Origin of the sequence: Acinetobacter sp. XS-4 (assembly GCF_023920705.1) — a bacterium.
Classification (GTDB): domain Bacteria; phylum Pseudomonadota; class Gammaproteobacteria; order Pseudomonadales; family Moraxellaceae; genus Acinetobacter.
This window is the reverse complement of the sequence record NZ_CP094657.1, coordinates 2,709,798-2,824,610: the sequence shown is the minus strand read 5'-3', so window position 1 is coordinate 2,824,610 and position 114,813 is coordinate 2,709,798. Positions and strand designations below refer to the sequence as shown.

Annotated in this window: 120 protein-coding genes, 2 tRNA genes and 3 pseudogenes (2 of these 125 running past the window's edge); 69 read left to right on the top strand and 56 right to left on the bottom strand. The window is 37.6% G+C overall.

Going from position 1 to position 114,813, the window contains the following annotated elements; translation table 11 throughout:
* The 4 genes in view from MMY79_RS13245 to MMY79_RS13230 are tightly spaced (at most 45 nt apart) and all read right to left on the bottom strand, a layout consistent with a single transcriptional unit that may run on beyond the window.
* Positions 1–822: the 5' portion of an aromatic/alkene/methane monooxygenase hydroxylase/oxygenase subunit alpha gene (locus MMY79_RS13245; RefSeq protein ID WP_252609264.1), read on the bottom strand. The gene continues 705 nt to the left of window position 1, outside the view; 822 of the gene's 1,527 nt are visible here — the first part of the coding sequence; the start codon lies at positions 820–822; its stop codon lies beyond the left edge, outside the window.
* A gap of 45 nt (positions 823–867) precedes the next feature.
* A complete protein-coding gene (locus tag MMY79_RS13240; RefSeq protein WP_000049448.1) occupies positions 868–1,134 on the bottom strand; it encodes an MmoB/DmpM family protein in 267 nt (88 codons plus the stop codon).
* An 11-nt stretch (positions 1,135–1,145) separates the two neighbouring features.
* The gene (locus MMY79_RS13235; protein ID WP_252609262.1) at positions 1,146–2,147 is read right to left on the bottom strand and encodes an aromatic/alkene monooxygenase hydroxylase subunit beta; all 1,002 of its coding nucleotides are present in this window, start codon (positions 2,145–2,147) and stop codon (positions 1,146–1,148) included.
* A 20-nt stretch (positions 2,148–2,167) separates the two neighbouring features.
* A complete protein-coding gene (locus tag MMY79_RS13230; protein ID WP_252609260.1) occupies positions 2,168–2,455 on the bottom strand; it encodes a phenol hydroxylase subunit in 288 nt (95 codons plus the stop codon).
* Between the two features lie 369 nt (positions 2,456–2,824).
* Between MMY79_RS13230 and mobR the strand changes: the two genes are divergently transcribed.
* A complete protein-coding gene (gene mobR, locus MMY79_RS13220; protein WP_252609256.1) occupies positions 2,825–4,495 on the top strand; it encodes a phenol degradation transcriptional regulator MobR in 1,671 nt (556 codons plus the stop codon).
* A 61-nt stretch (positions 4,496–4,556) separates the two neighbouring features.
* Here the strand turns inward: mobR and MMY79_RS13215 are convergent, their stop codons facing one another.
* Positions 4,557–4,757, bottom strand: coding sequence for a heavy-metal-associated domain-containing protein (locus tag MMY79_RS13215; RefSeq protein ID WP_077162564.1), 201 nt, complete (start codon positions 4,755–4,757; stop codon positions 4,557–4,559).
* A 166-nt stretch (positions 4,758–4,923) separates the two neighbouring features.
* Between MMY79_RS13215 and MMY79_RS13210 the strand changes: the two genes are divergently transcribed.
* The 3 genes from MMY79_RS13210 (at position 4,924) to MMY79_RS13200 (ending at position 8,307) form a co-directional block, all read left to right on the top strand.
* A complete protein-coding gene (locus MMY79_RS13210; RefSeq protein ID WP_252609254.1) occupies positions 4,924–7,395 on the top strand; it encodes a heavy metal translocating P-type ATPase in 2,472 nt (823 codons plus the stop codon).
* Between the two features lie 75 nt (positions 7,396–7,470).
* Positions 7,471–7,872, top strand: coding sequence for a Cu(I)-responsive transcriptional regulator (gene cueR, locus MMY79_RS13205; RefSeq protein ID WP_252609252.1), 402 nt, complete (start codon positions 7,471–7,473; stop codon positions 7,870–7,872).
* A 27-nt stretch (positions 7,873–7,899) separates the two neighbouring features.
* The gene (locus MMY79_RS13200) at positions 7,900–8,307 is read left to right on the top strand and encodes a GFA family protein (RefSeq protein WP_252609250.1); all 408 of its coding nucleotides are present in this window, start codon (positions 7,900–7,902) and stop codon (positions 8,305–8,307) included.
* 634 nt (positions 8,308–8,941) lie between these two features.
* Here MMY79_RS13200 and MMY79_RS13195 read toward each other — a convergent pair.
* Together MMY79_RS13195 and MMY79_RS13190 are read right to left on the bottom strand one after the other, a co-directional pair.
* On the bottom strand, positions 8,942–9,298 hold the full coding sequence (locus tag MMY79_RS13195) for a four-helix bundle copper-binding protein (protein WP_252609248.1): 357 nt from the start codon (positions 9,296–9,298) through the stop codon (positions 8,942–8,944).
* A gap of 472 nt (positions 9,299–9,770) precedes the next feature.
* Positions 9,771–10,100, bottom strand: a complete 330-nt coding sequence (locus MMY79_RS13190) for a hypothetical protein (protein ID WP_252609246.1) — start codon at positions 10,098–10,100, stop codon at positions 9,771–9,773.
* 443 nt (positions 10,101–10,543) lie between these two features.
* Between MMY79_RS13190 and MMY79_RS13185 the strand changes: the two genes are divergently transcribed.
* Both MMY79_RS13185 and MMY79_RS13180 read left to right on the top strand, forming a co-directional pair.
* Positions 10,544–11,137, top strand: coding sequence for a LysE family transporter (locus tag MMY79_RS13185; RefSeq protein WP_252609244.1), 594 nt, complete (start codon positions 10,544–10,546; stop codon positions 11,135–11,137).
* 47 nt (positions 11,138–11,184) lie between these two features.
* Complete coding sequence (locus MMY79_RS13180; RefSeq protein WP_252609242.1) at positions 11,185–11,403, top strand: hypothetical protein; 219 nt, start codon at positions 11,185–11,187, stop codon at positions 11,401–11,403.
* Between the two features lie 198 nt (positions 11,404–11,601).
* On the opposite strand, the gene xseB is transcribed toward MMY79_RS13180, so the two are convergent.
* Together xseB and xseA are read right to left on the bottom strand one after the other, a co-directional pair.
* Positions 11,602–11,796 (bottom strand): exodeoxyribonuclease VII small subunit, encoded by a 195-nt coding sequence (xseB, locus tag MMY79_RS13175; RefSeq protein WP_004793582.1) that lies wholly within the window; start codon positions 11,794–11,796, stop codon positions 11,602–11,604.
* Positions 11,789–13,051, bottom strand: coding sequence for an exodeoxyribonuclease VII large subunit (xseA, locus tag MMY79_RS13170; RefSeq protein ID WP_252609240.1), 1,263 nt, complete (start codon positions 13,049–13,051; stop codon positions 11,789–11,791). Before xseA ends, xseB begins: the two co-directional genes overlap by 8 nt.
* A gap of 256 nt (positions 13,052–13,307) precedes the next feature.
* Here xseA and MMY79_RS13165 point away from each other — a divergent pair.
* Positions 13,308–13,384: transfer RNA gene (locus MMY79_RS13165), tRNA-Met, on the top strand.
* 173 nt (positions 13,385–13,557) lie between these two features.
* On the top strand, positions 13,558–13,791 hold the full coding sequence (locus MMY79_RS13160) for a hypothetical protein (protein WP_016138731.1): 234 nt from the start codon (positions 13,558–13,560) through the stop codon (positions 13,789–13,791).
* A gap of 151 nt (positions 13,792–13,942) precedes the next feature.
* On the opposite strand, the gene MMY79_RS13155 is transcribed toward MMY79_RS13160, so the two are convergent.
* Positions 13,943–14,614: a LexA family transcriptional regulator gene (locus tag MMY79_RS13155; RefSeq protein ID WP_252609231.1), complete on the bottom strand. Its 672-nt coding sequence runs from the start codon at positions 14,612–14,614 to the stop codon at positions 13,943–13,945.
* Between the two features lie 674 nt (positions 14,615–15,288).
* Here MMY79_RS13155 and MMY79_RS13150 point away from each other — a divergent pair.
* The 3 genes from MMY79_RS13150 to MMY79_RS13140 all read left to right on the top strand — a co-directional run bounded on the left by MMY79_RS13150 (position 15,289) and on the right by MMY79_RS13140 (position 16,720).
* A complete protein-coding gene (locus MMY79_RS13150; RefSeq protein ID WP_016138729.1) occupies positions 15,289–15,543 on the top strand; it encodes a hypothetical protein in 255 nt (84 codons plus the stop codon).
* Positions 15,544–15,753: 210 nt separating this feature from the next.
* Positions 15,754–16,143, top strand: a complete 390-nt coding sequence (locus MMY79_RS13145; protein ID WP_252609229.1) for a hypothetical protein — start codon at positions 15,754–15,756, stop codon at positions 16,141–16,143.
* 31 nt (positions 16,144–16,174) lie between these two features.
* Positions 16,175–16,720 (top strand): glycosyl hydrolase 108 family protein, encoded by a 546-nt coding sequence (locus MMY79_RS13140; protein ID WP_252609227.1) that lies wholly within the window; start codon positions 16,175–16,177, stop codon positions 16,718–16,720.
* Between the two features lie 96 nt (positions 16,721–16,816).
* On the opposite strand, the gene MMY79_RS13135 is transcribed toward MMY79_RS13140, so the two are convergent.
* Positions 16,817–17,434, bottom strand: coding sequence for a LysE family translocator (locus MMY79_RS13135; protein ID WP_252609225.1), 618 nt, complete (start codon positions 17,432–17,434; stop codon positions 16,817–16,819).
* Positions 17,435–17,693: 259 nt separating this feature from the next.
* Between MMY79_RS13135 and MMY79_RS13130 the strand changes: the two genes are divergently transcribed.
* From MMY79_RS13130 to MMY79_RS13115, 4 genes are all read left to right on the top strand, one after another.
* A complete protein-coding gene (locus tag MMY79_RS13130) occupies positions 17,694–18,626 on the top strand; it encodes a lauroyl acyltransferase (protein WP_252609223.1) in 933 nt (310 codons plus the stop codon).
* Between the two features lie 354 nt (positions 18,627–18,980).
* Positions 18,981–19,196, top strand: a complete 216-nt coding sequence (locus tag MMY79_RS13125; RefSeq protein WP_252609221.1) for a cold-shock protein — start codon at positions 18,981–18,983, stop codon at positions 19,194–19,196.
* Between the two features lie 218 nt (positions 19,197–19,414).
* Positions 19,415–19,639 (top strand): hypothetical protein, encoded by a 225-nt coding sequence (locus MMY79_RS13120; RefSeq protein ID WP_252609219.1) that lies wholly within the window; start codon positions 19,415–19,417, stop codon positions 19,637–19,639.
* Between the two features lie 400 nt (positions 19,640–20,039).
* Complete coding sequence (locus MMY79_RS13115; protein WP_252609217.1) at positions 20,040–20,849, top strand: pyrroline-5-carboxylate reductase dimerization domain-containing protein; 810 nt, start codon at positions 20,040–20,042, stop codon at positions 20,847–20,849.
* A 15-nt stretch (positions 20,850–20,864) separates the two neighbouring features.
* Here the strand turns inward: MMY79_RS13115 and MMY79_RS13110 are convergent, their stop codons facing one another.
* Together MMY79_RS13110 and MMY79_RS13105 are read right to left on the bottom strand one after the other, a co-directional pair.
* Positions 20,865–20,981 (bottom strand): hypothetical protein, encoded by a 117-nt coding sequence (locus MMY79_RS13110; RefSeq protein WP_016138721.1) that lies wholly within the window; start codon positions 20,979–20,981, stop codon positions 20,865–20,867.
* Between the two features lie 178 nt (positions 20,982–21,159).
* Positions 21,160–21,645: an Lrp/AsnC family transcriptional regulator gene (locus tag MMY79_RS13105; RefSeq protein WP_031945309.1), complete on the bottom strand. Its 486-nt coding sequence runs from the start codon at positions 21,643–21,645 to the stop codon at positions 21,160–21,162.
* A 366-nt stretch (positions 21,646–22,011) separates the two neighbouring features.
* Between MMY79_RS13105 and MMY79_RS13100 the strand changes: the two genes are divergently transcribed.
* The 3 genes from MMY79_RS13100 to MMY79_RS13090 all read left to right on the top strand — a co-directional run bounded on the left by MMY79_RS13100 (position 22,012) and on the right by MMY79_RS13090 (position 24,275).
* Complete coding sequence (locus MMY79_RS13100) at positions 22,012–22,779, top strand: class I SAM-dependent methyltransferase (RefSeq protein ID WP_252609215.1); 768 nt, start codon at positions 22,012–22,014, stop codon at positions 22,777–22,779.
* A 283-nt stretch (positions 22,780–23,062) separates the two neighbouring features.
* Complete coding sequence (locus MMY79_RS13095) at positions 23,063–23,401, top strand: hypothetical protein (protein ID WP_252609213.1); 339 nt, start codon at positions 23,063–23,065, stop codon at positions 23,399–23,401.
* 244 nt (positions 23,402–23,645) lie between these two features.
* Positions 23,646–24,275 (top strand): class I SAM-dependent methyltransferase, encoded by a 630-nt coding sequence (locus MMY79_RS13090; RefSeq protein WP_252609210.1) that lies wholly within the window; start codon positions 23,646–23,648, stop codon positions 24,273–24,275.
* A gap of 273 nt (positions 24,276–24,548) precedes the next feature.
* Here MMY79_RS13090 and MMY79_RS13085 read toward each other — a convergent pair.
* A protein-coding gene (locus MMY79_RS13085) for an IS3 family transposase (RefSeq protein ID WP_252609208.1) occupies positions 24,549–25,933 on the bottom strand; the annotation gives its coding sequence in 2 pieces (ribosomal slippage) (positions 24,549–25,465 and positions 25,465–25,933; 1,386 coding nt in all).
* Between the two features lie 446 nt (positions 25,934–26,379).
* On the opposite strand from MMY79_RS13085, the gene MMY79_RS13080 reads away from it, so the two are divergent.
* Positions 26,380–26,934 carry a TetR/AcrR family transcriptional regulator gene (locus tag MMY79_RS13080; RefSeq protein ID WP_252609207.1) on the top strand — a complete coding sequence of 185 codons (555 nt, stop codon included), beginning with the start codon at positions 26,380–26,382 and terminating at the stop codon, positions 26,932–26,934.
* A gap of 66 nt (positions 26,935–27,000) precedes the next feature.
* On the opposite strand, the gene MMY79_RS13075 is transcribed toward MMY79_RS13080, so the two are convergent.
* Positions 27,001–27,948, bottom strand: coding sequence for a metal-dependent hydrolase (locus MMY79_RS13075; protein WP_252609205.1), 948 nt, complete (start codon positions 27,946–27,948; stop codon positions 27,001–27,003).
* 282 nt (positions 27,949–28,230) lie between these two features.
* Positions 28,231–28,464 (bottom strand): DUF2171 domain-containing protein, encoded by a 234-nt coding sequence (locus MMY79_RS13065; RefSeq protein ID WP_004793546.1) that lies wholly within the window; start codon positions 28,462–28,464, stop codon positions 28,231–28,233.
* Between the two features lie 176 nt (positions 28,465–28,640).
* Between MMY79_RS13065 and MMY79_RS13060 the strand changes: the two are divergent.
* Positions 28,641–28,744 (top strand): annotated as a pseudogene (locus MMY79_RS13060) (acyl-CoA dehydrogenase); the annotation flags it as partial.
* 21 nt (positions 28,745–28,765) lie between these two features.
* Positions 28,766–28,849 (top strand): annotated as a pseudogene (locus MMY79_RS13055) (glycosyltransferase family 2 protein); the annotation flags it as partial.
* Between the two features lie 4 nt (positions 28,850–28,853).
* Here MMY79_RS13055 and MMY79_RS13050 read toward each other — a convergent pair.
* Positions 28,854–29,216, bottom strand: a complete 363-nt coding sequence (locus MMY79_RS13050; RefSeq protein ID WP_252609201.1) for a DUF3592 domain-containing protein — start codon at positions 29,214–29,216, stop codon at positions 28,854–28,856.
* A 257-nt stretch (positions 29,217–29,473) separates the two neighbouring features.
* On the opposite strand from MMY79_RS13050, the gene MMY79_RS13045 reads away from it, so the two are divergent.
* From MMY79_RS13045 to MMY79_RS13035, 3 genes are all read left to right on the top strand, one after another.
* Positions 29,474–30,739: a mechanosensitive ion channel domain-containing protein gene (locus tag MMY79_RS13045; protein WP_252609199.1), complete on the top strand. Its 1,266-nt coding sequence runs from the start codon at positions 29,474–29,476 to the stop codon at positions 30,737–30,739.
* 306 nt (positions 30,740–31,045) lie between these two features.
* Positions 31,046–32,287 carry an NADH:flavin oxidoreductase/NADH oxidase family protein gene (locus MMY79_RS13040; RefSeq protein WP_252609198.1) on the top strand — a complete coding sequence of 414 codons (1,242 nt, stop codon included), beginning with the start codon at positions 31,046–31,048 and terminating at the stop codon, positions 32,285–32,287.
* Positions 32,288–32,325: 38 nt separating this feature from the next.
* Positions 32,326–32,805 carry a DUF6632 domain-containing protein gene (locus MMY79_RS13035; RefSeq protein WP_252609197.1) on the top strand — a complete coding sequence of 160 codons (480 nt, stop codon included), beginning with the start codon at positions 32,326–32,328 and terminating at the stop codon, positions 32,803–32,805.
* A 51-nt stretch (positions 32,806–32,856) separates the two neighbouring features.
* On the opposite strand, the gene MMY79_RS13030 is transcribed toward MMY79_RS13035, so the two are convergent.
* Positions 32,857–33,261 (bottom strand): hypothetical protein, encoded by a 405-nt coding sequence (locus MMY79_RS13030; RefSeq protein WP_252609196.1) that lies wholly within the window; start codon positions 33,259–33,261, stop codon positions 32,857–32,859.
* 313 nt (positions 33,262–33,574) lie between these two features.
* Between MMY79_RS13030 and MMY79_RS13025 the strand changes: the two genes are divergently transcribed.
* Positions 33,575–34,339 carry a hypothetical protein gene (locus tag MMY79_RS13025; protein WP_252609195.1) on the top strand — a complete coding sequence of 255 codons (765 nt, stop codon included), beginning with the start codon at positions 33,575–33,577 and terminating at the stop codon, positions 34,337–34,339.
* A gap of 75 nt (positions 34,340–34,414) precedes the next feature.
* Here the strand turns inward: MMY79_RS13025 and MMY79_RS13020 are convergent, their stop codons facing one another.
* Positions 34,415–35,632, bottom strand: coding sequence for an MFS transporter (locus MMY79_RS13020; protein WP_252609194.1), 1,218 nt, complete (start codon positions 35,630–35,632; stop codon positions 34,415–34,417).
* Positions 35,633–35,743: 111 nt separating this feature from the next.
* On the opposite strand from MMY79_RS13020, the gene MMY79_RS13015 reads away from it, so the two are divergent.
* Positions 35,744–36,190, top strand: a complete 447-nt coding sequence (locus MMY79_RS13015) for a helix-turn-helix domain-containing protein (protein ID WP_252609193.1) — start codon at positions 35,744–35,746, stop codon at positions 36,188–36,190.
* 85 nt (positions 36,191–36,275) lie between these two features.
* Positions 36,276–36,605 (top strand): envelope fusion protein, encoded by a 330-nt coding sequence (locus MMY79_RS13010; protein ID WP_252609191.1) that lies wholly within the window; start codon positions 36,276–36,278, stop codon positions 36,603–36,605.
* 194 nt (positions 36,606–36,799) lie between these two features.
* Here MMY79_RS13010 and MMY79_RS13005 read toward each other — a convergent pair whose 3' ends face one another.
* From MMY79_RS13005 to cysS, 4 genes are all read right to left on the bottom strand, one after another.
* Entirely contained in the window at positions 36,800–38,530 is a 1,731-nt protein-coding gene (locus MMY79_RS13005; RefSeq protein ID WP_252609188.1) for a hypothetical protein, read from the bottom strand.
* Between the two features lie 54 nt (positions 38,531–38,584).
* Positions 38,585–39,661, bottom strand: a complete 1,077-nt coding sequence (locus MMY79_RS13000; protein WP_252609187.1) for a dsDNA nuclease domain-containing protein — start codon at positions 39,659–39,661, stop codon at positions 38,585–38,587.
* A gap of 544 nt (positions 39,662–40,205) precedes the next feature.
* Positions 40,206–40,281 (bottom strand) — tRNA-Gly (locus MMY79_RS12995).
* A 63-nt stretch (positions 40,282–40,344) separates the two neighbouring features.
* On the bottom strand, positions 40,345–41,766 hold the full coding sequence (cysS, locus tag MMY79_RS12990) for a cysteine--tRNA ligase (RefSeq protein ID WP_252609185.1): 1,422 nt from the start codon (positions 41,764–41,766) through the stop codon (positions 40,345–40,347).
* Positions 41,767–41,979: 213 nt separating this feature from the next.
* Between cysS and MMY79_RS12985 the strand changes: the two genes are divergently transcribed.
* The 11 genes from MMY79_RS12985 (at position 41,980) to MMY79_RS12935 (ending at position 52,727) form a co-directional block, all read left to right on the top strand.
* Entirely contained in the window at positions 41,980–42,957 is a 978-nt protein-coding gene (locus MMY79_RS12985; protein ID WP_252609183.1) for a KpsF/GutQ family sugar-phosphate isomerase, read from the top strand.
* Between the two features lie 3 nt (positions 42,958–42,960).
* Positions 42,961–43,500 (top strand): HAD-IIIA family hydrolase, encoded by a 540-nt coding sequence (locus tag MMY79_RS12980; RefSeq protein WP_002122322.1) that lies wholly within the window; start codon positions 42,961–42,963, stop codon positions 43,498–43,500.
* A gap of 37 nt (positions 43,501–43,537) precedes the next feature.
* A complete protein-coding gene (gene lptC, locus MMY79_RS12975; RefSeq protein ID WP_252609181.1) occupies positions 43,538–44,086 on the top strand; it encodes an LPS export ABC transporter periplasmic protein LptC in 549 nt (182 codons plus the stop codon).
* The gene (lptA, locus tag MMY79_RS12970; RefSeq protein ID WP_252609179.1) at positions 44,070–44,618 is read left to right on the top strand and encodes a lipopolysaccharide transport periplasmic protein LptA; all 549 of its coding nucleotides are present in this window, start codon (positions 44,070–44,072) and stop codon (positions 44,616–44,618) included. Before lptC ends, lptA begins: the two co-directional genes overlap by 17 nt.
* Complete coding sequence (gene lptB / locus MMY79_RS12965) at positions 44,618–45,364, top strand: LPS export ABC transporter ATP-binding protein (RefSeq protein ID WP_003650837.1); 747 nt, start codon at positions 44,618–44,620, stop codon at positions 45,362–45,364. Before lptA ends, lptB begins: the two co-directional genes overlap by 1 nt.
* A 273-nt stretch (positions 45,365–45,637) precedes the next feature.
* Positions 45,638–47,104, top strand: coding sequence for a TolC family outer membrane protein (locus MMY79_RS12960; RefSeq protein WP_252609170.1), 1,467 nt, complete (start codon positions 45,638–45,640; stop codon positions 47,102–47,104).
* Positions 47,101–49,239, top strand: coding sequence for a type I secretion system permease/ATPase (locus tag MMY79_RS12955; RefSeq protein ID WP_252609168.1), 2,139 nt, complete (start codon positions 47,101–47,103; stop codon positions 49,237–49,239). Before MMY79_RS12960 ends, MMY79_RS12955 begins: the two co-directional genes overlap by 4 nt.
* Complete coding sequence (locus tag MMY79_RS12950; RefSeq protein ID WP_252609166.1) at positions 49,236–50,432, top strand: HlyD family efflux transporter periplasmic adaptor subunit; 1,197 nt, start codon at positions 49,236–49,238, stop codon at positions 50,430–50,432. The genes MMY79_RS12955 and MMY79_RS12950 overlap by 4 nt, the downstream gene beginning before the upstream one ends.
* Before the next feature lie 93 nt (positions 50,433–50,525).
* Positions 50,526–51,125 carry a YigZ family protein gene (locus tag MMY79_RS12945; RefSeq protein ID WP_252609164.1) on the top strand — a complete coding sequence of 200 codons (600 nt, stop codon included), beginning with the start codon at positions 50,526–50,528 and terminating at the stop codon, positions 51,123–51,125.
* Positions 51,118–51,729: an acyltransferase gene (locus tag MMY79_RS12940; RefSeq protein ID WP_252609162.1), complete on the top strand. Its 612-nt coding sequence runs from the start codon at positions 51,118–51,120 to the stop codon at positions 51,727–51,729. Before MMY79_RS12945 ends, MMY79_RS12940 begins: the two co-directional genes overlap by 8 nt.
* Positions 51,730–51,884: 155 nt before the next feature.
* A complete protein-coding gene (locus MMY79_RS12935; protein ID WP_252609161.1) occupies positions 51,885–52,727 on the top strand; it encodes a universal stress protein in 843 nt (280 codons plus the stop codon).
* A 116-nt stretch (positions 52,728–52,843) separates the two neighbouring features.
* Here MMY79_RS12935 and MMY79_RS12930 read toward each other — a convergent pair whose 3' ends face one another.
* From MMY79_RS12930 to MMY79_RS12905, 6 genes are all read right to left on the bottom strand, one after another.
* Positions 52,844–53,512, bottom strand: coding sequence for an O-methyltransferase (locus MMY79_RS12930; RefSeq protein ID WP_252609158.1), 669 nt, complete (start codon positions 53,510–53,512; stop codon positions 52,844–52,846).
* A gap of 138 nt (positions 53,513–53,650) precedes the next feature.
* A complete protein-coding gene (locus tag MMY79_RS12925) occupies positions 53,651–54,373 on the bottom strand; it encodes a D-Ala-D-Ala carboxypeptidase family metallohydrolase (protein ID WP_252609156.1) in 723 nt (240 codons plus the stop codon).
* A 131-nt stretch (positions 54,374–54,504) separates the two neighbouring features.
* Positions 54,505–54,828 (bottom strand): ferredoxin FdxA, encoded by a 324-nt coding sequence (gene fdxA / locus MMY79_RS12920; RefSeq protein WP_003650851.1) that lies wholly within the window; start codon positions 54,826–54,828, stop codon positions 54,505–54,507.
* Between the two features lie 345 nt (positions 54,829–55,173).
* Entirely contained in the window at positions 55,174–55,704 is a 531-nt protein-coding gene (locus tag MMY79_RS12915; RefSeq protein WP_252609154.1) for a GNAT family N-acetyltransferase, read from the bottom strand.
* Positions 55,705–55,765: 61 nt separating this feature from the next.
* Positions 55,766–58,405 (bottom strand): DNA mismatch repair protein MutS, encoded by a 2,640-nt coding sequence (gene mutS, locus MMY79_RS12910; RefSeq protein ID WP_252609152.1) that lies wholly within the window; start codon positions 58,403–58,405, stop codon positions 55,766–55,768.
* A gap of 272 nt (positions 58,406–58,677) precedes the next feature.
* Complete coding sequence (locus tag MMY79_RS12905; RefSeq protein WP_252609143.1) at positions 58,678–59,589, bottom strand: LysR family transcriptional regulator; 912 nt, start codon at positions 59,587–59,589, stop codon at positions 58,678–58,680.
* Between the two features lie 103 nt (positions 59,590–59,692).
* Here MMY79_RS12905 and MMY79_RS12900 point away from each other — a divergent pair, with 103 nt between their 5' ends.
* Positions 59,693–60,889, top strand: coding sequence for an MFS transporter (locus MMY79_RS12900; protein ID WP_252609141.1), 1,197 nt, complete (start codon positions 59,693–59,695; stop codon positions 60,887–60,889).
* Between the two features lie 90 nt (positions 60,890–60,979).
* Here MMY79_RS12900 and paaZ read toward each other — a convergent pair whose 3' ends face one another.
* Positions 60,980–63,082, bottom strand: coding sequence for a phenylacetic acid degradation bifunctional protein PaaZ (gene paaZ, locus MMY79_RS12895; protein WP_252609139.1), 2,103 nt, complete (start codon positions 63,080–63,082; stop codon positions 60,980–60,982).
* 265 nt (positions 63,083–63,347) lie between these two features.
* On the opposite strand from paaZ, the gene paaA reads away from it, so the two are divergent.
* The 13 genes from paaA (at position 63,348) to MMY79_RS12830 (ending at position 74,716) form a co-directional block, all read left to right on the top strand.
* Positions 63,348–64,286, top strand: coding sequence for a 1,2-phenylacetyl-CoA epoxidase subunit PaaA (gene paaA / locus MMY79_RS12890; RefSeq protein WP_016138686.1), 939 nt, complete (start codon positions 63,348–63,350; stop codon positions 64,284–64,286).
* Between the two features lie 32 nt (positions 64,287–64,318).
* Positions 64,319–64,609 (top strand): 1,2-phenylacetyl-CoA epoxidase subunit PaaB, encoded by a 291-nt coding sequence (gene paaB / locus MMY79_RS12885; RefSeq protein WP_016138685.1) that lies wholly within the window; start codon positions 64,319–64,321, stop codon positions 64,607–64,609.
* A gap of 12 nt (positions 64,610–64,621) precedes the next feature.
* Positions 64,622–65,377 (top strand): 1,2-phenylacetyl-CoA epoxidase subunit PaaC, encoded by a 756-nt coding sequence (paaC, locus tag MMY79_RS12880; RefSeq protein ID WP_252609136.1) that lies wholly within the window; start codon positions 64,622–64,624, stop codon positions 65,375–65,377.
* A 16-nt stretch (positions 65,378–65,393) separates the two neighbouring features.
* A complete protein-coding gene (paaD, locus tag MMY79_RS12875; protein WP_078224502.1) occupies positions 65,394–65,894 on the top strand; it encodes a 1,2-phenylacetyl-CoA epoxidase subunit PaaD in 501 nt (166 codons plus the stop codon).
* Between the two features lie 23 nt (positions 65,895–65,917).
* Entirely contained in the window at positions 65,918–66,979 is a 1,062-nt protein-coding gene (gene paaE, locus MMY79_RS12870; RefSeq protein WP_252609128.1) for a 1,2-phenylacetyl-CoA epoxidase subunit PaaE, read from the top strand.
* Between the two features lie 8 nt (positions 66,980–66,987).
* Complete coding sequence (locus MMY79_RS12865) at positions 66,988–67,761, top strand: enoyl-CoA hydratase-related protein (protein WP_252609123.1); 774 nt, start codon at positions 66,988–66,990, stop codon at positions 67,759–67,761.
* Positions 67,761–68,552: a 2-(1,2-epoxy-1,2-dihydrophenyl)acetyl-CoA isomerase PaaG gene (gene paaG / locus MMY79_RS12860; RefSeq protein ID WP_252609121.1), complete on the top strand. Its 792-nt coding sequence runs from the start codon at positions 67,761–67,763 to the stop codon at positions 68,550–68,552. Before MMY79_RS12865 ends, paaG begins: the two co-directional genes overlap by 1 nt.
* A 2-nt stretch (positions 68,553–68,554) precedes the next feature.
* Positions 68,555–70,093, top strand: a complete 1,539-nt coding sequence (locus MMY79_RS12855) for a 3-hydroxyacyl-CoA dehydrogenase (protein WP_252609119.1) — start codon at positions 68,555–68,557, stop codon at positions 70,091–70,093.
* A 12-nt stretch (positions 70,094–70,105) separates the two neighbouring features.
* Complete coding sequence (gene pcaF / locus MMY79_RS12850) at positions 70,106–71,314, top strand: 3-oxoadipyl-CoA thiolase (RefSeq protein ID WP_252609116.1); 1,209 nt, start codon at positions 70,106–70,108, stop codon at positions 71,312–71,314.
* A 40-nt stretch (positions 71,315–71,354) separates the two neighbouring features.
* On the top strand, positions 71,355–72,644 hold the full coding sequence (paaK, locus tag MMY79_RS12845; protein ID WP_252609113.1) for a phenylacetate--CoA ligase PaaK: 1,290 nt from the start codon (positions 71,355–71,357) through the stop codon (positions 72,642–72,644).
* 53 nt (positions 72,645–72,697) lie between these two features.
* On the top strand, positions 72,698–73,663 hold the full coding sequence (gene paaX / locus MMY79_RS12840; RefSeq protein WP_252609108.1) for a phenylacetic acid degradation operon negative regulatory protein PaaX: 966 nt from the start codon (positions 72,698–72,700) through the stop codon (positions 73,661–73,663).
* The gene (locus MMY79_RS12835; RefSeq protein WP_005111259.1) at positions 73,650–74,255 is read left to right on the top strand and encodes a DapH/DapD/GlmU-related protein; all 606 of its coding nucleotides are present in this window, start codon (positions 73,650–73,652) and stop codon (positions 74,253–74,255) included. The genes paaX and MMY79_RS12835 overlap by 14 nt, the downstream gene beginning before the upstream one ends.
* 77 nt (positions 74,256–74,332) lie before the next feature.
* Complete coding sequence (locus MMY79_RS12830) at positions 74,333–74,716, top strand: PaaI family thioesterase (RefSeq protein ID WP_086263335.1); 384 nt, start codon at positions 74,333–74,335, stop codon at positions 74,714–74,716.
* A gap of 327 nt (positions 74,717–75,043) precedes the next feature.
* On the opposite strand, the gene MMY79_RS12825 is transcribed toward MMY79_RS12830, so the two are convergent.
* Positions 75,044–75,277 (bottom strand): hypothetical protein, encoded by a 234-nt coding sequence (locus MMY79_RS12825; protein WP_252609101.1) that lies wholly within the window; start codon positions 75,275–75,277, stop codon positions 75,044–75,046.
* Positions 75,278–75,560: 283 nt separating this feature from the next.
* On the opposite strand from MMY79_RS12825, the gene MMY79_RS12820 reads away from it, so the two are divergent.
* Both MMY79_RS12820 and MMY79_RS12815 read left to right on the top strand, forming a co-directional pair.
* Positions 75,561–75,785: a hypothetical protein gene (locus MMY79_RS12820; protein WP_252609099.1), complete on the top strand. Its 225-nt coding sequence runs from the start codon at positions 75,561–75,563 to the stop codon at positions 75,783–75,785.
* A 188-nt stretch (positions 75,786–75,973) separates the two neighbouring features.
* Positions 75,974–76,213, top strand: a complete 240-nt coding sequence (locus MMY79_RS12815; RefSeq protein ID WP_252609098.1) for a hypothetical protein — start codon at positions 75,974–75,976, stop codon at positions 76,211–76,213.
* A gap of 85 nt (positions 76,214–76,298) precedes the next feature.
* On the opposite strand, the gene MMY79_RS12810 is transcribed toward MMY79_RS12815, so the two are convergent.
* Positions 76,299–76,451 (bottom strand): hypothetical protein, encoded by a 153-nt coding sequence (locus MMY79_RS12810; RefSeq protein ID WP_252609096.1) that lies wholly within the window; start codon positions 76,449–76,451, stop codon positions 76,299–76,301.
* A gap of 375 nt (positions 76,452–76,826) precedes the next feature.
* Between MMY79_RS12810 and MMY79_RS12805 the strand changes: the two genes are divergently transcribed.
* The 5 genes from MMY79_RS12805 to MMY79_RS12785 all read left to right on the top strand — a co-directional run bounded on the left by MMY79_RS12805 (position 76,827) and on the right by MMY79_RS12785 (position 79,905).
* On the top strand, positions 76,827–77,147 hold the full coding sequence (locus tag MMY79_RS12805; RefSeq protein WP_252609094.1) for a hypothetical protein: 321 nt from the start codon (positions 76,827–76,829) through the stop codon (positions 77,145–77,147).
* Positions 77,148–77,648: 501 nt separating this feature from the next.
* A complete protein-coding gene (locus MMY79_RS12800; protein WP_013198381.1) occupies positions 77,649–77,798 on the top strand; it encodes a hypothetical protein in 150 nt (49 codons plus the stop codon).
* 96 nt (positions 77,799–77,894) lie between these two features.
* Positions 77,895–78,365 carry a hypothetical protein gene (locus MMY79_RS12795; RefSeq protein WP_252609092.1) on the top strand — a complete coding sequence of 157 codons (471 nt, stop codon included), beginning with the start codon at positions 77,895–77,897 and terminating at the stop codon, positions 78,363–78,365.
* A gap of 147 nt (positions 78,366–78,512) precedes the next feature.
* Positions 78,513–78,701: a hypothetical protein gene (locus MMY79_RS12790; protein ID WP_252613527.1), complete on the top strand. Its 189-nt coding sequence runs from the start codon at positions 78,513–78,515 to the stop codon at positions 78,699–78,701.
* A gap of 631 nt (positions 78,702–79,332) precedes the next feature.
* Complete coding sequence (locus MMY79_RS12785; protein WP_252609090.1) at positions 79,333–79,905, top strand: TetR/AcrR family transcriptional regulator; 573 nt, start codon at positions 79,333–79,335, stop codon at positions 79,903–79,905.
* 7 nt (positions 79,906–79,912) lie between these two features.
* Here MMY79_RS12785 and MMY79_RS12780 read toward each other — a convergent pair whose 3' ends face one another.
* The gene (locus tag MMY79_RS12780) at positions 79,913–80,386 is read right to left on the bottom strand and encodes a hypothetical protein (RefSeq protein ID WP_354669041.1); all 474 of its coding nucleotides are present in this window, start codon (positions 80,384–80,386) and stop codon (positions 79,913–79,915) included.
* A gap of 118 nt (positions 80,387–80,504) precedes the next feature.
* Positions 80,505–81,590 (bottom strand): hypothetical protein, encoded by a 1,086-nt coding sequence (locus MMY79_RS12775; protein WP_252609086.1) that lies wholly within the window; start codon positions 81,588–81,590, stop codon positions 80,505–80,507.
* A gap of 238 nt (positions 81,591–81,828) precedes the next feature.
* Here MMY79_RS12775 and MMY79_RS12770 point away from each other — a divergent pair, with 238 nt between their 5' ends.
* Complete coding sequence (locus MMY79_RS12770; protein ID WP_252609079.1) at positions 81,829–82,464, top strand: TetR/AcrR family transcriptional regulator; 636 nt, start codon at positions 81,829–81,831, stop codon at positions 82,462–82,464.
* Positions 82,465–82,691: 227 nt separating this feature from the next.
* Here MMY79_RS12770 and MMY79_RS12765 read toward each other — a convergent pair whose 3' ends face one another.
* Positions 82,692–83,159 carry an Lrp/AsnC family transcriptional regulator gene (locus MMY79_RS12765; protein ID WP_252609078.1) on the bottom strand — a complete coding sequence of 156 codons (468 nt, stop codon included), beginning with the start codon at positions 83,157–83,159 and terminating at the stop codon, positions 82,692–82,694.
* Positions 83,160–83,277: 118 nt separating this feature from the next.
* Here MMY79_RS12765 and MMY79_RS12760 point away from each other — a divergent pair, with 118 nt between their 5' ends.
* The 3 genes and pseudogenes from MMY79_RS12760 to MMY79_RS12750 all read left to right on the top strand — a co-directional run.
* The gene (locus MMY79_RS12760) at positions 83,278–84,138 is read left to right on the top strand and encodes an EamA family transporter (RefSeq protein ID WP_252609074.1); all 861 of its coding nucleotides are present in this window, start codon (positions 83,278–83,280) and stop codon (positions 84,136–84,138) included.
* Between the two features lie 187 nt (positions 84,139–84,325).
* Positions 84,326–84,952, top strand: coding sequence for a hypothetical protein (locus MMY79_RS12755; RefSeq protein WP_252609072.1), 627 nt, complete (start codon positions 84,326–84,328; stop codon positions 84,950–84,952).
* Between the two features lie 156 nt (positions 84,953–85,108).
* Positions 85,109–85,213 (top strand): annotated as a pseudogene (locus MMY79_RS12750) (TetR family transcriptional regulator); the annotation flags it as partial.
* Positions 85,214–85,285: 72 nt separating this feature from the next.
* Here MMY79_RS12750 and MMY79_RS12745 read toward each other — a convergent pair.
* The 8 genes from MMY79_RS12745 to MMY79_RS12710 all read right to left on the bottom strand — a co-directional run bounded on the left by MMY79_RS12745 (position 85,286) and on the right by MMY79_RS12710 (position 92,778).
* Positions 85,286–86,317: a DUF6670 family protein gene (locus MMY79_RS12745; protein WP_252609070.1), complete on the bottom strand. Its 1,032-nt coding sequence runs from the start codon at positions 86,315–86,317 to the stop codon at positions 85,286–85,288.
* A gap of 59 nt (positions 86,318–86,376) precedes the next feature.
* A complete protein-coding gene (locus MMY79_RS12740; RefSeq protein ID WP_252609068.1) occupies positions 86,377–87,270 on the bottom strand; it encodes an alpha/beta fold hydrolase in 894 nt (297 codons plus the stop codon).
* A 316-nt stretch (positions 87,271–87,586) separates the two neighbouring features.
* Positions 87,587–88,306, bottom strand: coding sequence for an amino acid racemase (locus MMY79_RS12735; RefSeq protein WP_252609066.1), 720 nt, complete (start codon positions 88,304–88,306; stop codon positions 87,587–87,589).
* A 1-nt stretch (position 88,307) separates the two neighbouring features.
* Positions 88,308–89,330 carry a D-cysteine desulfhydrase gene (locus tag MMY79_RS12730; protein WP_049836290.1) on the bottom strand — a complete coding sequence of 341 codons (1,023 nt, stop codon included), beginning with the start codon at positions 89,328–89,330 and terminating at the stop codon, positions 88,308–88,310.
* Between the two features lie 17 nt (positions 89,331–89,347).
* Complete coding sequence (locus tag MMY79_RS12725; RefSeq protein WP_252609063.1) at positions 89,348–90,139, bottom strand: ABC transporter ATP-binding protein; 792 nt, start codon at positions 90,137–90,139, stop codon at positions 89,348–89,350.
* Positions 90,139–90,918: an ABC transporter permease gene (locus MMY79_RS12720; protein WP_252609061.1), complete on the bottom strand. Its 780-nt coding sequence runs from the start codon at positions 90,916–90,918 to the stop codon at positions 90,139–90,141. Before MMY79_RS12720 ends, MMY79_RS12725 begins: the two co-directional genes overlap by 1 nt.
* Before the next feature lie 9 nt (positions 90,919–90,927).
* Positions 90,928–92,007, bottom strand: a complete 1,080-nt coding sequence (locus MMY79_RS12715) for an ABC transporter substrate-binding protein (protein ID WP_252609058.1) — start codon at positions 92,005–92,007, stop codon at positions 90,928–90,930.
* A gap of 333 nt (positions 92,008–92,340) precedes the next feature.
* Complete coding sequence (locus MMY79_RS12710) at positions 92,341–92,778, bottom strand: DUF2147 domain-containing protein (protein WP_252609056.1); 438 nt, start codon at positions 92,776–92,778, stop codon at positions 92,341–92,343.
* A gap of 515 nt (positions 92,779–93,293) precedes the next feature.
* On the opposite strand from MMY79_RS12710, the gene MMY79_RS12705 reads away from it, so the two are divergent.
* The gene (locus MMY79_RS12705) at positions 93,294–93,764 is read left to right on the top strand and encodes a spore coat U domain-containing protein (protein WP_252609054.1); all 471 of its coding nucleotides are present in this window, start codon (positions 93,294–93,296) and stop codon (positions 93,762–93,764) included.
* Positions 93,765–93,899: 135 nt separating this feature from the next.
* On the opposite strand, the gene MMY79_RS12700 is transcribed toward MMY79_RS12705, so the two are convergent.
* From MMY79_RS12700 to MMY79_RS12665, 8 genes are all read right to left on the bottom strand, one after another.
* Positions 93,900–94,577 (bottom strand): hypothetical protein, encoded by a 678-nt coding sequence (locus MMY79_RS12700; RefSeq protein ID WP_252609052.1) that lies wholly within the window; start codon positions 94,575–94,577, stop codon positions 93,900–93,902.
* Between the two features lie 47 nt (positions 94,578–94,624).
* On the bottom strand, positions 94,625–96,796 hold the full coding sequence (locus MMY79_RS12695; RefSeq protein ID WP_252609050.1) for a TonB-dependent siderophore receptor: 2,172 nt from the start codon (positions 96,794–96,796) through the stop codon (positions 94,625–94,627).
* 158 nt (positions 96,797–96,954) lie between these two features.
* Positions 96,955–97,536: a GNAT family protein gene (locus MMY79_RS12690; protein ID WP_252609048.1), complete on the bottom strand. Its 582-nt coding sequence runs from the start codon at positions 97,534–97,536 to the stop codon at positions 96,955–96,957.
* 48 nt (positions 97,537–97,584) lie between these two features.
* On the bottom strand, positions 97,585–98,403 hold the full coding sequence (locus MMY79_RS12685) for an isocitrate lyase/phosphoenolpyruvate mutase family protein (protein ID WP_252609046.1): 819 nt from the start codon (positions 98,401–98,403) through the stop codon (positions 97,585–97,587).
* Positions 98,404–98,468: 65 nt separating this feature from the next.
* The gene (locus MMY79_RS12680) at positions 98,469–99,167 is read right to left on the bottom strand and encodes a DUF1826 domain-containing protein (RefSeq protein WP_252609044.1); all 699 of its coding nucleotides are present in this window, start codon (positions 99,165–99,167) and stop codon (positions 98,469–98,471) included.
* Between the two features lie 153 nt (positions 99,168–99,320).
* Positions 99,321–101,852 (bottom strand): TonB-dependent receptor, encoded by a 2,532-nt coding sequence (locus MMY79_RS12675; RefSeq protein WP_252609041.1) that lies wholly within the window; start codon positions 101,850–101,852, stop codon positions 99,321–99,323.
* A gap of 68 nt (positions 101,853–101,920) precedes the next feature.
* Positions 101,921–102,877 carry a FecR family protein gene (locus tag MMY79_RS12670; RefSeq protein ID WP_252609039.1) on the bottom strand — a complete coding sequence of 319 codons (957 nt, stop codon included), beginning with the start codon at positions 102,875–102,877 and terminating at the stop codon, positions 101,921–101,923.
* Positions 102,878–102,909: 32 nt separating this feature from the next.
* Positions 102,910–103,416, bottom strand: coding sequence for a sigma-70 family RNA polymerase sigma factor (locus MMY79_RS12665; RefSeq protein ID WP_252609037.1), 507 nt, complete (start codon positions 103,414–103,416; stop codon positions 102,910–102,912).
* A gap of 365 nt (positions 103,417–103,781) precedes the next feature.
* On the opposite strand from MMY79_RS12665, the gene MMY79_RS12660 reads away from it, so the two are divergent.
* Both MMY79_RS12660 and MMY79_RS12655 read left to right on the top strand, forming a co-directional pair.
* Positions 103,782–105,161 (top strand): EAL domain-containing protein, encoded by a 1,380-nt coding sequence (locus MMY79_RS12660; RefSeq protein WP_252609035.1) that lies wholly within the window; start codon positions 103,782–103,784, stop codon positions 105,159–105,161.
* 146 nt (positions 105,162–105,307) lie between these two features.
* Positions 105,308–107,254: a phosphatase PAP2 family protein gene (locus MMY79_RS12655; protein WP_252609033.1), complete on the top strand. Its 1,947-nt coding sequence runs from the start codon at positions 105,308–105,310 to the stop codon at positions 107,252–107,254.
* Positions 107,255–107,376: 122 nt separating this feature from the next.
* Here MMY79_RS12655 and MMY79_RS12650 read toward each other — a convergent pair whose 3' ends face one another.
* Genes MMY79_RS12650 through MMY79_RS12640 form a run of 3 tightly spaced genes read right to left on the bottom strand, consistent with a single transcriptional unit; the run spans position 107,377 to position 110,234 of the window.
* On the bottom strand, positions 107,377–108,291 hold the full coding sequence (locus tag MMY79_RS12650; RefSeq protein ID WP_252609030.1) for an alpha/beta hydrolase: 915 nt from the start codon (positions 108,289–108,291) through the stop codon (positions 107,377–107,379).
* Entirely contained in the window at positions 108,275–109,174 is a 900-nt protein-coding gene (locus MMY79_RS12645; RefSeq protein WP_252609028.1) for an alpha/beta hydrolase, read from the bottom strand. The genes MMY79_RS12650 and MMY79_RS12645 overlap by 17 nt, the downstream gene beginning before the upstream one ends.
* Positions 109,175–109,181: 7 nt before the next feature.
* A complete protein-coding gene (locus MMY79_RS12640) occupies positions 109,182–110,234 on the bottom strand; it encodes a sugar phosphate isomerase/epimerase family protein (RefSeq protein WP_252609026.1) in 1,053 nt (350 codons plus the stop codon).
* 180 nt (positions 110,235–110,414) lie between these two features.
* On the opposite strand from MMY79_RS12640, the gene MMY79_RS12635 reads away from it, so the two are divergent.
* The gene (locus MMY79_RS12635) at positions 110,415–111,014 is read left to right on the top strand and encodes a TetR/AcrR family transcriptional regulator (protein WP_252609024.1); all 600 of its coding nucleotides are present in this window, start codon (positions 110,415–110,417) and stop codon (positions 111,012–111,014) included.
* Between the two features lie 120 nt (positions 111,015–111,134).
* On the opposite strand, the gene MMY79_RS12630 is transcribed toward MMY79_RS12635, so the two are convergent.
* Entirely contained in the window at positions 111,135–112,022 is an 888-nt protein-coding gene (locus tag MMY79_RS12630; RefSeq protein ID WP_252609022.1) for a LysR family transcriptional regulator, read from the bottom strand.
* Positions 112,023–112,139: 117 nt separating this feature from the next.
* On the opposite strand from MMY79_RS12630, the gene MMY79_RS12625 reads away from it, so the two are divergent.
* Positions 112,140–113,330: a serine hydrolase domain-containing protein gene (locus MMY79_RS12625; RefSeq protein ID WP_252609020.1), complete on the top strand. Its 1,191-nt coding sequence runs from the start codon at positions 112,140–112,142 to the stop codon at positions 113,328–113,330.
* Entirely contained in the window at positions 113,327–114,490 is a 1,164-nt protein-coding gene (locus MMY79_RS12620; RefSeq protein WP_252609018.1) for an MFS transporter, read from the top strand. Before MMY79_RS12625 ends, MMY79_RS12620 begins: the two co-directional genes overlap by 4 nt.
* Positions 114,491–114,557: 67 nt before the next feature.
* Here MMY79_RS12620 and MMY79_RS12615 read toward each other — a convergent pair whose 3' ends face one another.
* A protein-coding gene (locus MMY79_RS12615) for an NUDIX hydrolase (RefSeq protein ID WP_252609016.1) crosses the window boundary here: on the bottom strand, positions 114,558–114,813 show its end. It continues 365 nt past the right edge of the window; only the last 256 of its 621 coding nucleotides appear in the window; the start codon falls outside the window, past its right edge — the gene reads right to left on this strand; its stop codon occupies positions 114,558–114,560.

Sequence of the window (114,813 nt, the reverse complement as noted above, 5' to 3'; positions counted from 1 at the left end):
TGTCCCACGCCAGAACCATTTATCAATCCATTCCTGCACAATCGGCACGTTGTCTTCATGTTGTTCGAGCAAGAATTTTACGATTTCAAGACCAAGCGTCATGTGGCGTGCTTCATCTGACTGCGCACTAAAACCAAAGGTTACGGTTGCCATATCACCGTTATAAGCTGCACCCGACATAAACGGCACAAACAGCAAGTTGGTAAGTACATATTCAAAAGCAAAACTAATCGATAATAAAAACTCGAAAGGTCCAGCAGAACGGGCATCTTCAAAAAATGATTTAGGCACAGACAAATACCAAACGCGGTCATGCATGTGCGCCCAGTCCTGAAAACCATCAAAGAACTTGTTGTAATGGCTCATGGCATGAATTTGAGTCTGTACATGACGCAGCTCATCAATCGACTGCATCTGAGAAGCAATACGTGCTCCAATACCACTAAACTGGCGGCCTACATGGGCATAGCCTTGATAAGCCTGATATTCAAGTGGGGTCACCGCTGTTAAAAAGAGTTTGATCGCATTTAAGTAGCGTTCATTGCTGACATTCATCTGACCATTGTTTTGAGCAAAAGCATCAAAAATGGCATAAAGTTTTTTCTCTTTTTCTGCCTGATATTTCCAGTAAGTATCCATGGTTAAACGGAAGGGATCTTCCCATTTAGACCAGTCCGTAATTTTGATACCTTCAAACTCTTCATAAGGGAAGGCATCTTTACGGTCTGCATAGGAAAAGTCCCAGTCCAGATCACGGGTTAATGCGCGGTAACGATCTTTAGCATTTAATTTTTTGCTGGTTTCTTTCGTTTGAGTTGTCATGATTGATCATCCTTAAATCTTTGTTAAACAACGTCTATGTTGTGATTAATTCCAATGAAGACGGAAAGTATCATCATCTTCTTCGACGTTGCCGCCCAGCGTAATCATGTTGAGTTGTAATGATTGGATGTCCCAATCTTGGCCTAGTTTCTCAGAGACGGTTTCAGCTTTAATCACCAAATCAGTTTCACTTTCAATTCGAATCATGGCTGGTAAATACTGAATTGAAGCTTCAGGGTTATCTTCTTCAATCGCTTCGATGATGTAGCGTGAAGTATCGTTGTCTTGTAACGCGAGATAGACTTTAGACATGTTGCTTCTCCTTAAGCATTTGCAAGTTCTGGTTGTAGGCCGAGTTTTTTTGCACGTTCAATAACGGCTTGTTCTGCTTGATCAACTGCATCTGCTGTTAAGGCTGCTGTTGCCCACGGTGTAAAAGCTGCTTTTACTTGAGCTAAAGATTGGGTGAACCATTCATTTAATAGCTGTTTGTTGTGATCGGACTCTGCTGCGGCAGTTTTAATGACGGTGTCTGACCACTTACGTAAATCACCTAAAGTATCTTTCATAAATTCAGTCAGCATGGCTAAGTCACGAGCATTTTGAGTGACTAACCACTGATCAAACTGTTGATAGACAAGCTCTGTCACAAAGCCGTCAATCACAAGATTTTGTAATAAGAAAAGTTTGAAGTAGTCTTGCTCGGTGAGGCTTTCTTCACACAGACGGCGTAAGCCTTGCCATACTGGATGTTGCATCCAAGCCTGTTTTGCCTGTTGTAATGAGTCGCCGCTATTACCATCTAAAGCTAGACCAATACGTGAGATGTACTGCGCTATACCTAAATGATCCATTGCGGCATAAATACAAGCTTGGGTAAGCACGGTGCCATATCCATAGGCACTGCCAGACATCATGTGTAAGTTTGCAGTTTGTTCAACGTGGCGAAATGGTAATAGGCATTCAATGACCTTAGCTTTGACTTCATCAGACAAATGTTCTGCAAGCTGACGTTTTTCAAAAAAAGCAAAATTACTTTCTGCAGTGTCTTGTAAACGTGCACGGTGCTGAACATAAGTTCCATAATAGAATTGACGTGGATCTTTAAATGCATACCAATCTTGCATTTGCAGGGCAGTATGGGTTTTATCATTTAAGGTCTTTTCAGGTTTCCACAAAGGACGATAGTGAAAGTTAGTTTCTGCTTGTACATCGAAACTCACTTCTTGATATCGAGTTGCTGGCTTACTACCAAATCGTCTTTCGATATAGGCATAGTTCTGGCGGATAGGTTCGACATTTGACGTTTTGATTTCTAAAGTCATGGCTTTATCTCCTTATATTTTTACATCTGATCATCGTGATCATTGTTATTACGTTGCGTGCCGACTAAGGTTGCTTCAGTGCCATAGCGCCATTTTTCTTCCTGAGCATCATTAAAAGCTTGCTGCTCTTGGGTCATTTCAACCACTTGATTGGTCTTACAAAAATCATTAAATGCATGTTTAGGCAAAACCAGTTCCACAAATAGACTTGGGTCATGAATGGCAAAATCGAATTCGATAAACTCTGCGTTTAAGTCGCCAGTGACCCGAATATATTTAGTTAATACTTCGACTTGAGGTTGCGTCATGCTGTACTCCATCAAGACATGGTCTTGAAATTGATGAATGCTCCTTGCTCTCGATATAAGCTTTACAAAAGCTATGCCAACTTTATTTTTGTTATTAAAAACAATTAATTAAGTTTTTTATGAAAAGTGAGTTGTTTTTAAAATTCACCATTTCATGAAATTTTCTGAATGGTGAAATAGAGATATTCATGATTTGATGAAGAGGGTCGTAAAAATTTCTTTTTAGAATGTTTAAGGCTTTAAAAGGAGAGATCTAGAAATACTTTTTTAGTATGAAGTTATGTCTTTAAGGTACTAGGATATTTATTTGGTTCTTCGATAAGATGAGATAACACCCAAATGTGTTTAATGGATTAAAATAGATCACTCATGGCTCGAGTAAAATACGATACAACAGGACGATACGCAGATCATCCGCAAGAAATTCACGATTTGCTATCTAAACTGCACTTTGATACTGCCCACGGCCAAATCTGGTTTGATGAATATCGGATGCTGCTTTTACACACCAGCATTATGGGATATTTGCGTAAAGACTTAGCACACATGATTGGGCTTGAGCGGACTAAGCGTTTCTTTATTCGTTTAGGGTATCAAGCTGGTTTGAAGGATGCAGAAGTTACAACAAAGATGCGCCCCGATTTAAATGAACACGATGCTTTTATGGCGGGTCCACAAATGCATGCCATTCGTGGAATGGTTCAAGTACAGGCCAACCAGCTCAATTTAAGTCATGACAAAAAACAGTTTTATGCCGATTTAAATTGGCTCAACTCTTTTGAAGCCGATGAGCATTTAGAGCACTTTGGCCCGAGTGATGAACCTGCGTGCTGGATGCTACTTGGCTACGCGTGTGGATATAGCAGTTTTGCCACGGGTATGACCATTATTTATCAAGAAATAGAATGCAAAGCTTGTGGCGATGAACATTGTCGTATTATCGGTAAGCCTTTAGAAGAATGGGAAAATGCTGATGAGCTGATTCAGTTCATGTCCCCCGAACCCATGGAAAAAGAACTGATCGCGTTGCAGGCTGAACTTTTTGAACTAAAAAAATCAATTTATAGCGACAGTGAAGCCGATTACCAGTTATTTAGTTCTGTGGGTAAGTCAGCATCTTATAAACAGGTCTGTGCATTATTAACAAAAGCAGCAGGTTCGAAAGTTTCTATTTTGCTACAAGGCGAAACAGGCGTTGGTAAAGAAGCTTTTGCACGGGGGGTTCATGAAAATAGTCAAAGAAAAGACCAACCTTTTATTGCGGTAAATTGTGCAGCGATTCCATCAGAGTTAATTGAGTCCGAGTTATTTGGGGTAGAAAAAGGTGCTTATACAGGAGCGCATCAATCTCGCTTGGGCAAGTTTGAACGAGCCAATGGCGGTACTATTTTTTTAGACGAGGTGATTGAGCTTTCACCTCGTGCACAAGCAGCACTATTACGCATTTTGCAAGAAGGTGAATTTGAGCGAGTAGGAGACTCACAAACTCGTATTTTAGATGTCCGTGTAATTACAGCAACCAATGAAGACCTTGAACAGGCTGTGAAAACAGGGCGCTTTCGGGCAGATTTGTATTATCGCTTAAATATTTTTCCAGTTCAGATTCCGCCTTTGCGGGAGCGCCGTGAAGACATTCCTTTACTGGTTGAACACTTTCTTCATCGTTTTGAAAAAATGTACGGCAAAACCATTCAGGGTGTAAGTGAAAAGACCAAAGTTTTTATGCAGCAATATGAATGGCCGGGCAATATTCGCGAGTTGGAAAACTTATTAGAAAGGGCGGTTTTATTAACGGACGATCAGCAGTTGATTAAATTGAATGCCATTTTCCCACAGATTAAGCATGACCCTGAGCAGGCTGTAACTGCGCAAACTGACTTTGAGCAATTATTGCAGGAAGATTTTAATTTAGAAGAACACGAGAAGCAGTTAATTTTAACGGCTTTAAAAAAGGCAAATCATAATGTATCTGAAGCGGCACGTTTATTGGGGCTAACTCGGGCAGCACTGGATTATCGAATTAAAAAATTTCAGCTTTGAATCAATATTAACAATCTTAAAAATAAAGGTCTAACTTCACTTTAAAGTTAGACCTTATTCATTATTGCACTTGAGCAGGGAAGCCATCTTCTTCAAGCGCTTCAGTAATTTTATCGACGCTTTCACTGCTTTCAACAGTCACGATTTTGGTCGCTAAATCTACATCTACTTTTGCATTTGGGTCGATATCTTGAATCGTCGCAGTCACGCCACGAGCGCAGCCACCACAAGTCATATTTTCAATAAGTAGTTTCATGTTCATACTCCATCAAGAATGAGATGTTTGTTTGGATAGCACTGAGTCTAAACCTTGTCATGATTGTAAGGTCAAGACCAATTTTTTAAAAAAATATGCTTGACCTTCCCATGATGGGAATCTGTATGCTCAATACAGAATATTAAATTTTGCAGATTTGCAGAGGTGTTTGATGGACTCAAAAAACACAAAATTGCCAACATATAGTGAAACACTTCCAATCGAAGGCATGACTTGCGCCTCGTGTGTAGGTCGTGTCGAAAAAGCACTTAAGAAAGTTGAAAATGTAGAGATTGCCAACGTTAATTTGGCAACAGAAAAAGCCGTTGTTTATTCAAATCAACCGATCCAGCGCGAAGCACTGGTTAAAGCAGTTGAACGAGCAGGGTATGATGTTCCAAAAGCTGCACCAGTAGAGTTGTCTATTGAGGGCATGACCTGTGCATCTTGTGTTGCACGTGTTGAAAAAGCCCTTAAAAAAGTTGACGGTGTTCAAGAGGCTACCGTCAACTTAGCAACAGAACAGGCTTGGGTGCAAGCAGATACATCAGTTAGTGTTGAAGACTTAATCCGCGCTGTTAAAAAAGCAGGCTATGACGCGAAAGCATCTGAAAAAAATCAAGATGAGCAGCTCGATAAAAAAGCCTCAGAGTTAGATCAGCTTAAAAAAGATTTGATCATTTCGGTAGTATTGGCTTTACCTGTGTTTATTTTGGAAATGGGTTCACATCTCATTCCAGCTTTTCACATGTGGGTCATGCACACGATTGGTCAATACAATAGCTGGCTTTTACAGTTTGTTTTAACCACATTAGTACTCGTTTTCCCAGGTCGCCGTTTTTATCAAAAAGGTATTCCTGCCTTATGGCGTTTAGCACCAGATATGAACTCGCTGGTTGCTGTTGGAACCTTGGCTGCCTACAGTTTTTCAGTCGTGGCAACCTTTATGCCACACGTATTACCCCAAGGCACGGTCAATGTTTACTTTGAAGCGGCTGCCGTTATTGTCAGTTTAATTTTGCTTGGGCGATATTTTGAAGCCAAAGCCAAAGGACGAACCTCGCAAGCCATTCAACATTTAGTGGGAATGCAACCTAAAACTGCTCGTATTCAGCGTGACGGTCAAGTAGTGGAAGTTGCAGTTGCCGAAGTGGTGAGTGGAACTATTGTAGAAATTCGTCCGGGTGAACGTGTACCAGTCGATGGTGAAGTAGTCGAAGGACACAGCTACATTGATGAATCTATGATTACGGGTGAACCTGTCCCAGTTGAAAAAATAGTAGGGCATCAGGTGGTCGGTGGTACGGTCAATCAAAACGGAACACTGAACATTCGGGCGACCGCAGTGGGTAGCTCGTCTGTACTTTCACAAATTATTCGCATGGTTGAACAAGCCCAAGGTTCTAAACTTCCGATTCAGGGTTTGGTCGATAAAGTCACCATGTGGTTTGTACCTGTAGTGATGTTAATTGCTGCAATTACTTTCTTGGTTTGGTTTATTTTTGGGCCAGAGCCTGCGCTGACTTTTGGTTTAGTGAATGCTGTTGCGGTACTAATTATTGCTTGTCCTTGTGCGATGGGGCTTGCAACGCCAACTTCTATTATGGTCGGTACTGGACGCGGTGCTGAGTTAGGTGTCTTATTCCGTAAAGGTGAAGCTTTGCAGCTTTTACAAGAAGCGAAGGTCGTTGCAGTTGATAAAACGGGCACACTGACCGAGGGTAAACCGACACTGACAGACTTCAATGTGCAATCAGGTTTTGAGCGTGAGCAAGTGCTGACTGTAGTTGCCTCGGTTGAAGCCAAGTCTGAACACCCAATTGCACTCGCTATTGTTCAAGCAGCACAGACGGAAGGTCTAACTTTATTACCCGTAACAGCATTTAACTCGATTACAGGATCAGGTATTGAGGCTGAAGTATCAGGTCAAAAAGTACAAATTGGCGCAGACCGTTATATGCATCAGCTTGGTTTAGACACCAACTCATTCCAAGCGATTGCTGCTCAATTAGGTGAAGAAGGCAAAACACCGCTGTATGTCGCCATCGATCAAAAGCTTGCTGCAATTATTGCCGTGGCAGATCCAATTAAAGAAACAACCTATGCTGCGATTGAGGCCTTGCATCAATTAGGTCTCAAGGTTGCCATGATTACAGGAGACAACCGTCATACGGCGAAAGCGATTGCTAGAAAGCTGAATATTGATGAAGTTGTGGCAGAGGTTTTACCTGAAGGCAAAGTGGACACAGTTCGCCAACTGCAAAAACAATATGGTCGTTTGGCCTTTGTAGGTGATGGCATTAACGATGCTCCAGCATTGGCGCAAGCAGATGTTGGCTTAGCCATTGGTACAGGAACAGATGTTGCCATTGAAGCAGCCGATGTTGTGTTGATGCCAGGTAGTTTAAAAGGTGTACCGAATGCAATTGCGTTAAGTAAAGCGACCATGCGAAACATACGTCAAAACCTGTTCTGGGCATTTGTATATAACGTTGCACTTATTCCAATTGCAGCAGGTGCGCTATATCCAGCATTCGGTGTATTACTTTCACCTATGTTTGCAGCAGGAGCGATGGCACTTTCTTCGGTCTTTGTTTTAGGCAATGCATTACGCTTAAAACGTTTTCATGCGCCAGTACAGTAAGGGTGCTGAAAATCAACTTTTGGTTTAAGATCACGAAAACAGATCTTAAACCAAATTTAATATTTGAGGTGTGAGATGAATATCGGTCAGGCATCCAAACATTCGGGCATTTCGGCGAAAATGATTCGCTACTATGAAGAAATCGGTTTACTTGAAGCAGCTCAGCGTTCTGCTTCAGGCTATCGTATGTATTCAGAAACGGACCTGAAGACGTTAAACTTTTTAAAACATGCCAGAGAGTTAGGTTTTTCATCTGAACAGATGAAAGAGCTGATTTCGCTTTGGAAAAATACAGATCGGCAGAGTGCAGAGGTGAAAACCTTAACCGTAAAACATATTGCCGAACTCAACCAAAAAATCACCCATCTACAAGAAATGGTCAATATTTTGCAGGCTTCGGCTGATGATTGTTGCGGTAACCAACAGGCTTCTTGTGCGATTTTAGATCACATTGAAAAAGGTGTGGGTGTAAGCTAAGTTTCATTAAAATAAAAAGGAAAAATCATGGCTTATACAGCTTCTTGTCTTTGCAATGGTATTCAACTGCGCATTAATACCGAATTAGAACCCATCATGGTTTGTCATTGCACGCAATGCCAAAAAGCCCAAGGTGCTGCTTTCGCTGCCATTACTCAAGTACAAAAAAGTGACTTAAATATTGTACAGGGTGAAAATCTTTTACAGGCGTATTTTGCATCTCCTAATAAAAAGAGAGTGTTTTGTAAAACCTGTGGTTCACCCATCTGGAGTGAACGTTTAGATAAGCCTGAAGTGGTGCGTTTAAGGGTAGGGCTCATTAATGAAGAAACATCTACTCAAGTTAGCTCACATGCTTTTGTCACTTCAAAAGTGAAGTGGTATCCAATTTGCGATGAGGCCCATCAATATCCAAATGGGGTAGAAAATCCTTAAATATTAAGGTTTGATCGTATTTTATTCATTTGTAAAAAAACGTGAACAAGACTAGCCATGAATAAATAATGTGCTATAACTGTATTCAAGGTAATCGTAATATCTCCTCGATCCACAGGGAAACTTGGGACAGGGCAAAAGATACGATAAGACCTTACATATAGCTAGCAAAGAGCATGTAAGAGATGGATAGACACAAATCTTAGATTGCTCACCGTTGCAGAAAAGCCCGTGAAACGGGCTTTTTTAATGCCTGTAAAAAAGCTATTTATTGGATGACCAGATCATAAATAAAGTTTTTTATGGCACCATTTTTTACCATTTGTTCTTAAGTAAATAAAACGATGTAGAAATAATAAATTTTTTTAAACATACAGACTATTCTGTATTGCAATTTAATTTATTTATAGGTACATTTACTTAACGGTTTAAAGTTCAAGTTTAATAATGGACTCATGGTCGTTGTGGGAGATCTAAGAGCCTGCATTCTTCCCCAAGATGCGGGTTTTTTTTATGCCTATAAAAAAGTGACTCTTAACTCGACTTAAATAAAAAATATCTAATTTTCTGTTATTTATTAAGTTTTAATAAGCCTACGATCTAAAGATTACGTAGGCTGTACATGTTTAAAAATTTAGGCGCGATAGGCCAAACAAGCTTGAGCACAAGCTAAACATGCTTTAGCACAGATTTGACAGTGCTCATGGTCATGTTTACTGCATTCTGCTGCACAAAGTTGACAGGCATTGGCGCACAATTGCATTGCCGATTCGGCCAGTTCAGAATTTCTTAACTCTAGAGAGGTACACAGTTGGCAGGTTTCTACACATGTCATGCAATGCTTAATACACTCTCGCATCATATGAACATGTTCCTCTTGCAAACATGCAGCTGCACAAGTTTTACAAGCGATCATACATTCAATACAGGCTTGAACTGAGGTAGAGGTGTCACAAAATAAAGCTGAGTTTGTTTCTTGTTGAATTTCCATAAGAGTTCTCCTGTCGAAGACTATTATTAAAAAATGGAATATCGTTATATTTTCTATTTTAGAAGATCATTTTTAAGGTATGGCTGTTTGTGATGAAAGGGCTACAAATCGCTAATACATAATTAACCTCGTAGTAGAATGTTACATCGAGTTTTTAACTTTAGAACTCTTGGTTTTTGACAATAAGGGGGCAATTAGATTTAAGGATTGTGTTAAATTTAATTTCATATAATACTTTTGGCTAATTTCTTATTGTGTGAATATTAGGCAAATTAGGGATGTGAACTTTGAAGGACACGAAATGGAAAACGTTAATCAATACGCTCACGGAGCTGAGCATGAAGTCCACATTCATTGCAAACGATCATTAAGCACATTAATACTGAGTATGTTCGTATTAATTACAACTGGTCGTTAAAAGAAAAAGCACCCGAGGGTGCTTTTTCTATATATGTACTATAAATAGATATGTTTAAGAGTCTATAAAGCCATGACGTTTTTTATAGGCTTTGCGGTCATAAGAAGGGATGTTTGATCGCTGGAGATCAATCGCAAGTTGTTTCTTGCGTTGGAACTGAACTTCGTTAACAAGAGCAGCATAAATTTTGGGTCGATCAGTTTTAAACTTTTCTACATCCAATGGAATCTTATCTTCATTCTTGACAATGTATAGAACAGAACCATTGCCATTCGTTTCATAAACAGTCCAACCAAGCCGTACAGCGTAGAGGCCAGTCGTCTGATTTTTCCCTAAATAAGATTTAAAACCATCGGGATGAGGGCGAACATAAGCATTCATCATGCATCCTCCATCATTTGACTTATTTGATGAAAGCGACAATCAATGAATTGATGGGGAGTGAGACATCATATTCAGTAAAATTACGATTTCTAATTGCTTATATATTGTTCAATTTTAAAATTTCAAGTAAGTGTTAAATTCAGTGTTTTTTAAGTCAAAATAAGAATGAATTATTAGGTATAACAACCTATTTTTGAATGAAAAATGTTTAACTTTGATGGGGGATCCTTAAATTTTATTTCTCATTATTTGATATTTTTGTGATTCATTTTGCATATTTTAAATTATTAAAATCGTAAGTGAATTTAAGGTCAGTTTGAGTTAATTATTTGTTTTAGAAATAAATATTTTGGTTTTAATATTTCTTGTTACAACCATTTTGTCGACAATAGATGCACCTTTTTGACATATTTCGCCTAACATTAATAAAGAGTTTATAGCCTATGGTGTCATTTATGTTTATTGGACTTGTAGTCACCATTTTGTTGACTCCAGGCCCAACAAATACATTGTTAGCCTCGGCTGGAATACAAGCAGGGGTGAAGCAGTCTCTTAAACTTATTCCTGCTGAAGTGATGGGTTATCTCATTGCAATTACATCATGGGGTATTTTGCTGGAGTCAGTTTCACATCTTATTCCATGGCTTCCTGCTTTATTAAAGTTAATAAGTGCCACTTTTATTCTCTATCTTGCATTTAAACTTTGGATAACCTCAACAAAGGATATTAAATTAGATAACCCACTTATTACGCCTAAGGCTTTATTTGTCGCAACACTTTTAAACCCTAAAGCTTTACTCTTTGCTTCTGCTATTTTTCCACATGCAGCATGGGAAGTGCTTCACGTATATTTTATTCATATTGCTGTTTTTTTATCATTAATTACACCCATTGCTTTTTTATGGATTGCTTTTGGAACCGTATTAATTTCAAACAAAGTAACTTGGTTAAACCAACGTAATTTACAACGTACGGCTGCATTTATTTTAACTTTTTTTGCTATGCCAATCGGTTATTCAGCGATTAGCTCATTTTAAACTTAACCCATTATTTATATTAAAAATTTAATTTTTAGGAGATTTTTATGAAAAGATTAAAAGTAATTATTAAGGACCAGTTTAACCAAGAAACGATTGCTTTGGCAAAAGTTCGACCTATGAATGACCACGTCCTTGAACTTCACAAAAGCGTTGAACATATCGAAATTAATGACGATATTATTTTGCCGAACATGGATTTGCTTTATGAAAACCCTAAAGACGGCAAAATTTATCAATTGATTGGACCATTCAGCGAGGAATAGCTTTTCGCTAAGAAGTGCTGAAAATAAAGCCAAACTACGTAATAGACACAATTAAAATATTGAAGATGCCCAATACTTGTGGGACTATGCTTTTGTAAAAATGTGACCTAATCCACATTTTTGCATTTCAGGACTAAGTGGTATTCACTAAGCCCATTCCTTCAATGAGAAGTAGGAATGGGCTTTTTTTATTGCATATTATTCTTTGAATGTTTCATCTAAAGCTTGTTGAACAGCTTCTATACGTGATTTACAAGCCTTATAAGCGGTAATTGATTCTTCAACAATCTTCATTAAATTATCAATATCTGGGCTTTCTTGGGATTCAAGTAATTCGGCATTTTTTTTCAAAATGTCATGGCCGTCCTTAAATGTTAACTCTTCATTATTCATTTGGAATTACCTGTGTAATGTTGGCTTCAATCACACCATCTTGCATTTCAATGGCAATGGCTGGGTTTGAAATTTGATGTATAGAGCGAATCGCTTTTCCTTCTGACCTAACAATTGCATAGCCTTTGGCTTGAACCTGTTTCGGATTTTGTAAAAGGACTTCTTTCATTAAAGATTCAATTTGAGCTAATGAAAATTTAACCTGTTGCTGTGAACTAAACTGAATACGTTCTTTTATTTGGTCAAGTGAGTGATGTGCCGAGTTAAGTTGACCTTGGGCTGAAGATTTAATCTGATGAAGTAGCTGATCATTCTTACTTTGGTAAGTCGTAATTTGATGCTGCGAAAGAAGCTTAATGGTTTGTAGACTATCGACAGCTTCTTGGACGCGTTCAACAATATGGTTGCGTATACCAGCAATTACTTTACTGGGCGTGTCGAATGAACGATGGGCAATTTCATCAAGAATGGTACGGTCTTTTTCATGACCAATACCGACCCAAATGGGTACAGTACGTTTGCAGAGTAGGGCAGCAAGTTCATAGTCATTTAAATAAGCCAGATCATTCACAGATCCGCCACCACGAATAATTACAATCAAGTCTGGTGGAAAGTTAAATATGCTGGCCCATTGTCTTAAACCTGAACCTAAAGACTCAATCAAGCTAGTTGCGGCCGTATTCCCTTGAAAAGTGGCGGTGTGATACACAAAATGGCAAACACCATTTCTCTCTAGAGCATCGGCATCTTTTTTAAAGTCACCTAGGCCCGCAGCATTTTGAGGAGCAATGACTAAAACATTTTGAATATCGAAAGGAGTAGGCAAAAGTTTGTTCTTGTGAATTAACCCTTCTTGCGTGAGTCGTTCAATAATTTGCTGATAACGTTTAGCAATTTCACCTAAGGTAAAGCTTGAGTCGATCTCTTCAATATTGACGGAAAATCCATATTGAGGATCAAAACGGGCTCTAATTTTGATGAGAACATTTAGATCGCTTGAAATCTCAATACCAGTTTCACGCTCAAACTTTAAAACAATTTTACTTGCCGAAAATTTCCAGATGGTGGCTTTACAACTTGCAATGACCTTATCAGTCTCTGCATCTTTTTCTGCAAGCTCTAAATAGTAATGACCGCCTTTAATGTTTAAATTCCGAATCTCTGCTTTTACCCAAACTGGCTCATCAAAAGCCAAACGTATGACTTCCTGAACTGTGCCGAGATATTCACTAAGGGAAAACTGAGGTTCAGACATAGCAACTAAACATTAAAAGACCAACCTAGATAGTATAAAAGCCAACCAACCAAGGCAATTGTTGTCTATGAATATCGGGTTCTATTTAAAATAAATACAACAATTTAAAGAATTAAAAATTGGGAATTGATATAGTTGTTTAGACCAAATGGTAAAAATTGAAAATTAATAAAAAGATAATTCTTAATAATTACAACCGATTAAAAAAAAGAGTTTGCTTTATGAAATATATGAGCGTATAAAGCTTACTTCCAATTGCGGGGTGGAGCAGTCTGGTAGCTCGTCGGGCTCATAACCCGAAGGTCGTTGGTTCAAATCCAACCCCCGCAACCAAAATATTATGCTCTGTGATGTACCACTTTTCATAATGCAAAAATTATGAAAAGCATTAGCTTATAAATAACCCTATATCAAGCTAAATATTAAATTCTAGACTGACTGTCCATACCTTAAATCTAGCGTTCTAATTAAATAACGTCAAATCACATGAGCTCAGTGATGAGTGAATGATTGTGAATATAGTAAATGAGTGGCTAATTGCCACATCCGTAAATGGTAATGAGATTAATGTGAGGATTGTTCCTCATGTGCGTAAGCAAAACTCTCAAGATGGCTATCGTTGGGTCGAAGTGGGTAAGAAAATTCAACTTCAATCTGGTGAAGAAATCGAATTAAACCAAGATGGTAAAAGCTTCTATGCTGGATTTAATCAGCTTTATCGTTTAACTGCGTATTGTTGATAAAAATGTTTAGCCTTAAAGCTAAAAACCTATCTCTTTTAAAGGAGATAGGTTTTTTTATATCTAGATGGGTAATAAACAATTAAAGTTATAAAAAGCAAAAATATATCAAATCGGTAGAATTATTATTTTAATTATATTTATAACGACCTTAACCCGCTCGCCAGAATTGACGACCCATGACCTTAAAGTTCTTCCCATTTTCCTCGGTTACACGTCGGTCTCTAAATTTTTCATTTAAACTATGCAAAATTAAAGAACCATCTGCTTCTTTAAAAATTTGCTTAATCATTCCTTCGCCTGCAAAGTAAACCGCATAAATCTCGCCATCAATCACTTCAGTTTGAGAGATATCAATACCGACTAAATCTCCATCTTTAATGTAGTCTGTCATGCTGTCGCCTTTAGCTTTGATAATGCGCATGCATTCTTGAGCAACTCGTTTTTCTTTAAAAAATGAAGCTGGAAAAGGAATTTTTCCATTAATTGCATCGAAGTGAAACTCAATAGACTCACCCGTACCACAAGAGAAATTAGCCTCTACGACTTCAATCCAGACATATTGATCGGTGGATTCAGCACTTACAACAGTAGGGTTAAATACATCACTATCTTTAAAAGAATCTTCCGTATTTCCAGTTGTTAGCCAATACCCATCAACACCTAAAAATTGGGCAATTAATGGAAGAAACGCAGATTTTAAATTTTTCCCTGACTCTAAAGCTTGGTAGGCAGGCTGAGACATTTTGACTGCTTCTGCTACTTCAGCCTGAGTTTTCTTCGCTTTAATTCTGGAATCTTTTAAACGATCTTTAAGAGCCATAACGGTTACACCAGCTAACTTATAACAAATATATAACTAAAGTTATATCGAGTAAAACAACTATAGTTATTGACTAATAATAACTATAGTTATAATATCAGTTGTATCTTCAGATGAATAGATAAAGTTCAAGTAGAGTTTATGTCTCTATTTATAGCCTTATCAATATGTTGAGATGCAAGCTAAATTTGTTTTGTTTCTACAGGAAGCAAAATAGAAGGGAGATAGCTCAATTATTATTTACAGATAGGCTATCAAAACAAAAAATGAAATAAAAAAAAGCCCGATTCCGTGGATCAGGCTTAATGTTCGTCGATAAAGGGTATCAAGAACATGAAGAATTTAGCAAAGATTGTGAGTCCTAACAAAAGTTTCCGATATACGGCAAAGCCTTATTTGAACTTTTTGGTCAAAAAATGGAAGTCCGGAAGAGGCTTAAATTTAAGAGCTTTCATACTTTTTTACAATTTTAGAAAAGGAAATATCTATTTTTAAATTAATGCTTTAAATGCATACCGTTTAGTTATTTATGTTTGTTGTAGCAGATGAAACGTTTTGAACACACATTTGTAGTCATAGCTTAGCTATATTGCTCAAAGAATGGATCAAAACTTCAAGAATAACAAACGATAAAGATACCTTACTAAACTAAACGTGTGAGTTGGAGATAGTGAATGACTACAGCAATGCAGAACAGAGCTAAACAACTTAAAAATGCAAAACGTGGAGGATATGCCCCAACAATTGCAAAAGACGTAAACAAATACAAGGTACAAAAAATAAAAAGGGCACTTGAAGAGGCAAGGCAAATTGCAAGTGAGCTTGAAGATGATGCATTCGAATTCGATGATCAAGTCTCTATGCAAAAAGCGATAGGTGCAATCACCGTGATTGAGTTGATTGAACAAGCCTTAAACAGTGCACACTAACAGGCTTTAGCATACAAACATTCTTTCTTGGACCCCTGAAATATGGGGTCAAGGATAAGTTCATCTTGCGATTTAGCGCGGTTTAAAAAGCGTTAGTGTTTTTTATTGACTGTAATAAAGAAAACTAAGGGTATTGATAAAACCTGAAAAACAACAAACTGGTCATGGTGATGAGTTTTCAAGTTTTACCCTTTAAAGCAGGACAAGATTATGAAAGCAGTTCCAATGAGTGGATTAGCCACCTTTTTGAATTTTTATAGCATTGCAATTATGGTGGCTTTAGCAGTCAGTTTAGTTGTGGCAGTTGTGTTGATGATGCGTTTCCCTCGCTCGCCGCAAGAATGGATTGTTGGACTGATATGTACAGTGGTTTCAAGCTTAACAGGCGGTTCATTTATTATCATGAAATGGAATTTACATGAATGGGTCTTGGATATTTGGGGAATGATCACGCTATGTGGATTCTTCTTCATTTGCGGTTTGCCGGGCTGGGCGATTGTGAGATGGATATTTAACTTCATCAATAAACAAGAAGGTAAAACGATTGTGGAAGTCATGAAAGACTTAAAAAAAGCAAAAGATGACCTGCAAAATAGCTAAAAAACAATTTCAATCATATGGGTAAACTACAATGAATATTGACCAGTACTTAGAAGCAATCATAGACAGGGAAGGTGGATATGTTAATCATCCATCAGACCATGGACGTGCCACCAAATTTGGCATTACAGAAGTAGTCGCTCGATCACAAGGATATGAAGGTGATATGCGAGATTTACCTTTAGCTCTGGCTAAGTCAATTTATAAACAACAATATTGGTTTGAGCCCCAATTTGACCAGATCAATGAGATTAGCCCTGCTATTGCAGAAGAGTTATTTGATACGGCTATAAATTGTGGAGTCAACTTTGCAAAACCCTTGTTACAACGTGCTTTAAATCTGCTAAATAAGCAGGGTAAGGAAGGTTGGCCAAATCTTGCTTTAGATGGTCAATATGGGCCGCTGACTTTTCAAGCACTGAGTACGTATTTGAACAGGCGTAATAAAGACGGAGAAACGGTATTACTACGCGTTTTAAATATTATGCAAGGGCAGCACTATATCGAAATTACAGAGAAGAACCCAAATTACGAAGATTTCTTTTATGGGTGGATTTTAAACAGGGTAGCGTTGTAAAAATTGTAATTAGATAAAAGTATGCTGAATAATCGAAATGCTTTAAAAGTCTAAACATGAGTAAAGGCTTTTAAAGCATAATTTTAAAGTACTGATTTATTGTGTAATGAGTAAAACGGCAAGCAAAAAGAAAATAGCGCCACTAATTTTATTGAGTATAGAAAAATTATTTCCAGCCAACATCTTTTCTTTAAAAATTGAAGAGAAGTTTGCATAGACTAAATGAATTAAGAAGCCAATAAAACAAAAGGTTAAAGAGAGAACTAAAAACTGAGTTAAAATTTCTTTCTTGATATCAATAAATTGAGGGAATAGAGCAATAAAAAATACGATTGTTTTCGGGTTAAGCAAAGATGCAAGTAGACCTTGATAAAAGAGTTTCGCTTTACTAACATTTTTATCGTTTTGCGGATCAGTGATTAAATCTTGCGATGGTGTTTTTTTGCTGAAGTTTTTATATCCAAGATACATTAGATAAAATGCACCAATAAATTTTAAAACCGTAAAAATAGTAGGGTTACTCGTAATAATAAGACCGACACCACTAGCGGAAATTACAGCAATTACAAACATACCAATGATCAAACCGCTAATACCGAATAAAGCAGTTTTAACACCATAATTGATTGAATTTGTGACAGTAAATAAAACGCCAGGGCCGGGGCTTAATAGGGTAAGAAATGCAATTGTTATAAATACTAAAAGACCGCCCACGCTGATATACCCTATTTATCAATTGAGATAAGATTATGTGATTACTTTAAATGAGAAAATAAGTTATGTATACAGGAGGTTATGTATATTTAAAATAAATAAATTAAATATTAAAGTTTGAAGGTTTCGAAATAAAATATGTGTTTATATAAATAGATAAGGTATATAAAACGCTTAAAAACGGAAAGCAACATAAACATACAACCCCAATGACAGGGGGTGTTAGTATGCTAAGTCTATACCTCAAGAAATATACAACATGACGAAAAAAGAACGGCAGTTTAAATCTGGCGAATTTCGATTTTCCTTTTTATCGTTTAAATATTGGGGTATATGGTTTTTAGCTTTTATTCTAATGTTTTTTGCGATGTTACCTTGGGCTATTCAATGGCGTCTCGCTGATGTTCTTTCGAAAATAGCATGGAAATCTTTAGGTTCAAGACGAAAAACAACATTGCGTAATTTAGAAGCATGCTTTCCTGAAAAAACACCTATGCAAATTGAAGTGAAGGCCAAACAGGTTTTTGTGGATACTCTAACGGGTGTATTTGAGGCTTTAAATGCTTGGTATAGTCCAAACTGGTTTAAAAGCCGTGTTCACATAGATGGATTAGAGAATTTAACTAATAATCAGGAAAATGGCGTACTTTTATTAGGCACTCATAGTACGCTTTTAGATGCTGGTGGAGCCGCGTGTACATTATTTTTTAATATGGACGTAGTTTACAGACCTCAAAACAATCCCTTTTTAGATTTTCTGATTCATCGTAGTCGTGCAAGAGTGTATAAAAACCAGATTGCTCGAGACAACATGCGTGGACTGATCCAAAATCTTAAACATGGTCATGCCATATGGTATAGCCCAGATCAGGATTTCGGCTTAAAGCAAGGTGTAATGGCATCATTTTTTGGAGTGCAGGCGGCTACTGTCACAGCTCACCGCAGACTTATGGATATCTCAAAAGCAGCAGCAGTGCCTTTGTACTTTTACAGAAGTGGCAATATCAGAAATCCTCAATATCATGTTCTCGTGGAACCTAAATTAGAGAATTTTCCGAGTGGCTGTGAAGTTAGTGATGCTGAAAGAGTCAATAAGATTATTGAGAATCAAATTCGTATTGCCCCTACCCAATACATGTGGTTCCATCGACGCTTTAAGACGCGACCTGCTGGTGAAAAGAAATTCTATTGATGGTTTTTATAGGGAAATAGCATTGATATTGGACTTCTTTCGATTAAAATGAAACAAAATTTGACTTTTAATTGAAAGGAATCTTAATTAAATCAATGTGAAAGATGAATCGGGGAGTGGGTAGAATTTTTCTTGCTTTAATTATTTTGAATATCGATTGCAAATGCTTCTGAAGCGTGTATTATCGAGAATAACTAACAAAATATTCTTGTCATTATAAACTTTTTATTTGCGCAGTTTTATATTTATAATCCTTCGGTTTCCTCAGATATTTAAGTTTTGACGTCTATTTTTTAGTTAAATTGGTTTCCTCCAATAATAAGTTATAATATTTTAAGAGTTAGGATATAACATATGTCTACTACTACTGGTACAGTAAAATGGTTCAATGAAACTAAAGGTTTTGGTTTTATTGTGACTGATGAAGGTAAAGATATTTTTGCTCATTTTACTGATATTCAAACACAAGGTTTTAAAGTTCTATTAGAAGGTCAACGTGTTGAGTTTACCGTAGTGCAAGGTAAAAAAGGACCTCAAGCTTCAAATATTGTGATTCTTCAAAACTCATAAATAAATATAGCTTTTAATTGATTTAAATATATTGTTCAAATAAAAAATATGTTTAAGTCTAAAGCATTTTATTAGAGTTTTAAAAACCCACTTCTTTTTGTGGGTTTTTTATAAGTTTTAATTCAACTTATATTTAAAAAAAGAAGTAAAAAATACTCTGATAAAAGTTCTTCTAAATTTTGTGTTAAAATATAATGAATTAGGTGTGTGGTATTAAAATGGATATTTGTATTGGCGGTATTTTTGATGGTCAGAAAATAGAAAACAATAATGATTTCTTTAAGATTGAAGAGCATTATTCAGATCATAGTTCTAAATATATTAAACAACACTTTCACTTATTTGGACAAATTTTTACCTTTTGGGTAAGTGACGATGTTGATTTAAGTCAAGCGATAAGAAAAGCCGAGAGAATTTTAAAGAAAAAAAAAGAAAATATTTAGCTAGTAAAATAAAATACATTTACTACCGTCTATTATTTTAAAGATTTTCTTCTTTGAGATAAGTTATTTTCTTAGCAACTTAATTGAAATAGTTTTAAAAAGGAATTTAAGATTTTGAAAGTAAATATTTTTGTTTTTACTGTAATGGATGGTTCTTTACAAGAAAATTGTAATAGTTACATACTTTAACAATTTGTGTGTGGAATTTGTTAAATATCGTTCTACATTAGGCTTAAGTTAAAGTTGTTTTATTTATTATGTAAATAAAATGAAACCCAGTTTAATATATTTTATTTGAGTGGGTACTTTATTCATACAGCCATCGTTAATTTAATATTCATAATTAATCTATAGATAATACTTGTTGTTATATCCTCCCTTAGAAAGGAAAACATTTTAAATGTTAAGTGAAATACAACCTAATATTTGCTTTATTGGCAGTAGTAATTTAGCTTTGGCTTTAATAGGAGGAATGGTTTTAAAAGGGTTCAATAAAGAAAAAATACACTTAATTGAAGAGAAAAAAATTAATGATACACAAGCATTGAAGCAAAAAGAAAATGGTTTAAAAAAAGCTGACATTGTGGTGTTGTTATTAGATCCAAAACAACTAAAACATACACTTGCGCCGTTTAAAAAATGGTTAGCAAATAAGATTATTGTTTCAATGATGGCAGGGATTGATATTGCACATCTATCTAGTTTTACAGGTTCAAAGAAAGTTATTCGTGTGATTTCAAATCCGCCTGTGCTTACGCATACGGGTACTCACGTACTTATTGCTTCAGAACAAACGGATCAGCTTGATAAAGACTTGATTGAAACGTTGTATTCTGCAACAGGGCAAACTTTTTGGGCTGCTTCAGAAACACAAAGTGATGCCATTATTGCATTATCTGGTTCAGGGCCAGCTTACTTTTTCTATATTTTAGATAGCATGATTAAGACGGGTGTTTCACTAGGGCTAGATAAGCAATTTGCCTTGGAACTTGCACTTCAAGCTGCTACTGGTGCAGTTGAAATGATACGTAAAAGTAATGTTCCACCAGCGGATTTATGTGGAAAGGTCACTTTAGCAAACGGGATTACCGAATCTGCTTTACGAATGTTTGAATTAGGCAATGTGTCTGATGATATACGTTTAGCAATGAAGGCCGCATATCATCGTAGCAAAGAAATTACTTCAGAAATTATTTCTGAGGTTAATTAACTCTTCTTTAGTAAATTAGGTCTTTAAAAAGTATTCCCAGATAATATAGCCTAAGCCAAACCCAATAAAAGAGTAGAGAGTAATAATAAAGAATACAAAACTGGCCTTATTTTTTTTCTTCAAAATGTTCATGGTGATGCCTCCAATTCAGATTAATTTTATTATGTAGATGAGGAGGCTGTAATCATAGATACAGAATTTTTTAAAAAAAATATAACAGAGTCTAAATCTGTTATAGTCTAAGCCGCTCAATTCAATAAGAGATTGAAAATCAATGGTTTAAGTCGATGTGCTGTCGGTGTTATGCCTTTTATTCAATTAACATTAAATCGGCTGTATTGGCAGATTTAAGGGGGCGTAGGGCAAAAGTCGAACGGGTGTGTCGAATTCCCTTAATTGAATAGAGTTTTTTCCGTAAAAAACGTTCGTAATGATCAGCATCTTTTACTGCTACTTTAACCAAATAATCATAATCACCTGTCACCAGATGAGCTTCTACAACTTCAGGTATATCAGCTAATGCTTCGCTGAAATTTTCCAGCATTTCATCGTCATGGCGTTCTAAGGTAATTTCTATAAAGAATACTTCATGAATACCAATCGCTTTTGGGTTCACGTTTACTGTATAGCCTTCAATAATTTTTAAAGTTTCCAGACGTTTGAGCCGTGTCCAGCATGGTGAGGATGAAAGACCGACTTCTTCTGCTAATTGAGCAACGGTTAAACGGCCATTGCCACGTAATGCAGATAAAATTTTCCGATCTATGCGATCTAGTGTGTATTCTGTTCTGTTCAAAATATAAACCAAAGAAGAATCTTCTGATAAAATTAAATATACTTCATTTTTATGCTGTGAACATTTAAAAATATTAAAAAATACAGGAAACATTTTGAGTTAAAGGTACATACACTAGTTCTATGCATCGAACCTCTCTGGATAAGGGTTGTGGTGGAGCAAAGAGCACTGTTTCAGTAAGGGTGACTAAACAGTGCTCTTTGCGGATTTCTTATAAGTTCTTAAATCTATTTTTTATTCATTGTCGTAGTGTATTAAAACAAATTAAATAATAACTTTTATTTATCAATTGAAGAAAAACTAATCATTATTTTTTATCTAAATTTTCCTTTATGGTGATTTCATTGCAAAGAAGGAAGCAAGGTTATGATCACCCAGCACGATATAAACCAAAAACAATATCAAAATAAATCTTTAGACTATTTAAATAGCCAAGCTCATTCTGAAGGAATTGAATTTAATAAATTTATTCATGAAATTCAGAAATATGAAAAGGCTGTTGTCCTAGATTTAGGCTGTGGTGGTGGTCATGTCTCTTATAATGTTGCTCCGCATGCGGATCTAGTCTTTGCATACGATTTATCTCATGAAATGTTAGACACAGTGTCTAAGGCCGCTAGCCAACGCAAATTAAAAAACATTTTTGTGCAGCAGGGCATTGCCGAAGATATGCCTTTTAGTGATCATCAGTTTGATGTCGTGATTAGCCGATATTCAGCTCATCATTGGCAGCATGTTCCGACTGCCATGAAAGAAGTAAACCGCGTTCTTAAGCCAGATGGTATTGTTATTTTTGTAGATATTATTAGTTCTAGCTCGCCTATATTAGATACGTTTTTACAAACGATCGAGACTATTCGAGACCCAAGTCACGTAAGAAACTATAGTGTGAAAGAGTGGGTTTATTTTATTGAAGATGCAGGCTTTGACTTAGTGGGTTTAGATAAACAAACGCTCTCGTTAGACTTTGATAGTTGGGTAAAGCGTATGAAAACTCCCGAAGATCAAATTAAAACTTTACGCTATTTACAGGAAGGTTCATCTGACCTTGTTAAGAAATATTTCAAAATTCAAAATGACGGTAGCTTTGAAAGCCATGTTGGTTATTTTGTCTTTAAGAAATTAGGGTTTTAAAGTGGACAATGAGTAAGAGTTTTAGTAGATAAGAAATGAATTAAATATCACTAGAACTCTTTTCTTGAATAGTTTGGATTATATTGAATAAGAATATAAAACAAATCTCATATCATTTATTTGATAAAACTGAATCACACAATTTTTGTAAGGTGATTAAGTATTCAAAAGAGAAGAGGATTTATTTAATTTTCTTTTTATTAATAGACACTTATAAATAATTATTATTTAATACGCCCGCAACATTATCACAAATACTTTTAATAACTTTGTCGGGGAAATAATGCGTAATATTTTAGTAACGGTTTTCACTTTATTGATAGGAACATCAATTTATGCTGCTCAAGAACCTAAAAGCCTTGTAGGGCAAACACACTGCGAGAAAACAGTAGAACTACATGGTTTTTTAAGCCGTGCTCAACTTGATTGTAATTATCACTATGCTTCGGAAGAATTAATTCATGAAGCCGAAAAATGCACTAAACATGAGCTAGGTGATAAATACGGTAAAGAAGTTATGAGATTTGGCATGAACCAATTTGAAGAGCGCAAGAAAGGAGATACAAAAGGTCAATTATGTAGTCGGGTTTTAAAAGACTTTCCAAACTATATTAAAAAATAAAATAAGGTTTTAAAAACCTCTTCTAGCAAGCCGATAAGATGGATTTAATTGTTCATTTTATCGGTGTATCTCGATATAAAACTTACTAGTTAAACCAGAAAACAAGACTTAAGAAGCAGCCCAATACCACATTGACACTTAAAATCTCTTTTAAATGAATAGAACTGAAGAATTAATAGAGATATATTTTAAAGGTATATTCATTTTTTAATACTAAAAAGAGCGATTAGAAGGGCGTAAAATTATGACTATAAAGGAAGTTGTAAGTCCAATTGACCTAAGAAAAGCGGCTGATGCTTTAGAGTGGGCTGAAGAAGTAAATGTGAAACGCCCTTGGAGATATGAATTTTTTAGTATGTATGTGGCTGAGATTAAGCTACTCAATATCAAAACACCTAAGATTCTTGAGATAGGCGCTGGTCCTGGCTATTTGGCAAAAACTCTATTAGAAAATATAGAGTCTCTAGAATACACAGCTTTAGATTTTTCTGAAGCTATGCATGAGTTGTCTAGAAAAAATTTAGGATTACTATCGAGTAAAGCTAACTACTTAACTGCAAATTTTAAAGACTCTGGTTGGTATGATGTGTGCCAACAAGAAACTTTCGATGTCGTCATTATTCATCAAGCTTTACATGAGCTAAGGCATAAAAATTTTGCTAAAGAATTTCACATACAAGTTAGAAATCATCTATTAAATACAAATTCTTTATATATAGTGACCGATCATATCGTCAAAGATGAGGAAGGAATGAAAAATAAAGACTTATTTATGGCTATTGATGAGCATATAAATACATTTTCTTTAGCTGGTTTTAAAAATGTTCAATTATTAAAAGAAAAGAATGCATTATGTTCTTTTAAGCTTTATTAAGCTGCGTTCAACAATTTTTTCATTTTATAAATCAATGTTTGTGTAATGCAGTAATAAATATTTTTATTAAATTTTTTAAAGCTTTATTTCTAGCCAATATCACATTGACACCTAAAACCCCTCCGATTATGCTTTGCCTGCTGGCCTACATTGCCAGTCGACTTTGACAGGTCGGATAGCCAACGCACACGAAAAAGTCTTTCTTTTTTGTGGGCATCCCTGCGTGCCCCCTCTGCGGTGGAATGAACTGACCCCATAAAGTTGGACAGTTAATTAAGCAGTTTTTAAAAACTGGTTTCTATATTGTACAGGGGATAAACCTTGTAACTTCACCTTGATTCTCTCATGATTATAATAATGAATGTACGTTTGTATGGTTTTCTCTAATTCATCAATTGATTGAAATTTTTCACCATGAAAGCACTCCGATTTTAATATTCCAAAGAAGCTTTCTATTACGGCATTATCTAAGCAATTTCCCTTACGAGACATACTTTGAATTAAGCCATGTTGCTTTAATTGCTGCTGGTAATGAGCCATTTGATATTGCCATCCTTGATCTGAATGGAGAATTGGCTTTTCATGTCGCTTAAGTTTAGCCAAAGCATGAATGAGCATCTCTTTTACTAACTCATAATTGAGTTTGCGTTGGATTCGGAAGGTAATAATTTCCCCATTAAATAAATCTATGATTGGAGAGAGATAAAGTTTTTCACCATTCACATTAAATTCCGTTACATCAGTTGCCCATTTCTGATTGGGACGATTTGCTTTAAATTGTCGTTGTAAAACATTATCGGCCACCATCCCGACACAACCACTTTTATAAGATCGATATTTTAGTGCTCTGATACGTGATTTAAGCCCCATAGTTTTCATGAGGCGATATACACACTTATGGTTGATGATTATTCCTGCACTTTTCAGAGCAAGAGTAATTCTACGATAGCCATAACATCCTTTATGCTTATGATATATAGATTTAATCTGCTGTTTTAACTCAGTATATTTATCATTAGAGCATGCAGCTTTCATGTGGTAGAAATAAGTACTACGGGCTATCTTGGCAATATTGAGTAGTAGCTTTAATGGATAAATTTGCCTTAATTCCGAAATAACTTGAACACTGTCCGCAGTACAAATTGAATTTAAGTACGTTGCTTCAGTTTTAAGGCTTTTAGCTTTTTTAAAAAAGCGACCTCTGCGCGTAAAGCTGTAAGTTCATCAATGAGTTCTTGTTGAGACTTTTCTTTATCATCTCTTATTGGTTTCACTATTTTGATTTTATCTTGCTTAGTCATATTGGTATAAGTCCGTTTAGTATTAAACCCAGCAATCCCTTCTTCATGATACTGAGCTAACCATCTTCTTAAAATAGACGTCCCGCTCAGATTTAACCGTCTTCTGACCTCTCTTACCGGTATCTTATCAAGAAGCATTTGTACAGCCTTGATTTTAAATTCTGGAGAATAATAAGTCTTTTGAAGTTTAACATTGAGACCATCTTCACCTTGCGCTTTATAGTTTTCAATCCATAACCGGATAGTTTGGAGATCAACATTAAACTCTTTGGAAAGAGTTTTATAGCCTTTACTCCCATCTAAGTAGGCTTGAATTACTTTTAGTTTTAACTCTTTTGAATGCTTTGGAACTGGCATTGGATGCACACCTTATAAGTTTAAAAAGTCTAACTTATGGGGTGCAGTTCAGAACGGGAGGGGGACACCTTCGGGTGTGCTGATCTTTTGGCTATCAGTCTGTCAACCTTCTCTCGTTTCACCACCATTATTTGACAGTAATGTGGTGAAGCTTCTTTATAGCCAAAGGAGTTCGCTCATGCGTACTATTTCTTCTCATTTATTGGTCTTTGCCAAACTCTCTCTATCTATACTGCCCAACTGGTCTTTAAAACGGTTTAACCGACTATAGGTTTTCTACAACCTTAGCTCGTTACGATTAAAAAATCATAGCAACAATAAAACCTGAGATAGCTTAGGCACATTTTTGTGCTGCTTTTGCATGCCTGTTTTTAGCACTCATTTTAAGAGTGACGGCATTTCTATCTCTTTTAGATACAACAAAAAATTATTTAAACGGTATACCTATGCCAAATTTAGAATCTTCATTTAGAGCACTCAGAGTGCTTCACACCGCAAAAGACTTATTTAATCAATATGGGTTTCATAAGGTCGGGGTTGACCAAATTATTGCGGAAGCCAAAGTTGCCAAAGCTACTTTTTACAACGACTTTCATTCAAAAGCACGACTCATCGAGATGTGTCTCACTTTTCAAAAAGAAGCGCTCAAAGTAAAAGTGTTTTCCATTGTTAATTCTTATTGTGAACAAATGGTGCTTGATAAACTTAAGCAGATTTACCTTTTACATGCCGACTTAAATGGCTTTTATCATTTACCCTTTAAAGCAATTTTTGAAATAGAAAAGCTCTATCCAGTTGCCTATAAAGTTGTGGTTGATTATAGAAAATGGTTTGTTAACGAAATCTATAAGCTGCTGTTAACCTTAAAAGCTACGGCTTCACTCCAAGATGCCTACATGTTTTTATTTATGATTGATGGGGCAATGGTTCAGCTTTTAGGTGAAAATGGGGTAGATGAAAGCGCACGGTTGTTGGATTATTTCTTTTTAAATTTTGCCTAATTGTTAGAACTTAAATAGAAAAAGCCTCCAAACAAGGAGGCTTTTCATTTTAAATAAAGTGGCTGCTTAGCTTAATGTCGCAGGTTTTGCAGAATGCTGTGTCATTTGTTCAAAATGTTGAACCGCAGGTGAACGAGCCATATAAGCCAAAGCTTGTTCAGTGTCACCTTCATGAATTGGGTTAAATTTTGGAGAAACCCATCTTAAAGTCGCTTTCCATAAATATTTAATGGTCGGTAGGTTGTCTGAGCGAGTAGCCGTTTTTTCAAATTCACGAATGAAATTAAAGAAGCCACGACGCATCAATTTTTGAATGTCTTCGTGCTCTAAATCCTGCTTGCCTAGACTTCGTGCAAAATCGGCAAGGAAGTAAATAAACAGCGGGAAAATAGCCGCCATAATCACTTGGCGAGACACATAAAAACCTAACTTGTTTGTTAAAAGGTGCTCAAATAAATCGTAAGCAACACAGCGATGTTCAACTTCTTCAGCCAGATGCCAACGGAATAAATCTGCCATTGCTGGGTCGGCGCTATCCCAAGACTTACTATCAAGTGTCCACTGACCAATAGTTCCCGTAAAGTGCTCAATTGCAGCAATAACACCTACCCGAAAAAGTAACCAATATTCTTCAAGTTTTTTGCCTTTTACAAGCGGCAGACCAAAGGGTTTATCACCCAATAAAATATTAAAAACAAAATGTGCACGGTTGAGTGGGTCTTGAATGTCGTAGCCATTTTCTCGTAAAAAGTCTTGGGCTTTTTCATGGGCACGGGCATGCGCCGCTTCTTGGCGAACAAAGCCAATCACTTCTTGTTTTAATGTTTCATCGGTAATCAAGGGAAGGGTTTTATTAAAAACGCGGCAAAACCAAAATTCACCAGCCGGCAAGAGCATATTAATACCATTTGCTACGTGTGAGCATAGCGGATCATTGGGCATCCAACATACAGATGACTCCGCAAAATCAAAATATACTTTTCGAGCTTTAAGCTGATGATTCCCTGTGATCATATACGTCACCCTATTCATAATTGTTCATTTAATGCGAATGAACAATTTTTAGCATTAAGTAAAATCGATCACCATGTGAGTAAAGGACAAAAACATCCAACAAAAGGCTTATAGAGATAAAAACGGTCTAAATCAGAGATTTGATAAATAAAAAAGGCTCCTTATGAAAAGGAGCCTTTAGTTTGGGGAGTTAGGCTTTAAAGTTTCTAAGCCTCTTTATTTTTCTAAGCTAAATCGCTTTATTATAAATTTCACGTTAAGTCACGTATTGTGCCTAAAAGTCTAGATCGCTTGCCACTGATCTTTAACTTCTTCTGAATTTTTATTCAGAATGACTTGGTTTTCTTTCACTTCACCAATCCATCCAGTAGGAATGAGGTGATGTTGACCGCTTTCGTCTCGAGTCAGCTTTAATTGGTTTTCGCCATCAAGATGGTCGACAGTACCTACTTTAGTACCACAAGAAGCAATAACGTCTGCGTGTTTTTTAATATCATTAATATTTAAAGTACTCATTTTAGACCTCTTCTTTAGAAATAGAAAAATGGTAAGACTTAAATTACTTTAAATAATTGGATAAATCAGGGGTTTTTAATAAACCTTACAGGATGGGTTTATAAGTTCACTTAATAAATATATTCGAGTAACAATGAAATAATTAGATATAAAAACTAATAATATTTATCTTTTTATTACAATATTATGCTTTGGGTCAGACCTATCAACGCTAACAGCTTTTGCTCAGATTGCTGGAGTCGACTTAAGTCTGGGGAAGCTCTTTGAGTCACATTGTGATGTTTGGTTGCAATATTACTTGGCTAATCTCGTTCGAGTGACAACGAATAGTCGCTTGAACGGGCGTGCACCTCAGGGATTGTCGTACTTTCTAAAGAATCTCTAATGACTTAAACCATGACTTCTCCCAATATTGAAATATTCTTTAAATTTTTAGGGTCATATTTAATTTTGATGATGCTACCGACTTTATATTGATCGTGATTTTGTTTAGCAATAAGAACCTTAAGGTTTTCAGTAATGATTTGGCCTTGCTCAGCTTGGAATTTTAATTTTATGTGACATAAAGGGCGATATTGAACCTTGACGAGAGAGTCTTGAAAATACGCAACTTCGGCAGAAGTAATGATTCCTCGTTTATAAATAAAAAATTTATGAACCAGACTTTTAAGAAAAAAGGTCCAAGCAATATAGATAAAGAATAAGGTGAACCAGATCACTCCAATAAAAGTCAAAAAGTCAGAAAATTTCACTTACTAGAACCAAAATTATTCGTTTAACGCATTATTCTAAATGAACCGAGATGTCCGATCTACTTTCTAGAATCGATCTAAGACATAAGTGGACAAGACCTTATAATTAAGGCTCAAAAATCATGAGATTCGTAATTAAATTTGGGGAGGGTATATAACTTAGTTGTTGTATTTATGACTACATATGTAAACAAACCTTATTATAAATGCCCTTAACCCCTAAAATTCTAGAAAAGAAAGTTTTAAGGTGTATAGGTTTGGATTTTTTAAATTTTTTCCGCGATATTCGGGTTCAATTAAGCCATTATCCTTGGCTAGAGATGTTTGTTTCACTCACTATTTTGATTTTATTTGCAGCAATAGCAACTTTTATTGCTAAACGAATTATTGTTCGGGGCGTTCGTCACTTAGTGGCCAAGCTCAAATCACCCAATCAATCTATTTTTGCTCAGCATAGTGTCATAAAGAAATTTGCCAACATTGTTCCCGCTATTGTAATTATGAATGGTATTGCAACAGTTCCTCATCTAACTCCAAAGTTTATTTCTTTTGTAGAAATGGGGGCGCAAGCATTTATTTTTCTTACACTCGCACTTACAGTCAGTGAACTGTTAAATATCTTTAATCTTATTTATCAGCGTAATCCGAAATCTAGAAACAAGCCGATTAAAGGTTACTTACAACTGGTTAAATTAATTTTATTTGTTGTTTGTGGCCTGATGATTTTGGGAACATTCCTTAAAAAGGATGTGTTCACTTTACTTGCAGGTTTTGGTGCGATGGCCGCGGTATTAATGCTGGTTTTCCAAAACACGATTTTGTCTTTAGTGGCGAGTGTGCAAATTGCCTCTTATGACATGGTCCGTATTGGAGACTGGATTGAGATGCCGTCACTCAATGCTGATGGTGACGTGATTGATATTTCATTGCATACGGTGACTGTGCAAAATTTTGATAAAACCTATACCACGATTCCAACCAATAAACTCGTTACCGATACGTTTAAAAACTGGCGAGGCATGAGCAATTCAGGTTGCCGTCGTATGAAGCGTTCACTCTTTCTCGATCAAAGCAGTGTTCATTTCATGAGTGACGAAGAGCAACAAAAACTCAAAGAGTTTTTATTATTAGATCAATACCTCGATGCAAAGAATTCTGAAATTGAAGAGTTTAATAAGCATTTAAGCAATCAATCTCGTTATAACAAGCGCCGTTTAACCAATATTGGGACATTTAGAGCCTATGTTGAATTTTATTTGCGCCAGCACAAGGGCATTGCTCAAAATCAAACCATTATGGTTCGCCAATTACAACCGACTAGCCAAGGTTTGCCTTTAGAAATTTATGCATTTACCAATACGATTGCGTGGGTTTCTTATGAAGCAATTCAGTCAGATATTTTTGATCATTTAATTGCGATTCTTCCCGAATTTGGTTTACGTGTTTATCAAGCACCTTCGGGTCATGATTTACAAAGATTAACGACAGAGATTAATCCAACCGGGGTGGAAGTAAGATATTAAATGTAAAAATTTGCTTCGATAAAAGCCCTCAACGTGAGGGCTTTTTTTATCCGTTTCTTTTGTGCCTTTGACTTTCAACACTTATTTCCAAAATTTGGACTAAATTTTTTTGACCATTCTGACATACGAATTGTCTTTTAAAGATATTAACAAGTTCTTTTTTAGAACTTAGTGTGTAAATATCTAGTAAAGGAGAAAATTAAGTTTCTCTGCAATGACATAGTAAGTCATTAGATTTAATCGCAACACTCATTCTTAACTAGGGCCAAAAGCTTAATGGCTAAAAAATAAGATCAGAGGTCTAAGATGAAAAATGAATTAAAACTGGCATCACCCTTTGTTTTAAAAGATGGCTTTACACTAAAGAATAGGCTGATTAAATCGGCTTTAAGTGAAGGGCTGGCACATACAGATGGGCGACCAAGTAAAGAGTTGATTCAACTTTACCAAACGTGGTCGCAATCTGGAGCTGGGGTTTTGATCACGGGTAACGTGATGATTGACTCTAGAGCAATTGGTGAGCCAGGCAATGTGATTATTGAAGATGAAAAAGATTTTGACTTAATCAAAGAGTGGGCAGATGTTGCTAAATCTGGAGGTAGTGAAGTCTGGATGCAAATAAACCACCCAGGTAAACAAGCAATTCGAGGCTTAAATAAAGAAACCGTTTCACCGTCAGCTGTGCCTTTTAGCCCCAAAATGGCCGCAGTTTTTGCTACACCGCGAGAGCTGACTCAAGACGAAATTGAAGACCTGATTCAACGCTATGCAAACACAGCCGAGATTGCCAAGAAAGCAGGATTTAGCGGTATTCAGTTACATGGCGCACATGGCTATTTAATTAGCCAATTCCTCTCTCCGCATCATAACCGCCGTACCGATCAGTGGGGTGGAAATATCGAAAATCGACGTAGATTTGTCCTTGAGGTCTATAAGGAAATTCGAAATCGAGTCGGGGCTGACTATCCTGTAAGTATTAAATTGAACTCAGCCGATTTTCAAAGAGGTGGTTTTACCGAAGAAGAATCGCTGGCAACCATTCAAGCCCTCGATGAGGTGGGAATCAACTTAATCGAGATTTCTGGTGGAACCTATGAAAAACCGATTATGCAGTTGGGTACGCCGAAAGAATCAACCCTCTCTCGTGAAGCCTACTTCTTAGATTTTGCTAAAAAAGTTCGTGAATTAAGTAAAGTACCACTTATGGTGACGGGCGGCTTTAGAAGTCTGCAAGGGATCGAAAGCGCCTTATTAAATAACGATCTGGACTTTGTTGGCCTTGGACGAATTTTTGCAATTGAACCGTTGGCAGCTAAACGTTTATTAAGTGGGCTTGAAACTATAAACCAAGTTAAACCTTTAACTACTGGCATTAAGTTTATTGATAACTTGGGGGCGTTGGAAATCACTTGGTATACACGTCAAATGCATCGATTAGGTCGAGGGCGCTTGCCAATTCCAAATGAAAATGGACTCAAATCTTTTATTTTGGATATTAAAGATAAAGGATTGGGTATTTTCAAAACTCGTCGATTACGTGCTTCTTAAAATTATAAATTAACGTTTATACCAATGAGGATATAAGGATGCCAACAACTGATCAGATAAAAATATCGAGATTTAGCCTAGCCGCAAAATTTACGGGAATTAGCTTTCTGCTGTTTTTTGTCGGAGCAGCACTTCTTATCTTTTTAAATATTCCTGCAATTTTACTTCAGTTCGAATGGGGTAAATTTCTGGTTCGATTAGTTCGCTGGGGAGAGTTGCATGGTGGCGGTGAGCATTACGAGTTGATGATCTCAGCCATCTATATTGTATGGGGCTGGTTTCTATTAAAAGCTTCCAGTGAACCTTTAAAAAACTATCTATTTTTTGAATTTACCATGTTTGCAAATATTGCCCACTTCGGTGCAATGCTTGTTATGGGTTTGGTGATGACGCATGAAACTCCACACTTGATTGGAGATGTATTGTTGGGTTGGGTTCTTCTCTTGATTTATATTTATTTCTGGTTACCTGTGAGAAAAATATATAAATCTGATAGTGAATTAAATCGTTCCATTTAAGAGCTAGAAGTTGAGGGGAGCGAAAATTGAATTCGAACCCTTCTCTGTAGATTATCCAGCAAACCAAATATTCTGATGATCACACATTGGGCTTAAATGTTTAATACGTAGATTATCTCGCTCAAAATCGCCATTCCCTCCAGCAATATCTAATTCGCTACCTAAGCGGATATGCTTGCCTTTATAACTTAAAGCTTCTTTTTCAGCATCCCACTGAGCGGAGTGCTCGGGAAAGATAATCAGGATATCGTTTACATAAAGGCACTCTTGTTTTAGCTGTAATATTCCTTTCAAACGTGCTGAAGCAGAAACACCATTAAACTGATAAACAGGAAGTTTCACTGCGCTTGTATTTTCGTTCGTTTCTTGCCGCTGGCATCCTGTAAGGAATACCAACACAACTGTGCAAATCAATTTATTATTAATACCCAAATTTTTTCCTACGGGGATTTCCATGTAGTTTTGATAGTAATGAACTAATGTTGCATATCAATCTTTAGATTGTTAGAGAAGATTTCATCTCACTGCGGTTTGAACTTAAGTATTTAAAACGAATAATAACTCCCTCAATAACATAAGGAGTTTTAAGGTTATTATATTTTATTTTCTTATATATTGTTGTATTTTTTCATCTGTGTTTTGGGGGCCAGATGTGTCGCGTAATTTTCTTTGGAAAAGGTATTTGTAATTTATTTTTAACCTTAATTTTATTTTAAGGCATAGATCTTTAGATAGGAGCTAATAAATACGTATGTTTGGAGAACATACAATGATGAGTCATGAGAATTTATCTAAAACCTTGAGTAAGGTTCCAGAAGTCACCTTATTATTCTGGATCATTAAAATTGCAGCTACAACGCTAGGTGAAACTGCTGGAGATGCGCTGTCTATGTCCCTAAATTTGGGATATATCATTAGTACGGCAATTTTTGCTGTGATCTTTGCAGTATTTGTTGGACTACAAATTAAAGCTAAAAACTATAATTCATTTTTCTACTGGGCGACGATCATCGCCACTACGACTTTAGGTACCACAATTGCCGATTTCGTTGATCGAACCTTAGGTGTGGGCTATGCAGGAGGGAGTTTAATATTACTTATTTTATTAAGCTTATCTCTGTTTGTTTGGTATTTAAGTTGCGGCACAATTTCAGTAAAAAGTGTTCAATCTGCAAAAAGTGAAGCTTTCTATTGGTTAACCATCATGTTTTCTCAAACATTAGGGACAGCTTTAGGAGATTGGACTGCTGATACTCAAGGCCTAGGGTACACCAGCGCCGCTTTAATTTTTGGTACTTTATTATTGGTGTTAGCAATTTGCTATTTTTATACCAAAATTTCACGGACCTTATTATTTTGGTTGGCCTTTGTTCTTACCAGACCTTTAGGTGCAGTATTGGGAGATTTCCTTGATAAACCTATTGCACATGGTGGATTAGAGTTAAGCAGATTTAGTGCATCTTTTGTTTTATTTGCTTTTATTGTTGTCTGTTTAGTAGTCTTTAAACCTAAAGCAGCTCAGTCTTCTCATTAAACTAACTGTTTATTAAAACCACATGATTCTCTTGAGTGATGTGGTTTTTTATTTGAGAATGGGCGTTATTACTATTTAAGAGACTTTAAGGGTTATCCACCAAAATAATAATGCCAGAAGGCTAACACCTGCACCGAGTGCACATACGCCAAACCATCCAGCATAGGCGTAAGTGGCTGTTGTACTGATTGCACCTAATCCACTACCGATTGCATAAAACAGCATGTATAGACCGACAAGCCGGCTATGCGCTTCTGGACGAGTACGAAAAATCATACTCTGGTTGGTGACATGTAAGGCTTGTCCACCTAAGTCTAGCAATACGATGCCAATCACGAGTGCCCAGAGTGAGTAACCCATAAGTGAGAGTGGACCCCAAGCAAGCAGTAATATTACGAGTGCTGCCATGCTTGTGCGCTGAGCATATCCACGGTCGGCCCAATAACCCGCACGCGCAGCAGCCAGAGCACCTACAACTCCGACGAGCCCAAAAGACCCAATAACAGTATGCGAAAAACTGTAAGGCAGCTCACTTAACGGTAGTACCAATGCACTCCAAAAAATATTGAATGCCGCGAACATGAGTAAAGCTAAAACACCGCGCACTTGTAGTACTTTTTCTTGGCGAAGCAGATTTAACATCGATGCTAAAAGTTGAGGGTAGCGCATGGTAACGGGCTGAACCTCTAAATGAGGCAAACGTTTCCAAAGTGGCAATGCAATCCCGAGCATGATGATGGCTGCACAAAAGTAGACGCCACGCCAACCCGCTAAATCACTAATTCCTCCTGAAAATACACGGGCAAGCAGTAAACCAATGAATACACCGCTTTGTGCAGTACCAACCACATGTCCTTGCTCATGTGGGAGAGCAGCACTTGCAGCGTAAGCAATAAGCCCTTGAGTCATGGCTGTGCCGAGTAAACCCACGGCAAGCATTCCTGCTAAAAGAACAACTGTAGAATGGGCAAAGGCAACTACGAGCAAGGCAGATATTAAAGCCAATAACTGAATAGCCATTAATCGACGCCGATTGACTAGATCACCCAACGGCACTAAAAACATTAAGGCAAGGGCACAACCTATTTGAGTGGCTGTTACTACACCGCCAATGGCCGCATGACTAATGTTAAAGTCATTGGCTAATATGTCGAGTAAAGGCTGCGCATAATAGACATTTGCTACGCTTGCACCACTTGCTATAGCAAACAGCAAAATTACGCCACGAGGCATGCGTGAAAGCGGTTTATCGCTTTCTGTGTGTGAAGTAGTAGATGCAAGAGAAGCTTTCATGGTTCTAAACTCGCTCAATCTGGTTTTAAAATGCAACTAGTTGAATGTTAAGTCTACTAGTTTTAAAATGCAACTAGATAGCTTGTTACTGATGATTGGTAAGGAAACTCAATGACGAACTCTACATTGTTAAAAGATGAGCCTTGTCCTGTTGCGCGCTGCGTCAACCTCATCGGAGACCGGTGGTCACTGCTTATTGTGCGTGATGCTTTTGATGGAATGCGCCGTTTTGGAGATTTTCAGCGGAGCTTAGGTGTTGCGCGAAATATTCTCTCTGACCGACTAAAAAAATTAGTGGATGCTGGTGTTCTTGGAATGCAAGATGCTTCGGATGGCACGGCTTATCAAGAATATGTATTGACCGAGAAAGGGGAAAGTTTGTTTCCTGTGATTGTGGCTTTGCGGCAATGGGGAGAGCACAACCTATTTGAAAGTGGCGAGCGCCATTCTCTGTTAATTGATAAAACTACAGGCCAGCAAATTCCATTTATGGCGCCAGTCGCGGCAGATGGAACAGTGCTGAGAGCTTCTAATACTCAAGTGCAAAAGGTGAAATAAAATAAGACAAAACAAAAATAACCTTTTTTAACTTAAATTTGGGCAGATTAGTTGGTACCCTTGCGCGTCAAATTAAGGTGAGATTATGAGATTTATATTCCTCTTTATAAGCGCAATTTCAATTCAATGTTATGCAGCATCAGAAGCTATGGAACTTCATTACTGTGAAACTGTGAAGAAAGCAGCGAGTGGGGTGATGGATGCAAGACAACATGAAGTGCCAGCTACAGAGTTACATGACATCGCCAATCATCTTGAAGAGCAACAAGCCAAACAACTTTATCAAGAGCTTATCAAATCTGCATATTCTTCAAAGCTATTTGAAGACCCTCTCATTAAGTCAAAAGCTGTCGAAAATTTCCAAACCACCTGGCATGAGCAATGTTTGGCAAAAGAATTGGCTAAAAATATATGAAAGGGTAGTGAAAAATAGCTAGCTGGGGTTTGAAAATAGGATTTTGATTCTTACTTATCTTGTAGTTATACAAAGCCCTCGGAATTTCAAAGAGAGGGCTTTTTGTTGTTTTAATATAAATACTACTTTAAGTAGAAAAATAGCCAACTGAAAATTGCTTTAATTTCTACTTAAAGTAGGTATTTTGTGCGGAATTAAAAAGTAATAATTGTATTTGAGTCTATTTCTTTTTTTAAATCATTAAAATATTTTAATACATCTATGTATTTTTCCTTCTGAAGTAAAGACTTCTTACATGAAAGTGTAATAACATTTGCATTTTCTTTGAATGGATCTAACGCTGTATTTTCCATTGCACAAAGGAAAATCTGCATATTCTCTGAAAACCTATTAAATAACGTAGAAATAATTTTTTCATAGTTTTCTTTGGCCTGTTCCTGCTGGTTAGGAGTATCAATAATAAAAGGTGCAATAACTTCCTTACTAAATCCCTCAATAAGTTTAATTAAAATTGAATGATATAAAAAAATTGATCTTGTACTATCCGCAGCACCACCATTAGTATCAAATTGAGTGTAAGAGTAAATATTAGATTTAGAAATTACATCAGTTGAATAGTCTGTATTTAAGAAACTATTTAGCTCTGTAAATATTTCTCGAAATTCAGAAAAAATCTCATTTTTTGTAAATTTATTATTAATAAGTTTTTTATCTCCATTGTTTTTTGTAATTTCATCTTCCAATTTATTGATAATTATATTTTTATTTTCAATAAGTTGGTTGGCTTTATTCTCAATTAAATTTATAGATCTTTGTGTTGTTGCACAGTTAATTAATTTTTCTGTATCAAAAGAAATCTTTGTATGCAAAGAAGCTAGAGCATTTCCAATGACAAATAATTCTTCTTTATGAAAATTTAAGCGAATTTCTGCCGAATATATTTCTTCATCAAGTTGTGAAATAAGTTGAAATAAATCATCTTTTTCTTTAACAAGTTTAGATTTTTCTAGAAGAGAATTTTTATGATGTGTTCCACATAGTGGGCACTCAACTGAATCAGTTGATATATTTTCAGTTGCGAAGAAGAAGTCATTTTCTAATTCTTTTGCTAGTTTAAGACTATAATTCCTTTGTGCTTTAAGATCTAAAATTATATTTTTTTCAATACTTAACTGAGATAGAGAAAAATTTTGATCTTTAATTAAGCTTTCATAGTCATTGTCAATTAAGTCGAGATTGTCATCTAATTGGGCCCTATTAAGATTAAAAAAATTATTTTCTTCATTTATTTCAGATACAATTTCTATTGTATTTTCTACTTTCTTACGCTCTTCTTCATGGGCTTTTATTTCAAATTTATTTTTTGAAATTTTATAATCTAATTTAGAGATCTCATCATTAGTAATACCACAATGATAATTTAGTATTGGTTTCTGCCAGAATTGATATTGACCTAGATTTTTAAAACTTCCAAATATACTTGACCAACCTCTTTTTTGATCTATATAAAATGGAATGAAGTAATAAGCGGGAGAAGGTAATTCAAGAATCTTTGTGGAACGATTCTCTAGCATTGGAAAAAAATTAAAAAGGTTGCAAAAGAAATCTACATATTTTCTAAAGTCATTAAAAAAGAATGATTGTTCATCCCTAATGACTAAATAATCATTTTTATGTCGAAAAATAGTATATATATTACTATTTATAGTAAATTCTACTCGACAAGAAACATCCTGATCTTTCCATAATTTATCAAAGTATGGCTCGCAACCAAAAGTCCACAGAATAGATTTAACTAAACTCGATTTACCAACACTATTTTTCTGACTTGTTATCAAGTTCATTCGAGGACCAAATGTAAATACATTGGCTGTTTTTTCTAAATCTGACAGGATCCAAATTTTTGATAATTTGAATTCTCTCATACTTATTTCTCCTTAAATTTCTGATTAATCTTCTATAATTTTCGTAACTCATAATTAGATTCCTATGATTTGAAGTATATATAGAATTATATGTGCGATAAGCTCATCTTCAACATCTAGTAACTCTTTCCTAGGATGATTGGAAACTTGAATCTTTATTTCCTCTATAATAGCCTCTATATCATCTACTCCAGTTTCAATCAAATGAGCGACCATAGGCTTTATTATATTCTCTACTTCAATATGGTACGAGGTTGGATTATATAAGTCTATAATTAAGTTATTGAAATAATTGCGAATCTTTATTTTTTTCAGACTGCTAAATTTTAAATCATTAATTATAGATTTAGAGTCATTTAAAATATTTTCATGTAAAGGATCTTCGATGAAAGTATGTACTACTTTTTTAATTTCATTTGAAGTAATACTTTTTTTATTTAAAGCTTCTTGCCAGTTTTTATAGTCTACCGTATCACATCCTTTATTATATAAATTATTAATTAAAATGTTGTAAATAGAACAAGGGTTGAAATTTTTATTTGGATATAATTTGTTTATCGTAGTTGATATTTCACCAATTACTTGACTGTCTTGATTGTTTTCTTGTAATGCTGGCGTAATAAAAGAGATATCAGAGGGAGAAGAGTCTAAATTCAAATCTTTAATACAATTTTCTAATATTTCCTTTTCTGAAGCAATTAGATCATTAATTTTAATTTTATCTAGTTTCTTTTTTGGATCAACTAGATTCAAGCTAAATCCAAATTGTGAAACTAAATTAAGACTTTTGATGTTTGGCCTTAACGAATTGTTTTTATAATTCGATAAAATTTTTCCAAATATTGTTTCTCCATTAGTCTTTGCAACTGCAATTTTATGTATAGATAATTTTTTTTCAGTTAGGCATTTAATTTGAAAATAGTCAAATTCTAAAGGTTTTTTGGAAATAGAATCTACAGATATTACATCTTCATGTAATTCTACGAATACAGCATGATCTAAATTTAAAGAATATTTCTCTAAAGCATGTAATAAAGCCCAATGATATTGATATCTATATTTATTAAATGTTTGTGAACCAGATTTTTCACGCTGTTGTTGAAATAAAGGATTATTAATATCATCTGTCATTATTCTTACCGTCTAGATTTTATATATCAAGATACAAACCAACAACTTTTCCAGTCAATTTACATTCTTTTCGAAGCTCAATAATTTTCTCGTGCCATTTAGGGTTCAAGGGTTCTAAAAACATCCCGTTGCTTTTTACATTCAATTTCTTGGAAATTACTTTCGTTTTTCTTGCCGCCTACAACGATAACCAAATTACCTGTTTTAAATCACTTATTTGAAAGTCAGGTTTTAGATACTTTAACATTTGGTTTGGGTTCTGAAAACATCAATTATTAAATAATATTTAAACTATAATTATTTTGTCATCTTTAAAGTTAGTACAATTGGGGTGGACTCCGCCTTAGTCCCATATTTTAGTCTACTAATAAATTATATAAGACTCATTTCATCCTAAGATTGATAGATGAAATTTAGCCACCAAAGAGGGCAGTGTTGCAGCAGAATATAAAGCGTTTCTCTTATATGATTTTGACTAGTCAAAACTAATCAATAGACAATAAAAAACCACCTAATTCTTTCGAATTAAGTGGTTTTTAAATTTTGGAGCGGGAAACGAGACTCGAACTCGCGACCCCAACCTTGGCAAGGTTATGCTCTACCAACTGAGCTATTCCCGCAATGTGAGCACATTATAGAGTGTTTCACTAAAGTGTCAACACTCTTGTGATTTAATTGAACATTTAATCAGCACGACGCCAAACTGTACCTTGGCGAGTGTCTTCTAATACAACGCCTTGGTCGAGCAAAGACTGGCGAATACCATCTGCTTTAGCAAAGTCTTTTGCTTTTTTCGCATCTACACGTTGTTGAATAAAATCTTCAATTTCAGCATCAGACAAAGTAAGCGCTTCTTGTCCAATATCTGATTTTAAGAAATCATCTACATTGTGTTGTACCAAACCTAAAATATTGGTGAGGTGACGTAATGTCGAATAAAGCACAGTCGCTTGGTCAGCTTGCTCTTCTTTTACAGCACGGTTCAATTCTTTGTTCAGTTCGAACAATACCGCCATTGCTTCGGCTGTGTTGAAGTCATCACACATTGCATTGTTAAAGCGTTCAACAAAGCTTTGATCAAGCGTTTCAGTTATCGTTTGACCATATACTTGTTGGTAAGCTTTAAATGAGTGATAGAAGCGAGTTAAAGAAGTTTTTGCTTCTTTAAGTGCCACATCAGAGAAGTTCACAGGACTACGATAGTGCGAAGACACAATAAAGTAGCGGATCACTTCAGGGTGGAATTTCTCCATCACGTCACGAATAGTAAAGAAGTTGCCTAAAGACTTAGACATCTTTTCACCATCAACGTTAATAAAGCCAACATGCATCCAGTAGTTTACATATTGTTCACCAGTTGAAGCTTCACTTTGCGCAATTTCATTTTCATGGTGAGGGAACATTAAATCTGAGCCACCACCATGAATGTCAAAGTGATTGCCTAAGCAGCAAGTCGACATTGCAGAACATTCAATGTGCCAACCTGGACGGCCATTACCCCAAGGAGATGCCCATGAAGGTTCATTTTCTTTAGCATGTTTCCAAAGTACAAAGTCAAACGGATGTTTCTTTTCAACTTCTACATCAACACGCTCACTTGCGCCAGCTTGCATATCATCAAGCTTACGACCAGAGAGGCGACCATATTTCTCAAATTTGGTCACTTCAAAATAAACATCGCCGTTTGCAGCAGGGTAAGCAGAGCCTTTATTGACCAGATTGCCAATCATATTTTGCATCTGATCAATATATTCAGTCGCTTTAGGTGCTTCATCAGGTGCAGCACAGCCTAAATTTGCTGCATCTTCGTTCATTGCATCGATGAAACGCGTGGTGAGCTGCTGAATGGTTTCACCATTTTCATTCGCGCGTTTAATAATTTTGTCGTCAATGTCGGTAATGTTGCGAATATAGCGAACATTCCAGCCTTGACTACGCAAGAAACGAATAATGTAGTCAAATGCAACCATAACTCGAGCATGCCCGATATGACAGTAATCGTAAACGGTCATACCGCAGACGTACATATCGATGTGACCTTCTTTGCGAGGTACAAATTCAACTTTTTTTCGTTGCTCAGAGTTATATAAAACAAACGGTTGCATAAGGGTTTTCAAACACTCAACAAAAACAGTGTTACATCATAACTGATGCATCATTTTTCACAAAGGTTTATGCAAGAATTTTATAAGCTTGTGAAATCTTATACATTTAAAAACGTGTAGATGATTGAGTTATGTTAGAATGCCCCCAAATCTTTTGATTAAAATCACCGATCTTCACAAGAGATCAGATCAATTATTTTGAGTCAAACTCGTATGCCCAACCCTACAGATTTTCAAAGCAGCGCATTAGCAACCTTGCGTATTGAGCAGCAAGCCCTAGACGTGTTAGCAACACAAATTAATGACAGTTTTAATCAGGCTTGTGAAATATTGTTACAGTGTAAAGGCCGTGTTGTGATTACTGGCATGGGGAAGTCAGGGCATATTGGCCGTAAAATGGCTGCGACTTTTGCTTCAACTGGTACACCATCTTTCTTTATGCATCCGGGCGAAGCTGGACATGGTGATTTGGGTATGCTGGTTCGCGGTGACGTTTTAATTGCAATTTCCAATTCTGGAAAAAGCGATGAAATCATGATGTTGATGCCACTCATCAAACATCTTGGTGTACCTCTTATTACGATTAGCCGTACTGATAAAGGGCCAATGCCTCAAAATGCCGACATCGCTTTAACTTTAGGTGAGTCTGATGAAGCATGCCCACTAGGATTAGCTCCAACATCAAGCACAACAGCAACTTTAGTATTGGGTGATGCGTTGGCTGTTGCTTTACTCGAAGCGCGTGGTTTTACTGCAGATGATTTTGCTCGCTCGCATCCTGCTGGAGCATTAGGTAAGCGCTTACTTTTACATGTAAAACACCTCATGCATACAGGCGATGAATTGCCAAAAGTTTCACCAGATACGCCAATGAATCAAGTGCTTTACGAAATTTCTAATAAGCGTTTAGGCTTGACCACGATTGTAGATGAACAGGAACATTTGCTTGGTATTTTCACCGATGGTGACTTGCGCCGTTTAATTGATAAACAGCAAGGTTTCGATGTGAATTTACCTGTTTCTGAAGTAATGACAAAAAAACCGTCAACTATTTCTCAAGAAGCACGTGCGGTAGAAGCTTTACAGCAGCTTAACCTGAAAAAAATTAGCCAATTTGTTGTGGTTGATGACCAAAATAAAGTGATTGGTGTAATTAGTATGCATGACCTTATTCACGCAGGGGTAAATTAATCAATGGCATCTTATGCATTGTTAGAACAAGCACGTCACTTACAGGCATTGGTTCTGGATGTTGATGGTATTTTGAGTGATGGTTTTGTAACTTTGACCAATAGTGGCGATGAGATTAAATCATTCGATATTCGTGATGGTTTAGGTATGAAACTTGCGCAGCAAGCAGGCATGAAGGTCATCATTATTACAGGCCGAAAAAGTAATATTGTTGAAAAGCGAATGTCTGATTTGGGCGTAGACCTCGTTTTTCAAGGTCGTGAAGACAAAGGTTCTGCGCTACGTGAAGCATGTGCACAGTTTAATATTTTGCCTTCCGATTGCTTATATATGGGCGATGACTGGCCTGATTTATCTGCTTTCGCAATCGCAGGAATGAGCGTCACTGTGCCAAATGGTCATGAAGAAGTGCGTCGCCGTGCGCATTTGGTTACCCAGTCGATGGGCGGACGTGGTGCTGTACGTGAAGTCTGTGATATGTTACTGATCGCAAAAGGCATTTACCAAGAACTTCTTGAAAAATATCTTGCAGTACCGCATTAATAATAAGATTACTTAAAAAGGTAGGCTATTCCTGCTCATGGATACCAGAGTTTTATCTATTGTTGCTGTAGTTATTGCTGCTATAAGTGGTGGTTATTACTACTATAGTGGCAAAGCAAAAAAACTAGACATTGGTTCTGCGAAGAATATGACATATTCAGCGCAGGGCGTCCATTTGACTCAAACTGATGATCAAGGCAATTTGTATATTCGTGCTGAAGTTCGTCAGCTTGAACAGGATATGCAACAAAAAACATCAAAGTTGGATCAACTTAATGCTTCTATGTATAAAGATGGCAAAGTTGATGCGACGTTCTTTGCGAAACAAGCAAATGGCTATGATGATAACCGTAAAGTTATATTATCGGGTGATGTGGTCGCAACTAAACTTGCGCCGCAAGGGAAAATTGAATTTCAGACCGATGAGTTAACTGGTTATCCAAAGACCAGAGAGATTGAAACGGATCATCAAGTGATTGTACAGTCTCCACAGGCCGACTTTGTCAGCAAAGGATTAAAAGCTAATTTGAATAACGGTCAGTACGAATTTTTTAATATTCGAGGAAAGTATGCACCTAAGTCTTAATTTCAAACGTTCTTCAGCTTTCCTAAAACAAGCTGCGGTCATTACATTCGTTGCTTTATCATCAGCTTCGACTTTTGCATTGCCGTCTGACCGTAGTCAACAAATTTCACTCGTGGCAGACCATGCAACTTATAACGAAAAAACTGGTTTGACGACTTACACCGGCAATGTCGTAATTGAGCAAGGTACGATGAAGCTTCAAGCCGATTCGATTGTTGCTACGCTAAACTCTAAGCGTGAAATCCAAACCATTACTGCTAAAGGCCGACCATCTAAATTTCAGCAACAAATAAGTGCTGATAAAGGCGTGGCACGTGGTGAGGGACAAACCATTGTTTATAATGCAGATACGGGCATTATTACATTGAATGGTGGTGCATATTTATATCAAGATGGTTCTAGTATTCGTGGTAACTCATTGAAATATAGTATGAACAAAGGTGATGTTGAAGCTCAAGGTTCATCGTCAAATCGTGTGCAAATTATTATTCCGCCATCAAGTTCAAAAAGCTTTCCAGGAGCGCGTGACTAATGCAACAAGCTCTTCAACAACCCCAAACTTTGTGTATTAAGCACTTAGGAAAAAACTATAGTAAGCGTTGGGTCGTCAAAGACGTATCTTTTAGTATGCAAAGTGGACAGATTGTTGGTTTACTTGGCCCTAACGGTGCAGGAAAAACAACAAGCTTCTATATGGTTGTAGGGCTAGTGCGTATGGACAAAGGTGAAATTCACCTTGATGATCTTGATATGTCCGATTTGGCAATGCATGAACGGGCACGTAAGGGAATTGGATATCTTCCGCAAGAGGCTTCTATTTTTAGAAAGCTGACCATTGCTGAAAATATTATGTCCATTTTAGAAACACGCAAAGACTTGAATAAGCAACAGCGCCAGCAACGTCTGACTGAATTATTAAATGACTTTAAAATCAGTCATATTAAAGATTCATTGGGAATGAGTGTGTCTGGTGGTGAACGCCGCCGTGCTGAAATTGCACGTGCATTGGCTGCTGATCCTAAATTTATGTTGCTTGATGAACCATTTGCCGGCGTTGACCCAATCTCAGTTGGAGATATTAAAGATATTATCCAGACTCTGAAGGATCGCGGTATTGGTGTGCTCATTACTGACCATAACGTACGTGAAACTCTCGCAATTTGTGAACGTGCATATATTGTGAGTGAAGGAGCTGTAATTGCAGAAGGTACACCACAAGAGATTTTGGATAACGAGCAAGTCCGTAAAGTCTACTTAGGTGACGATTTTACAGTTTAAATAAAAGAGTTAATCTATTTGTCTAAAAAGAGGTCAATGCCTCTTTTTAGTTTTTTTGTATTTGGTTTTTAAAAACAATAATTTAACTTATTCATTTGATGAAAATATAATGTGTGAATTATTCCTGCAATTATGCTTCTTTATGCAAAAAAATATGTAGAATGTAAAAGCTTTTAAACGATAACAAACAAGATCAACAAGACAAGCATGATTGGATATAACCAGAGAAGAGTAACAAGGACATGTAAAAAGCCGGCTTTCCTGAAAGGGTTGATGCTTTTAACTACATTGCATGTACCTATGGTGATATATGCTGCTAAACCAAGTGAGCAATATCACACTTTAAAAGACAACTTATCACAACTTTTTGCCCCTAAGAGTAGTGATGAATTTAAAGTTGCCAAGATGCAAGAGCTGAGTAATTTTAAGTTAGATCGTTCTAGAGTTCAGGAGTTTCCGACTGTTCAACTCAATGATAGATCGGCTGCATCTTATTCAAATTTGCCATCAAGGAAAATGACTTTGCAGGAAGCGGTGAAAATCGCAATCCAGCGCAATCCTGATATTTCTCAAGCCATTTCTACTTTAGCTGGTCAAAACGCAGGTATTGATTATGCTAGGGCTGGTTATTATCCCCAGCTTTCAGGTGGTATTACCACAGGTGACTTGAGTAGTGGTGAGCGTGGTCGGCAGTTATTGACCCTTAATGCGACTCAAATGCTCTATGATTTTGGCAAAGTTAAATCAGGTGTAGATGTTGAGCAAGCCAAGGTTCAGGTTGAACAGGCTAATGTGCTGGTCAGTATTGATGATATTTCACTTGATGTTGCGCAGTCGATTGTCAATATTCAGCGCTATCTTCAATTAAATAAAATTGCCGAACAGCAAATTGCAGGTATTCAGCGAATTCAGGAAATCGCCAATTTACGTGCAAATGCGGGTATTAGCAGTCAGGCTGACCCAATTCAAGCTCAGTCTTATTTACAAGCTGCTCAGTCTGGTCTGATTGCACAGCAATCATTATTACGTCAGTACCAACAACATTTAAGAACATTACTGGGTGCTGATGTCTCGCGAACAGGTTGGATTATTTCAGACGATTTAGTGAAACAGTCTGATTTATATGGTGAACCTGAGTTTAATACCATCCCAAAAATGATTGCAGCTCAAGCCAGTGTTGAAGTGGCTAAGGCCCAAAAGGAACAGACGCGTTTAACACGTTATCCAACCTTGTCTGTTAAAGGTTCCTTGAGTCAGGCCATTAATGGAAGAAACCCAAACAATGATAAAGATGACGGTCTATATAGTTCAGTCATGCTTGAAGCAAGTAGTCAGTTTTATCAAGGTGGGGCCGTTTCTTCTCAGGTAAAAATGGCAAGCTATGCCGAAGAAGCTGCTAAATCTAAAGTCAATTCAGTTTATCTGGATGTTCTCGACCAAATTCGAACAAGTAGAGAGCAAATTGAAAATAAACAACGTCAAATGTTGGTTTTAGCAAATCGCCAAGCCACTACTGTTCGTACACGTGAACTTTACCAAGAGCAGTACAAACTTGGTACGCGTTCATTGGTTGATTTACTGAATGCAGAACAGGCCATTCATAGTGCCAACTCAGAACTCGAGTCAGCACGTTACGACATCTACAACAGTATTGTTCAGTATATTTCGGCAACAGGACGTTCCCGCCAAGCTTATGACTTAAATAATATTTCAATTCAGGGGTTCGAAGTACAACCATGATGACAAAAATAAACTACCAACCCTGGTTACAGGCGGTCTTAACGATTGCTAAACATTATCGAATTGAGCCTTCAGAAGAAAGAATCCGTTTACAACTTGACTGGAACCAGAATCAAAACCTTGATGATATTTTACAGCTCATTACGCGTCAGGTTGGACTAAATTCACGTAAAGTACCGTTTTCCTTAGATGTGCTGAACCCGTGGCGCCTGCCTGTTATGGTCGAGTTTAACGACGGACAGGTCGGTGTTATTGATAAAGCAGATACACAAGGAAATGTCAGTATCCAGTTGAGTGGAGATCATGGCCTTTCCCAGAATTTAAGCTTAGATGTATTAAAGACGACAATTAAAAATGTCTATATTCTGCGTCCTGAGAGTTCTATCCCCGATGCACGTATTGACGAATATATCAAACCGTATGAAGCAAGCTGGTTCTGGTCAATTGTACTCAGGGACTGGAAGCGCTACGTTGATATTATGTTTGCCTCACTCATTGCCAATGTCTTGGCACTGGCAACTATTATTTTCTCAATGCAAGTCTATGACCGCGTTGTTCCATCACAGTCTGTTCCAACCTTATGGGTATTGGCAGGCGGTGTACTTATTGCGGCACTTTTCGAATTTACCTTACGTATATCGCGGGTGTATTTATCCGATATTATTGGTAAACGTGCGGATTTACGGGTTTCTGACCGTGTATTTGGTCATGCCCTAAGAATCAAAAATAAAGACCGTTCAAAGTCTACAGGTAGTTTTATTTCCCAGATTCGTGAGCTCGAAGGTGTTCGTGAACTGGTGACTTCAACCACCATTAGTGCAATTGCCGATTTCCCGTTCTTTTTCTTGTTTCTCACGATCTTTGCCATTATTGGCGGGAAGTTGTTCTGGGTGATGTTGCTGGTTGTTCCGCTGATGATTTTGCCGGGTGTTCTGGCACAGAAAAAGCTAGCTCAACTCGCACAAGAAGGCATGAGAGAATCTTCAATTCGTAATGCAATTCTTGTAGAAGCAGTGCAGGGTATTGAAGACATCAAGCTATTACGTGCTGAATCTCGTTTCCAAAATCAGTGGAACCACATGAATGAGGTTTCAGCTGATATTGCTATGAGACAACGTAAAATTGTTGGTACTTTAATGGCATGGACTCAAATGCTTCAAGGCTTGACCTATGCGATTGTGGTTTTGGTGGGATGTTTTGCGGTAATGGATGGTGAAATGACGACAGGTGCATTAGTGGCCTGTTCAATTTTATCTTCACGAATGCTAGGGCCAATTGCTCAAATTACTGGTGTTCTAGGGCGTTTACAGCAGGCGAAAGTTGCAAAGCAAAGCCTAGATGAACTCATGCAACGTCCGATTGATCAGGCTGACCGCTCACATCTGGTACACAAAGCTGCTTTAAATGGCGATTACGAATTAAAAAATGTGTTGTTCCAATATGGCGAAGAAGACCCGAAACCAAGTTTGGCAATCCGTCATTTAAAAATTCGTGCTGGTGAAAAAATTGCAATTTTGGGGCGTAATGGTGCAGGTAAATCGACACTGCTTCAGCTTTTATCAGGCATGCAAGTTCCAATTCAAGGTGCTGTGCATTTAGATGGTCTGGATCTATCTTTAATTGACCCATCTGATGTACGTCGTGATATGGGTTTACTCAACCAGAATGCGCATATTTTCTACGGTACGATTCGTGAAAACCTGACTTTGGGTGCACCACTTGCAACGGATGAAGATATTCTTCGGGCTTTAGTGGTGACGGGTGCATTACCTTTTGTCCAAGAGAAAAAAGAAGGATTAGATCACCTGATTTTAGAGGGTGGTGTTGGTTTCTCGGGTGGTCAGAAACAAGCATTGTTATTGGCCCGTCTATTGATTCGTCAACCTAATATTTTATTGCTCGATGAACCAACGGCAGCCATTGATGATGTGGCAGAGAAACAACTGATTGATCATTTAAAAGGATGGCTGGCACATCGGACCTTGGTTGTTGCGACCCACCGCCGAGCTGTTTTAGAACTGGTGGACCGTATCATTGTGGTTAACGATGGCAAAATCGTGATGGATGGTCCAAGAGATCAAGTCCTTAATCAATCAATAGCCCAACAAAAACAAGTGCAAGGGGGTAATTCATGAGCGAACCAAAACAAGAACAAGAACTCACCCGTTCAATGAATGTCTCTTATACTGAACCACCATTACCACGTGCCAGTTTAGTGATCTGGATTGTGGGGATTGGTTTAGTTATTTTCTTTATTTGGGCATGGGTATTTAAACTTGAAGAAGTTTCTACCGGTACGGGTAAAGTGATTCCATCATCTAAAGAGCAGGTGATTCAGTCTTTGGAAGGTGGTATTTTAACCAAGCTCAATGTACAAGAAGGCGATATTGTTCAAAAGGGTGAAATTCTTGCGCAATTAGATCCAACCCGTTTTGCATCTAATGTCGGTGAATCAAGATCTTTATTGATTTCTGCTCAGGCGACAGCAGCGCGTTTGCGTGCGGAAGTAAACGGTACACCATTGGTTTTTCCAGAAATTGTGATGAAAGAACCAAAACTTGTACATGAAGAAACAGCGCTATATCGCTCACGCCGCGCTGATCTTGAGCAAACACTTGCAGGTTTAAAACAGGCTTTACAACTGGTACAACAAGAGCTGGCAATGACAGAGCCGTTGGTTGCTAAAGGTGCGGCAAGTGAGGTTGAAGTTTTACGGTTACGTCGTGAAGCAAATGATCTTAGAAACAAAATGAATGATGCGCAGAACCAGTATTATGTTAAGGCTCGTGAAGAGTTATCGAAAGCGAATACGGATAGTGAAACGCAACAACAAATTGTACTGGGTCGTAGTGACAGTTTAGATCGTGCGGTGTTTAAAGCACCGGTACGTGGTGTTGTAAAAGAAATTGCGGTTACTACCCATGGTGGTGTTATTCCACAAAACGGTAAATTGATGACCATTGTTCCGATTGATGAACAGCTGCTCATTGAGGCGCGTATTTTGCCGCGTGACATTGCTTTTATTCGTCCGGGACAAGAAGCACTGGTTAAGATTACTGCCTATGACTACTCAATTTATGGTGGTTTAAAGGGTAAAGTTACGGTGATTTCACCGGATACGATTCGTGATGAAGTTAAACAAGACCAATTCTATTATCGTGTTTATATTCGAACCGATTCCGACAAGCTTTATAATAAAGACGGTAAAGCATTTGGAATTACACCGGGTATGGTGGCAACAGTAGATATTCGTACGGGTGAAAAAACAGTACTCGATTATTTACTTAAACCATTTAATAAAGCCAAAGAAGCGTTAAGAGAAAGATAATAAAAAAAGCCCCGAGATTCGGGGCTTTTTTTATGGGTTTGATTCTATTAAATTCACGTTATAATTTGATTTTTATTATGCTTTATTTAATTTATGGCTTTTACGATTGCATCACCCGTTACATTTGAAGAAGAAATTAAAAAAAGCAGATTTCAGGCTATTGCTGCGCCAGTAGAAAATGAACAGCAAGTTAAAGAATTTTTAGAACTCAATAAAGATATCTCGACAACTCACCAATGTTGGGCATGGAAAATTGGTCATAACGTTCGTTTTAACGATGATGGTGAGCCGTCGGGAACAGCAGGGCGTCCAATCTTGGCGACCATTGAAGGGAATGACCTGACGAATATTATTGTGATGGTTAATCGCTGGTATGGTGGAATAAAACTTGGAACAGGCGGCCTTGTTCGAGCATATGGAGGCTGTGCTGGGCAATGTTTGCTTTTGGCTGAGCGTATTGAACTCATTGCGAAGAAGACGATTTATTTTTCTTGTCACTTTAATGAGTGGGCTATCTTTCAATATGAGCTAACTCAACAACAAATTGAATATCAGGAAACCTACACTGCAACGGGTGTGGATATCGAAGCAAGGTTACAAATACATCAAATTGAACCGCTTGCTTTGAAACTCCGAGACGTAACGCGTGGCCGTGAAGAGTTGAAAATTGAAGAGGAATTAACCGATGACTGATTCCTTACTGAAATATCGCGAGCAACATAAGCACCGCTTAAACTATATGCCATGGTTATATTGGACTTTAAAACCTAAAAATCGCGCTTGGGCCGAAGAATGGCAAAAAGAATATCAAACTTATTTGATGGACATGGAAACCGTTGAGATTGGTGAAAACTGTTTTATTTCACCATTAGCTCATATTTTTGCTGAGCCGGGACGCAAAATTATTATTGGTGATAATTGTTTTGTTGCCGCAGATTGCAGTTTGCACGGACCACTTGAAATTGGCAGTGAAGTCGCGATAAATCATCATTGTATTTTAGATGGTGGGCGAGCTGGCATAAAGTTGCATGATCAAGTTCGTATTGCGGCATATTGTCACTTATATGCATTTGATCATGGTATGCAGTTAGACCGCCCACTTTACCAGCAACCCGTCACTTCCAAAGGAATTGAAATTGAGCAGGACGTTTGGTTAGGTGCACATGTGGGTATTAAAGACGGTATTAAAATAGGAAAACATGCTGTGGTTGGCATGAATAGTATGGTGACCAAAGATGTTGAGCCTTACCATATTGTCGGTGGGAATCCCGCAAAATTTATTCGCGTAAGAGAATAAAACAGTCTTAAGAATGTAATAAAATGTTTGATCTTTAAACAAAAAAGTTGATTTTTATACATAAACCTTAACATACCAATTTTTATCTATGTTAAGTTAAAGCTAAGTTTTAAGAATAATCTCCAAGGCAAAAGACCTGAAGAAGAGAGGCTAACATGAACCGTGTTATTGCGTGTATTGACTCATCACCGTGTATTAATGCTATTGCCGATGCAGCAGCATGGGTTGCTAAAGCAACCGGACGAGAACTTGTATTATTACAAATTCTAGACTATTACCCTGCAAGTTATCATTTAGGTGAAATTAGTGGAGTAATCGGCTTTGAAAGCAATGCAATGCTGCTAAAAGAGTTAGCTGAGCTGGAACAAAAACAAAGTGAACTCGCTTTAGACTATAGCAATAATTTACTCCGTCACATTTCTGATCTTATTCAAGAAAAACACGGTATTACGTGTTCAAAAATTCAAGAAAAGGGTGACTTTTTAGAGCAAAGTTTTAATCTCTTGCATGAAAATGACATTGTAATTTTAGGTCGAGTCGGAGAAAGAGCCGCCGAAAAACATAAACCAATTGGCAGTAATGTTGAAAACTTTATTCGTGGAGCTAACTGTACTATCTTGACCATTGGTGAAAACTTTAAAATACCAACACGATTCATCTTTGCTTATGAATATTCACCAACTTGCCAAAAAATGATGCGTCGTATTGCACAAAGTGATTTATTACGCACACTCCAATGTCATTTGGTCTATGTAGGGGATCATCCAGAAATTTTAAATGAACCTGAGCATTACCTGAAACAAGCGGGCATTGATGTTGTGACCGTTTATCGCTATGGTGATGTTGCACAAAATATTTTAGAGTACCAACAAGAACACGGTATTCAAATTATTGTGTTAGGGGCATTTAGTCATAGCAAGATTCATCAATTCTTCTTAGGAAGTATTGCAACAACTATATTCCGAAACGCGACTGTACCGTTACTTGTGGCTAAATGATGAGATTTGCATATAGTTATCCGCAAATCTTGTGGATAACTATATGGAAAAGCAACAGTAATAAAAGTAATTTATTGATTATAAAGAATAAAATAAAAAAGATGATTTTTTAACCATTATTTCACAATTGCAATTGCGAAGCCATCATGACCTTTTGAGCCAACTGTTTGTAATGCTGTGCAAGATAGTATTTGTGGGTGGTTTTCGAGAGCTTTAAACATTTCACGAATGCCTTCAATACTCGGTTTTTTATTATCTGGATTTAAAATATCACCTGCGCGAATTACATTATCCAGCACAATAATCGTACCTGATCTAGAGAATTTCAGACTCAATTCTAAATATTCAGGATAACCCTGTTTATCGGCATCAATGAAAATAAAATCAAAAGGCTCGACAGATTGAGGATCAATCGCGGAAAGGATATCTGCGGCACGGCCAGCTTTAAGCTCAACTTTTACAGGAAGGTTAGCATGGTCGATATTTTTTTGAGCCATTTCTGCATGAGTATCACGGCCTTCAATTGTGAGTAAATAACCATCTTCAGGTAAAGCACGGCCCAACCAGATAGTACTGTATGCAGCAAAGGTTCCGATTTCTAAAACTCGTTTGCATTTATTCATTTGAATAAGCATCTGCAAGAACATACCTTGGTTAGGTGCTACTGCAAGATGATTTGAAAAGCCGTGTTCGTCGGTATTCTTTAATGCATATTCAAGTCGCGGGTCTTCGGGAATTAAATGTGAATCGATATATTGGTCAATGTCTGTCCACATCTGCTGCATAATCAAATTTACCTATATGTTGATCATGCTATTTTAAACGTTTATGCATAGAGTGCAAAAATCTTCGTTTCAAGAAATTTTGGTTGATTGAGAAATGAACAATAAAAAACTCCTTTCAGTTGAAAGGAGTTTTTTAAATTAGAAATTACACATCGAACTGTTTCGGGTGAGGTCAGGTCCCCAAGTACGATAGCCTTGAGTATCAATGTGAATCTGTCCAGAGCTATATAAACCAACACCTAAGTTTAAGCTTTGGCCATGCTGAGCCCAGAACTGACAAAGTTTAAACTTTGTATTTTCAATAAAAGCATAGTCTTCTGGCTGTGGAACTTCTGGTCCAATACGGAAATCAATTGCAGAGTTAAATAAATGTTTAGAAGAGCTTGCCCCGCCAGCACACTGGTTTAAAGGCAGGTCGCGATAAACTGAAGTCACTTCAAAGTCGGTTAGAACTTTTGCTGCAACTAAATATTTAAATACGCGTAGGGTTGATAAAGAGTTATTCCATAGCTCACGGTTTGGTACCGCATATTCTGAACTACCGCATTTTTGCCAATCACGTGCTGATCTTAATAATTCAAAACTTGGTACGATACCGACTACATCATTACGTGCTAGAAATTTTTCATATTCACGTACTCGTTCATAGTGATCGCCTGTATTTAACCAAGCGCGGTAGGACGCAGGCTCAATTTTAGGGCGAATCGGGCGCTCGATAATAACGCGCTCTTGTGGAATAAAGATTCGTTTACCACTTGGAGAGGTTTTGCCTGTTGTTGTGTGTTGGGGAGAGCTGACACAACCCACCATAACCGCTGGGATTATGCATAAAGGCACCAGACTCTGCAAAAACTTCCGCATAAGAAAAATTAAGCATTTATAAATATTGCGGCTATTTTAATGCAAAACAGTGCACAAATTACGAGGAATTTGCAATGAAATGTTTGAATAGGGTATAAAAAAAGATCAGCGGTTGCTGATCTTTTTTGAAATTACTTTTCAAGATATTGTAATTTATCAGGTTTGCCGTTCCATTCTTCACGGTCAGCTGGTTGATCACCAATTTGAGTAATGTTAGGCCATTTTTGAGAAAGGTCCGCATTTAATTCAATAAACACTTCCTGACCTTCTGGTAACTCATCTTCAGAGAAAATTGCATTTGCCGGGCACTCTGGTTCACATAATGCACAGTCAATACATTCATCCGGATTAATCACTAGGAAATTCGGACCTTCGTAAAAACAGTCTACAGGACAAACTTCTACGCAATCTTGGTATTTACATTTAATACAATTTTCAGTGACAACAAAGGTCATGGCGACAGCTACCTAAAAAATATGGTTTCATTTCGAATAGCTTATTTTAGGCAAAAAAGGGGTAAACAAACAATTGCTTTTATTGATATTCTTTATTCATGCATATGAAGATAAGTTAATACGTTGATAATCAAACAGATCTTTCAACCTTGTGAACTGCTAGTCTATAAAATTAAAATAATAATATATTTTATAAAACAATAACTTAAAAATTATTTTATTTAATTGTTTAGATGTCATTTAAGTCAAGGCATCTATTTTCATAAATATCTTAATTTCTCATTTTTTCTTTTACAAATTTTGATTTTCAGCCTTTTTTGTTGAAATAGTCTTAAATCTTTAGGATTACAAGGTATATAACAAATGAATATCTTCAGGTTCGAGCTGCCAAAGTTGTTGATCTGGAGCACCCAAGGGTTGCGCGCCATGCTTCATATAGAAGTCAACAGTGCGCCGACTTGGAGTTGCTGAAATATACAGTTGGTTTGCACCGAGTTGCTTGGCAGACTCTTTTGCAGCTTGCATAAGCTTAGCACCAATGCCTTGACCTTGCTGGTCTGCATCGACATAGAAATAGTGGAGTAATTTCGCGTGAGGGTAATCCGCTATAAATTGATTTGAGACTACACTTACACCAACCAGTTTTTCAGAAGCGTCAAATGCACCGATGAATATTGAACCTTGTTCATAGAGTTGTTTTAGTTTAGGTGGGTCATTTTCTAGATGATACGAGTCCCAATGTTGCACATCAAAAAAACAATCTACTAATTCTAAATGTTGCTGGTTTTGTATGTAGTTTTGAGTAATTAATTCACGGCGGCTAATCTGCTGCCAAATAAGATCGATTTCTGAATATTGCAAAGATCTTAAGATCATATAAATATTATTCTCTAAGATGAATAAGCAGACCTAAGCCTGCTTATTCGGACGTGATTTATTAAGATTTCAGTGCAGCTTTCAACTCATAGAGTTGTTCAAGCGCCTGACGAGGCGATAAGTTATCGACTTCAATTTGCTTAAGTAAATCTAGAGCAGGGGATGAAACTTCTATTTCGACCACTTTCTCTATGATTTGTGAACCAGAGTTTGCATCTGGTGGAGCAAACAAATCATTTTGAAAGCTGGTTTGTAGATGTTGCTGCTGCTGTTTTTCTAAAATGCGTAAACGCTTCTGCGCTTCTTTAATAACGTTGGCAGGAATGCCCGCTAACTTTGCAACCTGTAAACCATGACTTTGACTTGCAGGGCCTTGTTGAACTTTATGCAATAAAATTAGATTGCCATTAAGTTCTTGCGCAGTTACATGATAGTTATCAATTCCTGCTTCACTACCAAGTTCAGTCAACTCGAAATAATGAGTGGCAAATAAACATAAACATTTTACGCGCTTCGTTAAATCAACTACGCAAGCCCAAGCTAAAGATAAACCGTCATAGGTACTGGTTCCGCGGCCAACCTCATCCATTAAAACAAGCGATTGATTGGTGGCATGGTGCAGAATCTGTGAAGTTTCTGTCATCTCAACCATAAAGGTCGATTTACCCGTAGATAAATCGTCGGCTGAACCAATACGAGTGAAAATTCGGTCAATTGGACCAAGCTTGGCTGCTTTGGCCGGCACATAGCTACCACAATAAGCAAGCAAACTAATTAATGCTGTTTGACGCATGAAGGTTGATTTACCGCCCATGTTTGGACCAGTAATAATTGCCATACGGTGCTGAGCATCAAGGAAAGTATCATTGGGTGTAAATGGTGCTTTATTTAAAGCTTCAACGACAGGGTGGCGACCAGCCTGAATTTTAATGCCCGTTTCTGGGGTAAATTCAGGGCGCGCCCAATTGTTTAAACGTGCTTGATGAGCAAAGTTTGCCACCACATCAATTTGAGCAATTGCCGAACTCATCATTTGAAGATGAGCAATATTTTCGCGCAGATTTTCAAGTAAAGCTTCGAATAAGGCTTTTTCACGGGCTAATGCACGCGATTCGCTCGACAGAACTTTATCTTCAAAACTTTTTAGTTCAGGGGTAATGTAGCGTTCAGCATTTTTTAAAGTCTGGCGACGGATATAGTCAGCTGGAGCTTGTTCTGCTTGAGCACGAGTCAGTTCAATGTAGTAACCACTTACACGGTTATAGCCGATTTTAAGGGTATTAATGCCAGTGCGTTCACGTTCTTTGATTTCTAAATCAATGAGGAATTGACCTGCATGATCACGAATTTGGCGTAATTCATCGAGGTCAGCATCATATCCTTCTGCAATTACATTGCCATCACGAAGTAATACTGGCGGATTTTCAACAATAGCTGCTATTAAATGTTGATGAAGCGCTTTAAAATCTCCAAGCTCTTGATCGAGTTGAACTAATAACTTGGATTTTTTCGCTTGAATGACTGGAGTTAACGCCGTTCTTAAAGCTGGAATTTGTGCGCATGCGTGACGAAGCTGTACTAAATCACGTGGTCGCGCACTGCCTAGAGCAACACGGCTAAGCACACGTTCTATATCACCAATTTCTTTAAGCACTAAACGAACTGGGCTTTCGTGATATCCCTGAATGAGTTGCTCAATCGCATCTAAACGAGCATCGAGCAATGCTGTATCACGGACTGGTTGCATGAGTGTACGGCTTAATAAACGGCCACCCATTGCAGTTTGGCAGTCATTCACCAGTTGGAATAATGAGGTGCCATGTTCAAATAACGGTTCGATAATTTCTAAGTTACGGCGCGTGATTGGGTCGAGCGCGATAAAGTCTGTACTTTGCTCAAGCTGAATTGAACGGATATGTGGTAATGCAGTTTTTTGGGTTTCTTTTGCATAGTGAATGAGTGCAGCGGCAGCAGCTTTAGCTAAAGGTAATGGGTCTAAACCAAAACCTGAAAGCGTTGATACCGTAAATTGGTCACATAAAGTTTTTTGTGCGTTATTTAGATTGAAGTCTACATTTGGACGTTTGGTAACAGGGCATTCTAAGTGTTTTTTAATTTGCTCGATAATATTTGTGTCGACCAGGTCTTCATCAATCAAGATTTCACTTGGCATTAAACGTGCAAGCTCAATAGGCAATTGTTCGGGCTTGTAATCTTGTTGTTGAACTTTAAAAATGCCTGCACTTAAGTCGAGTAACGCAAAACCAATCTGGTTTTGATGAATGCATAATGAAACGAGATTAGAGGATTGATAACTGCTGAGTAATGCATCATCAGTTAAAGTACCAGGGGTCAGAATACGAACAACTTTACGATCAACTGGACCTTTACCTGTCACTTCTCCCACTTGTTCGCAAATGGCTACAGTGCGCCCAGCTTTGACCAGACGTGCAAGATAACCTTCTGCCGCATGATAGGGAACACCCGCCATTGGAATAGGTCGCCCACTAGCTTTACCACGATGGGTTAAGGTGATACCTAAAAGTTTGGCTGCTAAATGAGCATCTTCAAAGAAGAGTTCATAAAAATCACCCATACGGTAAAACAGCAACGCATGTTGATAGTCCGTTTTGACTTTGAGATATTGCTGCATCATAGGTGTATGAGAAGATAAGTCAGCCATGATTTCAGCGCTATTCATGCGTATTAAACCCTTAAAAAATCAATAATAAATAAGTTAACTTTGAAAGTTTGGTTGTCCAACCAATTCTAACAACTTATGTGTAAATCTGACTTAGTCTAAGAAAAAAGTATACCTTTTAGTGTACCTTTTTTAGTGTCAATATTGAGTTAACAGTTTGTGAGAACTTAACTTAATTTTTCACGGTTGCCATCTTAACAAATTGAGGCTGATTGGCAAAAAGGATTCCTAAAATGAGCGAGGAAATAAGCAGCAAAAAGAAAGTAACCTTATCAGCTCGAACTATCACTCAATTTTTGCTGTATGAAATCAATGAGTGCTCTTGTTTTAGCGGGTAAGTAACGGCGATTTGAATAAAGTGCGAACAATTGCAATGGAGCTGCCGATTGTTCAAACTCAATCTCGATTAAACGTCCATCGCTAATGTAGGGTTGGCATGCTTGTTCGGATAGAATTGCAAAACCGACACCTGATATAGCGGCTTGTCCTGCCATCTCCCCGCTGTTTACTCGATAATGTCCTTTAACTTTGATGGTCTCGAATTCCCCCTTTTTATTGACAAATTGCCAAGGAGCACCTTTAAGTGCACTTACTGTTGTAATACAGGGTAATTCTTCAAACTGCTGGATATGAGTCGGGGTGCCGTAACGCTGAATGAGGGATGGGGCTGCAACAATGGTGCAAGGAATAGTTACCAGATGACGTGCGATGTAGTCACTGTTATCCATCTGACCACGGGTAATAATGATAGCTAAATCCAGATCATCTCGCAGAGATTCGAAACCTGACAAATTGGTAACACAGCTGATCTCTAGATCTGGGTACTGACAGGCGAAATCGGCAATAATAGAACCCAGCAATGCAGGACCTATTTCATTGGGAATACAGATTCGCAATGGGCCTTTGAGTTGCATTTGCCGCAACGTTAATTCTGTCTCAGTTTGCTCAAGTGCTTCCAGTAATGGCTTAGCTCGAGTGTAGAGTAACTGTCCTGCCTGAGTGAGTTTCATATGTCGGGTGCTACGCTCAATGAGCTGAAGATCCAGTTTTTCTTCTAACTGAGAAATACAGCGACTCACGTTTGATGTCGGCATTTCAAGGATTTTCGATGCTCCAACAAAACTTTCTCTTTCAACCACCGCAATGAACACTTTCAGGGTATTAAAATCCAGAGCAGGACGCATCAATTATCCCATATTTGATAATAATAAGTGCCATTTCTATCATATAATAAACATCATTGATAGCAGCTAAACTCGGATATCTTTCATCCATAGGTTGCTTGCTATGCTCCCAGTCATGCAGATATTTAATCATAAAGCTCTCATGCGGATAGCCCTTGTAATTGCTTTTGTCCAGTTCACTAATGCACTGGAATATATGGTGTTCAACCCTGTTTTTGTTTTTATGGCAACAGATTTCGCAGTGCCTGTATCATTCTCAGGCTATGTGTCCGGCATGTACACACTAGGTGCCGTCCTTTCGGGAATTATTGCTTTTTACTGGATTGGTCATTTCAATAAAAAGCGGTTTTTAATTATCAATATGGCGTTGTTGGGGCTACTAACACTTTTGACTACCTGCATATCCAGTTTTAGTCTTCTGCTTGCACTTCGATTTTGTGCAGGGTTGGTTGGTGGTACGACAATCGGTGTGGGTATAAGTATATTAATAAACAACGCACCGCCTAACTTACAGGGAAAAATGTTAGCCACGGTGATCGCGTCATTTTCAATAGTAAGCATTGTAGGTATGCCCACGATATTATTTTTGTGCACACATTATGACTGGCATGTGGCTTTGTGGCTCATAAGTGCCTTGTGTGCAGTAGCGTTGCCATTGATTGTATCCATCATACCTAAAGACCCAGTCTCTTTAGACACGCTCCCTAAGCAGCCTCTCGATATGGAAACTTTACTGTTCGCTTCCAGTAATGCGCTTGTTCAGTTTAGTCCTATGCTGGTTATTCCTATTTTGGCACCGTTAATGATACAGCAGCTAGGCGCTTCTCAAGATCTACTGCCTTGGCTCTTCTTTAGCGGGGGCGTGATAGGTTATCTGTCTACAAAAATCACAGGGGCGTTAACCTCCCATTTTTCGGCTTTGATCTTGGCTACCGGTTCGACCATTGTCTTTATATTGAGTTTGCTAATACCAATGCTTGGCTATCAGTATGCAACGTTATTTATTAGTTTATTTCTCGGTGCATCTTACAGTCGTTTGGTGACATCTTCGGTGGTTTCGATTCAGTTTCCTGATGACAGACAACGAGCAGGATTTTCTTCATTACAGACCTCAATCATGTATCTGGTTACAACCATCGCATTCTTTCTGTCTGCTTTTTTATTACCTGATCATGGCATGACACCACAAAATCTAAACAAGTTACTGATGATATGTGTAATTTCCGCAGCAGGGTTCCCAGTTCTCATTATTATTCTGCAAAAGAAACTGGCTAAACGTTTTCATCTGAGACAATTCTAAAGTCGCTATTTTTCGATCCATTAAAAGAACAACGACTAATGTAAGATAAAAAACTGATGGATATTAGCTATCCATCAGTTTGAGTTCTATTTATAAATCACGAGCAACTAAAGTTAAAATGTCGTAGGTTGCGACAAGTTCACCATGTTGGTTTTTGACTTTAATATCCCACACCACAACGCCATGAGCAGGCTGAGACGGGTCTTTTTGAGGTTTAGGCGTTTTTTGCTTACAGGTGAGTTCAACCTGAATTGAGTCACCAATTTTAACTGGTTCAACAAAGCGTAAGTTGTCCATACCGTAGTTGGCAATCACAGGGCCTTGTGCTGCATCTACAAATAGACCAGCTGCGGCCGATACAATGAAATAGCCATGTGCAACGCGCTCACCAAAGAAAGATTCGGCAGCTGCAATTTTGTCGGTATGCGCATAGAAATAGTCACCGCTTAAACCAGCAAAGTTGACAATATCTGCTTCGCTTACTGTGCGACGTGCTGTTAATAAGCGTTCACCAATCACTAACTCATCAAACGACTTTTTAAATGGATGTACGCGGTCTTCGTTAACTTTTGAGCCAGCAGTCCACGAGTGGGTAATTTGCGTCAGACTATTTGGAGAACCTTGAATTGCGGTGCGCTGCATGTAGTGTTTAACGGCGCGAATACCGCCTAACTCTTCACCGCCACCTGCACGACCAGGTCCGCCGTGTACTAAATGTGGAAGTGGAGAACCATGTCCTGTACTTTCTTTTGCCGACTCTGCATCGAGTACATGGACACGGCCATGCCAAGGTGCAATTTTTTGAATAATCTGTTCAATATTTTCATCGTTATTTTTAACGACAGAAGCCACTAAGCTACCTTCGCCACGTGAAACAAGATCAGCCAATTCTTCAATTTTGCTATATGGCATGAGGGTACATACAGGACCAAATGCTTCTGTGGTATGCACATGTGTCGCTTGTAAAGGTTGTTCGCAGAGCAATAAAGTTGGAGCGAAAAAAGCACCTTTTTCAGGATGATCTGCATTAAATGTAAAGCTATCGTTACCACCAAAAACAATTTTTGCATCTTTGCTGAGTTCGGCAACTTTTTCTGCAACGTCATGTTTTTGTTTAATGCTCGCTAAAGCGCCCATGGTGGTTTCTTCTTTTTGAGGGTCACCCACCACAACTTTAGCAAGTTTGGCAGTGAGCTTCTCTTGCACGATAGCTAACAAATTTTCAGGAACAAATGCACGACGAATTGCGGTACATTTTTGGCCTGCTTTGGTGGTCATCTCACGGAAGACTTCACGCACAAATAAATCGACAGTTTCTTCATTTGCCTCAGGGCTTAAAATCGCACTGTTTACTGAGTCGGCTTCCATGCTAAATGGAATCGAATATTTATTGAGGTGAGGGTGGTTACGTAGTTTTTGACCTGTGTAAGCAGAACCTGTAAAGGTCACGCAGTCTTGTGGGCCTAAGTGGTCGAACAAGTCATAAGTTTGACCACAAATCAGTTGTAGCGAACCTTTTGGTAATACATGGGCTTCTTCAATGGCTTTTACAACCGCTTGAGTTAATTGAGAGCCATCGGTTGCAGGTTTAACAATACATGGCACACCTGCGAGTAGAGTTGGTGCAATCTTTTCAAGCATTCCCCAAATTGGGAAGTTAAATGCATTAATGTGAACGGCAACACCTGCTTTAGGACTTAAAATGTGCTTAGCACCGAAAGTTCCATTTTTAGATAATTGAATCCAGCTGTCTTCAGTAATAATTTTCTCGTCATTGAGTTCACGACGAACCAGACTCGAATAAGCAAATAACGTCTGGATACCACCTTCAATATCAATCCATGCATCTTTACGAGTTGCACCTGTCGCATAAGCAAGCTTATAGAACTCTTCTTTACGCTCAAGTAAATATTGAGCAATTTGTTTTAACGCATTTGCACGTTGGTGAAACGTCCAGTTAGCCAGTTCTGAACCATTTTGTTTGGCATATTGAACAACACGTTTCATATCAATGCTATGACTACTTACGGCATAAATCGATTCACCTGTAATGGCATGATAAACAGGACGTAGTTCTTCACTCGTCGAATGCCATGTTCCATAGACATAAGAAGCAAGATGAGACAGTTGATGTTCAGGCTGCTGAAAATCTGTGTCAGTTGAGGTTCCTTCTAGATGTGCTTGTTCAAGCATGACCAAACTCCTTTTTTATGTGATACATCAATTATAAAAATTGCAAAAATATGATTCATAATTTCAGATTAATTTGTTTAAAAGTCAACTTTATTTTGATTTTTAAAAGTAAAAAGATTTTTTATTTATAATTAAATTTTATTTATTTCAAATGTTTATTGTATTTTTGTGGGTCTAATTTAATTTGATACTAAAAAATAGGTTGACTTTGTTTTTAGTGTATCGAAAAATAGATTTAAGGGTGATACCTACAGGGAATGAAAGAATGGAAAACAACTACCAGAAATTTGAACAAAATATTGCCAATGAAATTACGATCGAGGCTAAGGATCAAATGCCCGATGCCTACCGCAAAACATTGATTCGTCAAATTGGGCAACATGGCCATTCTGAAATTGTAGGTATGTTGCCTGAAGGGAACTGGATTACTCGTGCGCCAACTTTAAAACGTAAAGCAGTTTTATTGGCGAAGGTACAAGATGAAGCGGGTCATGGTTTGTATCTATACAGTGCGGCAGAAACCTTAGGTGCTGACCGTGATGACATGATGGAAAAGTTGATTGATGGAAAAATGAAATACTCATCAATTTTTAACTATCCAACTTTGACTTGGGCAGATGTCGCTGCAATTGGTTGGCTTGTCGATGGGGCAGCTATTGTGAACCAGGTTGCGCTTTGCCGTACCTCTTACGGGCCATATGCACGTGCAATGGTACGTATTTGTAAAGAAGAAAGTTTCCATCAACGCCAAGGTTTTGAAGCCATGATGGCTTTAGCAGGTGGTACACCAGAACAAAAACAGATGGCACAAGATGCGGTAAATCGCTATTGGTGGCCAGCACTGATGATGTTTGGTCCAAGTGACGAGCATTCTCCAAATAGCGCGCAAAGCATGGCATGGAAAATCAAACGCTTTGGTAACGATGAATTACGTCAAAAGTTTGTTGATAACACTGTGCCGCAAATTTTACAGCTTGGTCTTGAAGTACCAGATCCAGATTTAAAACTGAATGAAGAAACAGGTCACTACGAGTTTGGCGAGATCGACTGGCACGAATTTAATGAAGTGATTGCCGGACGTGGTCCATGTAATCACGAGCGTATCGAAGCACGTCGTAAAGCATGGGAAAACGGCAAATGGGTTCGTGATGCAGCAGTGGTCTACGCAAAAAAACAGCAGCTTGAAGCGAACAAAGTGGCTTAACAAGATTTATGGAAAAATTTGAGGAAATCAAAATGGAAGATAAAAACAACTGGTCGCTCTACGAAGTATTTGTACGTAGTAAACAAGGCTTAAGCCACCGTCATGTAGGCAGCTTAAGAGCACCCGATGATGAAATCGCACTGCAACATGCTCGTGATGTTTATACACGCCGTAATGAAGGGATTAGCATTTGGGTCATTCGTTCGGAAATGATTAGATCTTCACAACCAGATGAAAAATCTGAATTTTTCGATCCGTCATTAGATAAAGTGTACCGCCACCCAACTTTCTACCATATCCCAGATGGCATTGAGCATATGTAAGGAAGAATGGAAATGAATAATACAGTTTTATCTAAATTCTTATTACATATTGGTGACAGCCAACTGGTTTTATCGCAGCGTTTGGCCGAATGGTGTGGGCACGCACCTGAGCTTGAAATTGATATTGCTTTAGCAAATATCGGTTTGGACTTGTTAGGTCAGGCGAGAAACTTTCTGACTTTAGCTGGGCAGTATGATGAGGCTAAGCGTGATGAAGATCAGCTTGCGTATTTCCGTACAGAACGTGAATTTCTAAACCTACTGTTGTGCGAACAACCCAATGTCGATTTTGCACAAACGATTGTACGCCAGTGGTTGATGGATCATTACCACCTTCATTTATTGACTGCTTTAACACAGAGCTCGCTTCCAGAAGTAAGTGCGCTTGCTGTCAAATCTTTAAAAGAAGTGAAATATCACATCCGTTTTTCGACAAGCTGGATGGAGCGTTTAAGTTTAAGCACGGATGAAGCTCACCAACGTGTGCAAGACGGTTTAAATAATTTATGGCGCTTTACCGCTGAGTTATTTGAACTTAATGCAGACGAACAAGCATTAGTTGCACAAGGCGTGATTCCAGATTTTTCAAATGAAAAAGAACAATGGGATAAAACCATTGCAGATGAGCTTAAGCGTTTTGAATTAAATGTTGCTGTGAACGGTGCTTATCGCCGTGGTGCAAAACAAGGATTGCATACTGAGCATTTAGGTTATTTGTTGGCTGAAATGCAAAGTATTCAAAGAACTTATCCGGGCATGACCTGGTAAGACAAGGAGGTGAGCCATGCAAATGATTCGTCATTGCATCGACCAATGTTGGGATGTTCTACAAACGGTAAGTGACCCTGAAATTCCGGTTTTATCTGTTGTGGATTTGGGCATGATTCGCGGTGTAGAGATTAACGATCAACAAGAAATCATTGTTCGTCTAACTCCGACATATAGCGGTTGTCCAGCAACAGATATGTTGAAAGCACAAATTGCTGAAGCCTTTACCGCAGAAGCTTTGACACCAGTCAAAGTGATGGTTGATTTGTCAGAAGCATGGACCACCGACTGGATGTCTGAAGCGGGTAAAAAGAAACTGCAAGTCTATGGCATTGCACCACCTGAAGGGTTGGCGCATCAATGTGGGACTCACGTTCATTTAAAAGATGGTGTCGAGTGTCCACGTTGTAAAAGCCGACATACCCGACTGTTAACAGAGTTTAGTTCTACCGCCTGTAAAGCACTTTATAAATGTCAGGACTGTCTTGAGCCTTTTGATTACTTCAAATGTATTTAAGTCTTTAGATAAGGAAATCAGCCATGAGCCAATTTGTACCATTAAAAGTAAAAAGTATTACGCCTCAAACCGATCAGGCAATTTGTATTGCATTTGACGTTGTACCTGAACAACAAGAACAATTCCAATTTCAACCGGGGCAACATTTAACCATTCGCCATTTAACTGAAGCTGGTGAAATCCGCCGTTGTTATTCAATTTGTAGCTATGCAGCAAAAGAAGACATCAGTATTGCGGTTAAAAAAATTGATCAAGGACAATTTTCAAACTGGGCAAATGACCATTTAAAAGTGGGTGATGTGCTTGAAGTGATGCCACCACAAGGTGTGTTTTTTCAAAAAGCAGCCAAGCTGGGCGGACAAAACTATTTAGGGGTTGCTGCGGGCAGTGGTATTACTCCAATTTTATCGATTGTTAAGCAAGTTTTATTTGAACAACCTGAAGCTAAATTTACGTTGCTCTATGGAAACCGTTCATGGAAACAAACCATGTTTGCCGAGCAAATTATGGATTTGAAAGATCAGTTTAAAGAACGTTTTCAGCTCATCAATATCTTTTCTCGTGAGTTCAACGATAGTGAACTCATGAACGGTCGTATTGATGAAGAAAAGCTTAAACGGCTTTTTGATTTTGATGTACTTGAAACAAGTTTTGACCATGTTTTTGCCTGTGGTCCAGATGAAATGATGAATGCCGTAGAAAGCACTTTGCCAAACTATGGTATTGCAAAAGAAAAAATCCACACCGAACGTTTCCATACAGGACAAGCGCGTAAACGTAGCGCTGAAGCTGATGCAAATCGTAAAGAAGAAAAAGTAAACATCATTTTAGATGGCCGTGAACTAATTGTTTCTGTGGCTCAAGACGATGAAAGTATTCTTGATGCGGCTTTGCGTGCGGGTGCTGACTTGCCGTATGCCTGTAAAGGTGGGGTGTGTGCGACTTGTCGTTGTAAAGTTGTTTCTGGTGAAGTCGATATGTTCCTTAACTATAGCCTTGAAAAAGACGAAGTTGAAAAGGGCTATGTGCTTAGCTGTCAAACCTTACCGAAAGGCTCAAATGTTCGTTTGAGTTTTGATGAGTAGAGACAGTCATGCAAAAGTTAATCAAAGCCAGCACAGCAACTGACGGTGTTTTGTTATTAACACTAAACCGCCCAGAAAAAAGAAATGCTTTAAACAATGCAACATTGCAGTGTTTATGCGATTTGCTCGAAGAAGCTGAACATAATGTTCAAGTCAAAGCAGTGGTTTTAACGGGTAACGCTCAATGCTTTGCGGCTGGAGCAGATCTTAGCGAGCTGGCTGCAATGGACGCCGTAACTTTGCAACTTGATATTCGTCCGAAGCTTTGGCAAAAAATTGATGCGTTTAGTAAGCCACTGATTAGTGCAGTCAATGGCTATGCCTTAGGCGCTGGGTTTGAGCTGGTTTTACATTCGGATATGGTGATTTGCGGTGAAAATGCCCGTTTTGCGTTACCTGAAATTGGCCTTGGTATGTTACCGGGTGCAGGTGGAACACAGCGTTTAGCTCGCTTGGTTGGGCAGCAACTTACCATGCGCTGGGCCATGACAGGTGAAATGATTTCGGCAAAACAGGCAGAGCAACACGGTATTTGCAGTCAGGTTATCCCGACTGAATTAACTGTTGAATATGCGGTTCAACTTGCAGCCAAAATTGCGAAACAAGCGCCTTTAGCGATTCGCGTGATTAAACAATCAATTAAAAGTATTCATGAAACGACTTTAAGTCAGGGACTCAAGTTTGAACGTCAAAACTTTGTCTGGCTGGCGGCTACAAAAGATCGAAACGAAGGGATTAATGCTTTCTTTGAGAAAAGAAAGCCAGTGTTTAGAGGTGAGTGATGGACTATCAAAATATTATTGCTGAAGAAAAAAATGGTGTTGGCTACCTGACATTTAACCGCCCAAAAGCACTGAATAGCTTTAATGTCGATATGCATCGTGAAGTGGCTGAGGTTTTAAACCTGTGGACCAAAAATCCAGATGTTCGCTGTGTGGTGATTAGTGGCGAAGGCCGTGGCTTCTGTGCAGGGCAAGATTTAGGGGACCGTGTAGTAGACCCAAATGCCGAAGCTCCAGATTTAGGATATTCCATTGAAACTTACTATAACCCGCTCATTAAAACGATTGTAAATATGCCAAAGCCTGTGATTTGCGCCGTAAATGGCGTGGCAGCAGGTGCAGGGGCAAATATTGCACTGGCATGTGATTTAGTGATTGCAGCCAAATCGGCAAACTTTGTACAAGCATTTTGCCGCTTAGGTTTGGTTCCAGACTCTGCGGGTACATGGTTTTTACCACGTGCTGTAGGCCATGCGCGTGCGATGGGTTTAACTTTGTTAGGTGACAAGCTCCCAGCAGAAACCGCAAAAGAATGGGGCATGATTTGGGATGTGGTTGAAGATGCTGAGCTTAAAACAAAGGTCACTGAACTCGCAGAACGTTTAGCGAAACAGCCTACTTTTGGTCTATCTCTTATTAAAAAAGCCATTCATCAATCAAGCAACAATACCTTTGAAGAGCAAGTGCTATTAGAGCGTGACTTACAACGTATTGCTGGTCGTTCAGAAGATTATCGTGAAGGTGTACAAGCCTTTATGAATAAACGCGAACCAAATTTTAAAGGGCGCTAAGCATGACAGATTTAGATTTATCTCGTGCTCGAATTGCCGTCATTGGTTCTGGCACCATGGGCATCGGTATTGCTCAGTTAGCCATCGTCAATGGGCACTCGACCATTTTATATGATCTGGACGCTCAAAAAGCGCAACAAGCAGTTGAGGGCTTGAGGCAGACTTTTAAAAAGCTGGTTGAAAAGAACAAGCTCACAGAGCAGCAAGCTGATGAAGCCTTAGCGCGTTTAACTGTGGTCAATCAAGTTGAAGCACTACGTGATGCCGGCTTAGTCATTGAAGCAGTTGTTGAGAAAAAAGAAGTTAAACAGTCTTTATTTAAACAACTCGCTGAAATTTGTAGTGCGCAAACCATTTTTGCAAGTAACACATCTTCAATTTCAGTGACGGCCATTTCGGCTGGCATTGCTCACCCTGAGCGCGTAGTGGGTTTACACTTTTTTAACCCTGCACCAGTCATGAAACTGGTTGAAGTTGTACAAGGCTTAAAAACCCCAAACAGCTTATGTTTGGCTTTAAAAAACTTGATGTTGGGCTGGAAAAAAATTCCCGTACTCACCAAGTCGACTCCTGGTTTTATTGTTAACCGAATTGCACGTCCGTTTTATGCAGAAGGCTTTAGAGCACTGCAAGAACAGGTCACCAGCTACGACCAGCTAGATTATGCATTAAAGCAATGCGGTGGTTTTGCGATGGGGCCGTGTGAACTCACAGACCTAATTGGCCAAGATGTTAACTTTTCGGTAACCCAAAGCGTTTATCAAGAGTTTTTTTACGAGCCACGCTACCGCCCAAGTCTGATTCAAAAAGAATTGGTCGATGCAGGAGCTTGGGGCCGTAAGTCAAAACAGGGCTTTTATCGCTATAGCGAGAAAAATCAGTACGAGACATTTCAACCTCAAGCTGTGGTTGCCAAGCCAGTTGATGCACATATTCAGCTAAAAGGGACTTGGTCTCAGCTACCTGCATTTTTAACGCGTTTAGGTTTAAAAAGCGGATCTGCGAGTGACGACAATATTCTTCAAATTGATGATATCGACTTACGTTTAAGCCAAGGTGAGTCAGCCAATATCCATTACCTGAGCCGTAAAGTGGTTTTAATGGATTGGCACCATGATTTTGAGCAGGCACAGGCTTTAGTACTCAGCCATAACGAGCTTTGTGAAGCAAGTGATCTGGCTAAAGTTGAGGCTTACTTTGCACAGTTTGGTATGAGCGTGATGTGGATTAAAGACCATCCGGCACTGTTAACCCTACGCACCATCGCTTTACTCATTAATGAAGCCTGCGAAGCAAGTTTACATGGTGTTGCGAGTCTGGAAGATATTGATAATGCCATGAAATATGGAGTGAATTATCCTAAAGGTCCTTACCAGTGGTTGACACAAATGGGCGGTGCTTATGTGCTCCAAACCTTAAATAACTTATATGCACTGTATGGAGAGGAAAAATATCGCGCGAGTATCTACCTCAAGCAATACGTAGCGAAAACTCAAAACATTGCTACTCAATATTCACGTGATATGACCGAATTTGCATAATCAGGAGTCAACATGGAAGACGTTTTAATTTGCGATTTTATTCGTACCCCAATTGGACGATATGCCGGTGCCTTAAGTGCAGTACGTGCAGATGATTTAGCTGCATTGCCCATCAAATATTTAAAAGATAAACACCCGAATTTACCGTGGAATACGGTAGACGAAGTGTTTTTAGGATGTGCCAACCAAGCAGGTGAAGACAACCGTAACGTTGCACGTATGGCAACACTGTTGGCAGGCTTACCTGAGACTGTACCAGCCATGACGGTTAATCGTTTATGTGCCTCGGGTCTAGATGCAGTAGGACTTGCTGCACGCTCAATTAAAGCAGGTGAAGCTCAGTTCGTGTTGGCAGGTGGTGTGGAGTCGATGAGTCGTGCGCCATTTGTACAAGCTAAACCGACCGAAGCGTTTAGCCGTACACCTGAAATTTATGACACCACCATTGGCTGGCGCTTTATAAATAAACAACTTAAAGCACAATACGGCACCGACAGCATGCCTGAAACTGCCGAAAATGTAGCTGAAAAATATCAGATTGGTCGTGAAGACCAAGATGCTTTTGCATTGCGTAGCCAACAAAAAACGGCTGCTGCACAACAAAACGGCTTTTTTAACGACGAGATTTTGCCTGTCGAGATTGTAGACCGTAAGAAAAATGTGAATGTAGTTAGCCACGATGAACATCCGCGTGAAACGACACTTGAAGCACTTGCGAAGCTAAAAGCACCTTTTAGAAAAGAAGGTGGTTCGGTGACTGCCGGAAATGCCTCTGGTGTAAATGACGGTGCTGCGTGTGTGTTAATTACCAACCGTGAATTTGCAGATACACATGGTTTAAAACCTTTAGCACACGTAATTGGCATTGCAAGTGCGGGTGTTGAACCCAAATATATGGGTATAGGTCCTGTTCCGGCTGTGCAGAAGATTTTAAAGCAAACAGGTTTAACGCTAGATCAGATGGATGTGATTGAGCTGAATGAAGCATTCGCAGCCCAATCTTTGGCTTGTATGCGTGAACTCGGTCTAAAAGATGACGATGAACGCGTTAACCCAAATGGTGGTGCGATTGCGTTAGGTCATCCGTTAGGTATGAGTGGTACACGTTTAGTGATTACCGCAACACGTGAGCTAAAAAAACGCGGTGGACGCTATGCACTTTGCACAATGTGTGTAGGTGTGGGACAAGGCGTCGCACTGATTTTGGAAAACTTAAATTAATTCAGACGGTTTTAAAAATTACATAATGAGGAGATAGGCGATGGACAGCCTTACAACGGATAATGTTGAACAATTAACACTTGCAGAGCTTAGAGAGCTGCAAACTAACCGGTTAAAACAAACCCTGACTTTTGTATATGAAAATAGTCCGGTCTATAAGAAAAAGTTCGATGAAGCGGGTGTACATCCTGATGACTTCGTGACTTTAGACGATCTGGCGAAGTTTCCTTTTACCACCAAACAGGATTTAAGAGACAACTATCCGTTTGGAATGTTTGCCGTACCGCAAGAGCAAATTGTGCGTTTACATGCATCATCGGGCACAACGGGTAAACCGACCGTGGTGGGTTATACCCAAAAAGATATTAATACTTGGTCGGACATTGTTGCGCGTTGTTTACGCATGGCAGGTTTAACCGCGAAAGATATGGTTCAGGTGGCTTATGGCTATGGACTATTTACAGGTGGTCTAGGTGCACATTATGGCGCTGAGCGCTTAGGTGCAACGGTTATTCCGATGTCTGGCGGCCAAACTGAAAAGCAAGTTCAGCTCATTCAGGACTTTAAACCGACTGCAATTATGGTTACACCATCGTATTGCGTGAGCATTATTGAAAAGCTCGAGCAACAATTTGGGACCGCACGTAATACGTCTTTAAAAGTCGGTATTTTTGGTGCCGAGCCGTGGACCAACGAACTTCGCCGTGAAATTGAAGAACGCCTCAATATTAAAGCACTCGATATTTATGGTTTGTCTGAGGTGATGGGGCCGGGTGTTGCAATGCAGTGCCTAGGTGAGGGCGAGGGATTAACCATTTGGGAAGATCATTTCTACCCAGAAATTATTAACCCTGAAACAGGTGAAGTCTGTAAAGATGGCGAACTTGGCGAGCTAGTCTTTACAACCATTACCAAAGAAGGCTTACCGATTATTCGTTACCGTACCCGTGATTTAACCCGATTACTCGCTGGAGAAAATCTGGCAATGCGTAAGATGGATAAAATTGTGGGCCGTAGTGACGACATGCTGATTATTCGCGGCGTGAACGTTTTCCCGACCCAAATTGAAGAGCAAATTTTGCAAGTTCCGCATTTAGTTCCAAATTATGAAATTTTGGTGACTAAAAAAGGACATATGGATACTTTGCATATTCGTACAGAGATGTGTCATAACTGTAATATACAGGCCAATCAACTTGCTCAGGAGTTGATGAAACGCATTAAAACCATGATTGGGATTAGCGTTACTGTAGAAGTTGTTACAGAAGCGACCTTACCTCGTTCGGAAGGAAAGGCAAAGCGGGTAATCGATATGCGTCAGATTGCTTAACATCAAGATCATTCAGGGTATAGAATCTATACCCTGAAACTAAACGCCAAGACATGAGTATGAGTGCAAAAATACAGCAAATAATTGATTCTGTTGTAAAGAATGAAACCTTAAGTGGAACTTCGCTTATTTCGACAATTTTTGGAGATTCAGTACTTCATCGGGGTGGAAACATTAGTCTTGCAAGCCTGATTCAGTTATTGGAACTTTTTGGTTTTAATGACCGCGCTGTAAGAACCTCTGTGTTTCGTTTAGTTAAAAATGATTGGTTATGTTCGGACAAAATCGGCAGAACCAGTTTTTATCGAATTACCGATTCGAGCCGTTCGACTTATTTGCAGGCCGAGCAACGTATTTATAACGACCAGATGAAAGAGTGGGACCATTATTGGGATCTTATCCTGATGTCTAGCCTCGACACTGAAAATAAAGCGTTGCTAAAGAAAGAACTTGAATGGTTAGGATTTGCCAATATTTCGACAAACTTAATGGCTTATCCGGGGTGTAACCGTATTGAACTGCAAGGGTTGTTGGTTGACTTAAATATGAGTGAGCAAGTGGTGGTGTTTAAAGCCGAAACATTGCAGCTCTTTAATAATTCGGTCGATACCATTGGCCGTATGCTCAGAACCAACTGGCCAATTGATGAATTACGCCAAAGATATCTACAGTTTCTCGATATTTTTAGAGAAATTGGCGTGTTGCTGATGCAGGAAAACGAACAACTCGAACCAGTTCAGGCCTTTCAAATTCGAACTTTGCTGATTCATTATTATCGACGGATTTTATTGAAAGATCCTGCATTGCCGCTTGAGTTGTTGCCAACTGACTGGCCAGCGATTAGTGCACGAACTTTATCAATGAATATTTATAAAAAAGTATTTGAACCTGCGGATGAATACTTCTTGTCTGTTGCCGCAACAGCAGAAGGACCAATGCCAAATGCCACAGCACATTATTGGCGCCGTTTCGGAGGTTTAGTGGCGACAAATGAGAGGTTAAATCATGCCTTGTTATAGTATTGACGGTGTTATTCCTGTCGTTAGCCCAGAGGCTTTTGTACATCCAACTGCTGTTTTAATTGGTGATGTGATTATTGAAGCGGGTGTATATGTAGGGCCATTTGCTTCATTGCGTGCCGATTTTGGTCGTATTCATATTAAGCAAAATGCCAATATACAAGATAGCTGCACCGTACATGGCTTTCCGCAAAGCGTGACTTTGGTTGAAGAAATGGGGCACATTGGGCATGGCACAACTTTACATGGCTGCCGCATTGGTAAAAATGTTTTGGTCGGCATGAACAGCGTAATTTTGGACTATGCCGAAATTGGTGAAAACACCATTATTGGTGCAAATAGCTTGGTCAAAACCAAAGATATTATTCCGGCAAATGTACTGGCAATGGGCAGTCCTGCCAAGGTTGCACGTGATTTATCAGAACAAGAAAAAAAGTGGAAAACCAGAGGCACGCAAGAATACATTGAGCTTGCACAGCGCTGCTTAAACTCAATGCAAGAAGTTCAGCCTTTAAGCTCAGAGTCAGATGACCGCCTGACCTATAAGGACTTTAGTTCTTCAAACTATCAGATTAAACAAGATAGTGTTTAACGGCTTTTAATCAGTCGATTTCAATACACATGGGTTTATAACACTTAAGGAATACTCGCACGAGTAGGGAGACATTTGTGCAAAATATGGAAACTACCGCAGTTGATCAATTCGCAGAGCTATTGGGTGTACAAGTGCTGCATCGCAGTTTTGATGAAGCGCGTTGTCAGCTTAATGTGAAAGACGAACACATGAATGCATTGGGCGGCGTACATGGAGGTGTCATATTTTCTTTAGCCGATATTGCCTTTGCGATGGCTTGTAACGCAGGGGATGCGCCATACACTGGCCTACAGGCTGATATTCGCTATATGAGCGGTGCAAAAGATAGGGTGTTATTTGCAACGGCAACCAAGGTCGGAAGTAGTAAAAAATTCGCGCATTATGAAGTGTTGATAACAGACGGTTTGAATAATAGAGTCGCTTTGTTTACCTCTACGTGTTACAGGCTTGCGCCGTGATAGGCGTTATGAGGCTTATTCCACAATCATTTCATTTGTTGGTCTATCAAGCTTCAGGTCAAACTCTAGTCCTTGCAAAAAAATTTATATCTCTACAGCCAACATGATTAGCATTGGATGTAAAAGTTGTGATGCCAAAACAATATAAATATTGTCTAAATATAGGAGGGTGCTTGAAATTCAGCATAAGTAAAGGGCACTTATTTTTTCTTTTTTCTAAGCGGTTACAGATTTGAAACTTTTTTATGCTTTTAAATAAATTGTACTTTTTTATCTCATTAAATCAGTGGCCTATAAAATATTAATGAATGAGCCAATTCCATTGATTTATTCAAGATCAAGTTGATTATCATCTTTAGTTACTTTAATTTTTAACTTTTTATATGTGCGTTTGTTTGGATCAATTGCAGAATTCATGACCTCATCTGAGAAGGAGGAACATAACATTAATTTTGCGTATGCTCGGTAACCTATCAAAATTCTTCGTAGTGGGTAGTCTGTTCTTGTAGAGTAATAGTCGATTCTGGAGTTTAGTTCTTGTAGCAGAGTCTGCTGTGACATTAGAAAAATTTCTGTAAGAGTTTTATACAGCATATAGAGATTTATCTAATCAAAGAAGAATTATTTTTAAATGATGTAAACTTTGGAAAATTAAACAATCATCTTACATATTAAAAGATATCTAAATATACAACTTATTTTTTTATTACCTTTAAATTTAGATAGATAAATAGACTAAAAGTATAATGTATTGATCAATGTAGGAAATTGCTGGTAACAACTCTTTTTTAAGCAATAGATTTATGTATGTTATAGTCAATTTCGATTAATTATTGGTCTTGAAATGGATATCTGTATTGGCGGCATACTTGATGGTCAAAAGAGAAAGGATGATCAAACTCATTTCAAAGTAGATAATCATTATTCTGACCATGGCTCTGAATATAATAAAGAGTATTTTCATTTAGATGGGCAACTTCATTCGTTTTGGATAAGTGAAGAACTTGATTTCGATGAGGCACTAAGAAGAGCTGAATTAATACTGAATACAAGATTTTTAGTTATCTAAATTAAAAAGAATAATTTACTCTATAAGAGGGTGGGCTTTACAGCTGTCCTCTTAATTAAAGTGAAATTTAAATATTTTTCGATTCAATTTTTGAAATTTATCTATACATAATTATTCATGAACTTATTCTTTTATCCTGTAATCTAAAGACTAAAGAAAATAATTTAGTTCAGGTTGTGGGTATCTATATGGGAGATAAATCAATTGAAAAAGATAAATTTTTAAATTATCTTATTCAAAAAAATGCGGAGAAAGAAATAGAATGCGAATGGCTAAGAAATATTATTTTTCGGTTGATTGATGAGATTGAAGATAGTTGTTTGCAAGCACAGCTAATTCGACAAGTAAATGAGGAGCTTATGTTGTTAATACAAACACATATCGATCCAGATTTTAATTCAAAAGATTTAAATAAATTTAAAAATTAATTTAAAATAAAATATTTTATATAAGTTTAATATTAAAGAAGTCCAATATATTGGACTTCTTTAATATTAATGAAACTTCATCTTTTTACTTGTTTTTCCCTTCATTATTTTTAGTTGATGAAGAGTTGCCTGATTCAGGTGGTTGGGCTGGTTTTTCAATTTTATCCTCATTTGGCTTTGGATTGGTATCATTTGTGTTTTGAGTTGCTTTTTTTGAAAAATCTTTAAAATCAGACATTTTAAACTTCTTAATAATAGTAAGGAGGTTTTATAGTAGGCCTTTAAATCAGTTACAATGCGATGATTATAAGAGGTCTATGTAGAGATATGTGCCTGAGATTGTTTAATTATCGACATAATATTTCTTTGATTCAAATAGAGTGTTGATATATAAGTGGAAGGGAATTTTAATCAAATACAAGAGTTAACATATAATTAAATAGCTATTGTATTTAATGGTTTTTTAATAATTATAATTTATTTAAATTTAAGTCCTTAATCAAAAATAATTGTTTTATTGAAGTGGGATAACTTATCTATAAATATATTTATACAACATAAAGATTTAGTTTTACATGCATACTCAATCAAATTAATTAAAAAATGAAAAAATATGGATGCTGAAATGAAAAAATATTTTGATGTAGCTGAAAGTGTTTATAATAATATTCACTTTAAAAATCAGTCTTCTAAGGATGTAGTTGATTGTCTTAATAGACTATTAATTGAAATTAAAAAAGAAGCTGCTACAAACAATTTAAAGTTAAAATATAGCGTTATTGATTTTGAAAGCTGTTTAAATCGACCAATGAAAGAGCGAATTGTAAAAATAGATTTAAGTATTCTACCAAATTTTGAGAATGAACATGAATTTATTCTCTGGTTAGTGAATTTTATAAAAAGTATTTCTGTATCTAGAAATTATTATTTTTAACAGTATGGTGTGATAGTAAGTAAAATAAACATTTTTAAATTTTTTGTATAAATTTTTATTTTACGTATACTCTAATTAACTATAAAAAAGACTTATTAGTAAATCCTCTTTTAGTGTCATATTTTTATTAATAACTCTTCGTTTTTTAAGATATTAAAAATTAATTTGTTGTTTTATTTTTAAAAAAAAATAATAATTCAGGTTTTGAGACATTATATGAGGGGCGATATGTTATTTTTAATTTAGCTCAAGGAAAAATGTCCTGTTGCCATTAATATTATTGTTCAATAATGTTTTAAAAAGAAAAGGCACCTTGGGTGATTTTTTAAATTATATTAATCACTAGATAATTTGTAAATAAATTAAAATATTAATAATTATGATGTTAAACAACAGTATCACATTCAGATACACTTGCATTGTATCTATATAAAGGTAAAAGGACTATGTTAACTAAGTGCTAGATAATCATCTACACAACATTAAATAGGAGAGACTCTAATGTCTCAACAAAACCAAGTTAAAAACGATCAAGACAAATCAAAAGAGCAACAACAGCAACAGCAAGACGGTAAAGAGTTTGAGCCTAAAAGTCCTGATCAGAATGCTGTAGAAAAAGTGGATCAAAATGATAAAATTGAGAAAAAATAATAATATAATAAATTTATTTTTTCTTAAATGATGGGTTGGTAGAAAGAATAATGATTCTTTTTGCCAATTTATAAAATTAAGAGGAATTTTTTTAATATGTCTTTTATTATAATAATTTTTATTTTGTTTGTTTTTGCTTATATTTTATTTAAATTTTCTTCTAAAGTTAATCTGGAACTTCCAGAAAGTACTCTAAAAATAGCTGGAAAAATATTTACAGATAATAAGAACTTTTTTGAACATGAAATAATTGTAACTTTATACCAAGAAGAATTGATAACTTTAGTCGGTAATCAAAATGGTGATAGAACGAAGGTCTTTAAAAATGCTGTAATATGCCTTGAAAAGGAAACAAATAAAATTGCAGTGTATATAGATACTTTAAGAGTTGGATATCTTAATAAAATAAATTCTTCCAGTTTTGTTAATTTTTTAAAAATAAAAGGTTTTAGTGATAAGGATGCTTTTGAAGCTGATGCGGTTATAATGAGTGAAAAATTAAACCAATGGAGTGTGAAATTAGACATACCATACGATATGGAAAAGTTTAGGTTTGATAAATATTAAATTTACGATAACTATTTATTTGATATTTCTATAAGATATATTTTGGTACATTTTTTTTAGTATTGAAAGTAAAAAGAGATCATAATAATTATATTGATAATAAAAAGGAAAAAAGATATGGAACTTAGAGCTGTAAAAATGCATAAAATGTTTAGAGATTTTCATGAAGAAAAGGAACTTGGCTATGTAGGAGAATATGATGAAAAACATGATCTTGTAGCGATATATAATATTTTTAAAGAAAAAATGAAGAAAATAGAAGGAACTTATCAATGGATTCTACCTTCATCGGGTGAAGTGTTTTTTGTTGAGGAAGATCCACTATATAGTCGCTAATTAATCTTACCCCTACTTTAAGCAGGGAAAACGCTTTTTTATAAATCAAATTTTAATAATAAAACTTAATTATTTAGCCTTACTTTTCTAGTGATTTAATTTAAAACAAATGGCATTTTGCGTGCTTGACTGCAAAAGGGTTGGGCACTATTCTTTGCCTGCTGGCCACATTGCCAGACGGTCGTCGCGGACCGGTTTTTTCGACCACATCAGGATTATTTCTTCTGAGGAATAGTTTTGTGTGAGCATCTCCTCGTTCCCTCCCGTTGCGGTAGGACGGGAGTGGGACACCTTCGGGTGTGCTGGAGTCGAAACCAGTCCGCGAACCCACTTCCGTTCTGCCACCATAATTCTTATTAAGGTCTGGCAGAACTCCCAATAAAAAGGAGTTTGCTTTGCACATCCATTATTTCTTGGCAGCCTTTGCCAAAAGCTATAACGACACAGCTTAAAAAATTAAAGCAGCTTGATTGCTCTAAGGTTTTCAGGCTTTAAGTCTTTTTTATTTAAAACTTAGCAATAACAAACTCGAGATGTGCCACGCACAGTCTTTACGGCTTTGCTGCGCCTTTTTTTCTCCCAAAAAAGTATCTCATTTAGAAACAACAAGAATTTTTATAACGGTAAAACCATGCCAAAGTTAGTTCTCCCTACACGCGCTATACAAGTTATTAATACATCAATTAATTTATTTCACCATCACGGATTTCATACGGTTGGTGTCGACCGAATTGTGAACGAGTGCGGAATTCCAAAAGCGACTTTTTATAACTACTTTCACTCGAAAGAGCGGTTTATTGAAATCTGCTTAATCGTACAAAAAGAACGATTAAAAGAAAAAGTGGTTTCAATTGCTGAGTACGGCCAAGGTTCAAACGTGAAAGATAAACTCAAGGCACTTTATTTCTTACACACGGATTTAGAGGGGCTTTACTACTTACTATTTAAAGCCATTTTTGAAATAAAACTGACCTATTCAAAAGCCTATCAAGTTGCGATTAAATATAGAACTTGGCTCATCAATGAAATCTATAGCCAGCTTATAAAACTAAAAATCGATGCGACTTTTCAGGATGCAAAACTATTTTTATATATGATTGAAGGCGCAATTATTCAGCATCTAAGCTCAGATGGGGTAGACAATAGAGAAAGCTACTGGAATATGATTTCTAATGTCTTTCTAAATAAATATTTAGGTCTTTAAATCTTACTTATCTAAGAATTAAAAACTTATTTGTAGTGAAATTTTGAATAAATAAAGATTTTTTAAGAGGGCAGATCAGCGCTTTTCGGTTCATGATTCCATAAATTAAATATACATATTCTTGCGATGAGCCAACTAGCGCAAAAAACTGATCTTGTTGATCAATACCAATCAGTATTTCATTACTTAAACTTAGCAGATCAAAGGGTGATGCATTTTTTTTTGCCGCAACTGATATATTGAAATTCTCGAAAGTTTTCTTGATATCAAGTAATGAATAATGGGAATTTTCCAGATTTCGTTGAGCTTGCAGATAAACAGTAATAAGGTCTAAATCTATTGGTTTATCGTATTTTGCAGTAATTGCGGAAGCAATAATAAAGGCGATGTTTGAACTATTTGAATTTATTGAGCCCACTTTAAGTTTAGAGATAGAACTCTGGATATTATTAGGTATATGTTGGACTGAAGCTGAGCACATATTTATTGACCTATAGACTGTGGTAGCTTGGGTTGTATTCAGCCCTGCTAATAATGATATAAAAAAGATGAGTTTTTTTAATTTAATCATCATATAAATGCTTGTATGCAATTTTTACTTAGCAAAACTTTAAGTTCCCGTAGCAGTTTTTAATGCCTATCTGTCCAGAGTCAAGAGGATTAATAATTAACTCTCGACCAACTAATCCTCCTAGTGCTTCCCCAAGTCCTACATCAATTCGCTGTTGTGTTTCGATATCAGTGAGTAAAACTTTTGGTAAGGAAAGCCACCATCCAGGTTGGGCCGCGACAGTATTTTCGAAGCTGCCAGAACTTATTTTTTGCCACTGGATAGCTTGTTTTTGTAGGGATAGTGATGTGTCACTAGTAGGAATTGTTCCTGCCGTATCTTGAGCTAGTAAAATTTCATGAAAACCAGACAGAGGATAATCTTTTAATGTGGCATTACTTAGAGTTAAACCTAAAGGTAGATCTAAGATACCTAATAGTCTTAGTGGACCAGTTTTAGCGACTACATTATCTAGCGTTGCTGATGCAGAGCGGTTAAGAATAAGCGGTTTGTTATAATCATTAATATGTGCTTCTGTAGAGATCAATCCATTTTCAATCACTACATTTTTCAGAACAGTATTCGTAAGCGTTAAATTCAAATCACCAGATAAAGAGTTAATTCCTCCTGTGTCATCAGCTAATGTTGTTAAATCCGTATTTGATCCCAATCCAAGTTTGCCTAATATGCCTAATGCCCCAAGGCGAAAGCCAACAATTTCTCGAGTAGAAGCACTGTCTGGCGATTTTATAGCAAACTCGATAAAAGGATTAGTAATAACGGCATCTGATCCAGCATAGCTACCATTTACGGGGAGGACACCTGCTAAACTAATATCTTCAATATCAATGTCACAACCCACTCCTTTAATCCCACCGCAACCCAACTGTAAACGTTTAATATTTGTATTTAATTCTATTTGTGCTTCCATCCCGAGACGATAAAAGCCAACATCTGTATTTGGATTACCATTTTGATTAGCTGCAATATTGGTTAGATTAAATAGTGCCTGACCAGTTACGCTCGCTAAACTTTTATCATTTAACGGATTGAGTTCGGCGTTCACAAGTGAACTGGCCAACATTAATGGTATTGTAAATAAGAAAGCCTGTTTTATACTTCTGAGATTATTCATATCAGTTCCTTTGCTTAAAGATGATTAGACTCAAAAAGAAAACTAAAAATTTACTTTATGAGTCCAAGCTCCTTTGCCTTACAGCCTTATTGTTTGAGTGTGACTTTTAGGTAATTGTTTTGTTTAAGCATTTTTACTGAACAAATAGGATTTATTCTCTTAGGAGGATAAAACTACAGGTAAAAGCATAATGTGTTCAGTGCACACATTATGCTTATAGTATGTGTGCGGTGTCAACATGTCTTTAAAGCAATCAGAAAATTTAAGTCAAAAATCAAATTACCATCATGGAAATGTACGTGAAGAATTATTGAATGCAGGGTTGGTTCATTTAGAAAATAATGATGCTGAAAGCCTGAGTTTTAGAGAAATGGCAAGGCAAATTGGGGTAAGTGCTAACGCGGTATATCGGCATTTCGAAAACAAAGAGAGCTTTCTAGTAGCGCTGGCAGCAAAAGGATTTCAGCGTTTACAGGAGGAACAAAGTCAAACATTACAATATGCTAATTCTCAGCCGGAGGCTTTGAAATTATTTGGTTTAGCCTATATCAACTTTGCAAAAAATAATCGAAATCTATTTGCTTTGATGTTTAATCCTGATTTACAAAAGAATGAAGCAATTGAGTTAAAAGAGGCGGTGGATAGTACATATACACAATTACAAAGGTTAACAGCTTCAATTTTGAGGTTGAGTGAAGATGATGCCCAAGTTGAAGTATTAGCAATGCTGAGTTGTAGCCTTGTACATGGTCTATCTCATCTTTTACTGGAAGGACGTTTAGCTGAATCTGAAGAGAAAGCCAATAATTTAGTTTTATTAATTATGAATTATGCAACAAGTTTGCTTGCTTCTTCGGCAGAGATAAATTCTTAATTTATTCTATATTTGAGTTTAAAAACCAGCCTTGGTTTTACTAGGCTGGTTATTATTAGCAATAAAAACGATTAATTTGAGCATTTAGATTATCCACTTGCTAATTTCAGGTCAGACCAAAATAAATATTGGCTTCATAAATCACGACCACGTGGTCATTACCTATGCGTGGCCATGAACAGAGCGTTGGCTGATTTACAACAGGATTCGATTTCATTTAGAAAAGTTTAAATATTTAACTCAAAGTTTACTTTTACGCGATCTAAAACAATTAAGGTCCGATATGTTTTTACATCTTCATTATCAGCAAAATGTTTTCTAACTAAACTTTCAAAATGAGATAAGTTGTTGCTCAGCATGATAATGATAAAAGAGACGCCTCCATTCACAAAGTAGCACTGTTGAATCTCTTCAACAGAAGCAAAGTATAGCTTCGCTCTGTCCATCACTACAGAGCGGTCTTCGCTAAGTCGGACTTCAATAATAGAAGTAATTTTTTCTCCAAATTTTAGCGGATTTAAAATAGCGCAATTTCTTAAAATAATTTCCTTTTCTTCCATACGAGATATACGTCTTTGAACAGAAGCGGAGGATAGGCCAATTTTTTCAGAAATTTCTCGATGCGAAGTTTTATTGTCTTTTTGAAGTATTCTTAAGATTGCATAATCAAAATTATCTAAAGAAATATCTGACATGAGTAAATCTCTCATTAAGCTTTAAATATAGAGTTATTTAATCGTTTTGTTGAGAGAAATAGAAGAAATATATTGATTATATAGAATTAAAATTTCAATCATTCCCAGAGTGGTAAATATGATGATTGAGACAAACTCCAAGCAAGGCATGGCATTTGCAGCCGCATTTCTATCTTTAGTTTCTGTGCAAATAGGAGCATCAATAGGAAAAGCCCTTTTTCCAATTCTGAGTGCAGAAGGAGTGACCTTAACTCGACTTGCTTTAGCAGCATGTTTCTTATGGATTGTTTATAAACCTTGGAGAGACTGGAACAGACAGACCAATTGGAAAAATCTCATTATTTATGGGGCCATCCTCACTTTAATGAATACTTTAATTTATAAAGCATTTTCTTATATGTCTGTTGGGATCGCTATTTCCATCGAAGTGTTAGGACCGCTTACGGTTGCTATTTTAATGTCCAAAAATAAATTAGATTATTTTTGGGGAGCATTATCTCTTATTGGTTTGCTTTTTTTACCTATGGGCAATTCAAACAATAACTTTAGTTTTATTGGTATGACGTATGCGCTTGTGGCTGCCGTGGGTTGGGGACTGTATATTATTTATGGCTCTAAAGTTGCACAAGGTGGCGGAAGCTCTGTTGCAACTGGAATGTTCCTAGCGGCTTTGTTTGCAACACCTTTAGGGGCTTCTCACATTATCCATATTTTTGATAGTTATAAGATTCTTTTGACATGTTTACTCATGGCGATGCTAGCGAGTGCTATTCCATTTATATTAGATATGGTTGCGATGAAAAAACTGCATCCACGTGTTTTTGGAATATTAGTGAGCGCATCACCAGCGGTGAGTGCTTTAGCCGGATGGCTGATTTTAGATGAACGATTAAACAGTTTTCAGATCATTGGAATAGCAATTATTATGGCATCGTGTGCAGGGTGTTCTTATTTCTCATATAAACGTAATACTGCATAAGCCTGTTCTTCTATGATGACTTAGGTCTAAAAGCTGGATGAATCGTGTGAAGGGGGAGAAATAATAATTAGAGAACTCTCTCCTTAAAAAGCTGCTTCTGTACAAAAGAATATAAAAACAGCAAGTAACATTTTAATCTGATTGATATTTATACAATATAGTTACCAGATCACAAGGATATGAACTGATGAAATTTCTAAAATTTCTAACTTTTAGCACGATTCTTACCTTATCCGCACATAGCTATGCGACAGTGGGTGGTGGACAAAAAATTGAAGTATTGGGTTATCAGCAAAAAGAGAAGAAACTTTATGTATTAAGACACTACGAAGATGGTCGAGGACGTCTACCACAACTATATTATTATTTATTAAATAGTAAATCGCCTGACAAACTTATTGAAGTTAAATCTCTCTATATCAATCCAAAAACACATAAGATTGATTATGATCAAGATAGTACAGCGTTTGATAAAGCTTTAAATAAAATTAAAAGGAATTTAATTCCTTTGAGCACAAGTAATAGTAAGACTGTAAAAATTCAAACCTTAAAAACTCGTCAGAATCAAATATCAGCTTGGTTTGATCCTTCAGGGAAGATCACGCAATATAAAACCGAATATGTTGTAAAATCGCCGTCTTTACAAAGTAAGACTCATGTTGCGGTTCATTACACCAAAGCAATAAACATTTCCCAAAATTATAGCGTGCCTAAACACAATAAGAGGTTGGTTGTAGTTAAATATTTGGGAGTTCCAGAAGAAACTGGTTACGATATTGAAGATCCTGTTTTATTACTCTCTGTGAAAAAATAAGTTTAAGCGTAAATTATTTTTTTGGTTCAAATCGGCAATATGCATAACATCTGTGTATATTCCGCTTAAAAGGATATTCTCACTAGACTGTTTTATTTACCTCTTTATAAACCCTTCTTTAACAATAACTCCTTCATTATTTATCCTTACTATTTAAAGCTATTTTTATATATGATTGAGGGCGTAATCATTCAGATTTTAAGTTCGGGTCAGGCAGACGAAAGAGGAAGGATATTGGATTTTTTTACTAGGGTTTATTGAGTGAAATAAATTAACTTTAGCCCTCAAGCGAGGGCTTTAGATTTTTCAAATATTCTTATTTTGCTTGGCTTTTTATCGAAGGTCTAAATATTCAATATAGCCAGTTCCTGTAATCGATTTATTACGGAATTTCCCTTTATATTGGTAACTTCCCGCATATCCACCACCCATACCATATTTAAAGTCTCGATTGGCAATACCTTCAATTTCAATTAATGGATTGCCTGAATTATCATCAACCTTCCACGTGAATTTACGAGGTAATCTCATACTTAAATTGTTTGGTGTCGTGACTCTGTTCTCTTCAAATTCACTAACAGTAAGATTAAATCCACGAGAATAAATATCGCCGTGGTCATCGACAGATCGGACATAGACACGTTGTTGTAAAACTACATTTAATGGTCCAAGAATCTCAACTAAAAGCACTTGTGTTTGATCGTCAATATTTAAAATCTGATAGGTAAAGTACTTCATGACTAAATTAATATTGGCTGCACGCGCATACTCGTAAGTACAAAGACCTTTAACGGCTGTTTTCTCTCCTTTATATTCTAAGAATCCCTCATATTGGCATAACAGCGCCCAATGTTGGTATAACCCACCTGCCAAATCTGCAAATTGGGCTATTTTGTCTGTCGCATTAATTGTTAGATCAAAATTAAATTGATGGTCTTTTCTAACAGCATGAAAATGAGGGTATGTTCCTTCTAAAAGAAGATCGTTACCAAAACGCAAAGACGCTCCATTGGACAATAGTTCACAATCATTTTTGACACTATAACCATTAAAATGTTCAGGAGTTCCTACCCCTGTACCTATGAGCAAGTTGGCTGTATCAATTGCTGACGTCTTTATTAAATGTTCGTTTCTAAAGATCTTAACTTTAGGCTGGCCAACTACAGTAATAAGATTTAGAAAATTAAAGGGTGCAGGTAAATTAGGAATCATTACGCCGTAATGCACAGCAGTATACTTACCTTGGGGCGTGTGAGTTTCGGTGCTGATATCAAATGGTTGGCTATTAATTAAACCAGAGCGATCCACTGCATTAATGATTTTAGAGGGTAAAACAATATTTGATGGTAATAATGGAAAATTCATATTAACTCTCAATATAGGCAAATAATTAAATAAATTTTGAATAGAATGCAAAACAAGTTTTATGAAACCGCATTTAAAAAATATTGACTGAGTTCATTAGGATTCTGTGCTGGAATCCAGTGAGTAGTCTTTATAAAAACTTCATGATATTGGTTGCTAAAAAAATTCTTATTCAGATCAGCACTCTTTTTTGAAACGGCTATATCTTCACTTCCCCATACAAATAGAGTAGGTACATCTACTTTTTTAAATAGTGAAAGTGGAGAGCTAATTAGCATACTGCGATACCAATTAATAGCAGTTCCTAAGCGATTTTCCTGAATGAAATCTTTATCAAAAGTTGAGAGTTGTTCAGGTGTCATCCCTGAGTTTCTTAAGAAATAATGTCCCAAAAATTTGGTTCTTTTAAACATGAATTCTGGGATGATTGGTAATTGAAATAACCCCATATAATAAGAAGAAAAGATTTGTGTGCTACTTAACATTGCTTTTAAGAAAGCACCTTTATGGGGTACAGATACTAGCGTTAAGTGGGTTACAGCCTCTGGATGTTTAAGTGCTAGTTCACAAGCAACGATTGAACCCCAATCATGTCCCATCAGATATACAGGTTGATCAAGAGTTTTTATCAAGCTGTAAACATCTTCAACTAACTCAGCTACGCTATATTTGAAGCGACCTTTAGGGGAGGCTGCTGGGCTATATCCCCGCTGATCAATCGCTAAGGTTCTATAACCATGCTCATTTAATATATTACTGACTTGATTCCAGCTACTTGCAGTTTCGGGGAAACCATGGAGAAGCACGATTAACTTCCCATCAAGAGGACCAGAGTCAATTACATTAAATGTTAAACCTTTTCTATTATGCTCTGTAATTCTAGAGGTTAAATATTTTGATATATTTGGTGCTCTAGTATTTATTTCAGAGATAATATCTGTGTGATTTTTCATATTTTGATCTCATTTCTGTCTCTCAAAAAAATATCGTTTTTGAATAATGAAGTGAATGTACTTTCGTGACACAGAACTTTAATAAATTTGTTTTTTTGTCCTGAATTGAGAAAAATTAAATAATTTATATTGTTGTTATTTATAGAATCTTTTTAAAAAAAGATATGCCATCTTATAATATTTTAACTTTATTTAGAATATTGTGTTTGACCTAGATGGCATTAAAAATAGTGAACAAGGGTCAAATTATTTTTTCATTTTGATAGTAATTTAAAGAGTTTTGTTAGACATACAATAGAAACGAGCTGTCGCCTAATCAAAACTTTCGATAAAACCAATTTACACAAGCATCTGCCAAAATTTGTGTGGTATCAAAGCTCACATCTAAAATTGGAGATTGGATTGCATGTAACCCGATCGGAATTTCTGTACAAGCTAAAATAATCGAACCAGCACCTTTATCTATGAGTCTTTGGCTTAATTCTTGAAAAACGACACCCGCTTTAGCCGATTCATTACGCTTTACGGCATAAACAGCGGGCATAAATTCCTGTTCAATTTCCTCATCCGAATGAATGACAAAAGGAATGTCATGCTTGCTTAACTCATGTTGATACAACTGAGTAGAAAGGGCACCTTTGGTTGCCAATATTCCAACTTTATCATCAGATTGATAATTCTTTAAAATCTGTTGCACCGTAATTTCAACCATATTTAAGATTTCAATAGGGGTGTGTTGTTGTAAGTCAGAATGCCAGAAGTGTGCGGTATTACATGGAATGGCGATTTTAGAGACACCGCTACGCTCTAAAATTTTTAGTCCATGTAACATGGCGTTTAAAGGACTTTCACCTAGGTTTTTAAGTGCAAGTTGTCGGTCTGGAATACCACCATGATTCCAAGCGATTGTTGGAATATGTTCCTGATCTTTAGTAGCAGGGCTTGCATCGAGCAGACGCTGTTGAAAATCAACAGCAGCGCCCGGTCCCATACCACCCAAAATTCCAAGGGTGGGGAGCTCTGAAAATTCTGTCATCTTACAAACGGTATGCATCTTTGTTAGAGAAGGTTTTACGATAACCGAATAAGCCTACGGCACCGCCTGTATGAAGGAAGATCACTTTATCATCTTTAGTGAAATGACCCTGACGAATGAGGTCGACTAAGCCCGCAAAACCTTTACCTGAGTAAACAGGGTCAAGCAAAATACCTTCAGTTCGAGCCAGTAATTCAACAGCCTCAACCATGCTATCAGTTGGAATACCGTAGCCATCGCCAACATAGTCACTATTTGCAATCACTTTTTCACGAGCAATAAGATCTGCGCTTAAACCCAGATGTTCTAAAGTTGCACGAGTAAGTTTATAAACATTTTCTTCTTGTTTGGATTTTTCAGCACGAACGCTGATACCGAGTACTGGTAAGTTTGAGTGAGTTGCCGCAATACCCGCTAAAAGGCCAGCTTGAGTACCCGTGCTACCTGTGGCATGTACAAGATGAGTCGGAGCCAGCTGAATTTGGTTAAGTTGGTTAATTAATTCAATTGCTGTTGAGACATAACCTAAAGCTCCAATAGCGTTTGAGCCACCGCCCGGAATAATGTACGGACGTTCACCTTGTAGTTCTAATTCTTTTGCTTTGGCTTCTAAAGCCGCAACCATATCTGTGCCACCCGGAACAACCTCAATTGATGTTGCGCCTAAAATCTCGTCGAGCAATAAGTTTCCATTATTGTAATATTCATCTGTACCATCACTAACGCGTTGTTCGAGTAAAACAGATGCCTTTAAACCAAATTTATTTGCCGCTGCAATCGTTTGGCGAACATGGTTAGATTGAGTTGCACCTTGAGTGAGTACATGTGTAGCACCTTTTGCAAGTGCATCACCAATTAAAAATTCTAATTTGCGGGTTTTATTACCGCCTGTAGCCAGCCCTGTCGCATCGTCTCGTTTGATGTAAATCTGGGGACCATTTAACGCTTTAGTTAAGTTAGGTAAAAACTCTAGAGGAGTAGGCGCATGAACCAGTTGAACGCGCGGTAAATGACTTAATAACATAATAATGTCCTAAAAATTTAATGTATGTAATCAATCATGCGACTTACTTCTTTGCGCATAATTTCTAAAATATGTTTTTTTGTTTCAATAAATTCTTGCTGTGGCGCAATATTTTCAATGCTACGCGCACGAGGTAAATTCACTTGAATATCTTCGGCAATACGCCCGGGATGGCCTGCCATTAAAATAATGCGATCTGCTAAAAGTAGAGATTCATCAATATCGTGAGTAACAAATAAAACGGTGGTTTTGTTGTCTTGCCAAAGCTGAGTCAGTGTTTCCTGCATCAAAATACGTGTTTGAGCATCTAAAGCCCCAAAAGGCTCATCCATCAATAAAATCTTTGGCTTCATGACCCACGCACGGGCAATAGCAACACGTTGCTTCATACCACCCGATATTTGCCAAATTCGATGGTTTTCAAATTTCTTCAAGCCCGTTTTTTCTAAATAATATTCAGTTTGCTCAGCAATATATTTAGCTTCAGCTTTTGATTGTTTAAGTGGAAATTGAATATTTTCTTTTATGGTGAGCCAAGGAAATAACTGAGCTTGTTGAAATACAACAGCTCGGTCAATGCCCGGTGCTGAGATGGTTTGACCATCTACATAAATCTCACCTAAAGTTGGTTTTTCAAAACCAGCAAGCAAGTTCAAAATAGTTGATTTACCACAGCCAGAAGGCCCAAGTAAGCAAACAAACTGACCTTCAGGAATTTTAAGATTGATATCTTCTAAGACCGTATTTTCCGTTTTGTTTTGTTTAAATATTTTCTGAACATTATTTAGCTCAATAAAGGGTTGAGTCATTATGCTTTTCCTGTCCAAGGGGCCCATTTTTGCTGTGCTTTCACAATGAGCCAATCTAAAATAAAGCCAATTGTTCCAAGTAAAATAATCCCGACAATCACAACATCTGTACGCAAATAAGAACCTGCGTTAATAATCATCCAGCCTAAACCAGAAGTTGCTGCAACCATTTCCGCTGCAATTAATGATGTCCAACCAATACCAATAGATAAACGAATGGTGGTGAAAATTTCAGGAAGCGAAGAGGGTAAAATGACACGGAATAAGATTGCTGTTTTTCCTAAGCCCATCGTTTGTGCTGCTTGAATCAAACCATATGGAACGTTTTGGCTTGCTGCGGTTGCACCCACAATAACGCTAAGTAAAGTCGCAATGAAAATAAGGAAAAATTTAGATTCTTCACCAATCCCTAGCCAAACCACCACCAATGGAATGAGGGCAATTTTGGGAATAGGACGTAAGAATTGTACAAATGGATCTAAAATGGCATTAAGTACAGGACTACGACCCATTAATAATCCCAAAGGCACACCAATAACGATTGCAACGAAGAATGCAAAGAAGGCACGCGCCGTGCTGACTAAAATGTGTTGATAAAAAGGAGCATCCCGATAACCATTTTTAAATAAATCTAAAACTGTATCTAAAATCTGTAGAGGAGAGGGCAACAAAATTGGTGAGACAAGTTTGAATGTACTCACAAGCTGCCAAATAATCACAAAAGTGATTAGCGATAATGCACTAATCACTTTTAATTTAAACGGGTTCAACTGAATCATTTCATAACCTTATTTTGTTGCTTCAATAAGGTATTTACTGTTGATATTAGGCGCATAGCTCTTTGGAACATCCGATTGTTTTAACTCGCCAATATTGACTAAAAATTTAGCAATATCTTGAGTTGCTTTAGCCAAGCCAGAATTCTCATCGTTTGATGTTGCACCCAAATATTTTTCAGAGGTTTGATCTTTCAGTGGAATATATTCGATACCGGCAAGTGTGGTTTCGACTTGGTCATATGGAAGACTTAAGTATTTAGAGATTTTTTCAGAAGCAGCTTTAGGATCACGTTTATATTCATCAACTTGATCTTGGTAAGCCTTCAAGAACTTAATTACAAGGTCAGGGTGTTTTTCTGCAAACTCTTTGCGGACAGCAAAGTTGTTATAAACCAAAATACCTTTTTCATTCAGCGTCGTTGTACGATAAATTTCTTTACCGCCTTCTTTCTCTAGTTGTTGAGTAAATGGTCCCCAAACATAGGCTGCATCAATATCACCACGTGTCCATGCAGAAACAATTTCAGCAGGCTTAAGTGGAATTAATTTGATTTTTGATTTATCAATTTTATTTAATGCAAGCGCTTGTTCTAAAGCATATTGCGCGGTGGAGTTGGCAGGGAAGGCAACTTTTTTACCAACCAGATCTTGCAGATTTTTAATATCAGGACGAACAATTAAACGTTCTGCACCAGAAATTAGACCTTCCAAACCAATGATTTCAATTGGTAATCCGCGAGTAATACCTGCAACAGCTGGGCTTGAGCCAAAACGAGCAATATCAATTTCATTTGCGGCGAAGTAATTAATTACATCTGCACCCGAAGCAAATTCAACCCACTTAATTTTTGTACCTAAAGCTTTTTCAAAATCTCCATCAGCTTTACCAAGAACCCAAACTCGTGGACCACCGCCCCAAGCAAAACGTACTTCTTTAGGCAGTTCAGCGGCAGGCGCAGTTTGAGAAGCTTCTGCTTTAGTTTCATTATTTTGCTGTGAATTATTTCCACAACCTGTTAAAAGTGCAAAGCTGAGAACCCCTACTGATAAGACAGCGTTTTTTAAGTGAAAACGTGTTGCAAACAACATTATATTTCCAGTAATTTTCGAAATTTATTCGATCTTAGTGAAAATTTATGATTAATAAAAATATGAAAAAGTGGAATGGATATATGCAAAGATGAGTTTATATTTATGAATAAAAAAGCATTATTTATCACTTAAAGTTGGTAGTTATACTTTGAGTTAAAATTGGTGCATGAAAAAATAAGAACTTTTTAAAACTATTTACTTATAGGTTTAATACATGATTAAAATTATTAATTAACTTAAGAATATTCAAAAATCACATGGCTTTTGAGGTAAATGATGACTTCAAAAAACCATGCAATTTATAAATAAGGCTTTTAACGATATAGAAGCTTACTTAATTCGATACCACGTTTGGTTTCGACCAATTGCAGAGATACCAATGTATCCACGAGCAATCAGTTTTTCACCATCTGGTGATACGGTTACACTAAATTTATAAGTCTTATCTGACTGCGGGTCGAGGATAGATCCTTTGTCATATTTATTTTGACCAACACTTTTTAAATTTTTGACAATGGTTAAACCAATTAAAGATTTGTTTTTGTAGATCCCTTCACACATCGTACATTTGTTGGCCTCATTTGGAACAAGTATTTTTTCGATGTTCGCAGACAGATTGCCATTCTTATCTTCGCTAAATCTTACTAGTGCTCTCGGTTGATTGGTTACATCATCAATTGTTTTCCAAACACTGCCATGTAGCTTGTCTGAAGCAAATGAATGAACTGAATACAAACTAAGTAAAAGTAAGAATAAATATTTTTTCATATCAATCATTTCTCTAATTAAAAATGGATGGTTTTAAAGGTCTGAATTATTCATTTTAAATTTAACTTCATAGTTTTCTTGGTATTGAATCTATAAGCTAAATAATATGTAAAGTAATAATCTATTTATGTGGATATTATTTTGATCGGTTTTTTTATGCAATTGCGAGAATGAACACAATTATAAAATATAGCGTTAAAAGTTGATTATGAGATTATAAATTATTAAGACTTTTAAAAGTATGTGATGAATAGGAAGGTATATAGTGTAATAATTGATGACAAAATGTGTTTTAAAAGAAGATAAAAATATCAACTACTTTTTGAATTAGTTAGATTGCGTGTGATGCGTCACAAATTATAAAAATAACATTCAAATCATGTGTTTAGTATTTATTGACAGTGTGCAATATTAAGTTTTATAACTAAAAGATCCTGAAGCTGTTTCTTTAACCAGAACAGAAAAAACACAATATAAAGATGAATAGACATTAGAACAAAAGATAAGGAGAAAAAATGAAAGTCCTTAAATCCACTTTATTTTCTCTGATGAGTATGCTGACAATAAATAGTGCAGATGCTGGAAATGCATCTACATCATTAAGGGTCAGTTTAACAATTATTGAAACGTGTGAAGTTTCCACACAAGGAAACTTAGATTTTGGTTCAGTGGTTCGTTCTCAGCCAGTTGCTGCTGCAAGAACGGATGTATCTGTGCAATGTAGTCAAAATACGCCGTATCAATTGGCGGTAACTTCAGACAATAACTTTGAACTTAAATCTGCTGCCAGCCCCGCATCTGTTGCATATGTACTGTATCAAGATGCTGGCCATACTCAAATTTGGGGAGGGTCAGGAAGTAAAATACATTCAGGAATTGCGACAGGAATGAAAGAAAATATTCCTATTCATGGGGCAATTACATCAAGTACCAATGTTCAGGCCACCAAATATGAAGATTGGGTACGTGTGAACGTTATATATTAATAAAAGAAAATTAATAAAGCGCTTCTGCTGTAAAGCTGAAAGGCCAATATTTTAATAACTGCGATTTGATATCAGATTCTTGCACAGCTCAACAAGGTGCGATGAATGAAACCTTGTTGAGCTGAATAAATGATTTTATTTATTGCTCAACCATTGAATTGAGGCATCAAACAGTTTTAATCCATCTTCAGAAAGATTGGTAAATGTGTCGTTGTTAAGAAAAAACATAAGTCTTTTTGCAGGTGCTAGAGACTCATAATCCATGGTTGCACCTTTCTCATAACCCCAGATTGCCACTTTTTCAGGTTCCCCATACACAGTCGCAATAATGGTGGCACCTAAACCCGGGTTGCCCCAACTCATAGGCGCTTGGGCTTTATACACATTGTGAGTTCCCGCAGAAAGATGCGCAGAGAGAGGATGTGGCGCATTGACCAACCACAAATAACGTTCTTTCTCGACTTCACCAAAATCGCTATTAATTCGTTTACCTGTCATAGCTAAATCATCAAGATAATCGTTTTCCCACGTCATCAGTGGAACGGGCAGTTGGCGCCAGCCCGATTGAAGATTTTTAGAAGCGACTGTAGAAGAGATAATGACTAAATCTGTGTTCTTTAAATTATTTGGTGAAACAGATTGATCTAATATCTCAACTTGATAGCCTTTGCTCTGCAAGTATTTTTGAATAGCGACATCTGTACCAGCTGATGAACCCTTGATCTGTGAAATCAGGGCAATTCGTGTTTGGGCATAAACAGAAGAGCTAAACAGTGTGCCAATCAACACTACCGTAGAAAGAAGCTTTTTCATATTGTTCTCGAAAGAGCAGTGATTTAACACTGCTCTGATCCTGTGTTTTAAAATTTAAAGGTTGCGCGTAATACTGCTTGGCGAGAGTCACCTTGAGATACAGTCAAATTATTGACGCTAGCTGTGTAGTAAGTAGTGTCAAAGATATTATTTAAATTAAATTGGAAAGTAACTGCTTGTTTAGCAATGGTGGTGTCATAACTCACAAAGGCGTTAGCCAGCGTATAGTCAGGTAGATCAAAGGTATTTTCCGAATCCCCAGCACGTTTTCCTACATAATTACCGCTCAAACCTAAACGTAAATTACCGTTGTAAAGCTGCCCATAATTATAGGCTAATGCCAGAGAAGCTGTATTACGCGCCACATTGTTTAGGCGGTTACCTTCTAGGCCACTTTCATCTTCAGTCACTTTAGCGTCTGTATAGGCATAGGTGAGGGTGGCATCAAGCTGATCTGTTAGACGGCCTGTCAGGTCGAGTTCAGCACCTTTAGAACGAACAGCACCCGTTGTATGTAGTTCGACTTCATTAGTAGATGAGTTGGTGACTTTAGCTAAAACATTACGTTTTTTAATGTCATAGATTGCAAAATTGGCTTTAATACGGTCATTTAACTCGTATTTTGCACCAACTTCATAAGACTTAGCTTGTTCAGGCTGAACATCTGCATTAATGATCGCATCGCCGCCTAAAGGAGCAATTGAAGAAGATGGTTTAAGTGACTCGGTATAACTACCATAGAATGAAAGTTGGTCATTCCATTGATAGACTAAACCAGCATGTGGGAGCCAGGCATCATCATTGGTGTTAGTATTTTCCTTAAACGGTCTGCCACGTCCAGCAGTTTGCTCATAGTTAAGGTAACGACCACCAAGTACAGCAATCCATTTCTCATTTAAATGAATGGCATCTTGAACATAAAAACCATAAGTATGTAGTTTATCTGTTTGGTCGCTATCTGATGCGACAACATTTTGAGATGGTTCAACAGTTCCAAAACTTGGATTTAAATAATCTAAGGTTGAGGTATCACCTCGAACCATATCTGGACGGAAATATTTACGATATTCGATGTCTGAACCAATTTGAATATCATGTTTTAAACCAAATAGATTGGTTGAACCAGTGATATAGGCTTGGGCATTGCTGTCTATGCTTTCTGCATTTAAGGTGGCATCTGTACGACGTGTAACGGTGTGTTTGGTCGTATCTAACTTGGTCACGCGTAACTGATTGGCATCATAAGTTTCGTAGTTATAGGTATAGCCTAAGTGAGCTGACCAATTATCATTAATCTTGTGATCAACTAACAGTTGTGCCAGATGATCTTCACCTTTCATTTGGTTAAAAGCTTCATCTAGACGTTGATATTTAGAAACGGGTAGGGCTTTATTTGTTTTTGGGTCAAAAACGGTAGAACGGTCAAAAGGCACATCAAAGTGGCGGTATTGATAGCTCAGGTTCACTTTAGTTTGACCATTATCCCACGCTAAAGATGGAGCAATTAATGACTGTTTGAGATTGCCAAAATTACGCCAATAGTCCGCATCTGAGTGATCAGCAATAAAGCGATAGGAAAAGTTACTGTCACTAATCGCGCCCGTGGTATCTATGCTTGCGCCTAAACCATTTTTACCCGCAGCAAAACTTGAACCATATACTGAAAATTCAGTTTTTTGAGTGGTTTCTGGTTTCTTTGTAATAACATTGACCACACCACCTGGGTCCATAATGCCATAGAGTAGTGAAGATGGACCTTTTAAAACTTCAACTTGTTCAACTGCTGCGTTCATGGTTCGGCCTTGCACAATCGGCATACCATTTACAGTAATTGAACCATCACGATTGTCACCAAAACCACGCTTCATTACGGTATCTTGCGTACCGCCTAAAGTATTACCTTGCGTAATGCCGCTGACTTGGGTCAGTGCATTATCCAAATTTGCAGGTAAATAGTCTTTCATATATTGCTTAGAAACGACATTTACGGTTTGTGGACTTTCTAAATTTTTTTGATTGCCTCGTAAAGTCGATGCTGTTTGAGTTTCGATGTAGCTTGAGTTCGCTTCAGCCCGAACTTTAATAGTCTCTAGTTGCGCTGGTTGGATCGCCGTTGTTTCTGCCCAAGATATGATAGGGATGAGGGATAAAAGCAAGGGGCTACTATGTTTTAAAATTTCAACAGTAATTAAATTTTTACGCGGGGAGAAAGCAAACATACGTATACCTAAGTGATATAAACATCGTGAAAGGCTAAAAAAGAGCGACTATTCAAGCGAACAGGAGTGCCGATTAGACTCAAAAAAAGTGTGTAAAGTATATATAAATGAGACTCATTTGCAATGTTTTGAAGGGGAATAAAAGAGAAGAAAAATGATTAATAATTTAACTTTTTAATAAGATTCTCTTTTATTTTTGGCCACTCTTCATCAATGATACTGAATCTGACAGAATTCCTTTTTCTCCCATCTGGCATAATTCTCTCATTTCTTACAACACCTTCCTTCTGGGCACCGAGTCTTAAAATTGCATTCTGTGATTTTTCATTGAGGACATCTGTTGTAAGCTGAACCCTGACGCAATTTAATTCCTCAAAGGCATATTGAAGAAGCAAATATTTTGCCTCGGTATTTGCATAGGTTCGCTGCCAAGATTTTGAGTACCAAGTACTTCCAATTTCTAACTTTAAATTTTTTCTGTCTATTTTCCAAAATCTTGTAGACCCAATGATTTTTCCTGTAGCGATATCTTCAATTGTAAAAGGAAGAACAGTACCCGCTTGGTAACCTTCTAGTGCATGGTGGATATAGTCATCTATTGTCTCTGCTGAAGGTACAACAGTGAAAGGGAGGTTCCATAGTTCTCCATCTGAAGCAGCAGATATTAAATCTTTTGAATCTTCAATCGTTAAAAGGCGTAACCGAATACGATCACTTGAAAGTATGATGTTTGGGGTCATAACAGAGGTCCTATCTGAAAGTTATCAAAAAAGAGTGGTACCCAAATCTTATTTAAACCGACTATTTAGATCACTACTTGAAACCGAAGTATGAAGTGAATGGAAGTTACCTGATTCGGCAATAGCACTCGCTGCTTTAATAAATCCATCCCAAGCTGTACGAGCTAATGCTCCACCCAAGCTAATACGTCTTACACCCAAATCTGCAAGCTCTGCTGCTGTTAAATCACTATCCCAGCCAATTAAAACATTTACTGGTTTTGGTGCAACAGCATTAACGACAGCAATAATTTGTTCTCGTGTTTTGATGCCGGGTGCATATAGGCAGTCAGCACCAGCCTCTGAATATGCTTTCAATCTGTTAATGGTGTCTTCTAAATCGGGTACACCAACAAAGAAGTTTTCGGCACGGCCTATAAGCATCGTATTCGTTCCGCTTTGATCGATCGCTATACGAACGGCTCGGATTCTTTCAATTGCATCGGAGATATCTCGTAGAGGCTTCTCCATATTTCCAGTCGAATCCTCAATAGAAATACCCGCTATTCCTGTATCTAATGCCATATGCACATTTTCAATAACACCTTGTGTAGTATCTGAAAACCCACTTTCAAAATCAGCATTAATAGGGAGGTTGGTCGACTGAACCATGTAACGTAAATGTGCCAATGTTTCATCTCTGTCGAGTTGACCATCTGCCTTTCCAGAAGACCATGCATAGCCTGAGCTTGTTGTTGCAAGTGCTTTATAGCCGAGTTGTTCGAGTACCTTTGCGCTGCCTGCATCCCAAGGATTAGGTAAAATAAAACATCCGTCTTTATGGAGATCACGGAAAATTTTTCTTTTCTCATCTACTGATGTTTTCATTATTTGGTACTCTTTTTAAACGGATGAGATTAAATTTAATCATCCAACCTTAAGCCCTAAAACATTTAACAAATCAACAGTAATCGATACTCACCATCTTTTTCAACAGGCGCTCGATGAACACAAGGCAAAACCTTTTGAGTTGGATGATCTACGGCCAAACGCCAAATATGGCCCATGCCTAAATTTACAGGTTGAGCATTGGGTTTAGGCTGATAATGCAAATCAAAAAAATACTCTGCCAAAAAGGCTTCAAAATCAGCTTCTGGACCATCATGTAATTCTTTGAGTTTTTCTCTAATTTCTGGAATTAAAACTTTTTGTTCAACCTGATCATTGGAAACAATATCACTGGCAGCGCCGTGATAGGTACATAAGAAAGTATCGGTATCAATTGGAGAGCGATCAACATGAAATGAATATACATCCGTTGAAATGAAGTCTAGTTCTTCATCGCGTTCATAATGTTTAAGTAAATTAAGTACTGGCGATGCGCCAAAATCAGTTAATTGCTCGATATCTTCTAAAATAGTTGTTCTTGCCAGATTGCCTTTTTCTGAAAGTTGTAGCGCTAAAAGATCTTCAACAGAAACTTCTGTAATATTTTCTTTTAAATGAAGTTTATTCACAATCTCTTTAAAGTCGCCAACCAGATTTCTGTGCCAACACATGGCATTGGTTTCTCCTTGAAACTTTGTATTTACAAGTTCAGGGAAACTAGACACTTGTCTAATTTGATTATTGTCAGAAAACGCATTCTTCATATGAGAATTAAATAAAATAATAGAGCATGTCTAATATTATAGCCTGAGCTTAGCCAAAAAAATTCCCTTCCAATTTATTAAGCCAGTTTAGTCTTACTTCAGAAGAGCATTATTTGCTTCTGAAGTAAGATCTTTAAAAATCGAGTAATTTATTTACCACTCATATTTCACACCCACTCTAAAATTAGTCGGAGCACCGTAATAGCTATTGGTGGTGGCTAAATGGTATTTCTCATTAAATAAGTTATTAACATTAAAGTTGAGCATTAAATTATTGTTGACCTTATAACGTGCCATTAAGTCGACCAAAGCGTAACTTTCTTGAGTAAATCTACCCGTTGCAGAGACCGCATTTTTTTCATAAATTTCGCTTTGCCAACGAACACCGCCACCAATAGTGAGGGCTTCATCAAGATAAGGTAGGGTGTAGGTGGTAAACAGTTTGGCTGTATTATTTGGCACGCCGGTATTTAATCGGTTGTCTTGACTATCTTTTGATAGGTTACGGCTAAAGCTTGTAGAAACTTGCCATAAATTAGTCAATTTACCTGTCGCTTCAATTTCAAAGCCACGGCTTTCGGTACCAGATTCTGTTCGATAGGCTTGCGAACCATCTGGAGCAAATACATCGGCTAACTCAATCGCTGTATTGTCCTCTTTAGTTTGATAAATAGCAGCGCCAACATTTAATTGATTATCAAAAAACTCACCCTTAATACCCAGCTCGGTACTATTGCCTATTAATGGGTCTATGTATTCGCCTGTAACAGCTTTTTTATCTTGTGGTGAAAAAATATTGGTGTAGCTTGCGTAAGCAGTCCAATTGTCAGTGAAATCATAGGTAATGCCTACATATGGAATTACCTTGCCACTTTCTTCTTGTGTTGTGTAGGTGGTCTTATTATCAGCATTTGAATGGTTACCTGTTACGCGTTCCCAGTCTTCAATTCGAGTGCCTAAAATGACTGCAAGATTGTCGGTTGCTTTAAGACGAACAGCACCAAAAATAGATTGGCTACGATCATCTCCACTGTACCAACCATCTATTTTTGTTTCGGGGCGGTTAGGTGTACTGCCATCCCAAGCAAAAATATTTTTTAGAGTTCCATCCCATGTCATTCCATTATTCCAGCCCGAATAGGTAGGACGTTTATTTTTACTTTTTGTGTAAGTCGTGCCTAACACCACGTCATGAGTTTGATTAAATAAATCAAATGAACCGTTTAAGGTTAAATTGAACAAGTCTTGAGTAGGGCGATAATCCCAACGGGTTGCGTATAACATCGCCCCGCTGCCAGTGACTTTATCAATTCCTTTACTTGAGTAGGTATAGCCTACAATTTCATCTGAATCGGTAATGGTTCTAGATACTACACCTTTTAATTTCCAGCGGTCATTAAACTGGTGTTCAATATCGGCAAAGTAAGATGTCGTTGAGCGGTCTGAACCCGTCCAACTCGCTGCCGCTGAATCTGAGCGTGACCAATTAATCGGTGTGCCATCTGTATAAAAGCTTGGTAAACCACCTCTAGCGACACCAGTCAAATCGATTTGTTGGTAACTTGCACCCAAACTTGCTTTGGTTTGTTCAGTTAAATCAGCTTCTACTACGGCATAAGCAACTTTACGTTCTTCGTTGTAGCGGTCGATATAAGAGTCTGACTTTTGGTAGGCAAAAAGAGTACGGCCACGAATACTTCCTGATTCATTAAGTGGTGTGGAAACATCAATATCGGTACGGTAAGAATCCCATGAACCAATGTCAGCACTCACCGAAGCCTTAAAGTCCTGTAATGGTTTTTTTCGAACCAGATTAATACTTGCGCTTGCACTGCCAGCACCTGTCATTAAGCCATTTGCACCTCGCACGACTTCGACACGGTCAAATAAAGCCATGTCCTGACTCTGGAAAATACTTGCATATGAACTCATGAGCTTCACGCCATCGAGTAAATAGCTATCTACTTCTTTGCCGCGAGCGTAAATAGGCGAATTATCACTACCAATATTGCCGCCTTGTTTAATAGAAAGGCCAGCTGCTTGACTGACAACATCGGTTAATTGCGTTAGGTTCTGATCTTTCATTTGTTGATTGGTGATGACACTAACGAGCTGCGGTGTTTCTTTCAAACTTAACGCTAAGCCAGTAGAGGCGGTGGTTGCTTTCGCCGTATATAAACCAGAACCTTCGGTTGTTAGATTTTCGCCATGATCAGCATTGATATGAATTGTTTCTAAATGAGCCGTACCTGTTTCACCACTCGCCTTATTAAATTTATTACTATTATTTGCTTTAGTTTTAATGGCTTCTAACTGGAAAACTTTGGGTTCAATTGGAGCGGGAGAAGACTTCACTCGAATGCTATAGCCGCCATTGTTTACTTTAACGGCTTCAAATGGATGGTTTTGTAATAACAGACTTAAAGCATCTTCAACAGCGTAATTCCCTTGAAGCGCTTTGCTTTTTGTTTTTGAAAGACTGGCATTATCGTAGCTAATGGTTGTGCCTGTTTGAATCGCCAGTTGTTTAATGGCCTGATCAAGCGTGCTCTGGCGAATTGAAATACTGTAAGTTTGTGCAGCGTAAATAGACGTTGAGGTAAGCGCCGTGACCACCAATGGCGTACTCCATAGCACTGCACGTATAGCCAAAGCCAATTTACTTTTTGCTTGATAATCCTTCATGTGGTCTTCTCGACAGGGAGTGTATTTCTCTATAAGTCGAACCAGATCAAAAAAAGGGTCACATTTTTTTATCTTTTTTTAATATTTAACAGATAGGGGCTGTAATAGTTCAGTTCAAGTTGATGACTATATGCCAAAGTTTCTAAGCTTTGCTGAGGGTTCTTTAGAGAAAATACACCAGAAATTTTAAGTTTTTTTAATTCTGGGTCGAGATGGTAGGTTCCTTTTTTATAACGAAATAGCTCATCCAGCACTTTTTGTAATGGCCATTGATCTACAACCAAAAGCTGTTGGGTCCAATAGGGCTGATCGTTATCGAGAGGAAGAGCTTTTGATATATATTTTTCATCAAAAAAAGCACGTTGGCCTTGTTTTAATATTTGGCGTTTAGAAGCGTTCTCTGGCTCAATGGCTACCGCATGTTTATAGACTTTAACTTTGGTTTGTTCGCTATTTTCTTGGCGAACCGTAAACTGAGTACCTAAGGCTTCTACTGAACCATTCTTGGTTTCGACAATAAATGGCCGATGTAGAGCATCCTTTGCCGTTTCAATATAAATTTCTCCATCAATCAGTTTTATCTGACGTTTCTCTTGCGTGAAATTTACATCGATATAGCAATCACTTGCCATAATCAGTTGAGAACCATCTTTTAGTGATACTTTTTTAATTTCACCTACTTTGGTGTGGTAGTCCGACTGCCATTTTTCCCAAGGTATGAAATAGGCAGACAAACCAACAATGAATAAACCTGAAAGGCTTAACAGCATATTGCGTTTTGCAGCGAGATTAAATTTTTGATTAGACTGAACTAGAGCTTCGGAAGGGAAGTTACCTGCAAGGTTTGATAAACCATGGCTAAATTTTTCCATTTGTTGGAGTGCTAGCTGGTGTTCTTTTTTTTCGACTTTCCACTGCTCAAATTGTTGCTGCTGTAACGCTGTCATTTCACCCGAATGTAAGAGTACCAACCAGTCTGCGGCTGCATCTAAAACATGATGAGGGATTTTAGTAATATCTGACATACGGTAGAAATTTGAGCGTGCGTTGAAAGGAGTTAATTATAGAGGTCTATACAAGCCAAAAAAGCGTGTTTCATATCTCTTTTTACAGTGGCTTCAGAAATATTCATTTTTTCACCAATTTCTCGATAAGTCATGCCGTCTAGTTGAGACATCAAAAAGACCTGAGCCGTTCGGGTAGGTAGTTTTTCTAATATTAAATGAACCTGATATAAAGTTTCTTGAATATAAACTTCATGTTCGGCAGAGGGATAATATTCTTCTGGAAGGTTCTGTAGGGCATCTAGATAGAGGTTTTCAATATGCTGACGGCGCCAATAGTCAATCATGACATGCTTGGCGATGCCCATAAGCCATGCCTGTGGCTCTTTAATTTTTTGAAAACAATATTCACTTTTTAAAGCACGATAAAACACTTCCTGACTCAGGTCTTCAGATTGATGATGATGCTGAAGTTTGTGCTTAAACCATGATAAAAGCGTAGTTTGCTGAGAACGGTAAATTTGGCTAAACCATACCTGTTTCTCTACATTGAGGTTCATAGCAGCGGAGTCCACAAATTGGCAATGAGTAGCACAATTAAACACACAGTTAAATTATTCTTAAATAGTAATGATAATTATTATTAATATCAATAAGTGGAACTTTATATTCTAAAAATTTTGGTGCTTTAATTTTCCGCTATTTAAGGCCTGTACCTTAGTCGCAGACACATGTATCTTTAGGGGATGATCCTTTAAATTATAAGGTGTTTGATAAGCAACACCGTTCAATTAAACAACCAAACTATACCACCACGATAAAACAACAACGTTCTCAAGATGAGTTATATAAATAACAAGGAATAAAACATTTTGTTTTATTGGTGAATCTTGAAGTGGGATATCAATGATCCAGATGGGGGTCTATGAAGAAATATTATATGGTTGATTTATTTATGATCGCTTCATCTTACTTTAAAAAACACAAGAAAAATTACCGCAGTGTAAAGGACCAGCAGCTTACAATCGCAGCCAAGGCAAATATTTTTATTTGCATCATTTTTTGTTTGTTTTGGACTCTATATTTTGCATTTGCACAAATATGGTTGATTGTTTATATGGATATCTTTTTTACACTGATCTCCATTTTTAGCCTTTTTCTTATTTATATAAATCGAATTTCAGCGGGTATTCTTCTTTCACAAGCCATTCTGCTGGTTTTTCCAGTCGTATTTTGCCTATTTTTTGATATAGCTACAGTTGATCGTCCGCAGGTGGCTCATTTATTTTTACCCGCTGGAGCGATATTGGGGTATTTGAATTACCGCAGAGACCCAAGTTATTTACAATTCATTTTAATTTTATTGTCGATTGGGTGTTTTATATTTTTTAGTGGAAGCTCTTTTAATCTTGAGAGTGCTATACCACTATCTGAAGATATTCGAGATCATGGTGGATGGATTGCAACTTGTGCTGCTACATTGATGATTTGTATTTCAATTTACACCATGCAATTAGAGATACAAATAGAAAACAGCATGGTGAAAGACTTACGCTTAGCCCTTGCGAAACAACAATTTGAGCTTTTTTATCAGCCACAAATCAATTCGTCTGAAACGCTGATTGGCGCGGAAGCTTTATTAAGATGGCATCATCCTACTTTAGGATCTGTTCCAACAAAAGATTTTATTCCAGCGGCAGAAAATTTTGGGTTAATGCCGGAAATTGGAGTATGGGTGTTAGCTCAAGGCTGCAAAGTTTTACAAGACTGGAGCAAAAAAGCCGGGACCAAAGATCTTACGCTTTCAATCAATATTAGTGCTGATCACTTTATGCAAGCTACCTTTGAGCAAACCGTGATTGGAATGGTGCAAAAATATGAGATAAATCCATCTCGGCTCATTTTAGAAATCACTGAAAATATTGCTTTAAATAATTGTGTAAGCATGATCGAAAAAATGCATTTCCTGTCAAAGAATGGAATTCAGCTTTCCCTTGATGATTTTGGTACAGGTTATTCATCTTTAAGCTATTTGCAAAAAATGCCCATTAGCCAAATCAAAATTGATCGTAGCTTTGTACAAGCAGCTTTGGATGATAAACGTAGTAATAAACTCGTGACTGGCATTATTAAAATTGGTCTGGATTTGAACCTTCGGGTGCTAGTAGAAGGCATTGAAACGACTGAACAATTTAGTGCTTTTAAAAATAATGGATGCACTGAGTTTCAAGGCTATTTATGGGGAGTTCCTATGCCATTAAATGACTTTATAAAACAGATTGGCTATTTCAAAAATAAGCAATAGAACTATTTTTCAGTCTTTAAATAGACAAATAGTGAAAGCAAAAAAGAAATTATATTCTTTAGAAAAATTTAAATTAATTGTAGATATGTAATAACAGCTAAACATTCATGGTGAAAGATACGGATATTTATTAAACGGGTCACATCATGTCAAGCTTTAAAATAAATACACTTTTACTTTCTCTTATCTCTTGTTCAGTCTTTTTTACGGGGTGTAATGACAGCAATAGCTCAGATGATAATTCGATAGTAAACCAAGAAATACCAGCAGCACCAAAGGGTGTAGGATTTGAAGATACCGCTCCAGTTCCATCGAATATCACAACCATTGTAGATTCTTGGACGACCAATCAACGTGGCGATGCACGATATGCAACTGTTGAGACAAATGCTGGCGTACGTGTGCTGAGCGGCTTTTTAGATGTATGGACACCCTCAAGTTTATTTGTAGATGCAGGCCAATCTGCTGAGGCAAAAGATGGTTTTCCAGCGGTAGTCGCATCAAACTGGACAGGTTTACCCGGCGACAGTACAGACGGTACAAAAAAGAACGCAGATGTATTGAACTACAACATTAACTATTCAATTCAAACCACGCAAAAACGTACAGACGCAGAAGCGATACGTGCCTATTTAGATGACAGACGTGGAAAAAGCTATAGCGTAACAACAGGAATGGGAGCGCTAACCGATCCGTGGAGAAAGCTCACTGGGCAGACCACCACAATCAACTCGGTGCCAGCCGATGCTGCACAAGTAAAATACGATGACAAAGGCAATAATAGTGGACTAACCACAGCCGATGGCAATGCCAACTTTGGAAAAGTGGTTGAATTCGTTCAAGCAATGGGGAATAACTCATCGACAGAGTCAGCAAAGCGTTTTTATAAATATGCTCGCCCGTGGCGCTGGAGTTCTGAAGTCATTGTTGTACCTAGTTTAGAACCTGCAAAAAGTAGTACACCCGCAACTGACGGTGGTTTCCCAAGTGGGCACACAGCTGAAGCTGGCCGAAATGCAATTGCGATGGCTTATTTAGTGCCTCAGCGTTATCAGGAACTGGTTGCTCGCGGTATGGACCTTGGTGATTCACGTATTATTGCGGGCATGCATTCAGCGATGGACGTGATTGGAGGACGACTTCAGTCGATTGCCGCAGATGTTGCAAACTTAAATGCCATGACTGTAGAGCAACGAAAAGAAGCTTATTTACAAGCTCAAACACAGCTCATGAAAGAGACCAATAGCTCAACGTTTGAATCATTTTATAGTTTGGCCAAAACACCTTATGACACGAATGACCGTTTTGCCGATCTTGAAAAATTAAAACAGCAGGTTAATCACTGGATGACCTATGGTTTTAACCAAATTGGCGATAAAACAAAAATAGCAACAGTACCTAAAGGCGCAGAGATTTTATTGGAAACTCGACTTCCTTATTTAACTGCCGATCAGCGCCGTGTGGTTTTGAAATCAACTGCACTTGCTTCAGGCTATCCCGTTATGGATGACGTTGAAGGCTATGGTCGCTTAAACCTGTTTAGAGCGGGTGCTGGTTATGGCAGTTTTGATGGTGATGTTAATCTGACCATGGATGCGAGTTTAGGTGGCTTTAACCAATATGATCAGTGGAGTAATGATATTACGGGTGCGGGTAAACTGACCAAATCAGGCACAGGAACTTTAGCACTGACAGGAAATAATTCATTTACTGGTGGTATTGATTTAAAGCAGGGTGGTTTAGAAATATTGTCTGAGCATGGTGCTGGCCAAGGCGATATTTATATGCATGAAAATAGCCTATTAAAAACCAACTCAGCTAAACCAGTTAATATTGAGGGTAATCTAACTCAGCTTGCAGGAACCACATTCAACATCACGTTTAAATCGAATGTACTTCCAGCAGTTCAGGTAGCAAATACGCTTACCTTAAATGGAACATTGCAGCTCGTTTCAAAAGACAATTTAGCGGCGGGAACATATACGGTGTTATCGGCAAAAAAAGTTCAAGGCACCTATAAAAAAGTGACACTGAATGGCAAAGATATTACGCCAATCTATCAAAATAACAGCGTTAAGTTTACGGTGTCATAAGCGGAACTTGGATAACCCATATCCATAGTTAAAAGTAAGCTGGGCCACTCCAAAAGAGTAATTAAACAATTTTAAAGAGTGGCCAAACTAAGCAATATGTTTGAATAATAAAACAGATCTATCTATATCTGAGCTTTATGATAGATCGATTTTACTTTTTCGGGGCTAATTGCCAGCATGTGAATCGCGCCGTGAATCATTCCTTCTAGCAAATGGAAGTTTACTTGAATACCCGCATCCCACAGTTTTTGAGCATATCTTTCGCCATCATCACGAACAGGGTCATATTCACAAACAAAAATAGTTGCATCCGGCAGTCCATCTAAAGACTGAGCGAGTAACGGACTTACAAATTCATTGTGTTTTTCATTTTCATCTTGCACATATTGATTCCAGCAATAAACCATTGTGGATGATTCCAAACCATAACCTTCGGCATATTGGCGATAAGAATTACTACTCATCGTGGCATCTAAGGCTGGGTAGAAAAGAAGTTGATGGCTCACCTTAATTTCTGGGTGTTGTTTTGCCATTAGACATGCGGCGGCAGCTATATTTGCGCCCGCACTATCACCACCTACAGACACGCGGTTTTGATCAATTCCAAATAGTGAAGCATTCGAATGGATATAGCGAAATACCGTAAAAAAATCATTTAAAGGTGTTGGAAACTTAAACTCTGGAGCCAAGCGATAGTCCACAGAAAATACAACGTGCTGAATGGATTCTGCTAATAACCGACAAGTGCGGTCCCATGCGTCTAAACTTCCAAGGCACCAACCTCCACCATGAGCAAAAACCAAAGCAGGTTGTTGCTCAGCGTTTTCTAGAGAATAGGGAACATAAACACGAACCTCAATTTCGGTGCCATCTGAAACCTCAACATTAAAACTTTGTTGATAGTTTGCATCATGCTGAATACCTTGCTGATCAATAATGTCTTTATTTACATGTTCTCTTAACGCTTGTAACGAGTTTACATTTTGTGGGGCTGGTTTAGATTTAAGCCAGCTTTCAATTTCAGCAAGTAGAGGCATGGCTTTTTTCCTGCTGCAAGAAATCTAAAATGAGTGAGCTAAATATTTCTGACTGTTCTTCCATAATGAAATGACCGCAGTCTTTGACAATCGCACTGGTTAAATGTGGTGAAACCTTTTTCATGGTTTCATAAGGTGCATTATCCGTAGCATGTTCAGCGCCTATTGCTAAAACTGGCATGTTTAAACTTTTAGTTTCTCTGATTTTATTTTGACGAATGGTCTCTGGAATAGATCGGTAATAATTAAAACCTGCTGTTAAACGACCCGGAACTTTATAGGCTTCAATATAAGTTTCAGCCGCAACTTTATCTCTGTGCCATGACCATTTATCAAACATATAATTTAAATAAGTATCTTCGCGGCCTGTGATTAAAGCCTCAGGTAAATCTTGGGTCTGATTAAACATGAAATGCCAAAGAAAAATGTTTTCACTCGGCTCAACAAAAATAGGAGGTGCGGGTGCTAAACCGGGAATCACAGCCTCTGTGACCGCAAGACGAGTGACTGATTCAGGAAAATCAGATGCAAGTGCATAGGCAACCCACATACCAATGTCATGACCTACAACCGAATAAGTTGGATTTTCAAGTTGAGTCATGAGCATTGATAAAATTTTGGCGATGCTACCCGTATCGTAACTTCCATCCAGTGGAGCTGAATTTCCAGTTCCGGGTAAATCAACAGCGATGGCTTGATAACCTTGTTGTGCCAATTCAATCATGACTTTGTGCCACGCGTACCATGTTTGCGGCCAGCCCGGAATCAGTAATACAACTGGGCCTTCCCCTAAGGTCACGTAATGTAGTTTTTTGCTCTCGATGTGAATATAAGAATGGTGGAATTCGTTATGCGATTTTTCATTTAATAGGTGAGTTTTCATATTGAGCTTAAATACCTAATAACTGATTAATTTGAGTCTGATTCACAGGGGCAGCAGCAAAGTCATCAAACACTTTATCGGTGACATGAATAATATTTTGCTTAATGAATTCGGCGCCTTCGCGTGCACCATCGTCTTTATTTTTGAGGCAACATTCCCACTCTAATGTGGCCCAGCCTTCGTAGTCGTAATGCGCTAACTTTGAAAAAATTGCTTTAAAGTCAACTTGACCATCACCCGTAGAACGGAATCGACCCGCTCGATTTCCCCAGCTTTGATAGCCGCTATACATTCCTTGGCGGCCCGTTGGATTAAATTCGGCATCTTTAACATGAAACATGCGAATGAAATCTTTATAGATATCGATATATTCCACATAGTTCAGTTGCTGCAAAACAAAATGGCTTGGGTCAAAAAGAATATGGCAACGTGGGTGGTTGTGGGTTCGCTCTAAAAACATTTCAAATGTAATGCCGTCATGCAAATCTTCACCGGGGTGAATTTCATAGCAAAGGTTGACATCTTGTTCATCACAAGCATTCAAAATCGGAAGCCAACGACGCGCTAATTCATCAAACGCCGTTTCGATGAGTCCAGACGGTCTTTGAGGAAATGGAAATACATAAGGCCATGCTAGCGAGCCAGAAAATGTCCCCATGTCTTTAAGGCCTAAGCGGGCAGAGGCTTGAATTGACGCGAGCATTTGTTGCTTTGCCCACTCGGTTCTAGCTGTTGAATTGCCATGTAAATGAGATGGGGCGAAGTTATCGCACATTGAATCATAAGCAGGGTGAACAGCCATTAACTGCCCAAAAATATGAGTCGTTAACTCACTAATTTTTAAACCATGATTGTTTAAAGTACCTAATATTTCATCGCAATAATCTTGGCTTTCTGCTGCCAAATTGACATCAAATAAACGCTTATCCCAAGCAGGAAGTTGTACCGCTTCAAAGCCTTGGCCTGATACCCAAGCAGCAATATCGTCTAGGCGGTTAAAAGGGAAAACATCATCGCTAAATTGAGCAAGATGAATACTAGGACCTTTGATGGTTTTCATAATAAAATATAATTAGTTGTCGATCAGCAAACAATAGGCTTAATTTTTGATAAAAACAACTTTTTATTTGAAAATCAAAACAAAATGAGAGTATTTTGAATAAATCTCATTGATTTATTTGTGAAAATATTTTTTTCGAATAATAATAAAAAGAGGTACTAAATTTGATAAAGGGTCATTATGGCTGGCAGACCAAGAGAGTTTGATCGAGAAGAAGCCCTCGTAAAAGCGAGAGATTTTTTCTGGCTTCATGGCTATGAAGGCACATCAATGTCAGATTTAGTTGAAGTTTTGGGGATTGCCTCAGCTCGAATTTATAAAGCATTTGGCTCAAAAGAAGCCTTGTTTAGAGAGGCTGTAAATCACTATGAAAACAACGAAGGTAATTTCGCTCTAACCGCTTTAAAGCAAAAAAATATTAAGGATGCAATAAACCAATTATTTCAAGATGCACTAGCGCTTTACACGCAAACCAACCATTCATATGGGTGCATGGTCGTGTCAGCAGCGAGCGTGCTAGGTGAAGAAAATCAAGCTGTTTTGGAATGGATGAAAGCACAGCGTATTGCGCGGGGCCAAAGTCTGGTCGAACGATTTGTTCAAGCAAAATTAGATGGTCAATTGGTCGCAGATGCAGACCCTAAAACTTTAGGGCAATATTACGCGCTCGTTCTCCATGGGCTATCTATTCAAGCAAGAGATGGGTATACCAAAGAAGAGCTGTCTCAAGTGATTCATTTTGCATTAAAAAATCTAGATCAATATGTTGTAAGCATTTAATTGATTCGGATTTTTTAATTAATGGAAATCGTCATGTAATGCTTAAAACATAAAGTTTATTATTTTTGAAATTAAAACGAAGATTGTGTCTACAACAATCTTTCTAGCACATTACATTCTTTATTTTTCAAACATACGTTCAGATAAGAAATTAACAAATGCTCGAACTTTCGGAGAGGGATGTTTACTTGCAGGCCAGAGTACATTAAATACGCCAGTTCCATCTGTAAACTCGGGTAATACTTGAACTAGTTGGTTGGTACTCAACAATTCTTTAATAGAAAAGTCAGGTAGGCAAGCAATTCCTCGACCTTTTAGTGCAAAACAAACTCGTGTCTCAATATTATTACAAATCATTGATATCGGCAGTTGTAGGTCCGGCTCGTTTTCAGTTGTTTTTAAGGGCCATTTCTCAAGTTTGCCGCTATGAGAAAATCGATAATGTAAACAAGAGTGTTCTAATAAGTCAGCAGGTATTATCGGAGTTCCACGTTGAATCAAATACGCTGGAGAGGCAACCAGTAATTGTTTGAAAGTCCCCAGTTTCAAGGCTTTTAAGCGTGAATCTGTTGGAGTACCTGTCCGAACAACAGCATCAAATCCTTCTTCAATCACATCGACCAAGCGGTCTGCAAAATCAAGGTCTAATTCTATTTCTGGATATTCCTGCATAAAGTCACCCAGTACAGGTAATACCAGTGAACTCACTAAGGGTAAACTTACACGTAACCGTCCTTTGGGAGATTTGATCGCTTGCGATAATTCCATTTCCGCTGCTTCAATTTCAGCCAGTATGCGTCGACTACGCTCTAAAAATAATATTCCTTCAGCAGTCAGATTAATACTACGTGTATTACGATGAAAAAGTCGTACACCAATTTTTTCTTCAAGGCGAATCAAGCTTTTACCAACAGCAGAAGCTGAGATTCCTAATGAACGCCCCGCTGCCACAATACTTCCAGTCTCAGCGATTTTAACGAATACGGTAAATCCATTCAGGCTATCCATTCTTTTCTCCTTATTACGGAACAAAACTTCCGTATAGCAAGGAACTATAACTGACTTTTTCTTTAATAGGAGTCTTCCTAGTATATAAATCTCGAATATGAAAAGAAGATTTTGACTATGATTTCTAAAGAGTCTGTATCAAATAACGGCGTACCATCGATCTCTTTAAGCCTCGTTCAAAATGTAGTTCAAAAAGCTATAGCCAATAACCAGTTAGTCGGCGCTGCGGTTATTGTGGCTCAAGATGGGACAGTTATACACCATGAAGCATTAGGGCTATCTAACCGAGAACAATCAATATCTATGACTATGGACACTGTCTTTCGCTTAGCGTCAGTAAGTAAGGTCATTGTTTCAACGGCTGCTTTAGTTTTAGTTGCGCAAAATAAACTGAATTTAGATGAAGCCATTCACCACCAATTGCCATTTTTTCAGCCTAAATTAGAAAATGGAAAGTTTGTTCCAATTACTCTACGTCAACTTCTTAGTCATACGGCAGGCTTGGGCTATCGGTTTCTTGAACCAGATAACGGTGGCGCATATTCGCAGGTAGGTGTATCTGATGGCATGGATTCATCCAATATTAGTTTAGAAGAAAATGTACGTCGAATTGCTAACGTACCTTTACTCTATGAACCAGGGAAAGGATGGGGATATTCTTTGGCAATCGATGTATTAGGCGCATTAATTGAAAAAGTATATGGCAAGCCTTTAGATCAAGCAGTTAAAGAATTAGTCACTGATCGATTGAAAATGAACAACACTGGTTTCGCTGTACCAGATAATCAACATGTAGCAACTGCTTATGTAAGTGATAGCCCTGAACCGCATGTTTTATTAGAAGAAGAGGTTGTTTCACCATTTGAAGGATGTGTGGGAATTAATTTTAGTCCTCGCCGTATTTTTAATTCGCAAGCATTTTTCTCAGGTGGCGCAGGAATGGCCGGAACCGTTGAGGATTTTTTTAGCTTATTAGAAGCTCTTCGTCAGGGAGACTCATTATTTTTACCCCCTGAATTAATTGATGAAATGACAAAAGACCAAACGGGTGGTTATGAGTTACCAAATGCGCCGGGCTTTGGTTTTGGTCTCGGATTTTCAGTACTCAGAAACGCTCAGCAAGCACTATCACCAGAGTCAGAAGGGACATGGCGTTGGGGAGGAGCCTACGGTCATTCATGGTTTGTTGATAAAAAACATAATCTGACTGTGATTGCATTTACAAACACGCTTTATGAAGGCATGTCTGGAAAGTTTGTTACAGACTTACGTGATGCAGTTTATAAAGCGATAGGAGTTGTCGAATGAGCAGCTCACATTCAAATGATCGGTTGCCTATTGTTCCTTTACTCATTCTCGCTATGGGAGCGTTTGTTACGATCTTGACAGAAGCTTTACCTGCGGGGCTATTACCTCAATTAGCTTTAGGTTTAAATATCTCTGAATCCTTAGCGGGACAAACAATCACGATATATGCAATTGGTTCGTTATTAACAGCCATTCCATTAATGGATGCGACTCAAAGTATTCGACGTAAACCTCTGTTACTCATTGCTCTAGCGGGTTTTGCTCTCACAAATTTAATTACAACGTTATCTACCAGTTATCTTTTAATAATGGTTGCCCGATTTTTGGCAGGTGTTTCGGCGGGCTTACTTTGGGCGTTGCTCGCTGGATATGCAACGCGAATGGCGTCAGAACACTTAAAAGGGCGTGCGATCGCGATAGCAATGTTAGGAACACCATTAGCTTTGTCTCTAGGTGTGCCAGCAGGGACTTACCTTGGTCAACTGTTCGGTTGGCGAATGGCTTTTGGTGTTATGAGTATTTTTGCAATTATTTTAGTGGTGTGGGGAAGTCTCACACTACCTGACTTTACGGGGCAGGCTAAAGATAAACACATCTCTTTAAAACAGGTGTTCATTTTACCCGGTGTCAGACCCATATTATTTACGGTTCTAAGCTTTGTGCTTGCCCATAATCTGCTATATACCTACATCGCTCCGTTTTTAACACTTGCTGACTTAGCTAAAAATACGGACATTATTTTACTCATATTCGGCTGTTTATCATTATTCAGTATCTTCATTACAGGTGTGTTGATTGACCAACATTCACGATTATTAACACTTACTAGCATCATATTATTTGGCTTTTCCGCTCTTTTACTTGCTGTTATGGGGAGTTATGCGATTCCTGTTTATGTGGCAATTGCAATTTGGGGCATTGCGTTTGGTGGCGCTGCGACATTATTTCAAACTGCCTTGGCGAAAACAACAAATGATATGGCTGATATTGCTCAATCGATATTAGTGACTGTTTGGAATATCGCGATTGCTGGTGGGGGAATTATTGGTGGCTTTTTACTCAGTAGTTTCGGGGTGAGTTCTTTCCCTCTAATACTTTTAATATTGTTATCGATTACATTTATTGTCGTTTGGCGGGCGAAGCAATATGGGTTTCGCTAAAACGATATATTTCATTATGAAAGCAGAACTCCAAATATAAGAGATCTGCCTTACATTGAATTTTTAATTAATCAAACTTAGTAACGTCTGGTATTGACTCTAAATAATCAAAGAATTGCTGTATTTGTTCTTCTGTTACACGTGCTGTAGAAATAGGCGGTAACTCATCTCTACCAAAGAATCCAACTTCGGGTGTTTCAATACTTGGTGTCAGTTCACCATCAATAATTTCACACCAGAAGAAAGCCTTATACACATGTAAAAACATTGGAGGATGTGGGTGCTTAGTTCTATCTGTTAAAGCCAATAACTTAATCGCCTTA

Bases quoted from the DNA above. Each gene is read 5' to 3' on its own strand.
- paaG (WP_252609121.1), top strand. From the start codon at position 67,761: ATGGACTATCAAAATATTATTGCTGAAGAAAAAAATGGTGTTGGCTAC.
- MMY79_RS12790 (WP_252613527.1), top strand. From the start codon at position 78,513: ATGTTTAGAGATTTTCATGAAGAAAAGGAACTTGGCTATGTAGGAGAA.
- MMY79_RS12900 (WP_252609141.1), top strand. From the start codon at position 59,693: ATGCTCCCAGTCATGCAGATATTTAATCATAAAGCTCTCATGCGGATA.
- xseA (WP_252609240.1), bottom strand. From the start codon at position 13,051: ATGTCTGAACCTCAGTTTTCCCTTAGTGAATATCTCGGCACAGTTCAG.
- MMY79_RS12695 (WP_252609050.1), bottom strand. From the start codon at position 96,796: ATGTTTGCTTTCTCCCCGCGTAAAAATTTAATTACTGTTGAAATTTTA.
- MMY79_RS13075 (WP_252609205.1), bottom strand. From the start codon at position 27,948: ATGATCACAGGGAATCATCAGCTTAAAGCTCGAAAAGTATATTTTGAT.
- MMY79_RS12655 (WP_252609033.1), top strand. From the start codon at position 105,308: ATGTCAAGCTTTAAAATAAATACACTTTTACTTTCTCTTATCTCTTGT.
- MMY79_RS12960 (WP_252609170.1), top strand. From the start codon at position 45,638: ATGCTTTTAACTACATTGCATGTACCTATGGTGATATATGCTGCTAAA.
- MMY79_RS12915 (WP_252609154.1), bottom strand. From the start codon at position 55,704: ATGATCTTAAGATCTTTGCAATATTCAGAAATCGATCTTATTTGGCAG.
- paaC (WP_252609136.1), top strand. From the start codon at position 64,622: ATGAATAATACAGTTTTATCTAAATTCTTATTACATATTGGTGACAGC.
- MMY79_RS12815 (WP_252609098.1), top strand. From the start codon at position 75,974: ATGGGAGATAAATCAATTGAAAAAGATAAATTTTTAAATTATCTTATT.
- MMY79_RS12980 (WP_002122322.1), top strand. From the start codon at position 42,961: ATGGCATCTTATGCATTGTTAGAACAAGCACGTCACTTACAGGCATTG.
- MMY79_RS13100 (WP_252609215.1), top strand. From the start codon at position 22,012: ATGATCACCCAGCACGATATAAACCAAAAACAATATCAAAATAAATCT.
- MMY79_RS12640 (WP_252609026.1), bottom strand. From the start codon at position 110,234: ATGAAAACCATCAAAGGTCCTAGTATTCATCTTGCTCAATTTAGCGAT.
- MMY79_RS12620 (WP_252609018.1), top strand. From the start codon at position 113,327: ATGAGCAGCTCACATTCAAATGATCGGTTGCCTATTGTTCCTTTACTC.
- MMY79_RS12930 (WP_252609158.1), bottom strand. From the start codon at position 53,512: ATGCAGCAGATGTGGACAGACATTGACCAATATATCGATTCACATTTA.
- MMY79_RS12755 (WP_252609072.1), top strand. From the start codon at position 84,326: ATGAAATTTCTAAAATTTCTAACTTTTAGCACGATTCTTACCTTATCC.
- paaZ (WP_252609139.1), bottom strand. From the start codon at position 63,082: ATGCTTGAACAAGCACATCTAGAAGGAACCTCAACTGACACAGATTTT.
- MMY79_RS13020 (WP_252609194.1), bottom strand. From the start codon at position 35,632: ATGAAAGCTTCTCTTGCATCTACTACTTCACACACAGAAAGCGATAAA.
- MMY79_RS12795 (WP_252609092.1), top strand. From the start codon at position 77,895: ATGTCTTTTATTATAATAATTTTTATTTTGTTTGTTTTTGCTTATATT.
- MMY79_RS12785 (WP_252609090.1), top strand. From the start codon at position 79,333: ATGCCAAAGTTAGTTCTCCCTACACGCGCTATACAAGTTATTAATACA.
- MMY79_RS13200 (WP_252609250.1), top strand. From the start codon at position 7,900: ATGGCTTATACAGCTTCTTGTCTTTGCAATGGTATTCAACTGCGCATT.
- MMY79_RS12680 (WP_252609044.1), bottom strand. From the start codon at position 99,167: ATGAAGAATGCGTTTTCTGACAATAATCAAATTAGACAAGTGTCTAGT.
- MMY79_RS12625 (WP_252609020.1), top strand. From the start codon at position 112,140: ATGATTTCTAAAGAGTCTGTATCAAATAACGGCGTACCATCGATCTCT.
- MMY79_RS12665 (WP_252609037.1), bottom strand. From the start codon at position 103,416: ATGAACCTCAATGTAGAGAAACAGGTATGGTTTAGCCAAATTTACCGT.
- paaA (WP_016138686.1), top strand. From the start codon at position 63,348: ATGGAAAACAACTACCAGAAATTTGAACAAAATATTGCCAATGAAATT.
- MMY79_RS12865 (WP_252609123.1), top strand. From the start codon at position 66,988: ATGCAAAAGTTAATCAAAGCCAGCACAGCAACTGACGGTGTTTTGTTA.
- MMY79_RS12730 (WP_049836290.1), bottom strand. From the start codon at position 89,330: ATGTTATTAAGTCATTTACCGCGCGTTCAACTGGTTCATGCGCCTACT.
- MMY79_RS13035 (WP_252609197.1), top strand. From the start codon at position 32,326: ATGCCAACAACTGATCAGATAAAAATATCGAGATTTAGCCTAGCCGCA.
- MMY79_RS13180 (WP_252609242.1), top strand. From the start codon at position 11,185: ATGAAAAGATTAAAAGTAATTATTAAGGACCAGTTTAACCAAGAAACG.
- pcaF (WP_252609116.1), top strand. From the start codon at position 70,106: ATGGAAGACGTTTTAATTTGCGATTTTATTCGTACCCCAATTGGACGA.
- lptA (WP_252609179.1), top strand. From the start codon at position 44,070: ATGCACCTAAGTCTTAATTTCAAACGTTCTTCAGCTTTCCTAAAACAA.
- MMY79_RS12710 (WP_252609056.1), bottom strand. From the start codon at position 92,778: ATGAAAAAATATTTATTCTTACTTTTACTTAGTTTGTATTCAGTTCAT.
- MMY79_RS12905 (WP_252609143.1), bottom strand. From the start codon at position 59,589: ATGCGTCCTGCTCTGGATTTTAATACCCTGAAAGTGTTCATTGCGGTG.
- MMY79_RS12715 (WP_252609058.1), bottom strand. From the start codon at position 92,007: ATGTTGTTTGCAACACGTTTTCACTTAAAAAACGCTGTCTTATCAGTA.
- mutS (WP_252609152.1), bottom strand. From the start codon at position 58,405: ATGAATAGCGCTGAAATCATGGCTGACTTATCTTCTCATACACCTATG.
- MMY79_RS13230 (WP_252609260.1), bottom strand. From the start codon at position 2,455: ATGACGCAACCTCAAGTCGAAGTATTAACTAAATATATTCGGGTCACT.
- MMY79_RS13005 (WP_252609188.1), bottom strand. From the start codon at position 38,530: ATGAGAGAATTCAAATTATCAAAAATTTGGATCCTGTCAGATTTAGAA.
- MMY79_RS13150 (WP_016138729.1), top strand. From the start codon at position 15,289: ATGACTACAGCAATGCAGAACAGAGCTAAACAACTTAAAAATGCAAAA.
- MMY79_RS12690 (WP_252609048.1), bottom strand. From the start codon at position 97,536: ATGACCCCAAACATCATACTTTCAAGTGATCGTATTCGGTTACGCCTT.
- MMY79_RS12985 (WP_252609183.1), top strand. From the start codon at position 41,980: ATGCCCAACCCTACAGATTTTCAAAGCAGCGCATTAGCAACCTTGCGT.
- MMY79_RS12775 (WP_252609086.1), bottom strand. From the start codon at position 81,590: ATGAATAATCTCAGAAGTATAAAACAGGCTTTCTTATTTACAATACCA.
- MMY79_RS12735 (WP_252609066.1), bottom strand. From the start codon at position 88,306: ATGACAGAATTTTCAGAGCTCCCCACCCTTGGAATTTTGGGTGGTATG.
- MMY79_RS12745 (WP_252609070.1), bottom strand. From the start codon at position 86,317: ATGAATTTTCCATTATTACCATCAAATATTGTTTTACCCTCTAAAATC.
- paaK (WP_252609113.1), top strand. From the start codon at position 71,355: ATGGACAGCCTTACAACGGATAATGTTGAACAATTAACACTTGCAGAG.
- cueR (WP_252609252.1), top strand. From the start codon at position 7,471: ATGAATATCGGTCAGGCATCCAAACATTCGGGCATTTCGGCGAAAATG.
- MMY79_RS12835 (WP_005111259.1), top strand. From the start codon at position 73,650: ATGCCTTGTTATAGTATTGACGGTGTTATTCCTGTCGTTAGCCCAGAG.
- MMY79_RS12950 (WP_252609166.1), top strand. From the start codon at position 49,236: ATGAGCGAACCAAAACAAGAACAAGAACTCACCCGTTCAATGAATGTC.
- MMY79_RS12675 (WP_252609041.1), bottom strand. From the start codon at position 101,852: ATGAAGGATTATCAAGCAAAAAGTAAATTGGCTTTGGCTATACGTGCA.
- MMY79_RS13215 (WP_077162564.1), bottom strand. From the start codon at position 4,757: ATGAACATGAAACTACTTATTGAAAATATGACTTGTGGTGGCTGCGCT.
- MMY79_RS12940 (WP_252609162.1), top strand. From the start codon at position 51,118: ATGACTGATTCCTTACTGAAATATCGCGAGCAACATAAGCACCGCTTA.
- MMY79_RS12740 (WP_252609068.1), bottom strand. From the start codon at position 87,270: ATGAAAAATCACACAGATATTATCTCTGAAATAAATACTAGAGCACCA.
- MMY79_RS13125 (WP_252609221.1), top strand. From the start codon at position 18,981: ATGTCTACTACTACTGGTACAGTAAAATGGTTCAATGAAACTAAAGGT.
- paaD (WP_078224502.1), top strand. From the start codon at position 65,394: ATGCAAATGATTCGTCATTGCATCGACCAATGTTGGGATGTTCTACAA.
- MMY79_RS13190 (WP_252609246.1), bottom strand. From the start codon at position 10,100: ATGATGAATGCTTATGTTCGCCCTCATCCCGATGGTTTTAAATCTTAT.
- paaE (WP_252609128.1), top strand. From the start codon at position 65,918: ATGAGCCAATTTGTACCATTAAAAGTAAAAAGTATTACGCCTCAAACC.
- MMY79_RS13080 (WP_252609207.1), top strand. From the start codon at position 26,380: ATGCCAAATTTAGAATCTTCATTTAGAGCACTCAGAGTGCTTCACACC.
- MMY79_RS12725 (WP_252609063.1), bottom strand. From the start codon at position 90,139: ATGACTCAACCCTTTATTGAGCTAAATAATGTTCAGAAAATATTTAAA.
- mobR (WP_252609256.1), top strand. From the start codon at position 2,825: ATGGCTCGAGTAAAATACGATACAACAGGACGATACGCAGATCATCCG.
- MMY79_RS12780 (WP_354669041.1), bottom strand. From the start codon at position 80,386: ATGTGCTCAGCTTCAGTCCAACATATACCTAATAATATCCAGAGTTCT.
- MMY79_RS13095 (WP_252609213.1), top strand. From the start codon at position 23,063: ATGCGTAATATTTTAGTAACGGTTTTCACTTTATTGATAGGAACATCA.
- MMY79_RS12825 (WP_252609101.1), bottom strand. From the start codon at position 75,277: ATGTCACAGCAGACTCTGCTACAAGAACTAAACTCCAGAATCGACTAT.
- MMY79_RS13195 (WP_252609248.1), bottom strand. From the start codon at position 9,298: ATGGAAATTCAACAAGAAACAAACTCAGCTTTATTTTGTGACACCTCT.
- MMY79_RS12650 (WP_252609030.1), bottom strand. From the start codon at position 108,291: ATGCCTCTACTTGCTGAAATTGAAAGCTGGCTTAAATCTAAACCAGCC.
- paaB (WP_016138685.1), top strand. From the start codon at position 64,319: ATGGAAGATAAAAACAACTGGTCGCTCTACGAAGTATTTGTACGTAGT.
- fdxA (WP_003650851.1), bottom strand. From the start codon at position 54,828: ATGACCTTTGTTGTCACTGAAAATTGTATTAAATGTAAATACCAAGAT.
- MMY79_RS13090 (WP_252609210.1), top strand. From the start codon at position 23,646: ATGACTATAAAGGAAGTTGTAAGTCCAATTGACCTAAGAAAAGCGGCT.
- MMY79_RS13030 (WP_252609196.1), bottom strand. From the start codon at position 33,261: ATGGAAATCCCCGTAGGAAAAAATTTGGGTATTAATAATAAATTGATT.
- MMY79_RS12685 (WP_252609046.1), bottom strand. From the start codon at position 98,403: ATGAAAACATCAGTAGATGAGAAAAGAAAAATTTTCCGTGATCTCCAT.
- MMY79_RS12855 (WP_252609119.1), top strand. From the start codon at position 68,555: ATGACAGATTTAGATTTATCTCGTGCTCGAATTGCCGTCATTGGTTCT.
- MMY79_RS13130 (WP_252609223.1), top strand. From the start codon at position 17,694: ATGACGAAAAAAGAACGGCAGTTTAAATCTGGCGAATTTCGATTTTCC.
- MMY79_RS12820 (WP_252609099.1), top strand. From the start codon at position 75,561: ATGGATATCTGTATTGGCGGCATACTTGATGGTCAAAAGAGAAAGGAT.
- MMY79_RS12760 (WP_252609074.1), top strand. From the start codon at position 83,278: ATGATGATTGAGACAAACTCCAAGCAAGGCATGGCATTTGCAGCCGCA.
- lptB (WP_003650837.1), top strand. From the start codon at position 44,618: ATGCAACAAGCTCTTCAACAACCCCAAACTTTGTGTATTAAGCACTTA.
- MMY79_RS13065 (WP_004793546.1), bottom strand. From the start codon at position 28,464: ATGAGTACTTTAAATATTAATGATATTAAAAAACACGCAGACGTTATT.
- MMY79_RS12945 (WP_252609164.1), top strand. From the start codon at position 50,526: ATGGCTTTTACGATTGCATCACCCGTTACATTTGAAGAAGAAATTAAA.
- MMY79_RS13140 (WP_252609227.1), top strand. From the start codon at position 16,175: ATGAATATTGACCAGTACTTAGAAGCAATCATAGACAGGGAAGGTGGA.
- MMY79_RS12925 (WP_252609156.1), bottom strand. From the start codon at position 54,373: ATGCGGAAGTTTTTGCAGAGTCTGGTGCCTTTATGCATAATCCCAGCG.
- MMY79_RS12670 (WP_252609039.1), bottom strand. From the start codon at position 102,877: ATGTCAGATATTACTAAAATCCCTCATCATGTTTTAGATGCAGCCGCA.
- lptC (WP_252609181.1), top strand. From the start codon at position 43,538: ATGGATACCAGAGTTTTATCTATTGTTGCTGTAGTTATTGCTGCTATA.
- MMY79_RS13240 (WP_000049448.1), bottom strand. From the start codon at position 1,134: ATGTCTAAAGTCTATCTCGCGTTACAAGACAACGATACTTCACGCTAC.
- MMY79_RS13010 (WP_252609191.1), top strand. From the start codon at position 36,276: ATGAGATTTATATTCCTCTTTATAAGCGCAATTTCAATTCAATGTTAT.
- MMY79_RS13145 (WP_252609229.1), top strand. From the start codon at position 15,754: ATGAAAGCAGTTCCAATGAGTGGATTAGCCACCTTTTTGAATTTTTAT.
- MMY79_RS13185 (WP_252609244.1), top strand. From the start codon at position 10,544: ATGGTGTCATTTATGTTTATTGGACTTGTAGTCACCATTTTGTTGACT.
- MMY79_RS12635 (WP_252609024.1), top strand. From the start codon at position 110,415: ATGGCTGGCAGACCAAGAGAGTTTGATCGAGAAGAAGCCCTCGTAAAA.
- MMY79_RS13120 (WP_252609219.1), top strand. From the start codon at position 19,415: ATGGATATTTGTATTGGCGGTATTTTTGATGGTCAGAAAATAGAAAAC.
- MMY79_RS12705 (WP_252609054.1), top strand. From the start codon at position 93,294: ATGAAAGTCCTTAAATCCACTTTATTTTCTCTGATGAGTATGCTGACA.
- cysS (WP_252609185.1), bottom strand. From the start codon at position 41,766: ATGCAACCGTTTGTTTTATATAACTCTGAGCAACGAAAAAAAGTTGAA.
- MMY79_RS13015 (WP_252609193.1), top strand. From the start codon at position 35,744: ATGACGAACTCTACATTGTTAAAAGATGAGCCTTGTCCTGTTGCGCGC.
- MMY79_RS13235 (WP_252609262.1), bottom strand. From the start codon at position 2,147: ATGACTTTAGAAATCAAAACGTCAAATGTCGAACCTATCCGCCAGAAC.
- MMY79_RS13000 (WP_252609187.1), bottom strand. From the start codon at position 39,661: ATGACAGATGATATTAATAATCCTTTATTTCAACAACAGCGTGAAAAA.
- MMY79_RS12660 (WP_252609035.1), top strand. From the start codon at position 103,782: ATGAAGAAATATTATATGGTTGATTTATTTATGATCGCTTCATCTTAC.
- MMY79_RS13025 (WP_252609195.1), top strand. From the start codon at position 33,575: ATGATGAGTCATGAGAATTTATCTAAAACCTTGAGTAAGGTTCCAGAA.
- MMY79_RS12800 (WP_013198381.1), top strand. From the start codon at position 77,649: ATGTCTCAACAAAACCAAGTTAAAAACGATCAAGACAAATCAAAAGAG.
- MMY79_RS12935 (WP_252609161.1), top strand. From the start codon at position 51,885: ATGAACCGTGTTATTGCGTGTATTGACTCATCACCGTGTATTAATGCT.
- MMY79_RS13160 (WP_016138731.1), top strand. From the start codon at position 13,558: ATGATTGTGAATATAGTAAATGAGTGGCTAATTGCCACATCCGTAAAT.
- MMY79_RS13210 (WP_252609254.1), top strand. From the start codon at position 4,924: ATGGACTCAAAAAACACAAAATTGCCAACATATAGTGAAACACTTCCA.
- paaX (WP_252609108.1), top strand. From the start codon at position 72,698: ATGAGTATGAGTGCAAAAATACAGCAAATAATTGATTCTGTTGTAAAG.
- MMY79_RS13110 (WP_016138721.1), bottom strand. From the start codon at position 20,981: ATGAACATTTTGAAGAAAAAAAATAAGGCCAGTTTTGTATTCTTTATT.
- MMY79_RS12770 (WP_252609079.1), top strand. From the start codon at position 81,829: ATGTCTTTAAAGCAATCAGAAAATTTAAGTCAAAAATCAAATTACCAT.
- MMY79_RS12765 (WP_252609078.1), bottom strand. From the start codon at position 83,159: ATGTCAGATATTTCTTTAGATAATTTTGATTATGCAATCTTAAGAATA.
- MMY79_RS12630 (WP_252609022.1), bottom strand. From the start codon at position 112,022: ATGGATAGCCTGAATGGATTTACCGTATTCGTTAAAATCGCTGAGACT.
- MMY79_RS13155 (WP_252609231.1), bottom strand. From the start codon at position 14,614: ATGGCTCTTAAAGATCGTTTAAAAGATTCCAGAATTAAAGCGAAGAAA.
- MMY79_RS12810 (WP_252609096.1), bottom strand. From the start codon at position 76,451: ATGTCTGATTTTAAAGATTTTTCAAAAAAAGCAACTCAAAACACAAAT.
- MMY79_RS13040 (WP_252609198.1), top strand. From the start codon at position 31,046: ATGAAAAATGAATTAAAACTGGCATCACCCTTTGTTTTAAAAGATGGC.
- MMY79_RS12700 (WP_252609052.1), bottom strand. From the start codon at position 94,577: ATGAAAAAGCTTCTTTCTACGGTAGTGTTGATTGGCACACTGTTTAGC.
- MMY79_RS12955 (WP_252609168.1), top strand. From the start codon at position 47,101: ATGATGACAAAAATAAACTACCAACCCTGGTTACAGGCGGTCTTAACG.
- xseB (WP_004793582.1), bottom strand. From the start codon at position 11,796: ATGAATAATGAAGAGTTAACATTTAAGGACGGCCATGACATTTTGAAA.
- MMY79_RS12720 (WP_252609061.1), bottom strand. From the start codon at position 90,918: ATGATTCAGTTGAACCCGTTTAAATTAAAAGTGATTAGTGCATTATCG.
- MMY79_RS13115 (WP_252609217.1), top strand. From the start codon at position 20,040: ATGTTAAGTGAAATACAACCTAATATTTGCTTTATTGGCAGTAGTAAT.
- MMY79_RS12805 (WP_252609094.1), top strand. From the start codon at position 76,827: ATGGATGCTGAAATGAAAAAATATTTTGATGTAGCTGAAAGTGTTTAT.
- MMY79_RS12645 (WP_252609028.1), bottom strand. From the start codon at position 109,174: ATGAAAACTCACCTATTAAATGAAAAATCGCATAACGAATTCCACCAT.